General features: G+C 70.4%; 100 protein-coding genes, 5 tRNA genes, 2 pseudogenes and 1 riboswitch (2 of these 108 only partly in view). Of the genes and pseudogenes, 31 read left to right on the forward strand and 76 right to left on the reverse strand.

Annotation, left to right across the window (positions count from 1 at the left end):
* Positions 1-892: the 5' portion of a thiamine-phosphate kinase gene (locus D1369_RS11760; protein WP_118082444.1), read on the reverse strand. Its footprint begins 77 nt before the window's first position; 892 of the gene's 969 nt are visible here — the first part of the coding sequence; its start codon is at positions 890-892; its stop codon lies beyond the left edge, outside the window.
* A gap of 206 nt (positions 893-1098) precedes the next feature.
* On the opposite strand from D1369_RS11760, the gene D1369_RS11765 reads away from it, so the two are divergent.
* The gene (locus D1369_RS11765; protein ID WP_007384930.1) at positions 1099-1332 is read left to right on the forward strand and encodes an Lrp/AsnC ligand binding domain-containing protein; all 234 of its coding nucleotides are present in this window, start codon (positions 1099-1101) and stop codon (positions 1330-1332) included.
* 20 nt (positions 1333-1352) lie between these two features.
* The gene (locus D1369_RS11770; RefSeq protein ID WP_007384929.1) at positions 1353-1835 is read left to right on the forward strand and encodes a DUF3515 domain-containing protein; all 483 of its coding nucleotides are present in this window, start codon (positions 1353-1355) and stop codon (positions 1833-1835) included.
* A gap of 12 nt (positions 1836-1847) precedes the next feature.
* Here D1369_RS11770 and D1369_RS11775 read toward each other — a convergent pair whose 3' ends face one another.
* From D1369_RS11775 to D1369_RS11785, 3 genes are all read right to left on the reverse strand, one after another.
* On the reverse strand, positions 1848-3005 hold the full coding sequence (locus tag D1369_RS11775; RefSeq protein ID WP_007384928.1) for a D-alanine--D-alanine ligase family protein: 1158 nt from the start codon (positions 3003-3005) through the stop codon (positions 1848-1850).
* Between the two features lie 82 nt (positions 3006-3087).
* Positions 3088-4098 (reverse strand): NAD(P)H-dependent glycerol-3-phosphate dehydrogenase, encoded by a 1011-nt coding sequence (locus D1369_RS11780; protein WP_007384927.1) that lies wholly within the window; start codon positions 4096-4098, stop codon positions 3088-3090.
* A complete protein-coding gene (locus D1369_RS11785; RefSeq protein WP_007384926.1) occupies positions 4095-4859 on the reverse strand; it encodes a lysophospholipid acyltransferase family protein in 765 nt (254 codons plus the stop codon). The genes D1369_RS11780 and D1369_RS11785 overlap by 4 nt, the downstream gene beginning before the upstream one ends.
* A gap of 155 nt (positions 4860-5014) precedes the next feature.
* Between D1369_RS11785 and cofC the strand changes: the two genes are divergently transcribed.
* Entirely contained in the window at positions 5015-5653 is a 639-nt protein-coding gene (gene cofC, locus D1369_RS11790) for a 2-phospho-L-lactate guanylyltransferase (RefSeq protein WP_037901530.1), read from the forward strand.
* Between the two features lie 9 nt (positions 5654-5662).
* A complete protein-coding gene (locus D1369_RS11795; RefSeq protein ID WP_007384924.1) occupies positions 5663-5854 on the forward strand; it encodes a hypothetical protein in 192 nt (63 codons plus the stop codon).
* Between the two features lie 71 nt (positions 5855-5925).
* Here the strand turns inward: D1369_RS11795 and D1369_RS11800 are convergent, their stop codons facing one another.
* The 4 genes from D1369_RS11800 to leuC form a co-directional block, all read right to left on the reverse strand.
* Positions 5926-6573, reverse strand: a complete 648-nt coding sequence (locus D1369_RS11800; RefSeq protein WP_007384923.1) for an HU family DNA-binding protein — start codon at positions 6571-6573, stop codon at positions 5926-5928.
* A 137-nt stretch (positions 6574-6710) separates the two neighbouring features.
* The gene (locus D1369_RS11805; protein WP_007384922.1) at positions 6711-6941 is read right to left on the reverse strand and encodes a hypothetical protein; all 231 of its coding nucleotides are present in this window, start codon (positions 6939-6941) and stop codon (positions 6711-6713) included.
* A gap of 277 nt (positions 6942-7218) precedes the next feature.
* Positions 7219-7812: a 3-isopropylmalate dehydratase small subunit gene (gene leuD / locus D1369_RS11810; RefSeq protein WP_007384921.1), complete on the reverse strand. Its 594-nt coding sequence runs from the start codon at positions 7810-7812 to the stop codon at positions 7219-7221.
* A gap of 5 nt (positions 7813-7817) precedes the next feature.
* Positions 7818-9242, reverse strand: a complete 1425-nt coding sequence (leuC, locus tag D1369_RS11815; protein WP_007384920.1) for a 3-isopropylmalate dehydratase large subunit — start codon at positions 9240-9242, stop codon at positions 7818-7820.
* Between the two features lie 191 nt (positions 9243-9433).
* Here leuC and ndgR point away from each other — a divergent pair, with 191 nt between their 5' ends.
* A complete protein-coding gene (gene ndgR, locus D1369_RS11820; protein ID WP_007384919.1) occupies positions 9434-10150 on the forward strand; it encodes an IclR family transcriptional regulator NdgR in 717 nt (238 codons plus the stop codon).
* Between the two features lie 328 nt (positions 10151-10478).
* On the opposite strand, the gene D1369_RS11825 is transcribed toward ndgR, so the two are convergent.
* The 9 genes from D1369_RS11825 to D1369_RS11865 all read right to left on the reverse strand — a co-directional run bounded on the left by D1369_RS11825 (position 10479) and on the right by D1369_RS11865 (position 14673).
* Positions 10479-10551: transfer RNA gene (locus tag D1369_RS11825), tRNA-Glu, on the reverse strand.
* A gap of 28 nt (positions 10552-10579) precedes the next feature.
* A tRNA-Gln gene (locus tag D1369_RS11830) sits at positions 10580-10651 on the reverse strand.
* Between the two features lie 20 nt (positions 10652-10671).
* Positions 10672-10744: transfer RNA gene (locus tag D1369_RS11835), tRNA-Glu, on the reverse strand.
* A 62-nt stretch (positions 10745-10806) separates the two neighbouring features.
* Positions 10807-10879, reverse strand: a tRNA-Glu gene (locus tag D1369_RS11840).
* A gap of 40 nt (positions 10880-10919) precedes the next feature.
* Positions 10920-10991 (reverse strand) — tRNA-Gln (locus D1369_RS11845).
* Positions 10992-11082: 91 nt separating this feature from the next.
* Entirely contained in the window at positions 11083-11817 is a 735-nt protein-coding gene (locus D1369_RS11850; RefSeq protein WP_037901528.1) for an HAD family hydrolase, read from the reverse strand.
* Positions 11818-12100: 283 nt separating this feature from the next.
* Positions 12101-13585, reverse strand: a complete 1485-nt coding sequence (gene gltX, locus D1369_RS11855; protein ID WP_007384917.1) for a glutamate--tRNA ligase — start codon at positions 13583-13585, stop codon at positions 12101-12103.
* Positions 13569-14354, reverse strand: a complete 786-nt coding sequence (locus tag D1369_RS11860) for a fumarylacetoacetate hydrolase family protein (RefSeq protein WP_007384916.1) — start codon at positions 14352-14354, stop codon at positions 13569-13571. Before D1369_RS11860 ends, gltX begins: the two co-directional genes overlap by 17 nt.
* 136 nt (positions 14355-14490) lie before the next feature.
* A complete protein-coding gene (locus D1369_RS11865; RefSeq protein ID WP_007384915.1) occupies positions 14491-14673 on the reverse strand; it encodes a hypothetical protein in 183 nt (60 codons plus the stop codon).
* Between the two features lie 567 nt (positions 14674-15240).
* Here D1369_RS11865 and D1369_RS11870 point away from each other — a divergent pair.
* From D1369_RS11870 to D1369_RS11905, 8 genes are all read left to right on the forward strand, one after another.
* A complete protein-coding gene (locus D1369_RS11870) occupies positions 15241-19074 on the forward strand; it encodes a nitrate- and nitrite sensing domain-containing protein (RefSeq protein ID WP_118082445.1) in 3834 nt (1277 codons plus the stop codon).
* A gap of 9 nt (positions 19075-19083) precedes the next feature.
* Entirely contained in the window at positions 19084-19497 is a 414-nt protein-coding gene (locus D1369_RS11875) for a roadblock/LC7 domain-containing protein (protein ID WP_003993189.1), read from the forward strand.
* Positions 19498-19608: 111 nt separating this feature from the next.
* Positions 19609-20007 (forward strand): DUF742 domain-containing protein, encoded by a 399-nt coding sequence (locus D1369_RS11880; RefSeq protein ID WP_003973454.1) that lies wholly within the window; start codon positions 19609-19611, stop codon positions 20005-20007.
* Positions 19988-20563 (forward strand): ATP/GTP-binding protein, encoded by a 576-nt coding sequence (locus D1369_RS11885; RefSeq protein WP_007384912.1) that lies wholly within the window; start codon positions 19988-19990, stop codon positions 20561-20563. The genes D1369_RS11880 and D1369_RS11885 overlap by 20 nt, the downstream gene beginning before the upstream one ends.
* Before the next feature lie 401 nt (positions 20564-20964).
* Positions 20965-24255, forward strand: coding sequence for a nitrate- and nitrite sensing domain-containing protein (locus tag D1369_RS11890; RefSeq protein ID WP_007384911.1), 3291 nt, complete (start codon positions 20965-20967; stop codon positions 24253-24255).
* A gap of 10 nt (positions 24256-24265) precedes the next feature.
* Positions 24266-24679 carry a roadblock/LC7 domain-containing protein gene (locus tag D1369_RS11895; RefSeq protein ID WP_007384910.1) on the forward strand — a complete coding sequence of 138 codons (414 nt, stop codon included), beginning with the start codon at positions 24266-24268 and terminating at the stop codon, positions 24677-24679.
* 100 nt (positions 24680-24779) lie between these two features.
* The gene (locus tag D1369_RS11900) at positions 24780-25361 is read left to right on the forward strand and encodes a DUF742 domain-containing protein (RefSeq protein ID WP_007384909.1); all 582 of its coding nucleotides are present in this window, start codon (positions 24780-24782) and stop codon (positions 25359-25361) included.
* Positions 25342-25923, forward strand: coding sequence for an ATP/GTP-binding protein (locus D1369_RS11905; RefSeq protein ID WP_009314218.1), 582 nt, complete (start codon positions 25342-25344; stop codon positions 25921-25923). Before D1369_RS11900 ends, D1369_RS11905 begins: the two co-directional genes overlap by 20 nt.
* Before the next feature lie 156 nt (positions 25924-26079).
* Here the strand turns inward: D1369_RS11905 and D1369_RS11910 are convergent, their stop codons facing one another.
* The 3 genes from D1369_RS11910 to D1369_RS11920 all read right to left on the reverse strand — a co-directional run bounded on the left by D1369_RS11910 (position 26080) and on the right by D1369_RS11920 (position 30409).
* The gene (locus tag D1369_RS11910) at positions 26080-26271 is read right to left on the reverse strand and encodes an acyl-CoA carboxylase subunit epsilon (protein WP_007384908.1); all 192 of its coding nucleotides are present in this window, start codon (positions 26269-26271) and stop codon (positions 26080-26082) included.
* A 57-nt stretch (positions 26272-26328) separates the two neighbouring features.
* Positions 26329-27924 (reverse strand): acyl-CoA carboxylase subunit beta, encoded by a 1596-nt coding sequence (locus D1369_RS11915; protein ID WP_007384907.1) that lies wholly within the window; start codon positions 27922-27924, stop codon positions 26329-26331.
* Between the two features lie 151 nt (positions 27925-28075).
* On the reverse strand, positions 28076-30409 hold the full coding sequence (locus tag D1369_RS11920; protein ID WP_118082446.1) for a polysaccharide lyase 8 family protein: 2334 nt from the start codon (positions 30407-30409) through the stop codon (positions 28076-28078).
* 134 nt (positions 30410-30543) lie between these two features.
* On the opposite strand from D1369_RS11920, the gene D1369_RS11925 reads away from it, so the two are divergent.
* The gene (locus D1369_RS11925) at positions 30544-31098 is read left to right on the forward strand and encodes a YceI family protein (RefSeq protein WP_007384905.1); all 555 of its coding nucleotides are present in this window, start codon (positions 30544-30546) and stop codon (positions 31096-31098) included.
* Between the two features lie 170 nt (positions 31099-31268).
* On the opposite strand, the gene D1369_RS11930 is transcribed toward D1369_RS11925, so the two are convergent.
* From D1369_RS11930 to D1369_RS11940, 3 genes are all read right to left on the reverse strand, one after another.
* A complete protein-coding gene (locus tag D1369_RS11930) occupies positions 31269-32666 on the reverse strand; it encodes a hypothetical protein (RefSeq protein ID WP_037901523.1) in 1398 nt (465 codons plus the stop codon).
* Positions 32667-32716: 50 nt separating this feature from the next.
* Positions 32717-35737, reverse strand: coding sequence for a glycoside hydrolase family 3 N-terminal domain-containing protein (locus tag D1369_RS11935; RefSeq protein ID WP_118082447.1), 3021 nt, complete (start codon positions 35735-35737; stop codon positions 32717-32719).
* Positions 35738-35814: 77 nt separating this feature from the next.
* Complete coding sequence (locus D1369_RS11940; RefSeq protein WP_106433535.1) at positions 35815-36201, reverse strand: ATP-binding protein; 387 nt, start codon at positions 36199-36201, stop codon at positions 35815-35817.
* Here D1369_RS11940 and D1369_RS11945 point away from each other — a divergent pair.
* The 3 genes from D1369_RS11945 (at position 36137) to D1369_RS11955 (ending at position 36998) form a co-directional block, all read left to right on the forward strand.
* A complete protein-coding gene (locus tag D1369_RS11945) occupies positions 36137-36427 on the forward strand; it encodes a Scr1 family TA system antitoxin-like transcriptional regulator (RefSeq protein WP_007384901.1) in 291 nt (96 codons plus the stop codon). The genes D1369_RS11940 and D1369_RS11945 overlap by 65 nt on opposite strands.
* Complete coding sequence (locus tag D1369_RS11950) at positions 36424-36618, forward strand: DUF397 domain-containing protein (RefSeq protein ID WP_007384900.1); 195 nt, start codon at positions 36424-36426, stop codon at positions 36616-36618. The genes D1369_RS11945 and D1369_RS11950 overlap by 4 nt, the downstream gene beginning before the upstream one ends.
* A gap of 155 nt (positions 36619-36773) precedes the next feature.
* On the forward strand, positions 36774-36998 hold the full coding sequence (locus D1369_RS11955; protein WP_086023225.1) for a hypothetical protein: 225 nt from the start codon (positions 36774-36776) through the stop codon (positions 36996-36998).
* Between the two features lies 1 nt (position 36999).
* Here D1369_RS11955 and cimA read toward each other — a convergent pair whose 3' ends face one another.
* The 10 genes from cimA to D1369_RS12015 form a co-directional block, all read right to left on the reverse strand.
* On the reverse strand, positions 37000-38604 hold the full coding sequence (gene cimA, locus D1369_RS11960; RefSeq protein WP_007384898.1) for a citramalate synthase: 1605 nt from the start codon (positions 38602-38604) through the stop codon (positions 37000-37002).
* 310 nt (positions 38605-38914) lie between these two features.
* Positions 38915-40129, reverse strand: coding sequence for a PD40 domain-containing protein (locus tag D1369_RS11970; RefSeq protein ID WP_037901519.1), 1215 nt, complete (start codon positions 40127-40129; stop codon positions 38915-38917).
* Positions 40130-40155: 26 nt separating this feature from the next.
* The gene (locus D1369_RS11975) at positions 40156-42207 is read right to left on the reverse strand and encodes a PD40 domain-containing protein (protein WP_007384896.1); all 2052 of its coding nucleotides are present in this window, start codon (positions 42205-42207) and stop codon (positions 40156-40158) included.
* Between the two features lie 103 nt (positions 42208-42310).
* Positions 42311-42913: a TetR/AcrR family transcriptional regulator gene (locus tag D1369_RS11980; RefSeq protein ID WP_007384895.1), complete on the reverse strand. Its 603-nt coding sequence runs from the start codon at positions 42911-42913 to the stop codon at positions 42311-42313.
* Entirely contained in the window at positions 42910-43407 is a 498-nt protein-coding gene (locus D1369_RS11985) for a hypothetical protein (protein ID WP_007384894.1), read from the reverse strand. Before D1369_RS11985 ends, D1369_RS11980 begins: the two co-directional genes overlap by 4 nt.
* Before the next feature lie 9 nt (positions 43408-43416).
* The gene (locus tag D1369_RS11990) at positions 43417-44442 is read right to left on the reverse strand and encodes an agmatine deiminase family protein (RefSeq protein WP_007384893.1); all 1026 of its coding nucleotides are present in this window, start codon (positions 44440-44442) and stop codon (positions 43417-43419) included.
* Positions 44443-44463: 21 nt separating this feature from the next.
* The gene (locus D1369_RS11995) at positions 44464-46176 is read right to left on the reverse strand and encodes an urease subunit alpha (RefSeq protein ID WP_007384892.1); all 1713 of its coding nucleotides are present in this window, start codon (positions 46174-46176) and stop codon (positions 44464-44466) included.
* A 187-nt stretch (positions 46177-46363) separates the two neighbouring features.
* Positions 46364-47059 carry an urease subunit gamma gene (gene ureA, locus D1369_RS12005; protein ID WP_037901517.1) on the reverse strand — a complete coding sequence of 232 codons (696 nt, stop codon included), beginning with the start codon at positions 47057-47059 and terminating at the stop codon, positions 46364-46366.
* Positions 47060-47210: 151 nt separating this feature from the next.
* A complete protein-coding gene (locus D1369_RS12010; protein ID WP_007384889.1) occupies positions 47211-48299 on the reverse strand; it encodes a branched-chain amino acid aminotransferase in 1089 nt (362 codons plus the stop codon).
* A 254-nt stretch (positions 48300-48553) separates the two neighbouring features.
* Positions 48554-49597: a 3-isopropylmalate dehydrogenase gene (locus D1369_RS12015; protein WP_007384888.1), complete on the reverse strand. Its 1044-nt coding sequence runs from the start codon at positions 49595-49597 to the stop codon at positions 48554-48556.
* A 142-nt stretch (positions 49598-49739) separates the two neighbouring features.
* On the opposite strand from D1369_RS12015, the gene D1369_RS12020 reads away from it, so the two are divergent.
* Positions 49740-51296, forward strand: coding sequence for a metallophosphoesterase family protein (locus D1369_RS12020; RefSeq protein WP_007384887.1), 1557 nt, complete (start codon positions 49740-49742; stop codon positions 51294-51296).
* Between the two features lie 52 nt (positions 51297-51348).
* Here the strand turns inward: D1369_RS12020 and D1369_RS44515 are convergent, their stop codons facing one another.
* From D1369_RS44515 to D1369_RS12035, 3 genes are all read right to left on the reverse strand, one after another.
* Positions 51349-51480 (reverse strand): hypothetical protein, encoded by a 132-nt coding sequence (locus D1369_RS44515; RefSeq protein ID WP_020121043.1) that lies wholly within the window; start codon positions 51478-51480, stop codon positions 51349-51351.
* A 320-nt stretch (positions 51481-51800) separates the two neighbouring features.
* A complete protein-coding gene (gene pruA, locus D1369_RS12030) occupies positions 51801-53432 on the reverse strand; it encodes an L-glutamate gamma-semialdehyde dehydrogenase (protein WP_007384886.1) in 1632 nt (543 codons plus the stop codon).
* A 39-nt stretch (positions 53433-53471) separates the two neighbouring features.
* Positions 53472-54398, reverse strand: a complete 927-nt coding sequence (locus D1369_RS12035) for a proline dehydrogenase family protein (RefSeq protein WP_007384885.1) — start codon at positions 54396-54398, stop codon at positions 53472-53474.
* Between the two features lie 145 nt (positions 54399-54543).
* Between D1369_RS12035 and D1369_RS12040 the strand changes: the two genes are divergently transcribed.
* Positions 54544-55956, forward strand: coding sequence for a helix-turn-helix domain-containing protein (locus D1369_RS12040; protein ID WP_007384884.1), 1413 nt, complete (start codon positions 54544-54546; stop codon positions 55954-55956).
* Between the two features lie 57 nt (positions 55957-56013).
* A pseudogene (locus D1369_RS12045) lies at positions 56014-56169 on the forward strand (ATP-binding cassette domain-containing protein); the annotation flags it as partial.
* Positions 56170-56187: 18 nt separating this feature from the next.
* Here D1369_RS12045 and D1369_RS12050 read toward each other — a convergent pair.
* The gene (locus D1369_RS12050; protein ID WP_007384883.1) at positions 56188-56769 is read right to left on the reverse strand and encodes a TetR/AcrR family transcriptional regulator; all 582 of its coding nucleotides are present in this window, start codon (positions 56767-56769) and stop codon (positions 56188-56190) included.
* A gap of 76 nt (positions 56770-56845) precedes the next feature.
* Between D1369_RS12050 and D1369_RS12055 the strand changes: the two genes are divergently transcribed.
* Positions 56846-58378 carry an MFS transporter gene (locus tag D1369_RS12055; protein WP_007384882.1) on the forward strand — a complete coding sequence of 511 codons (1533 nt, stop codon included), beginning with the start codon at positions 56846-56848 and terminating at the stop codon, positions 58376-58378.
* Positions 58379-58438: 60 nt separating this feature from the next.
* Here D1369_RS12055 and serA read toward each other — a convergent pair whose 3' ends face one another.
* From serA to D1369_RS12085, 6 genes are all read right to left on the reverse strand, one after another.
* Positions 58439-60028 carry a phosphoglycerate dehydrogenase gene (gene serA, locus D1369_RS12060; protein ID WP_007384881.1) on the reverse strand — a complete coding sequence of 530 codons (1590 nt, stop codon included), beginning with the start codon at positions 60026-60028 and terminating at the stop codon, positions 58439-58441.
* Positions 60029-60262: 234 nt separating this feature from the next.
* Positions 60263-61261, reverse strand: a complete 999-nt coding sequence (gene ilvC, locus D1369_RS12065) for a ketol-acid reductoisomerase (protein WP_007384880.1) — start codon at positions 61259-61261, stop codon at positions 60263-60265.
* Positions 61262-61372: 111 nt separating this feature from the next.
* A complete protein-coding gene (gene ilvN / locus D1369_RS12070; protein WP_007384879.1) occupies positions 61373-61900 on the reverse strand; it encodes an acetolactate synthase small subunit in 528 nt (175 codons plus the stop codon).
* Positions 61901-61921: 21 nt separating this feature from the next.
* The gene (locus D1369_RS12075) at positions 61922-63766 is read right to left on the reverse strand and encodes an acetolactate synthase large subunit (RefSeq protein ID WP_007384878.1); all 1845 of its coding nucleotides are present in this window, start codon (positions 63764-63766) and stop codon (positions 61922-61924) included.
* A 207-nt stretch (positions 63767-63973) separates the two neighbouring features.
* Positions 63974-66979: an EAL domain-containing protein gene (locus D1369_RS12080; RefSeq protein WP_037901513.1), complete on the reverse strand. Its 3006-nt coding sequence runs from the start codon at positions 66977-66979 to the stop codon at positions 63974-63976.
* Positions 66980-67419: 440 nt separating this feature from the next.
* Positions 67420-68382, reverse strand: coding sequence for a 2-hydroxyacid dehydrogenase (locus tag D1369_RS12085; RefSeq protein WP_202477094.1), 963 nt, complete (start codon positions 68380-68382; stop codon positions 67420-67422).
* Between the two features lie 75 nt (positions 68383-68457).
* Between D1369_RS12085 and D1369_RS12090 the strand changes: the two genes are divergently transcribed.
* A complete protein-coding gene (locus D1369_RS12090; RefSeq protein ID WP_037901511.1) occupies positions 68458-69456 on the forward strand; it encodes an aldo/keto reductase in 999 nt (332 codons plus the stop codon).
* A gap of 362 nt (positions 69457-69818) precedes the next feature.
* Positions 69819-71033 (forward strand): PQQ-dependent sugar dehydrogenase, encoded by a 1215-nt coding sequence (locus D1369_RS12095; RefSeq protein WP_082319462.1) that lies wholly within the window; start codon positions 69819-69821, stop codon positions 71031-71033.
* Here D1369_RS12095 and D1369_RS12100 read toward each other — a convergent pair.
* The 7 genes from D1369_RS12100 to D1369_RS12130 all read right to left on the reverse strand — a co-directional run bounded on the left by D1369_RS12100 (position 71026) and on the right by D1369_RS12130 (position 78795).
* The gene (locus tag D1369_RS12100) at positions 71026-71238 is read right to left on the reverse strand and encodes a DUF6191 domain-containing protein (protein WP_007384873.1); all 213 of its coding nucleotides are present in this window, start codon (positions 71236-71238) and stop codon (positions 71026-71028) included. The genes D1369_RS12095 and D1369_RS12100 overlap by 8 nt on opposite strands.
* A 35-nt stretch (positions 71239-71273) precedes the next feature.
* The gene (locus D1369_RS12105) at positions 71274-74336 is read right to left on the reverse strand and encodes an AAA family ATPase (protein WP_118082448.1); all 3063 of its coding nucleotides are present in this window, start codon (positions 74334-74336) and stop codon (positions 71274-71276) included.
* Positions 74337-74476: 140 nt separating this feature from the next.
* On the reverse strand, positions 74477-74695 hold the full coding sequence (locus tag D1369_RS12110) for a hypothetical protein (RefSeq protein WP_007384870.1): 219 nt from the start codon (positions 74693-74695) through the stop codon (positions 74477-74479).
* A 196-nt stretch (positions 74696-74891) separates the two neighbouring features.
* A complete protein-coding gene (locus tag D1369_RS12115; protein WP_037901505.1) occupies positions 74892-75467 on the reverse strand; it encodes a hypothetical protein in 576 nt (191 codons plus the stop codon).
* A gap of 35 nt (positions 75468-75502) precedes the next feature.
* Positions 75503-76078, reverse strand: coding sequence for a GNAT family protein (locus D1369_RS12120; protein WP_007384868.1), 576 nt, complete (start codon positions 76076-76078; stop codon positions 75503-75505).
* Positions 76056-78284 (reverse strand): MMPL family transporter, encoded by a 2229-nt coding sequence (locus tag D1369_RS12125; RefSeq protein WP_118082449.1) that lies wholly within the window; start codon positions 78282-78284, stop codon positions 76056-76058. Before D1369_RS12125 ends, D1369_RS12120 begins: the two co-directional genes overlap by 23 nt.
* Before the next feature lie 205 nt (positions 78285-78489).
* Positions 78490-78795: a hypothetical protein gene (locus D1369_RS12130; protein WP_007384865.1), complete on the reverse strand. Its 306-nt coding sequence runs from the start codon at positions 78793-78795 to the stop codon at positions 78490-78492.
* Between the two features lie 140 nt (positions 78796-78935).
* Between D1369_RS12130 and D1369_RS12135 the strand changes: the two genes are divergently transcribed.
* Entirely contained in the window at positions 78936-79751 is an 816-nt protein-coding gene (locus D1369_RS12135; RefSeq protein WP_007384864.1) for a methyltransferase domain-containing protein, read from the forward strand.
* A 51-nt stretch (positions 79752-79802) separates the two neighbouring features.
* Here the strand turns inward: D1369_RS12135 and gatB are convergent, their stop codons facing one another.
* The 9 genes from gatB to D1369_RS12180 form a co-directional block, all read right to left on the reverse strand.
* Positions 79803-81317, reverse strand: a complete 1515-nt coding sequence (gatB, locus tag D1369_RS12140) for an Asp-tRNA(Asn)/Glu-tRNA(Gln) amidotransferase subunit GatB (RefSeq protein WP_118082450.1) — start codon at positions 81315-81317, stop codon at positions 79803-79805.
* 15 nt (positions 81318-81332) lie between these two features.
* On the reverse strand, positions 81333-81572 hold the full coding sequence (locus D1369_RS12145) for a hypothetical protein (protein ID WP_007384862.1): 240 nt from the start codon (positions 81570-81572) through the stop codon (positions 81333-81335).
* Positions 81569-83071, reverse strand: coding sequence for an Asp-tRNA(Asn)/Glu-tRNA(Gln) amidotransferase subunit GatA (gene gatA / locus D1369_RS12150; protein ID WP_007384861.1), 1503 nt, complete (start codon positions 83069-83071; stop codon positions 81569-81571). Before gatA ends, D1369_RS12145 begins: the two co-directional genes overlap by 4 nt.
* A gap of 5 nt (positions 83072-83076) precedes the next feature.
* Positions 83077-83373, reverse strand: coding sequence for an Asp-tRNA(Asn)/Glu-tRNA(Gln) amidotransferase subunit GatC (gatC, locus tag D1369_RS12155; protein WP_007384860.1), 297 nt, complete (start codon positions 83371-83373; stop codon positions 83077-83079).
* A gap of 137 nt (positions 83374-83510) precedes the next feature.
* Positions 83511-85760, reverse strand: coding sequence for a bifunctional diguanylate cyclase/phosphodiesterase (locus D1369_RS12160; RefSeq protein WP_037901498.1), 2250 nt, complete (start codon positions 85758-85760; stop codon positions 83511-83513).
* Between the two features lie 272 nt (positions 85761-86032).
* Positions 86033-88225, reverse strand: coding sequence for an NAD-dependent DNA ligase LigA (gene ligA, locus D1369_RS12165; protein WP_007384858.1), 2193 nt, complete (start codon positions 88223-88225; stop codon positions 86033-86035).
* 15 nt (positions 88226-88240) lie between these two features.
* Positions 88241-89242 carry a methionine synthase gene (locus D1369_RS12170; RefSeq protein WP_007384857.1) on the reverse strand — a complete coding sequence of 334 codons (1002 nt, stop codon included), beginning with the start codon at positions 89240-89242 and terminating at the stop codon, positions 88241-88243.
* Between the two features lie 50 nt (positions 89243-89292).
* The gene (locus D1369_RS12175) at positions 89293-89982 is read right to left on the reverse strand and encodes an SDR family oxidoreductase (protein ID WP_007384856.1); all 690 of its coding nucleotides are present in this window, start codon (positions 89980-89982) and stop codon (positions 89293-89295) included.
* A gap of 23 nt (positions 89983-90005) precedes the next feature.
* The gene (locus D1369_RS12180) at positions 90006-90545 is read right to left on the reverse strand and encodes a TIGR00730 family Rossman fold protein (protein WP_007384855.1); all 540 of its coding nucleotides are present in this window, start codon (positions 90543-90545) and stop codon (positions 90006-90008) included.
* A gap of 50 nt (positions 90546-90595) precedes the next feature.
* On the opposite strand from D1369_RS12180, the gene D1369_RS12185 reads away from it, so the two are divergent.
* The gene (locus D1369_RS12185; RefSeq protein WP_007384854.1) at positions 90596-90919 is read left to right on the forward strand and encodes a DUF427 domain-containing protein; all 324 of its coding nucleotides are present in this window, start codon (positions 90596-90598) and stop codon (positions 90917-90919) included.
* A 37-nt stretch (positions 90920-90956) separates the two neighbouring features.
* Entirely contained in the window at positions 90957-91739 is a 783-nt protein-coding gene (locus D1369_RS12190; RefSeq protein WP_007384853.1) for an alpha/beta hydrolase, read from the forward strand.
* 184 nt (positions 91740-91923) lie between these two features.
* Here the strand turns inward: D1369_RS12190 and mnmA are convergent, their stop codons facing one another.
* Complete coding sequence (mnmA, locus tag D1369_RS12195; protein ID WP_007384852.1) at positions 91924-93048, reverse strand: tRNA 2-thiouridine(34) synthase MnmA; 1125 nt, start codon at positions 93046-93048, stop codon at positions 91924-91926.
* Positions 93049-93108: 60 nt separating this feature from the next.
* On the opposite strand from mnmA, the gene D1369_RS12200 reads away from it, so the two are divergent.
* The gene (locus D1369_RS12200; protein ID WP_037901497.1) at positions 93109-93774 is read left to right on the forward strand and encodes an N-acetylmuramoyl-L-alanine amidase; all 666 of its coding nucleotides are present in this window, start codon (positions 93109-93111) and stop codon (positions 93772-93774) included.
* Between the two features lie 181 nt (positions 93775-93955).
* Positions 93956-95479, forward strand: a complete 1524-nt coding sequence (locus tag D1369_RS12205) for a multicopper oxidase domain-containing protein (protein ID WP_050789755.1) — start codon at positions 93956-93958, stop codon at positions 95477-95479.
* Positions 95480-95684: 205 nt separating this feature from the next.
* On the opposite strand, the gene D1369_RS12210 is transcribed toward D1369_RS12205, so the two are convergent.
* From D1369_RS12210 to D1369_RS42870, 3 genes are all read right to left on the reverse strand, one after another.
* Positions 95685-96854, reverse strand: a complete 1170-nt coding sequence (locus D1369_RS12210) for a cysteine desulfurase family protein (RefSeq protein WP_007384849.1) — start codon at positions 96852-96854, stop codon at positions 95685-95687.
* Positions 96855-96920: 66 nt separating this feature from the next.
* Entirely contained in the window at positions 96921-97187 is a 267-nt protein-coding gene (locus D1369_RS12215) for a hypothetical protein (protein WP_007384848.1), read from the reverse strand.
* Positions 97188-97222: 35 nt separating this feature from the next.
* Positions 97223-97387 carry a hypothetical protein gene (locus D1369_RS42870; RefSeq protein WP_007384847.1) on the reverse strand — a complete coding sequence of 55 codons (165 nt, stop codon included), beginning with the start codon at positions 97385-97387 and terminating at the stop codon, positions 97223-97225.
* A gap of 132 nt (positions 97388-97519) precedes the next feature.
* Between D1369_RS42870 and D1369_RS12220 the strand changes: the two genes are divergently transcribed.
* Positions 97520-98146, forward strand: a complete 627-nt coding sequence (locus D1369_RS12220) for a TetR family transcriptional regulator (protein ID WP_007384846.1) — start codon at positions 97520-97522, stop codon at positions 98144-98146.
* Between the two features lie 71 nt (positions 98147-98217).
* On the opposite strand, the gene D1369_RS42875 is transcribed toward D1369_RS12220, so the two are convergent.
* The 3 genes and pseudogenes from D1369_RS42875 to D1369_RS12235 form a co-directional block, all read right to left on the reverse strand.
* Positions 98218-98619 carry a hypothetical protein gene (locus D1369_RS42875; protein ID WP_162951011.1) on the reverse strand — a complete coding sequence of 134 codons (402 nt, stop codon included), beginning with the start codon at positions 98617-98619 and terminating at the stop codon, positions 98218-98220.
* Between the two features lie 114 nt (positions 98620-98733).
* Positions 98734-99036, reverse strand: a pseudogene (locus D1369_RS12230) (WYL domain-containing protein); the annotation flags it as partial.
* 53 nt (positions 99037-99089) lie between these two features.
* On the reverse strand, positions 99090-99944 hold the full coding sequence (locus D1369_RS12235; RefSeq protein WP_037901496.1) for a thioesterase family protein: 855 nt from the start codon (positions 99942-99944) through the stop codon (positions 99090-99092).
* Between the two features lie 144 nt (positions 99945-100088).
* On the opposite strand from D1369_RS12235, the gene D1369_RS12240 reads away from it, so the two are divergent.
* Positions 100089-101309 carry an alpha/beta hydrolase-fold protein gene (locus D1369_RS12240; protein WP_037901494.1) on the forward strand — a complete coding sequence of 407 codons (1221 nt, stop codon included), beginning with the start codon at positions 100089-100091 and terminating at the stop codon, positions 101307-101309.
* On the opposite strand, the gene D1369_RS12245 is transcribed toward D1369_RS12240, so the two are convergent.
* The 10 genes from D1369_RS12245 to D1369_RS12295 all read right to left on the reverse strand — a co-directional run bounded on the left by D1369_RS12245 (position 101218) and on the right by D1369_RS12295 (position 112530).
* On the reverse strand, positions 101218-101874 hold the full coding sequence (locus D1369_RS12245) for a trimeric intracellular cation channel family protein (RefSeq protein WP_007384841.1): 657 nt from the start codon (positions 101872-101874) through the stop codon (positions 101218-101220). The two genes, D1369_RS12240 and D1369_RS12245, sit on opposite strands and share 92 nt — an antisense overlap.
* A 23-nt stretch (positions 101875-101897) precedes the next feature.
* Positions 101898-103289, reverse strand: coding sequence for a M1 family metallopeptidase (locus D1369_RS12250; protein ID WP_037901490.1), 1392 nt, complete (start codon positions 103287-103289; stop codon positions 101898-101900).
* Between the two features lie 97 nt (positions 103290-103386).
* Complete coding sequence (locus D1369_RS12255) at positions 103387-104712, reverse strand: dipeptide ABC transporter ATP-binding protein (protein WP_240436069.1); 1326 nt, start codon at positions 104710-104712, stop codon at positions 103387-103389.
* A gap of 26 nt (positions 104713-104738) precedes the next feature.
* Positions 104739-105830, reverse strand: coding sequence for an ABC transporter ATP-binding protein (locus tag D1369_RS12260; protein WP_007384838.1), 1092 nt, complete (start codon positions 105828-105830; stop codon positions 104739-104741).
* The gene (locus D1369_RS12265) at positions 105827-106834 is read right to left on the reverse strand and encodes an ABC transporter permease (RefSeq protein ID WP_007384837.1); all 1008 of its coding nucleotides are present in this window, start codon (positions 106832-106834) and stop codon (positions 105827-105829) included. Before D1369_RS12265 ends, D1369_RS12260 begins: the two co-directional genes overlap by 4 nt.
* Positions 106835-106903: 69 nt before the next feature.
* Positions 106904-108652 carry an ABC transporter substrate-binding protein gene (locus D1369_RS12270; protein WP_007384836.1) on the reverse strand — a complete coding sequence of 583 codons (1749 nt, stop codon included), beginning with the start codon at positions 108650-108652 and terminating at the stop codon, positions 106904-106906.
* 59 nt (positions 108653-108711) lie between these two features.
* Positions 108712-109710 carry an ABC transporter permease gene (locus D1369_RS12275; protein WP_007384835.1) on the reverse strand — a complete coding sequence of 333 codons (999 nt, stop codon included), beginning with the start codon at positions 109708-109710 and terminating at the stop codon, positions 108712-108714.
* A 335-nt stretch (positions 109711-110045) separates the two neighbouring features.
* Complete coding sequence (locus D1369_RS12280) at positions 110046-110840, reverse strand: enhanced serine sensitivity protein SseB C-terminal domain-containing protein (RefSeq protein WP_007384834.1); 795 nt, start codon at positions 110838-110840, stop codon at positions 110046-110048.
* A gap of 162 nt (positions 110841-111002) precedes the next feature.
* A complete protein-coding gene (locus D1369_RS12290; RefSeq protein WP_007384833.1) occupies positions 111003-111794 on the reverse strand; it encodes an enhanced serine sensitivity protein SseB in 792 nt (263 codons plus the stop codon).
* A gap of 67 nt (positions 111795-111861) precedes the next feature.
* A complete protein-coding gene (locus D1369_RS12295; protein ID WP_007384832.1) occupies positions 111862-112530 on the reverse strand; it encodes an AAA family ATPase in 669 nt (222 codons plus the stop codon).
* A gap of 182 nt (positions 112531-112712) precedes the next feature.
* Positions 112713-112810: riboswitch (glycine riboswitch) on the forward strand.
* A gap of 155 nt (positions 112811-112965) precedes the next feature.
* On the opposite strand from D1369_RS12295, the gene gcvT reads away from it, so the two are divergent.
* Positions 112966-113874: the 5' portion of a glycine cleavage system aminomethyltransferase GcvT gene (gcvT, locus tag D1369_RS12300; RefSeq protein ID WP_007384831.1), read on the forward strand. Its footprint extends 210 nt past the window's final position; only the first 909 of its 1119 coding nucleotides appear in the window; the start codon lies at positions 112966-112968; its stop codon lies off the right edge, out of view.

Genomic DNA, 113874 nt, shown 5'->3' on the forward strand with positions numbered 1-113874 from the left:
GCAGCGCCGAGGGGTTGAGGACCTCGCCGATCACCTTCCAGCGGGCCGGGAGCTTCACGTCCGGCGGGAAGGTCGCCACGATCGCGTGGTCCTCGCCCCCGGTCAGCACCCACTGGATGGGGTCGACACCGACGGCCTGCCCGATGTCGTTCATCTGGGTCGGGATGTCGATCGCACCGGAGCGGATGTCGATCCGGACCTTGCTGGCCTCGGCGATGTGCCCGAGGTCGGCGATCAGTCCGTCGCTCACGTCGCACATGGCGGTCGCGCCGAGCGCGGCGGCGGCCGGGCCCGCGTGGTACGGCGGCTCGGGGCGCCGGTGCGCCTCCACGAACGCGCGGGGCGAGCGGAAGCCGCGGGCGAGCACCGCGTACCCGGCCGCGGACCAGCCCAGCCAGCCGGTCACCGCCACGAGGTCGCCGGGCTGGGCGCCGGCCCGGGTCACCGGCTCCTGGCCCCGCAGATCACCGAGGGCGGTGATGGAGACCATGATCGTGTCCCCGCGTACGACGTCCCCGCCGACCACCGACGCGCCCGCGACCTGGCACTCGTCGCGCAGGCCGTCCATGAGCTCCGAGGGCCAGGTCACGGGGAGTTCGGCCGGCACCACCAGACCGAGCAGCAGGGCGGTCGGCACAGCGCCCATGGCGGCGATGTCGGCGAGGTTCTGCGCGGCCGCCTTGCGCCCGACGTCGTAGGCCGTGGACCAGTCGCGGCGGAAGTGCCGGCCCTCCAGAAGGATGTCGGTGCTCGCCACCACCCTGCGGTCCGGCGCGGCGACCACCGCGGCGTCGTCGCCGGGGCCCACCCGGACCGCCGGCGTGGTGGTGAGACGGGAGGTGAGCTCCCTGATGAGCCCGAACTCGCCGAGCTCACCAACAGTGCCCTTCATTGCCCTTACGCCCCTTCTGTGCCGTGCCGTGCCCGGTCGCGCGTCATCAGTGTCCTCGATACGGTCGAGGGGACCGTGAACTTCTGTCGTATCCGCACCCCGGCACGGGTGTCCGCGTCCCCGCGGGTCTCCCCGTGACGAGCGGCGACGCGATACCGTGGCGTTCCTTTTCCCCACATGATCCTCGTGGCCGCCCTGGAGGTTCCGTGGTACAGGCGTACATCCTGATCCAGACGGAGGTCGGCAAGGCGTCGACCGTCGCCGAGACGATCAGCAAGCTCCCTGGAGTCATCCAGGCCGAGGACGTGACAGGACCGTATGACGTGATCGTCCGCGCACAGGCCGACACCGTGGACGACCTCGGCCGGTTGGTGGTCGCCAAGGTCCAGCAGGTGGACGGCATCACCCGTACCCTGACCTGCCCGGTCGTCCATCTGTAGCCCCCGTCTACCCTTGGCCGGTGAACTTCTTCCGTCACCGGCCTCTCGGTCTGTCCACGCTCGCCCTGCTGATCACGGTCGCGGGCTGCTCCTCCGCAGACGACAGCGCGTCGGCGGCGGTTCCCTCGCCGGGGGCGGGCGTCACGAAGCTGTGCCGAGAACTGGACCGGGTCCTGCCGTCCAAGGTCGACGACCAGGACCGTCGGGATCCCGAGCCCGCCTCCGCACTGACCGCGGGCTGGGGTGACCCGGCGATCATACTGCGGTGCGGTGTCGCGCGGCCCTCGAAGATGGACGATCCGGAGGCCGACGGGGTCGAGGTCGACGGGGTCGGGTGGCTGCTGGAGAAGCAGGACGACGGGTTGTTCCGGTTCACCACGACTCTGCGCAAGGCGTATGTCGAGGTGACGATCCCCAAGGACCGCACCGCGGACGGCATGGCACCGCTGGTGGACCTGGCGTCCGGCGTGAAGAAGGCGATCCCCGAAGGGATCGCCGACTAGTCGCCGAAACGGCTATCGAAGCCCGGTCGACCTGCGCAGCGCCGCCTCGATGAGCCGGTCCACCAGCTCCGGGTAGGCGATCCCGCTCTTCTCCCACATCTGCGGGTACATCGAGATCGGCGTGAAGCCCGGGAGCGTGTTGATCTCGTTGATCACGAACTCGCCGTCCTCGGTGAGGAAGAAGTCCGCGCGGACCAGGCCCTCGCAGGAGGCCGCGTCGAAGGCGTCGACGGCGAGCTTCTGGACCTCGGCCGTCTCCTCGGGCGTGAGCGGCGCCGGCACGATCCCCGGGGTCGAGTCGATGTACTTCGCCTCGAAGTCGTAGTACGCGTGCTCCTGCGGCGGGGGGATCTCGGCCGGGACCGACGCGCGCGGGCCGTCCTCGAACTCCAGGACACCGCACTCGATCTCACGGCCCCGCAGCGCCGCCTCCACGAGGATCTTCGGGTCGTGGCTCTGCGCCTCCGCGATCGCCTCGTCCAGGCCGGACAGGTCGTCGACCTTGGTGATGCCGATCGACGAACCCGCGCGCGCGGGCTTCACGAAGAGCGGCCAGCCGTGCTCACCCGCGAAGTCGACGATCTTCTTGCGGGCGGCGGACTCGTTCTGCTCCCACTCGCGCGGCCGGATCACCACGTACGGGCCGACCTTGAGCCCGAAGGACGTGAACACCCGCTTCATGTACTCCTTGTCCTGGCCGACGGCCGAGGCGAGCACACCCGAGCCGACGTACGGGACACCGGAGAGCTCCAGCAGGCCCTGGAGGGTGCCGTCCTCGCCGTAGGGGCCGTGCAGCACGGGGAAGACGACGTCGACCTCACCGAGCGCCTTGGGCACCGATCCGGGCTCGCTGTAGACGACTTCACGGTTCGCGGGGTCCACGGGGAGCACCACGCCGCCCTCGCTCGACTCGGCGAGCTCCTCGACGCTCGGCGTACGGCGCTCGGTGATCGCCATGCGTTCCGGTTCGTCGGCGGTGAGCGCCCAGCGGCCGTCCTTGGTGATGCCGATCGGCAGGACGTCGTACTTGGTCCGGTCGATGGCCCGCAGTACCGCGCCGGCGGTGACCACGGAGATCCCGTGTTCGGAGCTGCGCCCGCCGAACACGACGGCCACGCGCGGCTTGCGAGGCGGCTGCTCAGGGTTCTGGGGGAGGTTCTCGGTGCTCATATCGCGTTGAGAGTACCCGTTGGTAGTGCCCTGAGACAGCGTCCACCCCTGCGGCGAACGAGGCAAAGAACGACGTCGTGGCTCAGCGTCGCTCGGGCTTCGCGCTGCGCGACATCAGCTCCTTGACGGCGACCACGGGGGACTTGCCCTCGTGCACGATGCCGACGACCGTCTCGGTGATCGGCATGTCGACGCCGTGCCTGCGGGCGAGATCCAGCACGGACTCACAGGACTTGACGCCCTCCGCGGTCTGCCGGGTGACCGCGATGGTCTCCTGGAGGGTCATGCCCTTGCCGAGGTTGGTGCCGAACGTGTGGTTGCGCGACAGCGGCGAGGAGCAGGTCGCCACCAGGTCGCCGAGACCGGCGAGTCCGGAGAAGGTCAGCGGGTCGGCGCCCATGGCGAGTCCGAGCCGGGTCGTCTCCGCGAGACCGCGCGTGATCAGCGAGCCCTTGGCGTTGTCGCCGAGTCCCATGCCGTCCGCGATGCCGACGGCGAGGCCGATGACGTTCTTCACGGCACCGCCCAGTTCACAGCCCACCACGTCGGTGTTGGTGTAGGGGCGGAAGTACGGCGTGTGGCAGACGGCCTGCAGGCGCCGGGCCACCGCCTCGTCGGTGCAGGCGACCACGGCGGCGGCCGGCATGCGGGCGGCGATCTCGCGCGCGAGGTTGGGCCCGGTGACCACGGCGATACGGTCGGCGCCGACCTTCGCGACGTCCTCGATCACCTCGCTCATCCGCATGGCGGAGCCGAGCTCGACGCCCTTCATGAGGGAGACGAGGACGGTGTCGGGCGCGAGCAGCGGGGTCCACTCGGCGAGGTTGGCGCGCAGGGTCTGCGAGGGGATCGACAGGATCGTGAAGTCGGCGCCGGCGGCGGCCTCGGCGGGATCCGTGGTTGCCCTGACGCCTTGCGGGAGCTCCACGCCGGGGAGGTAGTCGGGGTTGGTCCGGCTGGAGTTGATGGCCTCGGCGACCTCCGGACGACGTGCCCAGAGGGTGACCTCGCAGCCTGCGTCGGCGAGCACGACTCCGAAGGCCGTACCCCATGAACCGGCGCTGAGAACCGCCGCCTTGACGGGCTTGCTCACTTGGTCTTCTCCCCCTCGTGGCCGTTCTGGGCGCGGGTCCGGCGCCGCTGCTCGATCCGCTCGCGGCGCGGGTCGTACGCCGTCTCGGGCGCCTTCTCGCCGCGGAGCACCTCCAGCTGGGCGGTGACGGCGGCCATGATGACCTCGGTGGCCTCCTTCAGGAGGTCCGGGGTCATCTCCTTGTCGTAGAACGGCGACAGGTCCACGGGCGGCCCCGCGAGGACGTGCGAGGTCTTGCGCGGAAGGACGTGCAGCTTCCTGGCGTACGGCGGCAGCAGTTCGTTGGCGCCCCACTGGGCGACGGGGACCACCGGGCACTTGGTCTGCAGGGCCACACGCGCGGCGCCGGTCTTGCCGACCATGGGCCACTGGGCGGGATCCCGGGTGATGGTGCCCTCGGGATAGAACGCGACGCATTCGCCGCGCTCCACGGCCTCAATGGCGGCCCTGAACGCGCTGAGCGCGTCGGTGGTCTCGCGGTAGACGGGAATCTGCCCCGTGCCGCGCATCATGACGCCGACGAATCCCTTGTTGAAAAGACCGCTCTTCGCGAGGAATCTCGGAACGCGGCCGGCGTTGTACTGGAAGTGCGCGTACGCGAAGGGATCGATGTGCGAATTGTGGTTGACCGCGGTGATAAATCCGCCGTCAGCCGGAATGTGCTCCATTCCACGCCAGTCCCGCTTGAGCAGAACCACGAGCGGCGGTTTGGCGATCACCGCTGCCAGGCGGTACCAGAAGCCGATTCTGCGGCGGGGCACGCGGACACCTTCCTCTTGGGCCTGGGGGGCCGCACAAGTGTCGCCCCAGGCCGTCTGTCTGTCGAGAACACCGTACGCCCCGCCACCGACACCGCCAGATGGGGCGCGTGACGACTGAGTGACAATGGCCGGGAGAAGAGAAGGACGGAACGCTGGTGCAGTGGACGTTGGTCATCCCGCTCAAACCCCTGGCGCGGGCCAAGAGCAGGCTCTCGGACACCGCCGGCGACGGGGTGCGCCCGGGTCTTGCCCTCGCCTTCGCCCAGGACACCGTGGCGGCCGCGCTGGCCTGCCCGGCAGTCGGTGATGTGGCGGTCGTCACGGACGATCCCCTGGCCGGCCGGGAGCTTGCGGCCCTGGGCGCCCACATCGTCGCCGACGAGCCCCGAGGCGGCCTCAACGCGGCTCTGGCGCACGCGGCGGCCGTCGTACGGTCCGCGCGTCCCGACAGCGCTCTCGCCGCGCTGAACGCCGATCTTCCGGCACTACGGCCGCTGGAATTGGCCCGGGTCCTCGACGCCGCCGCGGAATTCCCGCGCGCATTTCTCGCGGACGCCGCGGCAATCGGCACCACTCTGCTGGCGGCCAGGAAGGACGCGGAATTGAGTCCCGCCTTCGGCCCGGATTCACGCGCGCGTCATCGCGCCTCGGGAGCGACGGAACTCCCCATCACCGCGGTGGATTCCGTACGCCAGGACGTGGACACCGGCGAGGACCTGCGGGCCGCGCTCGCGCTCGGGGTGGGTCCCCGGACGGCCGCCGCCGCGGCGCGGTTGCTGATCCCCGGGCAGTAGGCTGCGGCCATGCAGGCGACCGCGTACACGTACGACCCCGAAAGCCGCAGCGGGCAGGTGCTCCTCGACGACGGCACCCCCGTGCCCTTCGACGCGGCGGCGTTCGACGCGGGCGGTCTGCGGCTGCTGCGTCCCGGACAGCGCGTGCGCGTCGAGATGGCCGGGGACAAGGTCACCCTGGTGACGCTCCAGACGTTCTGAACCCCCTTGCACACGCCGCGGGCCGGACTCCGATGCGGAGTCCGGCCCGGCGCGTGAGTACCCCTGTGCCCTTACCTCTTGCGGGCCGTGGTCTTCTTGGCGGTGGTGGTACGAGCCGCCGACTTCTTGGCGGGCGCCTTCTTGGCGGTGGCCTTCTTCGCCGGAGCCTTCTTGGCCGCCGTCTTCTTGGCGGTGCTCTTGTTCGCGGCGGTGGTCTTGGCGGCGGTCCCGGTGGCCTTCTTGGCGGGGGCCTTCTTCGCCGTCGTCTTCTTGGCGGTGGCCGTGGTCTTCTTGGCCGTCGTCGTCCTCGCGGTGCTCTTCTTGGCCGCGGCGGTCTTGGCGGTGGCCTTCTTGGCGGCCGCCTTCTTGACCGTGGCCGAAGCCCCGCCGGTCAGGCTGCCCTTGGGCGCCTTCTTGACCGCGACGTCGTTCTTCGGGAGCTTCTTCGTGCCGCTCACCAGGTCCTTGAAGCCCTGGCCCGCGCGGAAGCGCGGAACGGAGGTCTTCTTGACCCGAACCCGCTCGCCCGTCTGGGGGTTGCGGGCGTAACGGGCCGGCCGGTCGACCTTCTCGAACGAACCGAAGCCGGTGACCGAGACCCGGTCGCCCGCGACCGTCGCGCGGACGATGGCGTCCAGGACCGCGTCGACCGCGTCGGCGGCCTGCTGGCGGCCGCCCACCTTGTCGGCAATCGCTTCTACGAGCTGCGCCTTGTTCACGTCTTCCCCTTCGGAGACATTGCCAGAACGAAAGTGTTCAAGCTTTTTCGCACGTTAGGCAGATATATACCGCAAATCAAACACGAAACGGGCTTATCACCCTTGTGCCGCAACGAACTCGACTGCTCTGGACTTGTTCAGCGTTCCTCTTCCGGGATTCGACCCGCGTCGAGGTCGGCCATGAACCCCTCCAGACGCCTTGTCGCTTCGACGACGTCGTGCTTGGCCGCGGCCGTAATGACCAGCAGCTTCCGGGTCAGCGCCATCCGTACGCCCTCCGGGACTTGCAGTGCGCGCACTCTTGCGTGCGCTTCCTTGAGTTGGTCCGCGACTGCCGCATAGAGCTCGAGTTGGCCGTCGTGTTCCATGCACAGATTGTGCCATCTGGGGCGAGTTGTCGCCTGCTAGGGGTGCAACTGCCGCCTCAAACGGCCTTCCGGGCACATCCGGGAGTCACGCCTACAACAGACGCGTACCCCGACAACACCCGCCGTAACGTGGGAAGTTGAGCGGGCGTGTCGCGCGGCGCGAGGCCGTCCGGACGCAGACACGGCCGTACCCCCGATCGGGCTGATCGGGGGTACGGCAGGGGTGTTGAGCTGGCCGAAACTCGACCTGTTCAGTTGCTCCGAAGGAGGGGCGCGGTCACGCCTGCAGCGTCCTCGGCTTGTACGAGGGCCGCTTGGCCTCGTACGCGGCGATGTCGGCCTCGTTCTGGAGGGTGATGGAGATGTCGTCCAGGCCGTTGAGCAGCCGCCAACGGGCGTTCTCGTCGAGCTCGAAGGCGGCGGTGATGCCCTCGGCGCGCACCTCGCGGGCCTCCAGGTCGACCGTGATCTCGGCCGTGGGGTCCTTCTCCGTGAGCTCCTGCAGCGCGTCCACGATCTTCTGGTCGAGAACCACCGTGAGCAGGCCGTTCTTGAGCGAGTTGCCGCGGAAGATGTCGGCGAAACGGGAGGAGATCACGGCCTTGAAGCCGTAGTTCTGCAGCGCCCACACCGCGTGCTCACGGGAGGATCCGGTGCCGAAGTCGGGGCCGGCGACCAGGACCGTGGCGCCCTTGCGCTCGGGCTGGTTGAGGATGAACTTCTCGTCCTTGCGCCAGGCCTCGAACAGTCCGTCCTCGAAACCGTCCCGGGTCACCTTCTTGAGCCAGTGAGCAGGGATGATCTGGTCGGTGTCGACGTTCGAGCGGCGCAGCGGGACGGCCCGGCCGGTGTGCGTGGTGAATGCTTCCATGACTCTCAGACTCCAGCGGCGACAGGGGCGTCGGACAGGTCGGCGGGCGAAGCCAGGTGGCCGAGCACGGCGGTCGCGGCCGCGACCTGCGGCGACACCAGGTGGGTACGACCGCCCTTGCCCTGCCGGCCCTCGAAGTTGCGGTTGGAGGTGGACGCGGAGCGCTCACCGGGGGCCAGCTGGTCCGGGTTCATGCCCAGACACATCGAGCAGCCCGCGTGCCGCCATTCGGCGCCGGCCTCCTTGAAGACGACGTCCAGGCCCTCGGAGACGGCCTGCAGGCCCACGCGCGCGGAGCCAGGGACGACCAGCATGCGTACGCCGTCGGCGACTTTGCGGCCCTTGACGAGCTCGGCGGCGGCGCGCAGGTCCTCGATGCGGCCGTTGGTGCACGAACCTACGAAGACGGTGTCCACCTTGATGGAGGTGAGCGGCTGGCCGGCCTCCAACCCCATGTATTCCAGGGCCTTTTCGGCGGCGAGGCGCTCCGAAGCGTCTTCGTACGAAGCGGGATCGGGGACGTTCGCCGAAAGCGGCGCGCCCTGGCCCGGGTTGGTGCCCCAGGTGACGAACGGCGACAGTTCGGCGGCCTCGATGACGACCTCGGCGTCGAACTCGGCGTCCTCGTCCGTCTTCAGGGTCTTCCAGTACGCGACGGCCGCGTCCCAGTCCTCGCCCTTGGGCGCGTGCGGGCGGCCCTCGAGGTAGTCGAAGGTGGTCTGGTCGGGGGCGATCATGCCCGCGCGGGCACCGGCCTCGATCGACATGTTGCAGATGGTCATGCGGGCTTCCATCGACAGCTTCTCGATGGCGGAGCCGCGGTACTCCAGGACGTAGCCCTGGCCGCCGCCGGTACCGATCCTGGCGATGATCGCCAGGATCAGGTCCTTGGCGGTGACGCCGTCGGGCAGTTCGCCGTTGACCGTGATGGCCATGGTCTTCGGGCGGACCAGCGGCAGCGTCTGGGTGGCCAGCACGTGCTCGACCTGGGAGGTGCCGATGCCGAAGGCGAGACCGCCGAAGGCGCCGTGCGTGGAGGTGTGGGAGTCGCCGCAGACGACCGTCATACCGGGCTGGGTCAGGCCCAGCTGCGGTCCGACGACGTGCACGACACCCTGCTCGACGTCGCCCAGCGGGTGCAGGCGCACTCCGAAGTCGGCGCAGTTCTTGCGCAGCGTCTCCAGCTGGATCCGGGAGACCGGGTCGGCGATGGGCTTGTCGATGTCGAGGGTCGGGGTGTTGTGGTCCTCGGTGGCGATGGTCAGGTCGAGCCGGCGCACCTGGCGACCGCTCTTGCGCAGACCGTCGAAGGCCTGCGGGCTGGTCACCTCGTGCAGCAGGTGCAGATCGATGAAGAGGAGGTCGGGCTCGCCCTCGGCGCGCCGGACGACATGGTCGTCCCAGACCTTCTCCGCGAGTGTCCTACCCATCGCTTTCCCTCCGGTCGGCCAGAGCTGCGCCGACCCAACTAGAAGCTCTTGTGGAGGCGACGCCCACGGCCCCTGTTCCCGGGCACCCGCCGCCAGGCCCGTTGGTCTGCGGGCCGCTGTGCCTACAAGGGTTGCGCGTCTCACGAAAAAAGGAACTTGCGTTTCACAGAGTGAGACGTGAGTATCGTTTCATGGACAACAGTAGCGGCGTCGGCGTTCTGGACAAGGCAGCCCTTGTTCTGAGCGCTCTGGAGTCCGGACCCGCCACCCTCGCAGGACTGGTCGCGGCCACCGGACTGGCACGACCCACGGCCCACCGGCTGGCCGTGGCTCTGGAACACCACCGCATGGTGGCACGCGACATGCAGGGCCGTTTCATTCTGGGCCCGCGCCTTGCCGAGCTGGCCGCGGCCGCCGGCGAGGACCGCCTCCTCGCGACGGCCGGCCCGGTGCTCACACACCTGCGGGACATCACCGGCGAGAGCGCGCAGCTCTACCGCCGCCAGGGCGACATGCGTATCTGCGTCGCCGCGGCGGAGCGCCTGTCGGGCCTCAGGGACACGGTCCCGGTCGGCTCGACGCTCACCATGAAGGCGGGCTCCTCGGCGCAGATCCTGATGGCCTGGGAGGAGCCGGAGCGCCTGCACCGCGGCCTCCAGGGCGCCCGCTTCACGGCTACGGCCCTCTCGGGCGTACGGCGTCGCGGCTGGGCCCAGTCCATCGGCGAGCGCGAGCCGGGCGTCGCGTCCGTCTCCGCACCCGTACGCGGCCCCTCCAACCGCGTGGTGGCCGCCGTCTCGGTCTCCGGCCCCATCGAGCGCCTGACCCGCCACCCGGGCCGCATGCACGCCCAGGCGGTCATCGACGCGGCGGCCCGCCTCTCCGAGGCACTGCGCCGTACAGGTTGAGGGCGCAGGGACCGTCGTAACCCGTCCGGAAAGGGACCGGCCTCAACGCCGCGGCAGGTCCTGGACCGACGGGCAGATGCCCCACGCAGGGGCGCGGGGAACCGCGCGCCCAGCCCTCGCCGTCCGCCGGCCGTCCGACCCGCCCTCCCGGACTCGTGGGCGATCCGCTCCTTCGCCGACCGGCCCCGCCGCTCCAGTCGCGGCGGCTGGAGTCCCGAAGTCCTCGTGCCCTACGCGCGGTTGACGCATCAGGGTGGCCGGGCATGGGTCGGAGGCAACCCCGCACACGGCGAAGGCCCCCCACCGAAGTGGAGGGCCTTCCTCTACGTACCCCCGACCGGATTCGAACCGGCGCTACCGCCTTGAGAGGGCGGCGTGCTAGGCCGCTACACAACGGGGGCGTGGAGCCTGCGTTTCCGCAGGTCCGAGCTGGTCTACCTGGACTCGAACCAAGAATGACGGTACCAGAAACCGTAGTGTTGCCAATTACACCATAGACCAATGCGATATAAAGAAACGCGTACCCCCGACCGGATTCGAACCGGCGCTACCGCCTTGAGAGGGCGGCGTGCTAGGCCGCTACACAACGGGGGCCCTAGCGATCCTGCATGAGAGTCAGAGGGTGCGACCCTGACTGACCCTCCGGGAAGGATCTGTACCCCCGACCGGATTCGAACCGGCGCTACTGCCTTGAGAGGGCAGCGTGCTAGGCCGCTACACAACGGGGGCTTCGCGGAGTTGGTCTCCGCCTGCAGATGAGCTCTGCGAGCTGGCCTACCTGGACTCGAACCAAGACTAACTGAACCAGAATCAGTCGTGCTGCCAATTACACCATAGGCCACTGGAACGCAAGCCCCGGAGGGGATCTTGTTCTAGTTCGCTCCTCCGGTTCCCGGCCTTTCGGCCCGCTCCCCGGCGGCGCAGGAAGAACATTACCCGAAGGTGGACGGGGCTCCAAAACGGGTATCCGCGCCGAGGATCGCGGGGAGTTCGGCCAGCGAGGCGATGCGGCGCGGTCCTGCGGGCGTGGGGACCTGGGCGTGCACACCGCCCTCCCGGTCGATCCAGACCGACAGCAGTCCGGCCTCGGCGGCGCCCCGGCCGTCGATCTCCGGATGGTCGCCGACGTACGCCACCTGGTGCGGGGCCAGCTCCAGGGCGTCGCAGGCCGCGAGGAAGGCGCCGGCCTCGGGCTTGGAGACGCCCAGCTCGGCGGCGCACAGGATGACCTCGAAGCGGTCGTGGACGCCGAGGACGCGCAGTTTGCGGTCCTGGACGTGGATGCTCGAGTTGGACAGCACCGCGTGCCGGTGACTGGCGGCGAGGGCGTCCAGCGCGGGCAGGACGTCCGGGAAGAGGGCCCAGGCGGTCTCGTAGTGCGCGATGTACCGCTGGAACCAGGCGTCGGCCTCCGCGTCGGTCAGCTCCTGGCCGAGGAACACCCGCACCCGGTCCCGCCGCTGCCCCTGGAAGTCGACCTCCCCCGCCGAGAACCGCGCCCACTGGGCGCCGGTGACCGCCCGCCACCGCGCGATGGCCTGCTCGACACTCTCGTACGCCTCCAGCAGCCCCTCGGCGGCCAGATGCAGGCCCATTCCGATGCGGTCGGCCCTCGTGTAATCGAAGAGGGTGTCGTCGACGTCCCAGACCACGGCACTGATGCTCATGATCCGACAGTACGCCGGACCGGCTGGGGGTTCGGGGGTTATCCCCCGATGAACACAGCATCGAAGAGGGTGTCGTCGACGTCCCAGACCACGGCCCGAATGCTCATGATCCGACGGTAACGCGGCAAGCGGGGCCCGTCCGGCGATTGCGGTGCCTCAGGAGGGGGCTCGACGGACCTATGACGCGCTGTGCGCCTATTTGATCGACGAGAGGGACGCGGTCTGAGATTCAGCGGAGGGGCGGCACCCGGACCCCGGGTGCCGCCCCTCACGCGCGTGTGCGCTACGCGGCGAGCTTCTCCAGCGCCGCGTCGATCCTCGCCAGCGTCGTCTCCTTGCCCAGGATCTCCAGGGACTCGAAGAGGGGCAGGCCGACCGTGCGGCCGGTGACGGCGATGCGGACCGGGGCCTGGGCCTTGCCGAGCTTGAGGCCGTGGGTCTCGCCGGCGGCCAGGACGGCCTCCTTGAGGGACTCCGGCAAGGTCCAGTCCGCCGACTCCAGCTTCTCGCGGGCCGTGCGCAGCAGGGCGTCCGAGCCCTCCTTCATCGCCTTCGTCCAGGAGGGCTCGTCGAAGACCGGCTCCGCAAGGAACAGGAAGTCGACGTTGTCGGTGATCTCCGAGAGGACCTTGAGGCGGGTCTGGGCGTGCGGGGCGATCGCCTGCCACTTCGTCTCGTCGAAGTCCTCCGGGGCCCACGGGGCGAAGGGCGCCTTCAGCCAGGGCGCACAGCGCTCCGTGAAGTCCTTCACGTCGAGCAGGCGGATGTGGTCGGCGTTGATCGCCTCGCACTTCTTCAGGTCGAAGCGGGCCGGGTTGGGGTTCACGTCGGCGATGTCGAAGGCCGCGACCAGCTCGTCGGTGGTGAAGATGTCCTTGTCCGCGGAGAGCGACCAGCCCAGCAGGGACAGGTAGTTGAGCAGGCCCTCGGGCAGGAAGCCGCGCTCCCGGTAGAGGTTGAGCGAGGCCTGCGGGTCACGCTTGGAGAGCTTCTTGTTGCCCTCGCCCATCACGTACGGCAGGTGGCCGAAGGCGGGCACGGTCTTCGCTACGCCCAGCTCGATCAGCGCCTTGTACAGAGCGATCTGGCGCGGGGTGGAGGACAGCAGGTCCTCGCCGCGCAGGACGTGGGTGATCTCCATCAGGGCGTCGTCGACCGGGTTCACCAGCGTGTAGAGGGGCGCCCCGTTGGCTCGTACGATCCCGTAGTCCGGCACGTTCTCCGGGGTGAAGGTCAGCTCGCCGCGGACCAGGTCCGTGAAGGTGATCGTCTCGTCGGGCATGCGGAAGCGGACGATGGGCGTACGGCCCTGGGCCGTGTACTCCGCCACCTGCGCCTCGGTGAGGTCGCGGCAGTGGCCGTCGTAGCCCGAGGGCTTGCCTGCCGCGCGGGCCGCCTCGCGGCGGGTGTCCAGCTCCTCCTGGGAGCAGTAGCAGTGGTACGCGTGACCGGCGTCCAGGAGCTTCGCGGCGACGTCCTTGTAGAGGTCCATGCGCTGCGACTGGCGGTACGGCGCGTGCGGGCCGCCGACCTCGGGGCCCTCGTCCCAGTCGAAGCCCAGCCAGCGCATCGAGTCGAGCAGCTGGTTGTAGGACTCCTCGGAGTCGCGGGCCGCGTCGGTGTCCTCGATGCGGAAGACGAGCGTGCCCTGGTGGTGCCGGGCGAAGGCCCAGTTGAACAGGGCGGTGCGGACCAGGCCCACATGGGGGTTACCGGTGGGCGAGGGGCAGAAACGTACGCGGACGGGTGCGCTAGCCACGCTTGACAACCTTGTTGGTGAGAGTGCCGATGCCTTCGATGGTGACGGCGACCTCGTCGCCGACGGTGAGCGGCCCGACGCCTGCCGGGGTGCCCGTGAGGATCACGTCGCCGGGAAGCAGCGTCATGGCCTCGGAGATGTTGACGATCAGATCCTCGATCGGGTGGATCATCTCGCTGGTACGGCCGAGCTGGCGTTGTTCGCCGTTGACGGTGAGCTGGACCGTCAGGTCGGAGGCCGTCTCCAGGTCCAGGCCGGTCTCCACCCAGGGGCCCAGCGGGCAGGAGGTGTCGAAGCCCTTGGCCCGCGCCCACTGCTTCTCGCGCTTCTGGACGTCCCGGGCGGTGATGTCGTTGGCGCAGGTGTAACCGAAGATCACGTCCTTGACGCGCTCGCGCGGGACCTCGCGGCACATACGGCCGATGACGACGGCCAGTTCGGCCTCGTGGTGGACGTCCGCGGAGAAGGACGGGTACTGGATGTCGTCGCCGGGGCCGATCACCGAGGTGGAGGGCTTGAAGAAGGCGAACGGGACGTCCGGGACCTCGTTGCCCAGTTCCTTGGCGTGGTCGGCGTAGTTGCGGCCGTACGCGACGACCTTGTTGGGGAGCACCGGCGGCAGCAGCCTGACCTTGCTCAGCGGGACCTTCGTACCGGAGAGCTCGAAGTCCGCGAAGGGGATGCCCTTGATGATGTCGAGGACGAGCTCGTCCGGCCTGTCGCCCTCGACCGCGCCGAAGGCGACGTTCCCGTCGATGGAGAATCTGGCGATGCGCACGGGATCTGGGCGCCCCTCTACTCGGCCGGCTGGAGTCTGACGCTCCAGGCTAACGCGGGAAGGGGTGCCCCGAGGCGTTGGACCGCGCGGCGCCCGGGCCACCTGCCGCAAGGGCGGTGATCCGGGCGCGCTACGGTTACTTCGCGGCGGAGACCGGGATCTCCATCAGGACCGTCCGCCGGGGGTTGGCGGTCTGGGCGGGGAGGTCGAGCGGGTGCTCCGGCTGCTCCGGGATCTGCAGGGCGTCGGCGTCCTCGAGGTGCGCCAGCGTCGTGCGCCGCGGGTTGGCAATGTTGCGGAACATCATCGTCGTCTTCACGGTTGTACTCGACCTCGACAAGTGGTGGGTTGGACAGATGCGGCCTTCTTGTAAAGCGTCAGGCTAAACATGTCGTTCCCCGCCGAACTCGCGAAGACCCTGTGATGGGCATGTGAGTTTGCTCACTGACCTAGGGGCAAACCGGACAATTCCAAGCCTCAACCCACCCCAACGAAACGGACATTGACCCCCTGAAGCCATCATTCCGCTCCTGATCATGGCGACTGGGACACCTACCCCCGCGGGGTGACTCGCGGACCTATGTCCGATATCGACAAAAACACTTTCCACACCCGGTGACACGGTCCTCACGAGGTGTCACGTAGGTCACGGTCTGACCCACGCACCTTGTTGGAGATCCTGCACTGTGCTGGAATTCCACGGACCGCCGCGGGATCGAGCCGGTGCACAGGGGGCGCTCAGAAGCGCCGAGCGGCGGTGAGAAGGGGGAGCCAGCGCCGGTCACTCACGATCACCCGGGGTGCGTATTCAGGGCGCTCCCCACAACGCCGACACCGTGCTCCGCCGTTCTGCGGAGGAGCGCCTGGTCCAGAGGTTGCGACGCTAGTGCAGGGACGTTTCAAGAGGGATGGCAGCGCTTCGGCCGAGCCGGAGCGGCACGGCGGGACTGGCCCCAATGTCGGCAGTTCCTCCCCCCAGCACGCCCAGAACCCGGGCCCGGGACCGTCGGCAGACGGTGGTTCCGGCACCGGGCGCCTCGGCACGTCGGCGTCCTCGGGCCCGGCGGCCACACCGACGGTGAAGCCCCCGAAGGGCCCGAGCGGCCCCGGGTCGCGCATAGCCCTGCGCAACTGGCGCATCTCCACGCGCCTGGTGTCGCTGCTCGCGCTCCCCGTCGTGGCGGCCACCTCGCTGGGCGCGCTGCGCATCAACGACTCCATGGACGACATCCAGCAGCTCGACAACATGAAGCTGCTGACGGAGATGACCAAGCAGGCCACCGAGCTGGCCGCCGCCCTCCAGGAGGAGCGCGACCAGTCGGCCGGACCGCTGGCGCACAACTCCACGGCGAGCAACATCACGGTCAAGGGCTACCGGGACAAGACGGACCGGGCCGCGACCAACTTCATCAACGCCGCCGAGGACATCGACACCTCCAGCAAGGACGGCAACCTCCAGGGCGTCCGCGACAGCCTCGTCGGCCTGGTCCGCGACCTGGACACGCTCAGCAAGGTCCGCAGCGACGCCTACGAGACCAAGGGCAACGCCACCCAGACGGTGGAGTCGTACCACCGCCTGATCACCCACCTGCTGGACCTCTCCCAGGACATGGCCGAGGCCACCAGCAACCCGGACATGATCCAGCGCACGCGCGCCCTGGCGGCCTTCTCCTCCGCCAAGGAGTACGCCTCCGTCCAGCGCGCGGTCCTCGCCGCGGCCCTCCCGGCCAACAACACCACCCTCGGCGACCTCAGCGAGAACGACCGGCTGTACGCCCAGGGCGCCCTGGAAAGCGAGGAGTCCGACCTCAACAGCTTCCGGAGCATCTACGGCGACGACGGCGCCGAGGAACTCCTCAAGCCCATCGAGGACGGCAGCTCCACGATCGAGGCCTCCGACCAGTACGCAGGGCGCGCCTTCGGCCGGCCGGAGGGCCTTGCCGACCTGGACCGGCGCTCCTACAAGGACTGGGTCGACGACAGCTCGACCAAGATCCAGCAGATGGGCAACATCGAGCACACGCTGCTCGAGGACATGGAGCAGAAGGCCCGCGAGCTGCGCAGCGCCACCGAGCGCGACGCGATCATCGCCGGTGCGCTGATCCTGATCGTGCTCGGTGTCTCCCTGGTCGGCGCCTTCGTCGTCGCCCGGTCCATGATCCGCTCGCTGCGCCGCCTCCAGGAGACCGCCACCAAGGTCGCCCAGGACCGGCTGCCCGAGCTGGTCAAGCAGCTGTCCGAGTCCGACCCCCAGGACGTCGACACGTCCGTGGAGTCGGTCGGTGTGCACTCCCGGGACGAGATCGGCCGCGTGGCCGCGGCCTTCGACGACGTGCACCGCGAGGCGGTCCGCCTCGCCGCCGAGCAGGCCCTGCTGCGGGGCAACGTCAACGCGATGTTCACCAACCTCTCGCGCCGCTCCCAGGGCCTCATCCAGCGTCAGCTCTCGCTCATCTCCGAACTGGAGTCCCGCGAGGCCGACCCGGACCAGCTCTCCTCGCTCTTCAAGCTCGACCACCTCGCGACGCGCATGCGCCGTAACGGTGAGAACCTCCTCGTCCTCGCCGGTGAGGAGCCCGGCCGCCGCTGGACCCGTCCGGTCCCGCTGGTCGACGTGCTCCGCGCCGCCGCGTCCGAGGTGGAGCAGTACGAGCGCATCGAGCTGGCCGCCGTGCCGACCACCGAAGTGGCCGGCCGCGTGGTCAACGACCTCGTGCACCTGCTCGCCGAGCTGCTGGAGAACGCGACCTCGTTCTCCTCCCCGCAGACCAAGGTCAAGGTCACCGGTCACGCGCTGCCCGACGGCCGCGTCCTGATCGAGATCCACGACACCGGCATCGGCCTCTCCCCCGAGGACCTCGCCGCGATCAACGAGCGGCTCGCCTCGCCGCCCACCGTGGACGTCTCCGTCTCCCGCCGCATGGGTCTGTTCGTGGTCGGCCGGCTGTCCCAGCGCCACGGCATCCGCATCCAGCTGCGTCCGTCCGACTCCGGTGGCACGACCGCGCTGGTCATGCTGCCCGTCGATGTCGCCCAGGGCGGCAAGAAGCCCCAGGCCAAGCCCGGTCAGGGAGCCCCCGGTGCACCCGCCGCGGCGCAGGCCGCCGCCGGTGTGGCCGCGGCCCGTCGGGGCGGCGGCAACGGACAGGGCGGCGGTGCCCTCGGCGGTGCGCCCGGTGGCCCCGGCGGTGGCGCTCTCGGCGCCGGTGCCCCCTCGGGCGGACGGCTCAACGCCGGTCAGGGACCGCGGGCCGCGCTGCCCGGCAGTGGCCAGGGCGGTCGCCCCGGTGCGCCGGGCGGACCGCGTGGACCGCAGGGTCCGGGTACGCCTCCGCAGGGCCGGCCCGCTCCGGCCGGCGCCGGCGCCGGGTTCGGCGGCCAGGCGCCGGGTGCCGCGCAGGGCCTCCAGGCGGCGGGCACGAGCGGTCCGGGCCAGGACGCCTTCAATGGTCAGGACGCTTTCGGCGGCGGCCAGGACGCCTTCGGCTCCCGGGGTCCCGTACCCCCGCAGGCGCAGGCCCCGAAGCCGGGCCAGGCTCCCGAGCCGGGCGGTCGGCGCCGCCGGCCGCAGCTGCCGGGCCGCGGTGGTCCGCGGGCCGAGCTGCCGGGCGGCAACCAGCAGCCCCGCACGCCGAGCTGGAGCGACGAGAACGCCCAGCCGCCGGTGCCGCGCGCCTCGCTCGACGTCCCGCGCGGCCACGACGAGCAGGACCCCGCGGCCACGTCGCGCATGCCGCGGATCGAGGACCACCGGGGCCCGGCGAGCACCTCCGAGTTCCCCCGCCCCGACTTCGACGCCCCGCAGAACACCGGCCAGTTCCCCCGGCCGGGCGCCAACGGCCCGCAGGGCGACCTCCCCCGTCCGGGTGCGGTCAGCCCGCAGAACACCGGCCAGTTCCCGCGGCCGGGCGCCAACGGCCCCCAGGACACGGGTGACTTCGTCCGCCCGGACGTCTTCGGTACTCCGTCCGGGCAGAACGGCGGCTCGCAGACCGGGCAGTTCGCGACGCCGCAGGCCTACGGCCCCGGCTCGACGGGCCAGTTCGCGATGCCTGGCTACGACGGCAACTCCACCGGGCAGCACTCCCTGCCGGGCCGTCAGGACCCCGCGAACACGGGCCAGTTCGAGCGTCCCCAGACCAACGGCGCCGACTTCGGTGCCCCGCGGCCGCCCATGCCGCCGCGACCCCAGCAGCGGCCGGTCCGCCAGGAGCCCGAGGCGCTGCCGCCCGCGGGTCCCGGTGACGGCCGTACGCCGCTGTACGACACGTTGGAGACCAACTGGTTCCACGGCAGCCAGCAGCAGGGACAGGGGCAGCCGGCCAACGGCACCGACTCCTCCCCGGCCGAGGCCCCGCGGCAGCAGCAGGCTCCGGCGGCCCCACAGAGTTCTGCCGGCGCTCCGCAACGGCCCGCGGCCTCCGCGGCCTGGCGCAGTTCGCCCAACGACGACCTCGTCCGGCAGGCGGAGCGTGTCCGCCAGCCGGCCGCGGGCGGTGTCACCACCTCCGGTCTGCCGCGCCGGGTGCCCAGGGCGAACCTCGTCCCGGGTACCGCTCAGCAGCAACAGCACCAAAGCGGTCCGGCTGTCTCGCGTGCGCCTGACGACGTGCGCGGTCGGCTGACCAATCTCCGTCGGGGTATCGCGCAAGGTCGTCAGGTCGGCGGCAACGGCCAGACGGGCAGCTTCCCGAACCCCACTCACCAGCAGGAGCGTTAGTTGAGCCCGATGAGCCAGGCGGCACAGAACCTGAACTGGTTGATCACCAACTTCGTGGACAACACCCCAGGGGTGTCCCACACCGTCGTCGTGTCCGCCGACGGCCTTCTGCTGGCGATGTCCGAGGGCTTCCCGCGCGACCGTGCCGACCAGCTGGCGGCCGTCGCTTCGGGGCTGACCTCGCTCACGGCGGGCGCCTCTCGGATCTTCGAGGGCGGCAGCGTGGCCCAGACCGTCGTGGAGATGGAGCGGGGATTCCTCTTCCTCATGTCCGTCTCGGACGGTTCCTCGCTCGCGGTCCTCGCGCACCCGGAATGCGACATCGGCCTCGTCGGCTATGAGATGGCGCTGCTCGTCGACCGCGCGGGCGCAGTGCTCACGCCGGATCTGCGAGCCGAGCTGCAAGGCAGTCTGCTCCACTGACCCGAACCGGATCCACCCGTCTCACCACATCACCGTCCGGCCGCCACAATCCCCCCACCGGCCTCACCAGACGGCTAGCCAGACCGACTTGCTGTCCCGCCCGGAGGATTCATGACCCCGCCCACCGCCTCTCATGATCCGTACGCGGAGCCGTACGAGGATGAGGGCGACCAGCCGCTGGTACGGCCGTACGCGATGACCGGCGGCCGGACCCGGCCGCGCTACCAGCTCGCCATCGAGGCCCTGATCAGCACCACGGCCGACCCGGCGGCACTGATGGGGCTCCTCCCCGAGCACCAGCGCATCTGCCACCTGTGCCGTGAGGTGAAGTCGGTCGCCGAGGTCTCGGCGCTGCTCGCCATGCCGCTCGGGGTGGCCAGGATCCTCGTCGCGGACCTCGCCGAGGCCGGCCTGGTGGCCATCCACCAGCCGGGCGGCGACGAGAACAACGGCGGCGCTCCCGATGTGACGCTGCTCGAAAGGGTGCTCAGTGGACTTCGCAAGCTCTGACGCGGGGCGGGCCACCACCTCCGCGAAGATCGTGGTGGCGGGTGGCTTCGGCGTGGGCAAGACCACGTTCGTCGGCGCGGTCTCCGAGATCAACCCGCTGCGCACGGAGGCCGTCATGACGTCCGCGAGCGCGGGCATCGACGACCTCACCCACACCGGGGACAAGACGACCACCACGGTCGCCATGGACTTCGGCCGCATCACGCTCGACCAGGACCTGATCCTGTACCTCTTCGGTACGCCCGGACAGGACCGCTTCTGGTTCATGTGGGACGACCTGGTCCGCGGCGCCATCGGCGCGGTGGTCCTGGTCGACACCCGGCGTCTTGCCGACTGCTTCCCCGCGGTCGACTACTTCGAGAACAGCGGTCTGCCCTTCGTCGTGGCCCTCAACGGCTTCGACGGGCACCAGCCGTACGCCCCCGAGGAGGTGCGCGAGGCCCTGCAGATCGGGCCGGACGCGCCGATCATCACGACGGACGCCCGGCACCGGTCGGACGCCAAGAGTGCCCTGATCACCCTGGTCGAGCATGCCCTCATGGCGCGTCTGCGGTAACGCCCCCAGGGTGTGTCGAGCCGCTGCAAATCAACAGCGTCATACGGCAGTTGTCGTAGATGTCCCGGAGCCGACTGTGGTCTTAGACACGGTCGGCCCCGGTGTTCATAACGTTTCGGCAGAGGAATCGGGTGGTACGGCCACGCGTGGTTGCCAACCGGTCTCGCTGCGCTCACAACAGCCCCGTCATTTGACGGGGCTCGCTCTTTATGACCGTTTTATCTGGGGCTTACATCACTCGGAATCCCCGCGTACCAATGTTTGGTGGTGCGCAGGCCGTCGTGCTGGAATGCCTGAACTGCCCAATAGTCAAAGACGTACTCATTAGTCGATGACGTACTGGGCTCTGAGAGACTGCGGCACAACGTAGGTGCCGACCCCTCCGAGAGGTTGTTGGTCGAGTGAGGCGAAGCAAGAACGGTCCCGAGCCGTCGGCCCGGGGCAACTTCACCCCGCCGCCGCGCGGAGCGGCGCCCGCCCCTGTGTCCGGTCCTGAACCGACGGCCGCGCCGCCGGACGGCGGCGGCCGGTTCTCCCCGCGCAACTGGCGGGTGCCCACCCGGCTGAACGCGATCCTGCTCATACCCGTGATCGTCGGCCTCGTCATGGGCGGCTTCCAGGTCAAGAGCTCGATCGACACCTGGCGTGAGGCCGAGGACGCGGAGAACACCGCCCGTCTGGTGCGCGCCTCCCTCAGCTACGCCGACGCCCTGTACCAGGAGCGCGACAGCACCGCCGCCCCGCTGCTGAGCGGCGAGGGCCAGGACAACGCCACGGTCGTCGCCGCCCGCAAGAAGACCGACGAGGCCGCGGACGCCTTCGACGAGGCCGCCCAGAACATGCCGGACAAGGCGGGCCTCAAGCGCCGCCTGCAGTTGTTCCGGGACGGTGAGGGCGGGCTCCAGACCCTGCGTGCGGGCGCCTACACCTCCTCCAAGTTCACCGGTGTGAAGACCGAGGAGGGCTACACCCAGGTCGCGCACCCGCTGACGGAGTTCGCCAACGAGCTCGGCCTCGGCACCGGCAACATCACCAGCTACGGCCGTACGGTCTACGCCATCGAGCTCACCAAGGCGGCCCTGTCGCTGCAGCGCTCCATCGGCATGCACCTGCTGATCAAGCCCGGCCCGGGGCTGAGCAGCTTCGCCAGCCAGAAGGTCGCCCTCTCCTCGTACGCGTACCTCGAGGGCATCGCCGTCGAGGAGTACATCGGCGGTGGCACCGCGGCCGACGCGGCGAAGCTCGACACCGCGAAGAAGCAGATCCAGACGGAGGGCGCGGCGCTGGCCAAGGAGGCCGCCGCCAAGAACCCGAACTACGTCCCGCCGCCGTCCAACCCCGTGGACATGGTCTCCGGCATCGCCCAGCTGCCGTCGATGGACCAGAGCGCCCGTCAGGCCCTCGCCAAGGACGGCATCACCGCCGAGAACTGGTGGGCGGTCAACACCCTCAAGTACAACGCCTACCGCCAGATCGAGACCGACCTGGCCGACACCGCGGTGAACGAGGCCGCGAGCATCGCCGACGAGGCCAAGCGCGACGCGTTCATCGTGGGTGCCGCCGTCGTGGTCGCCCTGCTCCTCGCGTTCATCCTGGCCGGCGCGGTCGCCCGGCAGATGTCCCGCGCGATGCGCCAGCTGCGCAACGCCGCCTTCGGCATCGCCGAGCAGCGTCTGCCGATGCTGGTCGACCAGCTCTCGCGCACCGACCCCGGCCGGGTCGACACCCGGGTCGCCCCGATCCCGATCACCACCAAGGACGAGATCGGCGAGGTCGCCCGCGCCTTCGACCAGGTCCACCGCGAGGCCGTACGACTCGCCTCCGAGCAGGCCCTGCTGCGGGGCAACATCAACGCGATCTTCACCAACCTGTCCCGGCGCAACCAGTCGCTGATCGAGGGCCAGCTGACCCTGATCACCGACCTGGAGAACAACGAGGCCGACCCGGACCAGCTGGAGAACCTCTTCCGTCTGGACCACCTCGCGACCCGTATGCGCCGCAACGGCGAGAACCTCCTGGTCCTCGCCGGCGAGGAGCCGGGCCGCCGCTGGGACCAGCCGGTCCCGCTGGTCGACGTGCTGCGCGCCGCCTCCTCCGAGGTGGAGCAGTACGAGCGCATCGAGCTGTCCGGTGTCCCGGAGGCCGAGATCCACGGCCGCGCGGTCACCGACCTCGTGCACCTGCTGGCCGAGCTCCTGGAGAACGCCACCACGTTCTCCTCGCCGCAGACCAAGGTCCGCGTCACCGCGACCCGGCTGCCCGACGGCCGCATCATGATCGAGATCCACGACAAGGGCATCGGCCTGACCGCCGAGGACTTCGCGGACATCAACCACAAGCTGGCCAACCCGCCGACCGTGGACGCCGCGATCTCTCAGCGCATGGGCCTGTTCGTGGTCGGCCGGCTGTCCGACCGGCACGGCATCCGCGTCCAGCTGCGCCCCTCGGGCGAGCAGGCCGGCACGACCTCGCTGGTCATGCTGCCCGACGCGATCACCCACGGCGGTGGCGGCGAGCAGCAGCCGGCCGGCGACGAGTTCACCGTCTCGCAGATCATGCCGGAGCAGCAGCAGTACCAGGGCGAGGACTTCAACAACGGTCTGCCCATGCGTACGGCCGCGGAACTCGGCTTCGACGACAGCCGCTACTCCGAGGTCCCGGACGACATACGCGAGCTGGACCCGGTCGGCCGCTCCCTGATGCGCGAGGAGCGCCGCGCGGCCCTGGAGTCCCAGAACCAGGACCAGCCGGCCGCCCTGCAGGGTCCGGACCCGTCGTACGGCGACGCGTTCGACGCCTCCCACAGCGCCCAGCAGACCGGCTACGACAACAACCGGGGCGGCTATCCCGAGCAGCAGCCGGCCTCGTACGACCAGCAGACGTCGTACGAGGAGGCGCAGCAGGCGCCGTACGAGGAGCAGCGGCAGACGGCGTACGAGGAGCCGAACCGTCAGGCGTACGAGGAGCCGTACTACGCCCAGAACGGCGGCCTGCCGCAGAACGACACCTTCTCCCCCGGCGGCGGCTACCCGGAGCCCTCCTATGCGGAGCCGGCCCAGGAGGAGCCCGCGGCGGTGCACGCCGCTGCGCCGGAGACCTTCTCGGGCTTCGAGGAGCGCCGCTACCAGGACGACTGGCCGCAGCAGGACGGGTACCGCAACGGCTACCCGGACCAGTACGCTCCGGAAACGGAATCTGCGCAGGCCGCTGACGTGAGTGAGGGTGACCGCGTAGGCTTCGACCGTCCGGGGCCGGCCCCCGCCTCCGTGGGTCACGCGCTGACCGACGCCGGGCTCCCTCGCCGTGGCTCCACCGGGAGCGGCGCGAACGGCTCGAACGGCACGCGGAACGCGAACCAGGAGCCGCCGGCCTCAGCGCCGGAGAGCAACGGCGGCGGCGACATCTGGCGCTCGGCCAACGATGCGCGGTGGCAGCAGGCCTCCCAGCTCCGGAAGCCCAAGGCGGGCGGGGTCACCTCCTCCGGTCTGCCACGGCGGGTACCCAAGGCCAACCTGATCGAGGGAGCCGCCGAAGCCACCAACCAGGGAGGCCCACAGGTCTCCCGTGCCCCCGAGGACGTCCGGGGCAGGCTGAGCAACCTGCGCCGCGGTGTCCAGCGGGGCCGCAACGCCGGCAGTGAAACGAACGGTCAGGGCTTCGGTTCTGACAGCACCTACAACCAGGAGCGTTAGTGTGAGCCCGATGAGCCAGGCGGCGCAGAACCTGAACTGGTTGATCACCAACTTCGTGGACAACACCCCGGGGGTGTCCCACACGGTGGTGGTCTCCGCCGACGGACTCCTTCTGGCGATGTCCGAAGGCTTTCCGCGCGACCGTGCCGACCAGCTTGCGGCCGTCGCCTCCGGTCTGACCTCGCTGACCGCGGGTGCCTCGCGCATCTTCGAGGGCGGCGCGGTGAACCAGACCGTTGTGGAGATGGAGCGGGGATTCCTCTTCATCATGTCCGTATCGGACGGTTCGTCCCTCGCGGTTCTTGCACATCCGGAGGCGGACATCGGTCTCATCGGGTACGAGATGGCTCTTCTGGTGGACCGTGCCGGTTCGGTCCTGACACCCGATCTGCGTGCAGAGCTCCAGGGCAGCCTGCTCAACTGACAGACAGACGGTGCGTTTTGGCGTCCCGGGGCCGTAAGGTTTCGGGACGCGGCTCCACACAGCGTGATGGGTGCCCGGCACAGTCGGAGGAGGAGAGAAAGTGGCAACACCCCCAGGTGGTTCATCTGGCAATTGGTCGTACGGTCCTGGCCAGGGCCAGAACGACGGTTCTCAGAACCCGAACCGCTACAACTTCCCCTCCGCTCCGAGCCATCGGCAGCAGCAGCCGTACGCGCCCCAGGGCCCCGGCCCGTCGCCGTACGACCAGCCGCCGGCCCCGCGCATCCAGCCCGTGCAGCCGCAGCGACGCTCTCCTGAGCCTTCCCCCGCGGGAGGCGCCAGCAACCCCCTGGTGCGCCCGTACGCCATGACCGGCGGCCGTACCAGGCCGCGGTACCAGCTCGCCATCGAGGCGCTGGTGCACACCACCGCGCAGCCGCACCAGATGCAGGGCCAGTTGCCCGAGCATCAGCGGATCTGCAACCTCTGCCGGGAAATCAAGTCGGTGGCGGAAATCTCCGCGCTCCTGACGATTCCTCTCGGCGTGGCCAGGATCCTCGTCGCCGACTTGGCGGAGGCGGGCCTGGTCGCCATCCATCAGCCCGGCGGCGACGAGAACGCCGGCGGCCAGCCAGACGTGACACTGCTCGAAAGGGTGCTCAGTGGACTTCGCAAGCTCTAGCGGAGGGCCTTCCCGCTCCACCACGTCCGCGAAGATCGTGGTGGCTGGCGGCTTCGGCGTGGGCAAGACCACGTTCGTCGGCGCCGTCTCGGAGATCAACCCGCTGCGCACCGAGGCCGTGATGACGTCAGCTTCGGCGGGCATCGACGACCTCACCCACACCGGGGACAAGACGACCACCACGGTCGCCATGGACTTCGGCCGCATCACCCTGGACCAGGACCTGATCCTGTACCTCTTCGGTACGCCCGGGCAGGACCGCTTCTGGTTCATGTGGGACGACCTGGTCCGCGGCGCCATCGGCGCGATCGTCCTCGTGGACACGAGGCGCCTTGCCGACTGCTTCCCGGCTGTCGACTACTTCGAGAACTCCGGGCTTCCTTTTGTGATCGCCCTCAACGGGTTCGACGGCCAGCAGCCGTACAACCCGGACGAGGTCCGGGAAGCCCTGCAGATCGGGCCGGACACTCCGATCATCACGACGGACGCCCGGCACCGGGCTGATGCGAAGTCTGCGCTCATCACGTTGGTCGAGCACGCGTTGATGGCTCGCTTGCGGTAGGTTCCTGCGGCCACTGGGCTGCCACAGACGGTTGTACGCCGTCTGTGGCAGCCCAGTGGCTTGTCGCGCAGTTCCCCGCGCCCCTGAAAGCGAAAAGCAAGAAAGCCTGAGGGCCCCCTCTCTTTCGAGAGGGGGCCCTCAGGCGTCGTACAAGGCTCAGTGCCAGCTGTGCGGGGCGCGGAAGCCGCCCTCGCGCTCCAGGCGGCGCCAGCCGGCCTTGGGGCGGCCTCGGTGGGCCGGGGTCTCGGAGGGCCGGGCTGCGGCGCGAGCCAGCAGGATCGCCGTGATGGCGGCGACTTCCTCGGGCTCGGCGTGGCCCTTCTCGACGCGGATGTCAGGGGTGCTCATAGGTCACAGTCTCCGTGAGAGAGGTTTCCGCGAGGGTGCCGCGGAGGGTCCGCGGGGTTACTGCGGAGGGTTGCCGTGCTTACGGGAGGGCAGGTCGGCGTGCTTCGACTGGAGCATCGCCAGGGACCGGATCAGGACCTCGCGGGTTTCCGCCGGGTCGATCACGTCGTCCACGAGGCCACGCTCCGCCGCGTAGTACGGGTGCATGAGCTCGGACTTGTACTCCTTGACCATGCGGGCCCGCATGGCCTCGGGGTCCTCGGCCTCGGCGATCTGGCGTCGGAAGATGACGCCTGCGGCACCTTCGGCACCCATCACCGCGATCTCGTTCGTCGGCCACGCGTAGGTGAGGTCGGCGCCGATGGACTGGCTGTCCATGACGATGTAGGCCCCGCCGTACGCCTTGCGCAGGATCAGGGAGATCCGCGGCACGGTGGCGTTGCAGTACGCGTACAGCAGCTTGGCGCCGTGGCGGATGATTCCGCCGTGCTCCTGGTCGACACCCGGAAGGAACCCGGGGACGTCCAGGAGAGTGACGATCGGGATGTTAAAAGCGTCACACATCTGGACAAAGCGCGCAGCTTTCTCCGATGCCTCGATGTCCAGGACACCGGCGAGCGTGGAGGGCTGGTTGGCCACGATGCCGACGACCTGGCCGTCGAGGCGGGCCAGCGCGCAGATGATGTTGCGGGCCCAGCGCTCGTGGATCTCCAGGTAGTCGCCGTCGTCGACGATCTCCTCGATGACCTTGGTCATGTCGTACGGCCGGTTGCCGTCCGCGGGGACCAGGTCGAGCAGCACGTCGCCGCGCCGGTCGGCCGCGTCGCCGGACTCCACCCGCGGCGGGTTCTCCCGGTTGTTCTGCGGGAGCATCGACAGCAGGTAGCGCACCTCGGCGAGGCACGTCTCCTCGTCGTCGTAGGCGAAGTGGCAGACACCGGACGTCTCGGCGTGCACGTCGGCGCCGCCGAGGCCGTTCTGGGTGATCTCCTCGCCCGTCACCGCCTTCACGACGTCCGGTCCGGTGATGAACATCTGGGAGGTCTCGCGGACCATGAAGACGAAGTCGGTGAGGGCGGGGCTGTAGGCCGCACCGCCCGCGCACGGGCCGAGCATCACCGAGATCTGCGGGATGACGCCCGACGCCTTGGTGTTGCGCTGGAAGATGCCGCCGTAGCCCGCGAGGGCGCTGACACCTTCCTGGATACGGGCGCCCGCGCCGTCGTTCAGCGACACCAGCGGCGCCCCGGCCGCGATGGCCATGTCCATGATCTTGTGGATCTTCGTGGCGTGGGCCTCGCCCAGCGCGCCGCCGAAGATGCGGAAGTCGTGGGCGTAGACGAAGACCGTACGGCCCTCCACCGTGCCCCAGCCGGTGATCACACCGTCGGTGTACGGCTTCTTGGCCTCCAGGCCGAACCCTGTCGCCCGGTGCCGGCGCAGCTGCTCGACCTCCTGGAAGGACCCCGGGTCGAGGAGCAGCTCGATGCGCTCCCGTGCGGTCAGCTTGCCCTTGGCGTGCTGCGCCTCGGTCGCCTTCTCGCTGGGGCCGGCCAGGGCCGTCGCACGGATCTCGTGCAGCTCGGCCACCCGCCCGCGCGCGTCCGTCGGCTCACCCGTCGACTCACTCGGCGCCTCATCCAAAACGGTCATGTAGCGACCATACGAACACCCGCGAGAAAAGCGAGCCGTCGACTCCTCACAGTCTCCGGCCCGTTTTCCTGGTGCGACCGAACAGAACCCTGGAAGCATGCAGGCGTTCTGACTGCTCAGGGGGCCTGCCCCTTGTAGGGGTCGTACAAAGTCAGAGTGTGAGAGCCACCTCACATCGGTGGGTGGCGCATGCCGTCCCCGGAGTGACGCGCAGGTGCAGCAGGCGGCCGGTGGCAAGCACCTCGACCGTGTCGTCGGCCCGCACGACCGACCGCACGGGCCGATTCCAGACGATCTCCAGCGGTTCGCCCGAACGGGGTGGCTCGGCCACGCAGAGGGTAGCGGTACGGCCGCTGCGGCGGACCAGCACGCTCGCCGCCGCCGACGCGGTGAGCGGGCCCGCGGTGCCGGCCCGCCAGAAGTTCGCGGCGGTCAGGCCCAGGCGGTCGACGCGGACCGCCTGCCACGCGCTGTCGTTGGCGAGGACCGACAGCCAGTGACGGTCGGCGGCGCGGGCCGCGACGGTGCGGCGGGACGCCCCGGGCATCAGGACGTAGGCGTAGGAGGCGTCCACCGGGTCGGTGCCGTGGTCGAGCCAGAGGGTCTGCCAGCGCCGGGTGCGCCGTTCGGTCGTGCTGGAGGTGTTGATGTCGGACCAGGCGCCGGTGCGGTCCTCGCGGAGGGCGCGCACGCCGTCGGGGACGAGCCAGCCGCCGTGCCCCTCCAGATGGGCCCAGCCCCGCCCCCGTACGAAGGACTGCGTGCCGCCCTCCCCCAGGTTGCGGTTGTCGACGACCGTCTCGACCGGGACGCCGTCGGCGCAGGTGATGCCCGCGCCGAGGCAGATCACCGAGTCGTCGACGCAGAACCACGACTTGCGGGCCTCCAGCGTCGACCCCAGTCCCTTCAGGTGCTGGCCGATCGCCGCGTACTCGCCGTCGGTCGTGCCGCCGACCCAGCGGACGTCCGGCTTGGGCTCGCCCCACTCGCCGCCGGCCCGGTCGGGGAGACGCTTGGTGGAGACGGTCGTGCCGGGAAGGCGGTACCAGTCGACGGTGGGCCAGTACCAGTCGGTGTACTGCTCGCCGTGGCCCTTAGCCCACCAGGAGAGCATTCCGGCTCCGGTGTGCCAGCCGCGCGGGTTCTCGCCGTTGCCGCATTCGTAGGCGGCGATCCGGTCGCTGGCCATGGCGATGTTCGCGACGAATCCGGGGCGGCGGTGGACGGCCCGGTCCATGGCGGCGAAGAGGGTGTGCCCGACGGGTTCGGGGGCGGCCGGGACCGGCGAGGCGGCCACCGTGTGCAGCCGGGCGAGGTCGGCGACACCGAACTGGGGCGCTGTCAGGACGGGGCTGACGGTGTCCCGTTCGATCCAGCCCTTCACCAGGCCGTGCCAGCGCGTGCGCTCCTGCTCGCTCGCCCCGCCCGCGAGCAGCGCGATGGCGGCGATGATCCCCTGGCCGTGGAAGTGGTCGCCGCGCAGGACGTGGCGGTCGTCGCCCTTGAGGTGACCGCGGCTGATGGCACGGCCGTTGACGCTGTCCATCACCAGCCCGTCGTGGATCAGCGGGGCGTAGGCGCGCTCGACGCTGTCGAGGACGGTCTGCCGGTTCGGGTCGGTCACCTCCCACTCGGAGCCGGCGAGAAGGGCGAAGAGGCGGCCTAGACCGTCGAGCATGACCTGGCCGTAGGTGCCGGAGTAGGCGACCCAGGTGTGCTGGACGAAGGACCCGTCGGCGTAGAGGCCGTCTCCCTTCGTGACGTACGGGAAGACCGGCGAGAGGGCGTCGCGGGCGAGGGCGATCCGGTCGGGGGCCCTGCCGAGGATGCCGCGCAGGGCGACGGAGCGGCACAGGTCGACGCGGTTGGCGCCGGTGGAGGTGCCGGAGTAGTCGGTGAGCATCGCGTCGGGGATGAAGTGGTCGACGGCGGCGCAGGCCGCGGCCCTTTGGGCGTCCGTGAGGTGGTCGTGGAGGGCGGCCGTGACGTCCATGAGGAGGCGGGGGCTGCCGATCTGCCATTCCCACCAGTTGCCGTAGCGAGTGGTGGAGGGGTTGTAGACGGTCGCGGAGAGGTGGTCGAGGCCGCGGAGGACGTCCGCGAGGAGGCTCTCGTCGCCGGTCGAGCCCGTGCCCTGCTGGACGTGGGCCTGGGTCATGGTCCACAGGCGGCTGTAGCTCCGGGTGATGCCGGCCGGGGGGTCATAGGGCAAGCCTGGCCAGAGGGAGGTGGAGGTCGGGGCCATGGCGGCGCGGAAGCCCCGGGCGAGTTCGCCGGTCTCGGCGAGACGGGAGGCGTACGGCTCCGCCGCCGGGTCGTAGCCGGTGCCGAGGGCGATGTCGATCCAGCGTCGGCGGAGGGTGTCGTAGGGGTCGGCCGAGAGGGAGCGGGCGCGGGCCGGCGGGGCGGCGGCGGCCAGGAGCGCCGCCGCGAGTAAGACGGCTCTTCGGGTGGGGCGTACGGAGGCTCTGCGCTGCGGGTTCATACCGGGGCATCTACCACCGCGGGGCGATCAGGCCAACACTCTGCGGATGATGTTGAAACCTGTACGGAATAGGTCTACGGTCGTTCGCGTTGACTGGTTCAACGTTCAACATCCTCACTTCAAGGAGCTCTGTCATGGCGAACACCGACCTGACCGCACTGACCGGCGACTACACGATCGACGCCGCCCACTCCACGATCGGCTTCACCGTCCGTCACGCCATGGTCACCAACGTCAAGGGCACGTTCGACGACTTCAGCGGCTCGCTGCACCTGGACGGCGGCGACCCGTCCGCGTCGACGGCCTCCATCGACGTCAAGATGGACAGCATCGACACCGGGTCCGAGGACCGCGACGGGCACCTCAAGAGCGCGGACTTCTTCAAGACCGACGAGTTCCCGACGATGACCTTCCGCTCCACCAAGGCGGAGGCGCTGGGCGACGAGGACTACCGCATCACCGGCGACCTGACGATCCTCGGCACCACCAAGCCGCTCACCATCGACCTCGAGTTCAACGGCGCCGCGAAGGACCCCTTCGGCAACGAGCGCGTGGGCTTCGAGGGCAAGGCCGAGATCAAGCGCTCCGAGTGGGGCCTGACCTGGAACGCGGCCCTGGAGACGGGCGGTGTCCTGGTCTCCGACAAGATCAAGCTGAACTTCGACATCTCCGCGATCAAGAACGCGTGACCCGGTCGCCGCGGATCAGCAGGTGCGCCGGTACGGGAGATCCGGGAGACACGTCTTCCGGACGGACCCGGAAAGACCCGAACCGGCGCGCTCGCAGAGCTGGGTGACCAGACGGTGCGGGTTCAGCTGAGCGAGCCGTCGGCGCCGAACACGAGGGTGCCGACCCCCGCTCAGAACCCCCCGCCCCCGAAGTCCCCTCCCCCACCCCCGAAATCGCCCCCGCCTCCGAAGTCCCCACCGCCGCCGAAGTCCCCGAAGTCTCCGGAGTCGAAGTCCGAGCCGGACAGGTCGCCGCCCTCGTAGCCGCCGCCGAAGTCGCCGTAACCGGAGCCGTAGTCGGCCGCGTAGGCGGGTGTGGCCATCATGCTGCCGAGGACCGTGCCGACCAGGAGCCCGGGCAGGAGGCCGCCGCCGAAGTAGCCGCCGGCCCAGGGGCCGTAGGCCGGGCCCGCGTCCCAGTAGGGGCGGCGGCCCTGGTCGGTGTCGACCTCGCGCATCACCGGGTCGCGGCCGTCGGCCAGGCGGGTGGCGTCCGCGGCGCAGACCGGGACCTCGCGCGCGGCACCGCCCGGCGGCGTCCAGGCGGCGTCGGTGACGGAGGGGCCGTGGCGGGGGTCGAAGAAGCAGGGGGCCCGGCGCTCGGGCAGCGGCCGGCCCTCGCGGCGCGCCGCGAGCTGGGCCAGCGAGAAGCGGCCGTCCTCCAGGGCCTGGGTGACCCCTCGCACGTCCTCGGGCCGGGTGGCCGCCCCCATGAGCGACTTCGCCTGCTCGTACGCGTCCAGCGACCGTTCGTAGTCCGCGCGCATCGCGTCGTCGGCGCCCGCTTCGGCGGGGTGGAAGTCCAGCCGGTCCAGTTCCTCGCCGAACGCCGTGATGTCCTCGTCCACCACCACCCGCAGCTTCTCCAGCGCGGCCCGCTGTTCCTGCGCGTGCCGGCGCCGGTTGCGGCGCACCAGCGTGTACGCGCCCGCGCCACCGGCCACGAGCACCGCGCCGACCGTGATCAATGCCGTGCTCGACACCCCGCCGCCGTCGTCCGCCGACCGCCAGGTCGACGGAGCCGAGCCGCCCATGTTGGTGACCGCGGCGGCGGTGAAGTCGCTCAGCTGGGCGCGGGCGTCCTCGCCCTGGACGGTCGTCACCAGGTTCCGTACGGCCGCCTTCGGCAGGACGGAGGAGTCGGCGCGGGCGTCGAAGGCGTCGCCGAGACGCACCGCGTAGACGCCGGTGATGCCGGTCGCCGTGCGCAGCTTGGTGAACAGGTCCTGCTTCGGGTAGTCGGCGGGCAGCACCGCGACGAACAGCGGCTTGTCCGCCTTCGTGATCCGGTCCGCCAGGGCGTCCGCGTCCTTGGCGGACAGCTGGGCCGCGGCGGCCGGATCGACGTAGACCGGACTCCTGCGGAGGGCCTGACCGATCGCCGAGACACTCGTGGCGGTCGTGGTGCCCGTCGTGGCCGATGCGGGCGGGGCGGTCGCCGCCAGGGCGGCCAGGGCCGCGAGCACCAGGGCGAACAGCAGCCCCGGAAGGCTTCGGGTCCGTACGACGGCCTGCGCGGTGGCCTTCATACCTCGACGCTACCCGAAGCCCCCCGAAAGCGACCTCTCCGGCCGCCCCCTCAGGCCGCCCGGTACGCCTGCGTCAGCTTCCGCACCGCCTCTCCGTAGCGTCCGGTCAGAAGGAGGTGCTCGGCGTCGGCGAAGGGCGCCGCGACGGCAGCCGTCATGCGCAGGCCCGCCTTCCGCTGGACGATCAGCCGGGCCTTCTCGACGAGCGCGCGGCCCCGGTCGTCGGCACCGGCCCGCTCGGCCGCCCCGGCCGCGGCCCCGAGCGCCGTGAGCGTGGCCGCCCCGCCCTCCGGGACCTTGGTGAGGGTGGTCAGGCCCCAGCCGTACGGGAACTGCGGATCGTACGTCGTGTCGCCCACGTTGATCGGCAGCTGGGCCTCGGACCTGGGCCAGGTGACGGGCAGTCGGCCGGTGAAGGCACGCCTGCCGTAGAGGACGTCCGCGACGCCGTCGCCCTCGGTGCCCGGCAGCCAGGAGGCGACCAGGGCGTCGATGTCGCCGAGCCGGTCGCCGATGAGCTGCGGTCGCCCGGAGACGATCAGCACCGCGCACCTCATGGCGGCGCACACCTTGTCGACGGCGGCTTTGTCGGCCGCCGACAGCTCCAGGTCGTGGCCGTTTCCGACGTCTCCGACACCCTCGGCGTACGGGGTCTCGCCGACGACGACCACACCGACGTCGTAGCCGCCGGTCGGGGCGGAGGCGTCCTTGGAGTACGTCAGCCGCGCGGAGTTCCTGTGCATCGCCTCCAGGATCGTCGTGCCGGGGGTGATGTCGCCGGAGGAGCCCTGCCAGGTGACGGTCCAGCCGCCGCTCTGGTTGCCGATGTCGTCGGCGTCGGACCCGGCGACGTACACCTTCTGCGACTTCTTGAGCGGCAGCAGCCCGCCGCTGTTCTTCAGCAGCACCTGCGACTCGGCGGCCGCCTCGCGGGCCACGGCCCGGTGCCCGGCGGAACCGATCCGCGAGGCGCCGCTCGTGTCGGCGTACGGCTTCTCGAAGAGCCCCAGCCTGAACTTCTGGGTGAGGATGCGGGACACAGCGTCGTCGATCCGCTGCTCGCTGACCCGACCTGCCCGCACCTCCTGGATCAGCGCGGTGTGGAAGTCCTGGTAGGCGTAGGGGGCCATGACCATGTCGACGCCGGCGTTGACGGAGGTCCGGACGTCGGAGGCGTAGTCGCCGGGGATCTGGTCGATGCCGTTCCAGTCGCTGACGACGAAGCCGTCGAAGCCGAGCCTGCCCTTCAGGACGCCGTTGATCATGTCGGCGCGGGCGTGCATCTTCACCGGGCCCTGGCCGTCCCCGACGATGTCGAGCGAGGAGTACGACGGCATGACCGTGCCGACGCCCCGGTCCACGGCCGTCCGGTAGGGGGCGAGGTGGATCGCCTCCAGCTGCTTGCGGGTGACCGTGGTGACGCCCTGGTCGATGGTGTAGGTGCCGGTGGTGGAGGAGCCGTAGGCGGTGCCGCCGTCGCCGACGAAGTGCTTGGCGGTGGCAAGGACCTTGTCGTCTTCCTTCAGGTCCCGTCCGTCGCGGGCGCCCTGGAGGCCCTGGATGACCGTCTCCATGGACTCGACGAGGGCCGGGTCCTCGCCGAAGGACTCGTAGGAACGGCCCCAGCGTTCGTCCCGGGTGACGCAGAGGCAGGGCGCGAAGTCCCAGGGAATGCCGGTGGCGCGGACCTCGGCGGCGGTCACTGCCCCGGTCCGCTGGGCGAGTCGGGGATCGCGGGTCGCCCCGATGCCGATGTTGTGCGGCATGACCGTGGCGCCGACCAGGTTGTTGTGGCCGTGGACGGCGTCGACGCCGTAGACGAGCGGGATCTGGAACCGGGTTGCCTGCGCCCGGAGTTGGAAGGAGTCGATCATCTTCGCCCAGGCCGCGGGGGTGTTGGGCGTGGGGGTGGAGCCGCCGCCGGAGAGCAACGAACCGAGGTCCTCGGCGGCGATGTCGGCGCCGGCCCCGACGGCTCCGCGCTCGGCCTGGGTCATCTGGCCGGTCTTCTCCGCGAGGCTCATCCGGGACAGGAGGTCCGCGACCCGCTTCTTCACGGGGAGCTTGCTGTTCAGATACGGCAGCCCGTGCGCGTCGATGACGACCTGCGGGGTCTCGGCGGGGGCCTTGGCGCCGGTGACGGTGAGCTTGAGGGGGACGGTCTCAGCGGCCTCGGAGGCCGCCTTGTCCTTGAGGGTGTGCACCCGGACGGTCCGTGTGGTGCCGGAGGCGGTGCCTGCGGGGAAGGTGAACTCGCCCTTGAGGGGGGTGTAGTCGGAGGCCGAGGCGGAGCCGCCGGCGGTCTCGTAGGCGACGGTCACGGGCTCGTCGATCGGGGCGGAGCCGGTGGTGGCGACGGTGACCTTCACGGTGGCCGTGCCGCCCTCCTTGACCGGGTACACGGCGGAATCGGTGAGCACCGAGGCGCGCAGCGACTGGTCGGCCCTGCCGTACAACTCGACGCCGTCCATGGCGAATCGGCCCGCCGCGCCGACGGGGAGCGTGAGGCCGTAGCCCCACATCGCCGTCAGCCCCAGGACGTGGTCGATGCCGCCGACGGGCTGGTAGTCGGTCCGGTACACGAAGTCCGTAAAGGGGATCTCGATCTGCTTCCAGCCGGTGAAGTCGTCGGTGAAGGACGTCGTCCACAGCTCGGACGCCTCACCGTTGGCGCCGCCGTCCTTGAGCTCGAAGGCGATTTTCTTGCCGTTGTCCTGGCCGTCCCACCAGAAGCGGATGCCCTTGTGGGCGGACCAGTCGTGGGCGGGTTCGGCGAAGGCGAAGTCGTGAGTGAAGCCGCCGTAGCCGCTGATGTCGTAGGTGCCGGAGAGGACCTGGTCTCCCTCCGGCGCGTCAACTCTGCTGCTGAGCCGGAGAGTTGGCGGGTCGTCAGTGTCGCTGCCCCAGGTGAAGAGGCCGCCCGCAGGCGGGTTGGCGAAGGGGACTTCACCCTCGAAGCGGTCCACGGGGACCGGGGGCAGATCGTCGGCGGCGCGCGCGGAGGCGAACGGCAGCAGGGCGGCCAGCAGGGTGGCGGAGGCGAGCAGGGCGGTTCTTCGTACGGAACGCATGGAGCTTCCCCCTTGGCTCTCGTAATCCACTTGTGACTTACCTCGCGCCGTGAGTTAACTGGTAGCCCATAAGACCGTCAAGACGGCAGGCAGGCGCGGAACTCACACCAGACGACTTTGCCCGGATCCCGTTCACGGATGCCCCAGTCGTCCGCCAGGGCCTCGACGAGGAGGAGGCCGCGGCCGCGTTCCACGTCCGGGGACGGGCACGCCGGGTGGATCTCGCCGGAGCCGCTGTCGTGGACCTCGACGCGGAGGACCCCGTCGGTGGCGAGGGTCAGTGCGAGTTGGAAGCAGCGGCCCGGCGGAACACCGTGCAGGAGGGCGTTGGTGGCGAGTTCGCTGACACAGAGCAACACGTCGTCGCTCCGCCGGGTCAGCCCCCAGTCGGCGAGGGTGATGCGGGAGCAGATCCGCCAGATCCTGGAGTACACGGAACCGGTCCACATGAGCTTCCAGATCATGCCGATGGAGCGGACGCCGCACACCTGCCTGGACGGGCCCATGGTGCTACTGGAAACGCCCGAGTACGAGCGGTTGGTCTACTTGGAGGTGCAGCGTGCGAGTTTCCTCGTAGAGGATCGAGACGAGGTCAGCGACTATCACCTCCAGTATGGAATGCTCCGGTCACAGGCCCTCTCGCCGGACGAGAGCGTGCGCCTCTTGAACGGACTTCTAGGAGAGTCATGAGCACCGCAGACAACCTGACGTGGTTCAAGTCCAGTTACAGCGGCAGCCAGGGCGGCGACTGCGTCGAGGTCGCCGCCCAGCCGTCCGCCGTCCACGTGCGCGACTCCAAGAACACCGGTCTGAACTTCACTGTCATGTCGGGCACTTGGGCCGCTTTCCTCGGGCTCGCTCGGCGGGGCGGTCACATCTAGGGGAGTGCATCGGCTCACGGAAGCGGGCCACCGCGAGGGGCACCTTGTCACCGCACAGCGCCCGCGCAGCCCTCGACACCGTTCGTTGGTGTGCTGGGGTGAGGGGGCCGTCCCTGACCAGCACGCCCACCGGTCCGGAGGAGTCCGGGCGGAACGTGTCCGGGTGGGAGACGTCGGGAAGTCGACGGCCCGTCGACGCCGAGTTCCCGCTGTTCTCGCCGCCCGCGGACTGGCACGTCCTCCCGGTGGGTGAGCAACGACTGCTGCCCGGACACACTTATCGACTCGCCTTCGGCAAGGACGAGTACAACTACAAGGCCGGTGCCGCCGCCCAGCCGCCCGCATCCACGATTCCAGCAACCCCGGCGGCACGGCCGTGATCTACTCCGCGGGCTCCACCCCGGCCCGCAGCAGACCGTACGTGTACGCGTCCTCCAGGGCCTGCCAGGACGCCGCGATCACGTTCTCCGCGACGCCCACCGTCGACCACTCGCCCGTGCCGTCCGACGTGGAGATCAGGACGCGGGTGGTGGACTGGGTGCCGTGGACGCCCTCCAGGATGCGGACCTTGTAGTCGACGAGGTCGAGCTTGGCGAGCTGGGGGTAGATCTTCTCCAGGGCCACGCGCAGGGCGCGGTCGAGGGCGTTGACCGGGCCGTTGCCCTCCGCCGTGGCGACGATGCGCTCGCCCTTGGCGAAGAGCTTGACCGTGGCCTCGTTGGCGTGGGTGCCGTCGGGGCGGTCCTCGACGATCGCGCGCCAGGACTCGACGGAGAAGTACTTCAGCGGCCTGCCCTCGACCTCGCCGCGCAGCAGCAGCTCGAAGGAGGCGTCGGCGGCCTCGTACGTGTAGCCCTTGAGCTCGCGCTCCTTGACCCGTTCGACGACCCGGCCGACCAGCTCGCGGTCGCCGCCGAGGTCGACGCCGAGTTCCTTGCCCTTGAGCTCGATCGAGGCGCGGCCCGCCATGTCGGAGACCAGCATCCGCATGGTGTTGCCGACCTGCTCGGGGTCGATGTGCTGGTAGAGGTCAGGGTCGACCTTGATCGCGGAGGCGTGCAGGCCGGCCTTGTGGGCGAAGGCCGAGACGCCCACGTAGGGCTGGTGGGTGGAGGGGGTGAGGTTGACGACCTCGGCGATGGCGTGGGAGATGCGGGTCATCTCGCGGAGCTTGCCGTCGGGGAGGACCTTCTTGCCGTACTTCAGCTCCAGGGCCGCGACGACCGGGAACAGGTTCGCGTTGCCGACGCGCTCGCCGTAGCCGTTCGCCGTGCACTGGACGTGGGTCGCGCCCGCGTCCACGGCGGCGAGGGTGTTGGCGACCGCGCAGCCGGTGTCGTCCTGGGTGTGGATGCCGAGGCGGGCGCCGGTGTCGGCGAGGACGGTGGACACCACGGCCTGGATCTGCGCCGGGAGCATGCCGCCGTTGGTGTCGCAGAGGATGACGACGGAGGCGCCGGCCTCGGAGGCGGTCCGTACGACGGCCTTCGCGTACTCCGGGTTCGCGCGGTACCCGTCGAAGAAGTGCTCGCAGTCGACGAAGACCCGGCGGTCCTGCGACACCAGGTACGACACCGTGTCGCGGACCATCTCCAGGTTCTCGTCCAGCGTGGTGCGCAGCGCGAGCTCGACATGGCGGTCGTGCGACTTGGCGACCAGGGTGATCACGTCGGCGCCGGAGTCCAGGAGGGCCTTGACCTGGGGGTCCTCCGAGGCCTTGGCGCCCGCTCGGCGGGTCGCGCCGAAGGCGACCAGCTGGGCGTGCTTGAAGTCGATCTCCTGACGGGCGCGGGCGAAGAACTCGGTGTCCCGCGGGTTCGCGCCGGGCCAGCCGCCCTCGATGAAGCCCACGCCGAAGTCGTCCAGGTGCCGTGCGATGGCCAGCTTGTCCGCGACGGTGAGGTTGATGCCCTCCCGCTGGGCGCCGTCGCGCAGGGTGGTGTCGAAGACGTGGAACTGATCGTCGAGCTCGCTGGTTGCGGTCATGGTCTCAAGGCTCCTGAGGATTTGGATCTCGGTCGTACCGGAATGACCGGCTCCACCGCCCCCACATACTCCCTCGCGCTCTCACATCCGGCTGCGGGTGGGCCAGAAATGCGAAAAACCCCTCGCGGGTGCGAGAGGTCTGCGCGCGGGTCGAGGACGACGGTGTCCGCCCGTACCTGGTCGTACGTGGCGGTCACTGCGGACCGGCGCGCCTGCTGCCAATAATCATGGCGAACGAGAGCACGGGGGCAGTCTGGCACAGACTGCCCCCGTGCTCACCCTCCGTCTCAGGATGCGAGCACTGTGCTGCTCATCGGACGTGTCGTACGAACGCGTCGGCGCCGTCGTTGGTGTCGCCGGCCGGGATCAGCGTCGGGTCGGACGACCGGAAGAGGATCCGGCGGGCGCCGTCGGCGATCCGGCCCGGCAGGACGTCGGCCGTCGCGGTGCCGCCGGTCGTGTCGGGGGTGACGAGGGTGGTGGTGCCCTTCTTCAGGTCCCGCAGGTAGACGGGGTACTCCTTGCCGTACCGGCTGCCGGGCTCGGTCACCTCCGACGTGAAGGTGAGGTAGCGGCCGTCGGCGCTGATCGCCGCGTTGCGGGTATGGACCTCGCCGGGGCCGCCCTGGGTGCCGTGGATGCGCTGGTTGGTGCCGGTCCGAAGGGTGTGCACGAACACGTTCCAGCTCGCGTCGGTGTCGCCGGGGACCAGGTGCGTGTCCCGGGACTCGAAGACGACCGTACGGCCGTCGCCGCTGATGGACGGGTTCAGCGACTCCTTCTCGGTCCCCGAGCCGTCGTAGGAGCGGTCGATCTGGGTGTGCTCGCCGGTCGTCCGGTCGTACATCCAGACGTCGCCCCAGTCGTCGCCGCGCGGGCCGTTGGCGTAGTTGTACTGGTAGACGATCCGGCGCCCGTCGTCGCTGACCGTCGGCTGGTAGGCGTTGCGCGGCTCCCAGGTCGGCCTGGGGTGGCTGATCCGCTCGGTGGTGCCCTTGATGCGGTCGCGCAGGAAGACCACGCTGGTGTGCTCGGCCGAGTCCTGGAGGGTGTAGACGGCGTAGCGGCCGTCGGGGCTGACGGAGATCTCGGCGGGCCGCCCGGTGAAGCCCTCGGGGACCTCGATACCGAACCCGACCCGCTGGCCCGTCGCGATGTCGTGGATCCACACCTCCGAGGACTCCGCGCCGTACTCGGCGTAGACGTACCGGCCGTCGTTCAGGACCGCCACCAGTCCGCCGAAGCCCGCGAAGCGGAGCTTGCCGGTGTGCGGGTCGCGCAGGTACATCCCGCCGTGCGGCACGTTCGGGTCCAGGTCCTCGGCGTCCGAGGCCAGGGCGATGTGGCGGCCGTCGCGGCTGATGACCGCGGTGCGTGTCTCGCCGTTGCCCGCCTTCCCCTCCGGGGTGACGCTGACCGGCTCGGTGTACGGGGCCCTGGGTGCGGCGCTCGCCGCGGGTCCCGTGAGTGCCGCGGTGGCGAGGGCCGCCAGGATCGCGGCCGCCAGGCGCTTCTTGCGGTGCATGGTTGTTCCCCCGTGGTTGGTCGTTGTCATTGCACTGTCCGCAGGAACACGTCCGACACCCCGTTGGTGTCCCCCTCCACCAGATCGGGTGACGCCGACTCGAACGCGACGACTGTGCCGTCGGCGTTGACCGAGGGGTGCCCGGCCGGCAGGTCGTTGCGGCCGCCCCAGCGGTCGACGCTGACCAACTGTCGCTTTCCTGTGGCGAGTTCGAGCAGGTGGACGGAGCGGCCCGTGGTGTACGCGACCCGGGTGCCGTCTCCCGAGAGCGAAGGCTGGGTGCCACCGACCCGGGTGGTCGTGCCGGTGTCGAGGTCGCGGACGTAGGAGTCGCGGCCGCGCTGGTAGGCGACCTTGCGGCCGTCCGCGGCGAGCGAGGGTGCCGCCGCCTGGGCCGCGACCCTCTCCAGGCTCCCGGTGTCCAGGTCACGGACGTACACGGAGCCGCCCTGCTCGAAGGCGATGTACCGGCCGCCGTAGTTGATGGACGGGTTGCCCGCCGCTCCGCCCGTGGACGCGCTGACCACGTCGGTGTCGCCGCCGTTGAACTTGAAGCGGTAGACGCGGGGTTGCGGGTCCGGGTCGGTGTCGCCGGCGGGCAGGGTCGCCGCGTAGGTGAGCCACTGGCAGGTGGGGTCCACCACGGGCTGTCCCATCCAGGTGAAGCGGACGCCCTGGTAGGAGCCCAGGCTGGTGAGCTTGCCGACCGAGCGGTTGCGGACGTGGATACCCGGGCCGCCGTCGGGGGCATAGGGGCCCACGTAGCCGACCATGCGTCCGCTGTAGCAGGGGGCGCCCTCGGACGAGGGCTTCTGGCCGACGGAGTTGACCTGCGAGACGCCGCCAGGGGCGTTCACGAACACATCGCCCTCCGACGTGAAGGTGACGACCTTGTTCTCCCCCATCACCGGGTCGTACGACGCCCCGGACAGCTGCCGGCCGTCACGTGTCGTGCTGACGCGCTCGGTGACGGACGGCATCGGCGCCGGGTTCCTGCGCAGTTCGCCGGAGAAGACGAAGACGTCGGACTCCGCGTTGGTGTCGCCCGGCACGAGGTGGGAGGCCGTCGAACTGAACACCACGGAGCGCCCCTTGGCGGCCAGCATGTCCGGTCCCGGCTGGGCGGGCCCGGGGAGGGCGGCTCCGCGCAGCCCCGTGCGCAGGTCGCGCACCCGCGTGCCGTCCTCGCCGGAGACGACCGCGTACCGGCCGTCCGCGGTGGCCGCGTGGGGATTCCCGTCGGCCACGCGCTTCGACTCTCCCGTGCGCAGGTCATGGACGTACAGGCCGCTCTCGGCGTCGAGCAGGACGCGGCGGCCGTCGGCGGTGATGCGGACCAGGTAGGCGACTCCGAGTCCCGTGTCCACCTGGGTCCGCTCGCCTGTCGTCCGGTCCTTGACGTAGACGTCGACGGGATCCTCGTCGCTGTCGGCGCGGACCGCGTAGGCGACCCGGTTCCCGTCGCCGCTCACCGAGGCCCCGGCCTTCTGGCCCTCCTCGGCCGGCGAGACCAGTTCGTCGGTGCCGGTGGCGGTGTCGCGGACGTACAGGAACCGGGTGTTCTCCGGGCCGTTGCGGTTGCCGACGGTGTACGCGACGTGCGTGCCGTCCGGGCTGATCGACTCCGCCCGGCCCAACTCTGCGGAGCCTGGTGGGTCCTGCGGCCACAGCTTCTCCGTACGGCCGGTGGCGCGGTCGTACAGGTAGGGGGCCAGGAAGCGGGTGCCCGCCGAGAAGGCGATACGGCTTCCGTCGGCGCTCGGCGCCGGTGAGCCGTAGGTGTAGCCACTACCGAGGCCGATCTTCGTGAGGCCGCCCCCGGACACGTCCTTCACCAGCAGGCACGGCGCGAATTGCGCGCAGCCGAAGCTCGGGGCGCGGGACACAAACGCGACGGTGCGGCCGTCGGCGCTGATCGCGGCGTCGCCCGACGGTCCGTCGGCCTGGCTGCCGTCGGCGGCGGTGCTGACACGGTCGACGTGCGGTCCGGCAGGTGCGGTGGATTCGGCAGAGGCATGGGTGCCGGTGAACGCGACAAGCAGGGCCGCGCCTAAGAGGCACACGGCGGCTCTGGACATGTTTCCCCCTGTGGTGTCCAAGGACGCTTGTGGTCCTTTCGAGGCAAACGCACCACCGGCCACAGGGTCAATCGGCTTTATTGCGTACAACCCGGACGGAAGGTCACGCGTCCGCGAGGAGGGCGTCGACGAGGAACTGCCGTACGTGGCCGAGAATCGTCCCCCGGTCGGTCCCGCGCAGCCCGATCGCCACGTGGATGGAGAACCCGTCGAGCAGGGCCCGCAGCCGGGTCGCGAAGCGGTCCGGGTCCACGGCCCGGAACTCCCCCCGCGAGACCCCCTCCGCGAGCAGGGCGACCAGGTCCCGGTGCCAGGCACCCTCGATGGCAGCCTGCCGGTCACGCGCGTCGGCGTCGGCGTTCTGCGAGCGGTTCCAGACCTCCAGCCAGAGGGTCCAGTGGGGGTCGCGGTGCCCGTCGGGGACGTACAGGTCGACGTACGCGTCGAGCCGTTCGCGGGCGGTCGCCGTGCGGGTGAGCAGCCGGGCGCGCTCGGCGCCGAGCCGTCCCTCGCTCCACTCCAGGGTCTGGAGCAGCAGTTCGTCCTTGGAGCGGAAGTAGTAGAGGAGGTGTCCGCTGCTCATGCCGACCTCGCGGCCGAGCGCCGCCATGGTGAGCTTCTCCAGACCGCGCTCGGCGATCATCTCCATGGCTGCGGCGAGGATCCGCTCACGCGGCGGGGCGGGGGTGCGGCGAGGGGTGCTCATACGGCGGTCACGTGCACGGCGCCGGGCAGGAAGTCCGTCTCGTACGGGCCGGAACAGTCGGCGTACAGGGTCGCCACCACCGCGCCGCACCCCCCGCACAGCTCGTTGGGGCCCTCGCGCCCGGGCGGACCGCAGCAGCCGAACTCCGTGACGGCGGGGTCGCCGGAGAGGTACGCGCGGGTGTCCTCGGGGTGGGTCACCAAAGTGCCGCGCGGCCCGGCGGACACCAGGAATCCCGGGCCGTCCGGGTTGCCCAGGCAGGTGTTGCCGGGGTTGGCGGCATCGCACCAGTCGGGATCGGGATGCGGCACATAGGGTGCCCCGCACGGCTCCGGGTCCACCGCGTACGCGCCGCGCGGGACGGTCGGCGGAGCGTGCCGGGAGCCGTCGGGACCCTTGCGGCCGTCGAACTCCGGGCGCGGCGGGAGCTCGGGCAGGAGTCGCAGCGGCTCGGTCAGCCGGATTCCGCAGGTGGCACAGGTCAGCACGTTCACCCGTCTGTTCTACCCGACCGTCGCCCGCGGCTGCTGCTGGGTGACGCAGTGGATGCCGCCCCCGCCCGCGAAGATCGTCCGCGCGTCGACCAGGGTCACCGTGCGCTCGGGGAACAGGCGCCGGAAGATGCCGGCGGCGAGCTCGTCGCGCGGGTCGTCGAAGCCGCAGAGCACGACGCCGCCGTTGCAGAGGTAGTGGTTGATGTAGGAGTAGTCCACCCAGTGCCCGTCGGCCTCCAGGACGGTCGGCGCGGGCACCTCGACGACCTCGAGGCGTCGGCCCCGGGCGTCGGTCGCGGACTTCAGCAGGCCTACGACCTCCTTGGTCACCTCGTGGTCCGGGTGCGCTGGGTCCGGCTGGACGTGCGCCACGACCACCCCCGGGCGGGCGAAGGCGGCGACGATGTCGACGTGGCCCTGGGTGCCGTACCTGCCGTAGTCGCCGGTCAGGCCGCGCGGGAGCCAGATGGCGCGGGTGGTGCCGAGCCTGTCGTGGATCTCCGCCTCGACCTGCTCGCGGGTCCAGCCGGGGTTGCGGCCTTCGCCGAGCTGGACGGTGTCGGTGAGCAGGACGGTGCCGTCGCCGTCGACGTGGAGCGCGCCGCCCTCGTTGACCAGCGGGCTGCTCAGCACCGGCACCCCGGCGAGGTCGGCGACCTGGCGGGCGATCTTCGCGTCGTGTTCCCAGCGGGCCCAGTCCTGGCCGCCCCAGCCGTTGAACACCCAGTCCACGGCGGCCAGTCGGCCTTCCTCGTCCTTGACGAACGTCGGGCCGATGTCGCGCATCCACGCGTCGTCGAGCTCGCGTTCCACGAGTGCGACGTCCGGGCCGAGCAGTTCGCGCGCGGACTCGGCGTGGCCGGGCCCGTGCACCATCGTCACCGGCTCGAAGCGGCGCACCGCGCGGGCCACGGACGCCCAGGCGGCCCGGGCCGCGGCCAGTTCCCCGTCGTCGGTGAAGGTCGGGTTGGGGCCGGGCCAGGCCATCCAGGTGCGTTCGTGCGGAGCCCACTCGGGGGGCATGCGGTAGGTCATGGCGTGTCCTGATCGGGAGGTCTAGAGGAAGTACAGACGGTTGAGGGAGACCGAGTCGGCGGGTGCCGAGGTGAGCGGCTCTCCGTCCAGCGTCACCAGGCCGGTGCGCTGGTCCACGTCCACCGCTCCGGTACGGGAGTTGCGGCGCAGGTCGGCCGGTCCGATACCGCGGGTGCCGTGCACGGCGACCCTTCTCCTGCGGGTCGGCAGCCGGTCGTCGCCCTGGTCGAGGGCGGCCCGGGCAACGAAGGCGACGGAGATCTCGGCGGGGGTGGCGCCGTGCGCCCCGAACTGCGGTCCCAGGACGAGGGGTTCGCAGGTGTCGGTGGCCGCGCCCGGGTCACCGACCACGCCGTAGGCCGGGAACCCGGACTTCAGGACGAGTTGCGGCTTGGCGCCGAAGTACTCCGGCCGCCACAGCACGAGGTCGGCCAGTTTGCCGACCTCGATCGAGCCGACTTCGTGCGAAAGGCCGTGTGCGATGGCCGGGTTGATGGTCAGTTTGGCGATGTAGCGCAGGACACGCTCGTTGTCGTGGCCGTCGCCCGAGGCACCGAACTCGGCCTTCATCTTCCCGGCCATCGCGAAGGTACGGCGGACCGTCTCCCCGGCCCGCCCCATGCCCTGCGCGTCGGAGGAGGTGATGCCGATCGCGCCCAGGTCGTGCAGCACGTCCTCGGCGCCCATGGTCCCGGCGCGGATGCGGTCGCGGGCCATGGCGGCGTCGCCGGGCAGGTCGGTCTTGAGGTCGTGGACGGAGACGATCATGCCGTAGTGCTCGGCGACGGCGTCCCGGCCGAAGGGCAGGGTGGGGTTGGTGGAGGAGCCGATGACGTTCGGAACCCCGGCCATCTTCAGCACGTTCGGTACGTGTCCGCCGCCGCAGCCCTCGATGTGGAAGGCGTGGATCGTGCGGCCGTCCAGCACCTTCAGGGTGTCCTCGACGGACAGGCACTCGTTCAGTCCGTCGCTGTGCAGGGCGACCTGGACGTCGTGCTCCTCGGCGACCCGCAGGGCGGTGTCCAGCGCGCGGGTGTGGGCGCCCATGTCCTCGTGCACCTTGAAGCCGCAGGCGCCGCCTTCTGCGAGGGCCTCGGTCAGGGGGTCCGGGGTGGACGACGAACCCCGGCCCAGGAAACCGATGTTGACCGGCCAGGCGTCGAAGGCGCCGAAGGCGTGCCCGAGCGCCCAGGGCGAGTTGACCCCGACGCCCCACACCGGCCCGAACTCCTGCCCGATGATCGTGGTCACCCCGGACGCCAGCGAGGCCTCCATGATGCGCGGGGACAGCAGATGGACGTGGGTGTCGACGGCCCCGGCGGTGGCGATGAGCCCCTCGCCGGAGACGATGGAGGTACCGGTGCCGACGACGACGTCCACCCCGTCGAGGGTGTCGGGGTTCCCGGCCCGCCCGATCGAGCAGATCCGCCCCTCGCGGATGCCGATCGAGACCTTCCGGATGCCCTGTACCGCGTCGATCACGACGACGTTGCTGACCACGACGTCACAGGTCTCCCGCACGGCGGCGGCCTTGAGGTGCAGCCCGTCACGGGCGGTCTTGCCGAAGCCCGCGAGGAACTCGTCGCCGTAGCGCTGGGAGTCCTCCTCGATCCGGATCACCAGTCCGGAGTCACCGAGGCGCACGCGGTCGCCGGCACGGGGGCCGTGGGTGGCGGCGTACTCGTGGGGGGTGAGGCGCCGGGCCTCGGCGGGGTGCCCTCCGGGACGGCTCATCGGACGGTCCCCTCGTCGGACGTTCCCGGCACACCGCTCCACTCCCCCGCACCCAGACATCCGCACGCCGCAGCCCGCCGCCGCAACGCCTCCTCACGCGCCCCGGCAGCATCCAACGGCCCGTCCACCGGACCGGCGAAACCGACGGCCACCGGGACCCCGCCGACACCCGACTCCGCCGGGCCGCTCATCGGACGCCCTCCGCGCCGGGCACGCCCAGATATCCGCACGCCGCAGCCCGCCGCAACGCCTCCTCACGCGCACCCGGCGCATCCAACGGCCCGTCCACCAGACCCGCGAAACCGACGGCCACCCGGGCCCCGCCGATCGGCACCAGGCCGACCTCGCCCGACTCCCCCGGCCCGAACCGCACCGACGAGCCGGCGGGAACCGCTAGTCGCATGCCGTAGGCCTCGGCCCGGGGGAAGTCCAGGCGCGGGTTGGCCTCGAAGAAGTGGAAGTGGGAGGTGACGGAGACGGGCACGGTGGCGGTGTTGGTGACCGTCAGCCGCAGGACCGCCTCCGGTTCGGCGTGTTCGGGGCCCGGCAGCAGCGCGCCGGGTGCCCGCTCGCCGAGCCCGCCGCCGATCGGGTCGCTGACGACCGCGAGCCGCGAGCCGTCCTCGAAGACCGCCTCGACATGCACCTCGGTGACGACGTCCGCGACACCGGGCAGGACGTCGTCGGGTCCGAGCACTGACCGGGCGCGCTGGACGGCCTCGGCCAACCGGACCCCGTCCCGGGCCGCCTCGCACACGGTGTCCGCGATGAGGGCGGTCGCCTCCGGGACGTTCAGCCGCAGTCCGCGCCCTCTGCGTGCCCGGGCCAGCTCGGCGGCCCCGAAGAGCAGCAGGCGGTCGCGTTCGGTGGGGGTCAGCCGCATCTCGTTCCCTTCTTTAGAGCAGCACTCTAAATGAGGGAGCTGAATCAGCAATAGCCCTGAGCCAGTAGACCGGATCACATCGAGCGGCACTCAAACAAAAGACGGGCCCGCCCGGAACATGTCCGAGCGGGCCCGTGGCGCGTTGGCGAGGTCAGCCCAGCTTGTGCATCCAGCCGTGCTTGTCCTCCCTGACCCCGCGCTGGAGGCCGAGCAGGGCCTCGCGCAGCTTCACGGTGACCTCGCCGGGCGTGCCGTCGCCGTGGGTCCAGGCGTCCGTCTTCGTCTTGACGTGACCGATCGGCGTGACGACCGCCGCGGTGCCGCAGGCGAAGACCTCGGTGAGGGCCCCGGAGGCCGCGTCGGCGCGCCACTGGTCGAGGGTGATCACACCCTCCTCGGCGGTGTAACCGAGGTCGCGGGCGACCTGGAGGAGGGAGTCGCGGGTGATGCCCTCGAGGATGGAGCCCGTGAGCGCCGGCGTGACGATCCGGTCGCCGTAGACGAAGGCGATGTTCATGCTGCCGGACTCCTCGACCTTGGTGCGGGTCACCGCGTCGAGGTAGACGACCTGGTCGCAGCCGTTGGCGGCGGCCTCGGCCTGCGGGAGGAGGGAGGCCGCGTAGTTGCCGCCGGTCTTGGCGTCGCCGGTGCCGCCGGGGACCGCGCGGACGTAGTCCTCGGAGACCCAGATGGTGACCGGCTTGACGCCCCCGGCGAAGTACGCGCCGGACGGGGAGGCGATCAGCATGAAGAGGTACTCGTTGGCCGGGTGGACGCCGAGCGCGGCCTCCGTGGCGAACATGAACGGGCGCAGGTAGAGCGACTCCTCGCCGCCGTGCGGCGGGACCCAGTCCGCGTCCTGGCCGATCAGCGCGTCGAGGGCCTCGATGAACAGCTCCTCGGGCAGCTCGGCCATCGCCATCCGGCGGGCGGAGTTGCGGAAGCGGCGCGCGTTGGCATCGGGACGGAACACGGCGACCGAGCCGTCGGCCTGCCGGTAGGCCTTGAGCCCCTCGAAGATCTCCTGGCCGTAGTGCAGGACGTGGGTGGAGGGGTCGAGGGAGATCGGGCCGTACGGGACGAGCTGCGCGTCGTGCCAGCCGCGCCCCTCGGTCCACTTGATCGTCACCATGTGGTCGGTGAAGTGGCGGCCGAACCCGGGGTTGGCCAGGATCGCCTCGCGCTCGGCGGCGGAGAGCGGGCTGGCGGAGGGCTTGAGCTCGATCGTGGGCGTCGTCATGAGTGGTTGTCCTTCACCGGTTGTGTAGTGACGGGCCGCGCTCACGCCCTTTACTGTCAGTGACCAGTGCTAGGACGTCCGAGCATTCCCTCATTCCGCGGCTCCGCGTTCGATTATCGCAAGCGGGGAGCCGGGGAAGAAACGGCGTGAAATGCGACCCAGGGGATGATGGTGACACCCGGCGGGGGACATGCGAAAGCCGCCGGGTGCGAGTGACCCGGCGGCTTCGAATGCTTTTCGAGTGATCCGCCCGGTCAGCCGGCTACTCGTACGGCCAGCGCGTCGCCGATCTCGGCGGTGCTGCGGGCGGGCTTGCCGGTGCGCTCGGCGAGGTCGGTGGAGACCGCCTCTTCGATGCGGGCGGCCTCGGCCTCGTAGCCGAGGTGACGCAGGAGCAGGGCGACGGACAGGACCGTGGCGGTGGGGTCGGCCTTGCCCTGGCCGGCGATGTCCGGGGCCGATCCGTGGACGGGCTCGAACATGGACGGGAACTCGCCGGAGGGGTTGATGTTCCCGCTCGCCGCGACACCGATGCCGCCGGAGACGGCCGCGGCGAGGTCGGTGATGATGTCGCCGAAGAGGTTGTCGGTGACGATCACGTCGAACCGGGCCGGGTCGGTGACCAGGTAGATCGTGGCCGCGTCGACGTGGATGTAGTCGGTGGTGACGTCCGGGAACTCCGCGGCCACCTTGTTGAAGATGTTCGTCCACAGGTGGCCCGCGAAGGTCAGCACGTTGTTCTTGTGGACCAGCGTGAGCTTCTTGCGGGGGCGGGCCTGCGCGCGGGCGAAGGCGTCACGGACCACACGCTCGACACCGAAGGCCGTGTTCACGGAGACCTCGGTGGCGACCTCGTGCTCGGTGCCCTTGCGGATGGTGCCGCCGTTGCCGGTGTACGGGCCCTCGGTGCCCTCGCGGACGACCACGAAGTCGATGGCCGGCTCGCCCTTGAGGGGCGTGTCGACACCCGGGAGCAGCTTCGACGGACGCAGGTTCACGTGGTGGTCGAAGGCGAAGCGGAGCTTGAGGAGGAAGCCGCGCTCCAGCACGCCGGAGGGGACCGACGGGTCGCCGATGGCGCCGAGCAGGATCGCGTCGTGCTTCTTCAGCGCGTCGAGGTCGGCGTCGGTGAGGGTCTCACCGGTGGCGTGGTAGCGCTGGGCGCCGAAGTCGAAGTCCTTGGTCTCCAGCTTCACATCCTGCGGAAGGACGGCGGAGAGGACCTTCAGACCTTCGGCCACGACCTCCCGGCCGATGCCGTCACCGGGAATCACTGCGAGATTGATGCTGCGAGACATGCGGGAACCCTACTCCTCGTCCCATGGGATGACACCGACTGTCCGCGATACGGACATCGGAGTGGCCCCGGGTGTCAGCCATTCGACTGGCGTTCACCCGTAGGTATGGCGGTTGTTGGAGTCCCCTGGGAACTTCACAGCCATGGACCTCCCTGACTTCGGCATTCCGCCCCGGCTCGCGCGCCGCCTCAGCATGGCCGAGCAGCACGAGTACCTGCGGACGAAGCTGACCCGGCGCCGCACGCTGGTGACCGCGGGGGCAGTGGCGGGCGGCCTGCTGACGGGCTGTTCCACCGAAGGGACGTCCGCCGCGACCTCCACCGCCTCCCCCGCGACGAGGGTGCACGGCTCCGCCGTCTCCCCCTTCGGCCGCCATCTCGCTTTCGGCGCCGATCCGAGGACCCAGATGCGGATCTCGTGGCAGGTCCCGCTCGCGGTCAGGAAGCCGTACGTGCGCGTCGGTCTGCGGCCCGACGACCTGGACCGCAGGATCGAGGCCGAGCTGCGCGACCTGCACACGCCGGGGCAGACCGGCGTACGCCTCGCCCTCGACCAGTACTACCTGCACGCGGCTCTGGACGGGCTGCGCCCCGGCACGACGTACTACTACGGAGTCGGCCACGACGGCTTCGACCCGGCGGACGCGAAGCACCGCTCGACCATCACCGGCTTCCGGACGGCCCCGGCGAGCCCGGAGAAGTTCGTCTTCACCGCCTTCGGCGACCAGGGAGTGGGCACCGCCGCGGCCGCGAACGACAACCTCCTGCTGCGCCAGAAGCCCGCCTTCCACCTGCACGCCGGTGACATCTGCTACGCCGACGGCAACGGCCAGGGGCTGAAGTCGGACGGCTACGACCCGGGTTTCTGGGACCTGTTCCTCAAGCAGAACGAGGAGGTCGCGCGGAGCGTGCCCTGGATGGTCACCACCGGCAACCACGACATGGAGGCCTGGTACTCCCCCGACGGCTACGGCGGCCAGCTCGCCCGCTGGTCCCTCCCGGACAGCGGCTTCGACCCGCGCTCGGCGCCGGGCGTGTACTCCTTCACCTACGGCAACGTCGGCGTCGTGGCCCTGGACACGAACGACGTGTCGTACGAGATCCCCGCCAACTTCGGCCACACGGACGGGAAGCAGACGAGGTGGCTGGAGAAGCGGCTCGGTGAGCTGCGGGCCGCCAAGGGGATCGACTTCGTGGTCGTCTTCTTCCACCACTGCGCGTACTCGACGTCCTCGCACGCCTCCGACGGCGGGGTGCGCGCCGCGTGGCTGCCGCTGTTCGAGAAGCACCAGGTGGACCTGGTGATCAACGGGCACAACCACGTGTACGAGCGCACGGACGCGATCCGCGGCGGCGAGGTCGGCCGGGCGGTGCCGGTCGGCGGCGCCACCGACCCTACGCGGGACGGGATCGTGTACGTCACGGCCGGCGGGGGCGGCCGTGACCTGTACGGCTTCCCCGCGGGGGTGAAGGAGAGCTACGAGGGGCGCGTGCACGACCACGAGTCCATCGAGACCTTCCGGTGGACGAAGTCGAAGCAGCCCGACCACGAGACCGTGGAGTGGTCACGGGTGCGCTACCGCGGGTTCTCGCTGCTCTCCGTGGAGGCGGAGAGCGGGGCCAGGCCGCGGCTGACGGTGTCGGCGCTCGCGCAGAGCGGGGAGCGCATCGACCGTTTCGAGGTGCGGCGCGGAGCCTGAGCGCGGCCCGCGCCACACCTCGTTCGGGTGCGGCTCCCGGCTGGGGGACCGGTCAGTGACCGGTCGAGCCGCCGTTGTCACGGCGGTCGAGGGCGCGCTGCAGGGCTGCGGCGGCGTTCTTGCGGTCGGACTCGCTCGTGCGGGAGGTGTGACGGACTCGACGGCGGGCGGTCGTCTCGGCCATGAGAAATCGACTCCTTCGAATTTCCGGGAAGGGGAAACGAGACGCCGGAAGGGGCGGGGAGCGACGGACCGCAGGGGTTGCCTGCACGGGGCCCGGCTCACGACCGCCATTCGCTTGATCGAGCGAGACGTTCGGCTCCTACAAAGCTAAGGGAGGAGGGCCGGTCTGTCTCCACAATTACTCGGACTTCCTACTATCTGAGACGGTGGAGTGGATCACACGGCGCTGACCTGCGGGAACTCGCGACGAGGACCGGAGAAGGACCAGAGACGAAAAGGGGCCGGGCGACAGCCCGGCCCCTCGATGTGTGCGACAGAACGTCAGCCCATGTGCGGGTACCCGTAGTCCGTCGGCGGGACCAGCGTCTCCTTGATGGCGCGGGTCAGGGTCCAGCGCTGGAGGTTCTGCGGGGCGCCGGCCTTGTCGTTGGTGCCGGAGGCGCGGCCGCCGCCGAAGGGCTGCTGGCCGACGACGGCGCCGGTCGACTTGTCGTTGATGTAGAAGTTGCCGGCCGCGTAGCGCAGCTTCTCCATCGTGTACGCGGCCGCCGCGCGGTCTCCCGCGATGACCGAGCCGGTGAGGGCGTAGTCGGACGCCGACTCCATCTGGGTCAGCATCTCCTCGTACGTGTCGTCCTCGTAGACGTACACCGCGAGGAAGGGGCCGAAGTACTCGGTCGTGAAGACCTCGTTCTCCGGGTCCGTGCACTCGACGACGGTCGGGCGGACGAAATAGCCGACCGAGTCGTCGTAGGAGCCGCCCGCGACGATCGTGCAGGTGGGGTCCGACTTCGCGCGGTCGATGGCGGCCTTGTTCTTGGCGAAGGCACGCTCGTCGATGACCGCGCCGATGAAGTTGGACAGGTCGGTGACGTCACCCATGGCGATGCCGTCGACCTCGGCGGCGAACTCCTCGCGGAAACCGCTGTTCCAGATCGACGCCGGGATGTAGGCCCGGGAGGTCGCCGAGCACTTCTGGCCCTGGTACTCGAAGGCACCACGGGTCAGGGCGGTCTTGAGGATGGCGCGGTCGGCCGAGGGGTGAGCGACCACGAAGTCCTTGCCGCCGGTCTCGCCGACCAGGCGCGGGTAGGTGCGGTACTTCTCGATGTTGGCGCCGACCGTCTTCCACAGGTGCTGGAAGGTCTTGGTGGACCCGGTGAAGTGGATGCCCGCGAGGTCCCGGTGCTCCAGGGCGACCTTGGAGACCTCGATGCCGTCGCCGGTGACCAGGTTGATGACGCCCTTGGGCAGGCCCGCCTCCTCCAGGAGCTGCATCAGCAGCACGGCGGCGTGGGTCTGCGTCGGGGACGGCTTCCACACGACCACGTTGCCCATGAGCGCGGGCGCGGTCGGCAGGTTGCCCGCGATCGCCGTGAAGTTGAACGGCGTGATCGCGTAGACGAAGCCTTCGAGCGGGCGGTGGTCGAGGCGGTTCCAGACACCGGGGGCGTTGGCCGGGGGCTGCTCGGCGAGCAGGTCACGGGCGTACTTGACGTTGAAGCGCCAGAAGTCGACCAGCTCGCAGGGCGTGTCGATCTCGGCCTGCTGGGCGGTCTTGGACTGGCCGAGCATGGTGGAGGCGGCCAGCGTCTCGCGCCAGGGTCCCGCGAGCAGTTCGGCGGCGCGCAGGATGATCGCGGCACGGTCGTCGAAGGACATCGCGCGCCAGGCCGGGGCGGCGGCGAGGGCCGCGTCGATGGCGTCCCGGGCGTCCTGCTGGGTGGCGTTGCGGAGGGTGCCGAGGACGGCCTTGTGGTTGTGCGGCTGCACGACCTGGAAGGGCTCGCCGCCGCCCAGCCGCTTCTCACCGCCGATGGTCATCGGCAGGTCGACCGGGTTCTCGGCCAGCTCCTTGAGCTTCACCTCCAGCCGGGCCCGCTCGGGCGAGCCGGGGGCATAGCCGAGCACCGGCTCGTTGACGGGGGTGGGGACCTGGGTCACAGCGTCCATGAGATCCGTAACTCCTTGAACTTGAGCGGGTGTTCGGGCTCAGCCCTTGCTGATCATGCTGCGGACGAAGAAGCGCAGGTTCGCCGGCTTCTCCGCGAGCCGCCTCATGAAGTAGCCGTACCAGTCGGTGCCGTAGGCGGTGTAGACGCGCATGCGGTGACCTTCGGCGGCGAGCCGCAGATGCTCGTCGCCCCTGATCCCGTAGAGCATCTGGAACTCGTACTCGTCGGGCTTGCGGCCCGCCTGCCGGGCGAGTTCCTGGGCGATGGAGATCAGCCGCGGGTCGTGGGAGCCGACCATCGGGTATCCCTCGCCCTCCATGAGGATGCGCAGGGCCCGGACGTACGCCTTGTCGATCTCGTGTTTCTGCTGGTAGGCGACTTCCGCGGGCTCCTTGTACGCACCCTTCACGAGCCGCACCCGGCTGCCCGCGGCGGCGAGCCGGCGGGCGTCGGCCTCGGTGCGGAAGAGGTAGGCCTGGATCACGCAGCCGGTCTGCGGGAAGTCCTTCCGCAGTTCCTCGTGGATGGCGAACATCGAGTCCAGGGTGGTGTGGTCCTCGGCGTCGAGTGTGACGGTCGTCCCGATGGCGGCGGCGGCCTCGACGACGGGCCGGACGTTGGCGAGCGCGAGCTCGTGACCGCCGTCCAGCGCCTGGCCGAACATCGACAGCTTCACGGACATCTCGGCCCTGGTACCCAGTTCGAGCGTCCCGAGCCGGTCGACGAGCGCGAGGTAGGCGTCCCGGGCGGCCTCCGCCTGCTCGGGCGTGGTGATGTCCTCGCCGACCACGTCCATGGTCAGCTCCAGGCCCCGCGAGGTGAGCTCCTGGACGATGGGGACGATCTCGTCGACCGTCTCGCCGGGGATGAAGCGGTCGACCACCTGCTTGGTGACCGGGGCCGCCGAGATCAGGCGTCGCATCCGGTCGCTGCGCGACGCGGCAAGAATCACGGGACCCAGCACGGGGCACCTCCACAAACCAGCAGATAGAACCACCGTGAAACCTAAGGATCCCTCCGATCGTCGGCCATCGACAGCTGTCACGCATCCGTGCCACAGATCTCAGACAGATGTATGAAGCGGGGTGTTTTTGCGCGAGAATGCCCGAGTGACAGGCGACTACAAGGGCGACTACCAGGAACTGGTCGACGAGATCTCGGAGCTCCTCGGCGCACCGGCGACCCTGGAGAACCGCGACTTCGAGCTGATCGCCTTCGGTGCGTACGACAGTGAGGGCGACCTCGACCCGTCGGCGCTGGACCCCGTCCGCACCCGCTCGATCCTGACCCGGCGTTCCACGGCAGCGGTCCGGACATGGTTCGAGGGCTTCGGCATCACGCGGGCTTCCGCTCCTGTGCGGATTCCGCCGACCCCGGAGGCGGGGGTGTACCGGGGACGGATCTGTCTTCCCGTACGCCACCGGGGGGTTGTCCTCGGCTACGTCTGGCTCCTGGACTCCGACCCCGGCCCGACCGACCGGCAGCTGGAGGCGGCCATGCGGGTGACGGCCCGGATCGGCGCGCTGCTCGCGGACGAGGCGCAGCACGGGGCCGACCTGAGCCGGGAGCTGCGGGCGGTGCTGACCGCCGAGCGCGGCTGGCAGGCCGACATGGCGGTGGCGGCCCTGCGCACGGCGCTGGGGTCCCGCGCCGACGGCCCGTACGCCGTGGTGTGCGTCGCCCCGTGGCCGTCCGCCGACCCGGAGGACGCCCCGTCGGCCCGTACGATCCCGCACGCGACGGCGTTGTGCACGGTGCCGTGGGGCACCTCGGCCCAGTCGCTGGCGCTCCTGGTGCGCCTGCGGGCTCCGGACACCCTGACCCCGGCGAACACGGCGGCGGGACGGCTGCTGGAGCGGGCCCGGGGTGTGGAGGGGGGCGGCGAGCCGAGGGTGGGCAGGTCGGGCGGGACCGGCGGCGGCCGGCGGGTCGAGAACACAGCCGGCGGACCCGACGACGGCAGGGCGAACAGGAGCGACGACAGCGGACCAGGCGACACACGGAGCAGCGGCGACCGACCGGAGAGCGGCAGCAGTCCCGAACCGGCCCAGGGCACCACACGCGGTACGGCGGCCTCAGTCACGGCACGGCACACGGCGGCCGCCCGGCCCACCGTCGCCGCCGGTGTCGCCGCCGCCCGCGTGGGCCTCGCCGAGCTGGCCCCCGCCTGGCAGGAGGCGTCGGCCGCGGCCCGGGCCGCCCTCGCGGAACCCCGGCTCGGCCCGGTCGCCGAGTGGTCCCGCATCGGCCCGTACCGCCTGCTGACCTCACTCCCCCCGGAGACGGCCCACGACCCTGCCGTACGCCCCCTCCTCTCCCCCGCCCACCGCGAACTGGCCCGCACCGCCGAGACCTACCTCGACTGCGCGGGCCAGGCCGCCCGCACCGCCGCGGAACTGGGCATCCACCGCCAGACCCTCTACTACCGCCTCTCCCGCGTCGAACAGCTCACCGGCCTGGACCTGGACGACGGGGAGGACCGGCTGTTGCTGCACATGGCGCTGAAGGGGACGCGGCTGTAAGGGCTGTCAGGCTCGGGTGGCCCTTCCGGCAGCCCCCGGCCGGCCGCACGAGCGCCACCGTCGTACGGCGACCGCCGCCCGCACGAGCTCTCCGGCGGCCAGTGCCAACACGTCGGTATCGCGCGGGCGTTGGCGTGCGAGACGCGCCTGCTGGTCCTGGACGAGCCGGCGTCGGCGCCGGCCCCCTCCGCGCGGGCCGGCACCCTCGATCTCCGATGCGGGACGGGCGGATCAGCCCTTCGTAGTCCCGGCGATCACCTGGCGCAGCCCCTCGGTGAGCTGTTCGCCGGTGGGCGCGGTCTTCGGGTCGAAGGTCCACTGGGCGATGAGGCCCGTCATGAGGGTCACGTAGAACATGCCGAGGGTGTCGGCGGTCTCGTCCGAGACGTCCTCCTCGCGCCCGCCCATGAGCATCGGAACGAGCCCCCGCCCGGCCTCCCGCTGGGCCCGTGCCAAGTGGTCGCGCACCTCGGGCAGTTGGTCGCCCATGACCACGATCTCCATGCTGAGGTGCCATATCGAGCCGGGTTCCCGCATGGTGGCGACGACGTTCGACCACACCTCCTGGAACCGTTCGAGGGAGCCCGGCTCAGCGGTCAGGGCGGTCCCGTCCCCCTCGAAGGCGTCGCTCATTCCCTCGACCAGCGACACGTACGCCTGCGCCAGGAGTGCGTCCTTCGAGCCGTAGTGGTAGCCGATCGAGGCGAGGTTGGTCCCCGACTCCTTGACGATGTCGCGCGCAGTCGTACGCGCGAACCCCTTCTCCAGCAGGCAGCGCTTGGCGCCTTCGAGCAGATCCTCGCGGTGTCCCATGCGCCCAGCCTATCTAGACAAGCGATTTATACAAGCGTCATAGACAAGCGTTTAAGACGCTCGTATAGTCACCGTCATGACGAACTCGACGAGCACCACCACTCCGTCCGGCCGCGCCGGGCGTCGCGAATGGACCGCACTCGGCGTGCTGATGCTCCCGCTGCTGCTGGTCTCGATGGACGTCTCGGTCCTCTACTTCGCGATCCCGTCCATCAGCGCCGACCTGGAGCCGACCGGCACCCAGCAGCTGTGGATCTTCGACATCTACGCGTTCGTGCTCGCCGGCCTGCTGATGACGATGGGCTCGCTCGGCGACCGCATCGGCCACCGCAGGCTCCTGCTGATCGGCGCCGCCGCCTTCGGCACCGCCTCACTGGCGGCGGCGTACGCGAACAGCGCCGAGATGCTCATCGCGGCCCGCGCGGTCCTCGGCATCGGCGGCGCGACCCTGATGCCGTCGACGATGGCCCTGCTCCGCACGATGTTCACCGACCCCGGCCAGCGCGCGAAGGCGATCGGTCTGTGGTCCGGCGTGATGACGGCCGGGATCGCGCTCGGTTCGGTGATGAGCGGTGTGCTGGTCGAGTACTTCTGGTGGGGATCGGTCTTCCTGGTCAACCTGCCCGCGATGGCACTGCTGCTGGTCCTCGGCCCGGCACTGCTCCCCGAGTCCCGAACCGCCACCCCCGGCCGCTTCGACTGGCTGAGCGTCCCGCTGTCGATGGCCGCCGTGCTCCCCGTGGTCTACGGCCTCAAGGAGATCCCCTCGGAGGGCTGGAACGTCCGCTACGTCGTCTCGATCACCGTCGGCCTGCTCTTCGCGGCCCTCTTCGTCCACCGCCAGCGCACCGCGGCCTCGCCGATGATCGACCCCGCCCTGTTCCGCGGCCGCGGCTTCGCGCCGTCCGTCGCCCTGAACCTCGTCTCGGCGTTCGGGATCATGGGGTCGGCCTACTTCACCACGCAGTACCTTCAGTCCGTGCTCGACAAGAGCGCGCTGGAGGCGGCCCTGTGGGCGCTGCTGCCGTCGGTGCCGATCGGGGCCGCGGCTCCGGTCGCGACGGCGCTGGTCCAGAAGGGCGTCAACCGCGCCTCTGTCGTCACCGCGGGCTTCGCGATCGCCGCGGCCGGCTTCGCGCTGCTGGCCTTCGCCGGTACGGACTCGATGTGGCTGGTGCTGGCCTCCAGCGGTGTCCTCGCAGTCGGCAGTGTCATCGTGATGTCCCAGATCATGGACCTCGCGATGGGCACCGCCCCGGTGGAGCGGGCGGGTGCCGCGTCCTCCCTGATGGAGACCGGCTCGGAGTTCGGCGGTGCGCTGGGCATGGCGGTCCTCGGCTCCATCGGTACGGCCCTCTACCGCCACGACATGCCGGCCTCGGCACCCGGCGTGGCCCGCGAGACGCTGGGCGGGGCGCTGGCCGTCGCCGATCGCGTACCGGGACTGGCGACCGTGGCCCGGGAGGCGTTCACCAACGGGATGCAGGGGGCGGCGATCGCGGGGGCAGTACTGCTCGCGGGGGCGGCGGTGCTGGCCGCGGTGACACTGCGCCGGGTCGAGCTGCACACGCCTCAGGAGGCGTCGGAGCCGGAGAAGGTGCCCGCGTAACGGAAAAGCGCCGGGCGGGCCGAGGAAACCCTCGGCCCGCCCGGCGTTGGTGGTGCAGCGTCAGACCAGGTTCACCGCGCGGGCCGACGTCGCCCCGATCTCCTCGGCGACCTCGGTCAGCACCCCGGCGGGAACCGTGTCGTCGACGGTCAGGACCGCCAGCGCCTCGCCACCGGCGATCGCACGCGAGACCTGCATACCGGCGATGTTGATCCCGGCCTCGCCGAAGATCCGGCCCACCGTGCCGACGACACCGGGACGGTCCTCGTACTTGAGGACGACCATGTGGTCGGCGAGGGCCAGGTCGACGTCGTACTCGCCGACCGCGACGATCTTCTGGAGGTGCTTGGGACCTGCCAGCGTGCCGGAGACCGACACCTCCTCGCCGCTGCCGAGCGTGCCGCGCACGGTGACGACATTGCGGTGGTCGGCCGACTCGGAGCTGGTCGTCAGCCGCACCTCGACACCGCGCTCCTGCGCGAACAGCGGGGCGTTGACGTACGACACCGTCTCGGCGACGACGTCCTCGAAGACACCCTTGAGGGCGCTGAGCTCCAGCACCTTCACGTCGTGCTGGGTGATCTCGCCGTAGACCTCGACGTCGAGGCGGACCGCGACCTCACCGGCGAGCGCGGTGAAGATGCGGCCGAGGCGCTCGGCGAGCGGCAGGCCCGGCTTGACGTCCTCGGCGATGACACCGCCCTGGACGTTCACCGCGTCCGGCACCAGCTCACCGGCGAGCGCGAGGCGCACCGAGCGGGCGACGGCGATACCGGCCTTCTCCTGGGCCTCGTCGGTGGAGGCGCCGAGGTGCGGGGTGGCGACGACCTGGTCGAACTCGAACAGCGGGGAGTCCGTGCAGGGCTCCTTCGCGTACACGTCGAGACCGGCACCGGCGACCCGGCCCTCCTTGAGGGCGGAGTACAGCGCCTCCTCGTCGACGATCCCGCCGCGCGCGGCGTTGACGATCCGCACGCTCGGCTTGACCTTGCGCAGCGCCTCGTCGCCGATGAGGCCGACGGTCTCGGGGGTCTTGGGGAGGTGGACGGTGATGAAGTCGGAGACCTCGAGCAGCTCGTCGAGGGACAGCACCTTGACGCCCATCTGGGCGGCGCGGGCGGGCTGGATGTAGGGGTCGTAGGCGACGACCTTCATGCCGAACCCGGACATGCGCTGGGCGACCAGCGCGCCGATCCGACCGAGACCCACGACACCGAGGGTCTTCTCGGCGAGCTCCACGCCCGTGTACTTGCTGCGCTTCCACTCGCCGTTCTTCAGCGCGGCGTTGGCCTGCGGAATGTGGCGGGCCGTGGCGACGAGGAGGCCGCAGGCCAGCTCGGCGGCGGTCACGATGTTCGAGGTGGGGGCGTTGACGACCATCACGCCGGCCTTGGTGGCGGCGGAGACGTCGACGTTGTCCAGGCCGACGCCGGCTCGTGCGACGACCTTCAGCTTGTGCGCGGCGGCGATGGCCTCGGCGTCCACCTTGGTGGCGGAGCGGATCAGGATCGCGTCGACGTCGGCGATGGCCGGGAGCAGTTCGGCTCGGTCCGCTCCGTTGCAGTGCCGGATCTCGAAGTCCGGGCCAAGCGCGTCCACAGTCGCGGGCGACAGCTCTTCAGCGATGAGTACGACGGGTTTCGAGCTCACGTGAGTCCTCACAAGTCCATTGCGTGCGGACGGCCGTCCCGACGGCCGCAGGCGGTGGAGGGTACTGGCCGCGTGGAAGACGCACGACGCTGTGGGCCTGACGCGTATGTTGTGCGCCAGTGTAGTGGCGCGGTGGAGGTCGTCTTACGCCTCCGCGGAAGGATCACCCGTCCGTGCTGCGACGGGTTGGACAACGGGGCCGGAGCGCACCCGCTCCGGCCCGTCACGCGAGGCTTACGCCTCCTCGTCGACCCAGCTCATCAGCTTGCGGAGCTGCTTGCCGGTGGTCTCCAGCAGGTGCTCGGAGTCCTGCTGCTTGTACTCGTTGTACTTCTTCAGACCGCCGTGGTACTCGGCCATCCACTCACGGGCGAAGGTGCCGTCCTGGATCTCGGCGAGGATCTTCTTCATCTCGGCCTTGGTGGCGTCGGTGATGATCCGCGGACCGGTGACGTAGTCGCCCCACTCGGCGGTCTCGGAGATCGACCAGCGCATCTTCTCCAGGCCGCCCTCGTACATGAGGTCGACGATGAGCTTCAGCTCGTGCAGGCACTCGAAGTACGCGATCTCCGGCTGGTAGCCGGCCTCGGTCAGCGTCTCGAAACCGGCCTTGACCAGCGCGGCCGTACCACCGCAGAGAACGGCCTGCTCACCGAACAGGTCGGTCTCGGTCTCCTCGGTGAAGGTCGTCTTGATGACGCCGGCACGGGTGCCGCCGATGCCCTTGGCGTACGACAGCGCGAGCGCGAAGGCGTTGCCCGACGCGTCCTGCTCGACGGCCGCGATACACGGAACGCCGCGGCCCTCCTCGTACTGCCGGCGGACCAGGTGGCCCGGGCCCTTGGGGGCGACCATGCAGACGTCGACGCCGGCCGGGGGCTTGATGAAGTCGAAGCGGATGTTCAGGCCGTGGCCGAAGAACAGCGCGTCGCCGTCGTTCAGGTTGTCCTTGATGGACTCCTCGTAGACCTGGGCCTGGATCGGGTCCGGGACCAGGATCATGATGACGTCGGCCTCGGCGGCGGCCTCGGACGGCGTCACCACGCGCAGGCCCTGCTCCTCGGCCTTGGCCTTGGACTTGGAGCCCTCGTGCAGACCGACACGCACGTCGACACCCGAGTCACGGAGCGACAGCGCGTGGGCGTGGCCCTGGCTGCCGTAACCGATGACCGCGACCTTGCGGCCCTGGATGATGGACAGGTCGGCGTCGGCGTCGTAGAACAGCTCGGCCACTTTGGGTTCTCTCCTTGGTGTGCAGGTGTTGCGCCCCACCGTATGACGGCGGACTGGGATGAAGTTTCGGGGTCTCGGCATACGGGCGGCCGGGGCCGCCCGTACACCGCCTTACGCGCTGCGGTCGAGTGCGCGCAGCGAACGGTCCGTGATCGAACGCGAGCCGCGGCCGATCGCGATCGTGCCGGACTGGACCAGTTCCTTGATGCCGAAGGGCTCCAGCATCTTCAGCATCGCGGACAGCTTGTCGCTGGAGCCGGTGGCCTCGATCGTGACGGCCTCCGGGGAGACGTCGACGGTCTTGGCGCGGAACAGCTGGACGATCTCGACGATCTGGGAGCGCGTCTCGTTGTCGGCGCGCACCTTCACCAGAACGAGTTCGCGCTGAACGGCGGAACCGGCTTCCAGTTCGACGATCTTCAGCACGTTGACCAGCTTGTTGAGCTGCTTGGTCACCTGTTCCAGCGGCAGTTCCTCGAGCACCGTGACCACGATGGTGATCCGGGAGATCTCGGGGTGCTCGGTGACACCGACCGCGAGCGAGTCGATGTTGAAACCGCGGCGGGAGAACAGGGCGGCGATCCGGGCCAGGATGCCCGGGGTGTTCTCCACCAGGACGGAGAGCGTGTGCTTGGACATGATCTGCTTCCTTTACGGCTCTCAGTCGTCTTCGTTGTCGCCGAAGTCGGGGCGGACGTCCCGGGCGGCCATGATCTCGTCGTTGGAGGTGCCGGCGGCGACCATCGGCCACACCATCGCGTCCTCGTGGACGATGAAGTCCACGACGACGGGGCGGTCGTTGATGGAGTTCGCCTCCGCGATGACCTTGTCCAGGTCCTCCGGGCGCTCACAGCGCAGACCCACGCAGCCCATCGCCTCGGACAGCTTCACGAAGTCCGGCACGCGCGTGCCCTTGGCGTCCGGGTTGATGTCCTCGGGGCCGCTGTGCAGCACGGTGTTGGAGTAGCGCTGGTTGTAGAAGAGGGTCTGCCACTGGCGGACCATCCCCAGAGCGCCGTTGTTGATGATGGCGACCTTGATCGGGATGTTGTTCAGGGCGCAGGTGGTCAGTTCCTGGTTGGTCATCTGGAAGCAGCCGTCGCCGTCGATCGCCCAGACGGTGTTGCCCGGCATGCCGGCCTTGGCGCCCATCGCGGCCGGGACCGCGTAGCCCATGGTTCCGGCGCCGCCGGAGTTCAGCCAGGTGGCGGGCTTCTCGTACTGGATGAAGTGCGCGGACCACATCTGGTGCTGGCCGACGCCCGCCGCGAAGATCGTGCCCTCGGGGGCGAGCTGTCCGACCCGCTCGATGACCTGCTGCGGGGAGAGCGAGCCGTCGTCGGGCAGGTCGTAGCCGAGCGGGTAGGTCTCGCGCCAGCGGTTCAGGTCCTTCCACCAGGCGCTGTAGTCGCCCTGGTGGCCCTCGCTGTGCTCCTTCTGGACGGCCTGGACCAGGTCGGCGATGACCTCGCGGGCGTCGCCGACGATCGGCACGTCGGCGGCACGGTTCTTGCCGATCTCGGCCGGGTCGATGTCGGCGTGGACGATCTTGGCGTGCGGGGCGAAGCTGTCCAGCTTGCCGGTGACGCGGTCGTCGAAGCGGGTACCGAGGGCGACGATCAGGTCGGCCTTCTGCAGCGCGGTGACGGCGGTGACCGCACCGTGCATGCCCGGCATTCCCACGTGCAGCGGGTGGCTGTCGGGGAATGCGCCGAGCCCCATCAGGGTGGTGGTGACGGGGGCTCCGGTGAGTTCGGCGAGGACCTTCAGCTCGGCGGTGGCGCCGGCCTTGATGACTCCGCCGCCGACGTAGAGGACGGGCCGCTTCGCCTGGGTGATCAGCTTGGCGCCCTCGCGGATCTGCTTGGCGTGCGGCTTGGTCACCGGGCGGTAGCCGGGCAGGTCCATGACCGGCGGCCAGGAGAACGTCGTCTTCGCCTGGAGGGCGTCCTTGGCGATGTCCACGAGAACCGGCCCGGGGCGCCCGGTGGAGGCGATGTGGAAGGCCTGCGCGATGACCCGCGGGATGTCCTCGGCCTTGGTGACGAGGAAGTTGTGCTTGGTGATCGGCATGGTGATGCCGACGATGTCCGCCTCCTGGAAGGCGTCCGTGCCGATCGCCTTGGAGGCCACCTGCCCGGTGATCGCCACGAGCGGCACCGAGTCCATGTGGGCGTCCGCGATCGGGGTGACCAGGTTGGTGGCACCGGGGCCCGAGGTCGCCATGCAGACGCCGACCTTGCCGGTGGCCTGCGCGTAACCGGTGGCCGCGTGACCGGCGCCCTGCTCATGACGGACCAGGACGTGGCGCACCCGGGTGGAGTCCATCAGCGGGTCGTACGCCGGAAGGATGGCACCGCCGGGGATCCCGAATACCGTCTCGGCGCCGACCTCCTCGAGAGAGCGGATGAGGGACTGCGCGCCCGTGACGTGCTCGGGGGCGGACTGCTGTCCTCCGGATCGGGGCCGCGGCTGCGGATGGGCCCCGGTGGCCTGCTCGGTCATCGTCATTCTCTTCTCGATGCTGAGGGTGTGAAGCTGAGGTGGGGAGGCTGGGCAACAAAAAACCCCTCGTGCCAGAAGGCAAGCGAGGGGAGCGCGCCGGGTGGGGATCGCTGAGCGGTCTGTGGCTCAGCGTCAGCCGACGCGCTTTCCAAGTACGAGAATTCGGGTGCGCATGAGACTGACCCTCCCCCCGGCACGCACTCACTGTCAAGTGGGTGGGACGGGAGTCTCATTATGTGAGCGGAGGGTCGTCCCACCACCGAGTACGGCAGACATGCTTCCGGTGTACACCCCCGCCCCGCCCCCGGCGAACGCGGGTTCCGCGGGGCCGTGCGGCACCGGATAGTGCCCCGAGGCCAGCGCCCTGCGCAGCCGGTACTCGTCCAGCGGGCCCGAGAACGCCATGCCCTGCCCATGGGTGCAGCCCATCGCGCGCAGGGCGACGACCTGCTCGGGAAGGTCCACCCCGTCGGCCACGGACTGCAGCCCGAGGTCTCCGGCGATCCTGAGCAGCCCACTGGTGATCTTGTGCAGCCTGGCGGACTCCACGACGCCCTCGACCAGGCTGCGGTCGAGCTTGAGCACGTCCACGGGGAGCTTGCGCAGCGCGGTGATCGCCGCATAGCCACTGCCGAAGCCGTCCAGGGCGATCCGGACGCCGACGCGCCGGATCGCGGTCAGCCGGCGCTCCAGCTCGTCCAGCGAGACCCGGGGGTCGGCGTCGGAGAGCTCGATGACCAGGGAGCCGGACGGCAGCCCGTGCCGGGTCAGCAGCGCCTCGACCGAGCCCAGGGGCAGGGAGCGGTCCAGCAGCCGCTGAGCGCTCAACCGGACCGCCACGGGCACGGTGAGCCCGGCCGCGGCCCGCTCGGCGGCCTTTTCCACGGCCTCCTCCAGGATCCAGCGGCCCAGCTCCTGCGTCTTGTCGCTGTCCTCGGCCACCCGCAGGAACTCGGCGGGCGTGAACAGCACCCCCTGGGAGGAGCGCCAGCGCGCCTGGGCGCAGACCGACGTGATCCGGCCGTCCTCCAGACAGACCACGGGCTGGTGCAGCAGGGCGAACTCGCCGTCGTGCAGCGCGGCACGCAGGCGCGTGGCCAGCTCCGCCTTGCGTACGACGTCCTGCTGCATCTGGGGCGCGTACAGCTCGACGCGGCCCTTGCCGCCCGCCTTGGCGCGGTACATCGCGAGGTCCGCGTTGCGCAGGATCTCGCCCGCTCCGAGGCCGGGCTCGGCGAAGGCGACACCGATGGAGGCCGCGACCCGGACATCGTTGCCGTCGATGAGGTACGGCTGCGAGAGCGTGACCCTGAGGCGGTCGGCGAGCTCCAGGATGTTGCCCTCGCGGGCGGTGCGGTCGCGGGTGCCGTCCCCGACGATCAGCGCGGCGAACTCGTCCCCGCCGAGCCGGGAGGCGGTGTCCCCGTACCGGACCGCGTCCTGGAGTCTGCGGGCGGCCTGGACGAGCAGCTCGTCCCCGGCCTGGTGCCCGATCGTGTCGTTGACGGCCTTGAAGCCGTCGAGGTCGATGAAGAGGACGGCCGTGCCGCGGTCGGAGGAACGGCGGCCGGACAGGGCCTGCTGGACGCGCCGGGTGAACAGGGCCCGGTTGGGCAGGTCGGTCAGCGGGTCGTGCTCGGCGTTGTGCTGGAGCTGCGCCTGCAGGCGCACTCTTTCGGTGACGTCCCGGCTGTTGAAGATGAGACCGCCGTGGTGACGGTTGACGGTGGACTCGACGTTGAGCCAGCCGCCGTCGCCGGACCGGAAGCGGCACTCGATGCGGGTGGTGGCTTCTTCGAGCGGGTTGGCGGCGAGGAAGCGGCGCACCTCGTGCACCACGCAGCCCAGGTCCTCCGGGTGGATGAGACCGGCCAGTTCCGTGCCCACGAGTTCCTCGGCGGGGCGTCCGTAGACTCCGGCCGCGGCCGGGGAGACGTACCGGAGGATGCCGTTGGGCGCGGCGATCATGATGACGTCGCTGGAGCCCTGCACCAGGGAGCGGAAGTGGTTCTCCTTCTGCGCGAGTTCCTGAGTGAGGGTGATGTTGTCGAGCAGCATGATGCCCTGGCGCATCACGAGGGCGAGCACGACGGTGCCACCGGTGAGCAGCACCACACGGTCCACGCTGCGGCCGTTGAGGACGTTGTAGAGGATGCCCAGCGTGCAGACGGCGGCGGCGAGATACGGGGTGAGGGCGGCCAGCGACCCGGTGATGGGCCGGGTGGCCGGATACCGGCCGTGGTCACCGCCCTGCACGCCCTGCGGTCCCTGCGCGGACGGGTGGTGCTGGATCCCGAACCGCTGTCTGGGCAGGTGCTCGCGCACCACGCGCGTGTGCCCGGCGGGCCGCTGCGGCTCGCCCTCCGGGCGCCGGGGTGCGGCCCAAGGGGCGTAGGCGAGGAGCAGGGAGCCGGCGAACCAGCCGGCGTCCAGCAACTGGCCGGAGCGGTAGCTGTTGTGCAGCAGCGGCGAGGTGAACAGGGCGTCGCACATCACGGTCAGGGCGAGCGCGCAGATCGCGGTGTTCACCGCGGTGCGGTTGACCGCCGAGCGCCGGAAGTGCAGGGCGAGGACCATGCTGACGAGGGCGATGTCCAGCAGCGGATACGCCAGGGACAGCGCGGTGCGCGCGACGCTCGGCCCCTCGGACTTCGCCGCCTGGGCGAGGGCGAGGCTCCACGAGAGCGTGAGCAGCGAGCCGCCGATCAGCCAGGCGTCCAGGCCGAGGCAGACCCAGCCCGCCTTCGTCACCGGCCGCTTGGCGAGGACCAGCAGCCCCACGATCGCGGGCGGCGCGAAGCAGAGGAAGAACAGGTCGGCGCAGCTGGGATCGGGCACGTCCCGGCCCAGGACGACCTCGTACCACCCCCAGATCAGGTTGCCGAGCGACGCCATCGTGGAGGAGAGCCCGAAGAGCAGCCAGGCAGGTCGAAAGCAGACCCGACGGTTGCGGGCGTGGACGAAGCACGACACGGCGGCGGTGGCCGCCGCGGCGCTCAGCCCGAAGTCGCCCATGATCAGGGCTACTTCGCGCGAACCCCAGTCGAGCGCGGAACCGAGGGCATACCCCCCGCACACCAGGGCGAGGAGGAGTTGGTGGACCAGGCTCGACCCGCCACGGGCGGCCGGCGGCCGGGAGGGCAGTGCCCCCCTTGCGGGCCGGGCCCGCAGCGCTCCGTCGAGGGTGGTCGTGGGAGAGGGGGGCGAGCTCACCGGGCCCTCCCGGTCCGCGCCGCTCCGGGGTCCCGGGGGTCCGGGTGCGCCGGGTGCGCATGCCTCCTGCGGCTGTTGTGCCTGCGGTGATGAGAGCTGTGGTGACCGCCGTGACCGGCGTGGTGGCCGCGTCTGCGCGCGGCTGTGTGCCAGGGTCGGAGCCGGCGGCCCCGCCGCGTCGGATCGTTGGTCCATAGGCCGTGCATCGCCCGTCGCCCCCCTCACAGTCTGCAATGTCCATCCCCGGCGCCGAACGGTGCGCGGCGCAGCCCCTGTCGGGACGATACACCAGTCTCGTCACTCAGGGACATAGTTCCTCTACGCTCCGTGACGACCAGTGCCGATGCGCGTACGGAACGCGTCCGAAGGGTTGCGGAGCGTACCGGAAACGGATTACACGCCTGTTGCGCGCCCGCGCCCGACAGCGCGCTTCGTACGCGTCACGCGCCGCCTGACCCCGTCGTAAGGATCACGTTGCGCAGGGGCTCCTGGTTCACATAACGGTTCAGCTGGTCCACCAACAGGCGCTTGGCACGCGGCAGGAACGCGGAGGTGGGTCCTCCGACATGGGGACTGACGAGTACGCCCGGCGCCTGCCACAACGGGTGTCCCGGGGGCAGCGGCTCGGGGTCGGTGACGTCCAGTGCGGCGGTGAGGCGGCCGGACTCCAGCTCGGCGAGCAGCGCCTTGGTGTCGACGACGGCGCCGCGGGCGACGTTCACGAGGAGCGCGCCGTCCTTCATACGGGCAAGGAACTGGGCGTCGACCAGGTGACGCGTGGTCTCGTCGAGGGGCGTGGACAGGATGACCACGTCCGCCTCGGGCAGCAGGGCGGGCAGTTCGGCGAGCGGATGCACGGGGCCGCGCTCCGTGGTGCGCGCGGAGCGCGCGACGCGCGCCACCCGCGCGACCTCGAACGGCACGAGCCGGTCCTCGATGGCGGAGCCGATCGAGCCGTAGCCGACGATGAGGACGTTCTTGTCAGCGAGCGCGGGCCGGAACGCGCCCTGCCAGGACTCCTGTTGCTGGGCGCGGACGAACTCGGGGATGCCGCGCAGCGAGGCGAGGGTCAGGGTGAGGGCCAGCTCCGCGGTGCTGGTCTCGTGCACACCGCGCGCGTTGCACAGCGGCACGCCCGGCACGATGTCGGACAGCCGGGCCAGGACGTCGTCGACACCGGCCGTGAGCGTCTGCACGAGCCGGAGGTTGGTCATGTACGGCAGCGGCCGGACCTTCACCGCCTGCCGCTTCATGTAGGGCACGACGTAGACGGCGCAGTTCGCCGGGTCCCCCGGGAAGTCCTGTTCACCGTCCTCACCCCCGTCCCAGAAAAGGTAGTGGGGCCCTTCGGGGAGCCCTGCGATCTCGTCCGGCGGGATGGGGAGCCACACGTCAGCAGTCATGCCAGGAGGCTATGTCAGGCGTCCCGCGGCCCAGAGGTTAGGTTGGGGGCCGGAAAAGGGGAGGGTCACGAGCAGGTGGAGCGCAGGACGATCGGCGCGGCGGCGCTCGCGGTGGGAGCCGTCGGACTCGGATGCATGCCGATGAGCTGGGCCTACAGCGGGTCGCGGCAGCGGGGTGACGAATCGGTCAGGGCCGTGCACCGGGCGCTCGATCTGGGCTCGACGCTGCTGGACACGGCCGACATGTACGGCCCGTTCACCAACGAGCTGCTGCTGGGGCGGGTGTTGAAGGAACGGCGCGGGGACGCGTTCGTGTCCACCAAGGTCGGCCTGCTGGTGGGCGAGCAGCACATCGTGGCCAACGGCCGCCCCGGCTATGTGAGAAGAGCGTGCGACGCGTCACTGCGGCGGCTCCAGACCGATGTGATCGACCTCTACCAGCTGCACCGCGAGGACCCCGAGGTCCCGGTCGAGGAGACCTGGGGCGCGATGGCGGAGCTCGTACAGGCAGGAAAAGTACGGTCGTTGGGGCTGTGCGCGATGGGGGCACGGGGTGGCCGCCGCTCCGGAACCCGGCTGTACGACGCGACGATCCGGCAGTTGCGACGGGTCCAGCAGGTCTTCCCGGTGAGCGCGGTGGAGGCGGAGCTGTCGGTGTGGTCGCCGGAGGCCCTGGAGACGCTGGTGCCGTGGTGCGCGGCGCGCGGGATCGGCTTCCTCGCGGCGATGCCCCTCGGCAACGGCTTCCTGACCGGCACCCTGACCCCGGGCGAGGGCTTCGAACCGGACGACGTCCGCGCCCGCCACCCCCGCTTCACCGCCGAGATGATGGCCGCGAACCAGCCGATCGTCTCCGGCCTGCGCCGCATCGCGTCCCGCCACGGAGAGTCCGTCACCCCGGCCCAGGTGGCACTCGCGTGGGTACTGGCACAGGGCGGCCACGTGGTCCCCGTGCCGGGCACCAAGCAGGAGCGCTGGGCAACGGAGAACGCGGCGGCGGCCGCGCTGCGCCTGACGGCCCAGGACCTCGCGGAGGTGGCGACACTGCCGCGGGCACAGGGGTCGTGGGACTAGCGGTCCGCCCGCTGACTGCGCCGGGGCGGTGAGTCGGTGGCTGTGCCGGGACCCCCCGTAGTGCTCGGGCCGGATCAGTGAGCCTGCGGACCGAGCAGGGGCCGCGGGATGGCCGCGGGACCGGCGAAGCCACCCACAGAACTCGCGGCGCCGACCGGCGAACCCACCCACAGCGCCCCGGCCGCAGCCCGGCAAACCTGACGCCACGCACGGGCCACGAGATCAGCAGCCCTCCCACCGCACACCCGCCACGCCCCCCGCGTGCCCCGCGGCCCCGTCGGCTCACACCTCACAAGCCTGGTGAGAAACCGGTGCGCGCATCGGGGCCGGGAGATCGGGAACCTGGGAGGGGCGAGCGGTGTATGACAGGTAGAACTCGCCGCTTCGAAGGGACCATGATCGTGCATCGTCGAGCTGTGACGGCCGTCCTGGCCGCGACCACGCTCCTGCTGACGGCCGGCTGCTCCTCCGGCGGAGGAGGAGGGGGCGGCGTCTTGCCGGACGGCGCGAACAGCGCCTCATCGAGCGGTACGGGCTCGGGATCCTCCCCCACCCACCAGGCCGCGGAGGCGACCCCGCCGGCGAAGGGCTCGGTGAAGGTGGTGCGCACGGTCGCCGAGGGCCTCAAAACCCCCTGGGGCCTCGCCCCGCTCCCGGACGGGGACCTGCTCGTCTCTTCCCGGGACGAGGGCACGATCACCCGGGTCGACGGACAGTCGGGCAAGAAGACGGAGCTGGGCCGGGTCTCCGGGGTCTCCGCGGCCGGCGAGGGCGGTCTCCTCGGCATCGCCCTGTCCCCGGACTACGCCTCGGACCACATGGTCTACGCCTACTTCACCTCCGACTCCGACAACCGCGTCGTCAGGATGGTCTACGACGAGCAGAAGGCGTCCGGCGAGCAGCTGGGCGCCCCCGACACCGTCTTCAAGGGCATCCCGAAGGGCTTCATCCACAACGGCGGTCGGATCGCGTTCGGCCCGGACGGCATGCTGTACGCGGGCACCGGTGAGAGCGGCAACACCGGTCTGGCCCAGGACCGCAAGTCCCTGGGCGGCAAGATCCTGCGTCTGACCCCGGAGGGCGACCCGGCCCCGGGCAACCCGTTCCCCGACTCCCCTGTGTATTCCTACGGCCACCGCAATGTGCAGGGCCTCGCCTGGGACTCCAAACAGCGCCTGTTCGCCTCGGAGTTCGGCCAGGACACCTGGGACGAGCTGAACGCGATCAAGCCGGGCGACAACTACGGCTGGCCCACGGCGGAGGGCAAGTCGGACGACAAGCAGTTCCACAACCCGATAGCGCAGTGGCACACGGACGACGCCTCCCCCAGCGGTGTCGCCTACGCCGAGGGCTCGGTCTGGATGGCCGGTCTGAAGGGCCAGCGCCTGTGGCGGATCCCTTTGAAGGGCACGGCGGCCTCGGCCGACCCGCAGTCGTTCCTGAAGGGTGAGTACGGCCGGCTGCGCACGGTGGTCTCCGCCGGCGGGGACAAACTGTGGCTCGTCACCAGCAACACCGACGGTCGCGGCAGCCCGAAGGCGGGGGACGACAAGATCCTGGAGATACAGGTCAGCTAGCCGGACGCTCGCCCAAGTCTTCGTTCGAGCCCTCGTCCTCGTCCGGCTTGGGCCTGCGGACGACGACCTTCCCGGACGTGAGATCTATCGGTCCGCGTCCGGGGTCACCGTCGCCGACGTCCTCGCGGGTCAGCTCCAGCCGCTTCTGCTCGTCATGGGTGTGCTTGCGGCCGGGCGCGAACAGTTCCTCGAACATGTTGAACATGCGGCCTCCCCAGCCGGTCTCCTACACGGTACGCCTCACTGTGTGACCGGCGCGTGGAGAGCCTCTGCCGGGAACAGTCCCAGCCGGTGCGCCACCGCCGCCGCTTCCCCCCGTCCGGAGACGCCGAGCTTGGCGAGGATGTTGGACACGTGGACGCTGGCCGTCTTCGGGGAGATGAAGAGTTCCTCGGCGATCTGGCGGTTGGTGCGGCCGAGGGTGACCAGGCGCAGGACGTCGCGTTCGCGGCCGGTGAGGCCGAGAGAGCGGAGCGGGTCGGACCGGTCGAGCACCGGGACCACCGCGGTCAGGGCGAGGCGGGCGCGTTGGGCGAGCAGCGTGACCGCGTCGGCGAGGGGCCGGGCGCCGAGATGCTCGGCGGCGGCATGGGCCAGGCGCAAAAGTTCGGTGGCCCGGTCGCGCTCGGGCTGTTCGGCGCCGCCGGGTACGGACAGGAGGGCCTCGGCGAGCCGGTGGCGGACGCGGGCGAGGTCAAAGGGGCGCCCCAGGGGCTCGACGGCGGTGATGGCCTCGCACCAGTGGTCCGGGGTGTCGGCGCTCTCGGCGCGCAGCAGTTCGGCGCGCAGCCAGCGTTCGTGGGCCAGCCAGACGGGCGCGTTGGTGGCGAGGGGCCTGGCGGCTTCCCGGATGCGGTCGAGGATCTTCGTGCGGTCCTGTTCGGCGACGGGCAGGCCGAGGCTGTCTGCCTCCATGGTGGCGGCGGTGAGCAGCAGGGGCCAGGCGTAGCGCTGGGTGCCGGGCGGGAAGCCGGAGTCCAGGACGCGTTCGAGTTCGGCGCGGGCGTCCAGGAGACGGCCTTCGCCGGCGGCGATACCGATGGTGATGTCGGCGAGGGGGAGTTCATGCTGGGGGGCCTGGTCGTGGGAGCCGAAGTAGCGGCGTGCAGAGGCCAGTTGACGTGCGGCTTCGGTCAGTTCGCCGCGGGCGAGCGAGAGCGCCGCCCGGTTCACGGCGTGGAAGCCGCGGGGCTTGGCGCTCTGGCCGACACGCTCGGCCTGGGAGGCGGCTTCCGCGGCCCGGTCCCAGTGGCCCAGGGAGTAGAGGGACTCGGCGAGGTTCCCCCACATCCAAGCCTCCTTGTCGGAGAGACCGTGCCGTCGTGCGTGGGTCAGCCCTTCCTGGAGGACCTCCACGGCTTCCCGGGAGCGGCCGATGCTCTCGAGGGAGGAGGGCAGGTTGACGTAGGCGCGGCTGGCGACACTGGGGATGCCGTCGTCGAGGGTCCTGCGCAGCACGTCGAACATCTCGTCGAGGCCGGTCTCGACGCTGCCGGACTCCACCACCAGGCCGGCGAGGGTGAGGCGCGCGTTCATCTCGATCTCGCGGGCGCCGACCATGCGGGCGTAATCCACCGCGCGTTCGGCGGCCGAGAAGGCCTCCGGGCCGGGGACGTGCACATGGGACCAGTTGGCGACGGTGGACAGGACCTCGGCGTGCACCTCGGACGGCGGCAGGCCGCGGACCAGGTCCTCGGCGGTGGCCAGTTCGGCCCAGCCGTCGCCGCGGGCCAGCCCCTGGACGAGGTGGGAGCGCTGGACCCAGAACCAGGCCGCGCGCAGGGGGTCCCCGTCGTCCTCCAGGAGGTGCAGCGCCCGCTTGGTGATCTTCAGGGCGCGTTCGCGTTCGCCGCCCAGGCGCCCGGCGACGGCGGCCTCGGCCATCAGGTCGAGGTAGCGCAGCGGGGTGGTGGCCGGGACGCAGCCACAGGGCGGGTAGACCTCGGTGTAGTCGACGGGGCGCAGGGCGGCCCGGACGTCCTCGGGGGCGGTGTCCCACAGCTCCATCGCGCGTTCCAGGAGCCGGAGTTGTTCGGAGTAGGCGTGCCGGCGACGGGCGGTGACGGAGGCGTCCAGGACGGCGGGCAGCGCCTTCGCGGCGTCGTGGGCGCGGTACCAGTAGCTAGCCAGGCGCATGACCCGTTCGTCGGCGGGGACGAGTGTGGGGTCGGCCTCCAGGGCTTCGGCGTAACGGCGGTTGAGGCGGGAGCGTTCACCCGGCAGCAGGTCGTCGGCGACGGCCTCGCGGACCAGGGAGTGCCGGAAGCGGTAGCCGTCGCCGTCGGGCGCCGGGATGAGGATGTTGGCGTTCACGGCGACCCGCAGCGCCTCGATGAGGTCGTCCTCGGCGAGCCGGGTGACGGCGGCGAGCAGCCGGTACTCCACGGTGGATCCGCCCTCGGCGGCGACCCGGGCGACCCGCTGGGTGCTCTCGGGCAGCCCCTCGACGCGGACCAGGAGCAGGTCCCGGAGCGAGTCGGTGAGGCCGGTGCCGCAGCCCTCGGTGGCGCAGACGGCGAGTTCCTCGACGAAGAAGGCGTTGCCGTCGGAGCGTTCGAAGATGTCGTCGACCTGGGCGGGGTTGGGTTCGGTGGCGAGGATTCCGGCTATCTGACGGCTGACCTCGTCCCGGTTGAAGCGGCCGAGTTCGATGCGGCGGACCGTGCGCAGCCGGTCGAGTTCGGCGAGCAGGGGGCGCAGCGGGTGGCGGCGGTGGATGTCGTCGGAGCGGTAGGTGGCGAGGACGACCAGGCGGCCGGTGCGCAGGGTGCGGAAGAGGTAGGCCAGGAGGTGGCGGGTGGAGGCGTCGGCCCAGTGGAGGTCCTCCAGGGCGACGACGACGGTGCGCTCGGCGGCGACGCGTTCCAGGAGGCGGGCGGTGAGTTCGAAGAGGCGGGCCAGGCTCTCCTCGTCGTGGCGGCCGGTGCCCCGGGCGGGGATCGCCTCCCCGACCTCGGGCAGCAACCTGGCCAGTTCCTCCTCCTGACCCGCGGCCGCGGCGGCCAGTTCGTCGGGCAGGGCCCGGCGCAGGGCGCGCAGGGCGGTGGAGAAGGGTGCGAAGGGCAGTCCGTCGGCGCCGATCTCCACGCAACCGCCGAGGGCGACGACCGCACCCTGCCGGCAGGCGGCGGTGGCGAACTCCTCGACGAGCCGGGTCTTGCCGACGCCGGCTTCCCCGCCGAGCAGCAACGCCTGGGGCTCTCCCGCGGCGGCGCGGGCGAGCGCCTCGTTCAGGCTGTTCAGCTCTTCGGCGCGGCCGACGAACACGGGACTGACGGACCTGGTCTCCACGGGCCTGAGCATGACACGCGGGTCCGACAGGACGGCACTCGTTTTCGGGGCGGGCCCGGGTTCCCAACCGGCCCCGGTCGCGGGGAGGACGGCCGCGGTGGTGACCGCGGGGACGGGCAGAGCCGTACGGCCGTCCTCCCTTCCCCCGGCGCTCACGCCGTGCGCAGGAACCGGTGCCGCCGGGGGCGGCCGGTATGCGAATCTCCCCCAGTGCCGAAAGCCTGGGAGGTGCCCCCATCCGCGGTGCGTTCGGCGGCTTCGCGGCGGGCGGCGCGGCGGCCGCGCAGGGTCTCGCGGACGAGCCGCTCGTGCTCGGCCTGGCGGATGAGTTCGGCGGAGCGGTACTGGGAGAGTTCGTACTCGGCATACATGGCGTGGTCCTTTTCGGAGTCGGTTTCGGGCTTCGCTTTCTGCGATGCCTCTACCTTCGTCTCCGAGGGGGGTGCGCCACATCGGGAGAGTTCCGCATCTTCGGGGGAGCCAGGGGCCTTAGACGCGCGGGAGGGGCCTCAGGAGCTCCGTAAGGTACCTACGGATGCCCTAAGGCCCCTCGTGACCTGCGGTTGTTCAGCTCGTGGAGGGCAGGTCCAGCAGGATGCCGGTGTACTTGAGGACGGCCAGGAGCAGGCCGACGACCCCGAGCGCGACGCCGCCCCAGGCGACGGACTTGATCCACACGGCCTGCGGCTTGCCGGGAGCACCGAAGGCGGGCCGGGCCAGCACGCCGACACCGACGACCAGGGCGAGCAGCGCGAAGAGGCCGCCCCACAGCGCGGTGGTCTGCCAGGCGTCGCCGTAGACCTCCTTGACCTGCTTGGCGACGCTCGCGGTGGACGAGGTCTGGAGCTGGCCGACGAGGGTCTCGCGGGCGGCGGCCACGGTGCCGATCCAGCTGCCGGTGAGCGAGACCAGACCGAGCGCGGCGGAGACGACGGCGCCCGCGCCCTGGCCGACGCCGGTGGGGCCCTCCTCCCCGGCGACCTCGGGCAGCTCGCCCTCGTCGTCGGCGGTGACCTCGTCGTCGGCCGTGGTGTCCTCGGCCTCCGTCACCTCGTCGGTCTTGGCGACGCTCACCTTCTGCTCGTCGGTCGTGGCCTCGGCGCCCGTCTCGGCACCGGTTTCGTCAGCTGTCTTCGTTCCCATGTCGGGCACCGTACGGATCCTGTCTGAGAGGTTTCTTAATGATCGTTCCGGGCTGCACGCGCACGTGCCTCACGCCACTCGGGGGCGAGAATCGACCACACCTCGAGGTCGTGCCGTACGCCACGATAGGGGTGCGCCTGACGGCGGACTCCGTCGCGGGTCATGCCCAGGCGGCGGGCGACGTTGATGCTGGCCGTGTTTCCGGACGCGGCGACCCATTCGATCCGGTGGATTCCGCGTTCCTCGACCACCCAGTCGATCAGCACCCGCATGGCCCGGGTGATCAGTCCGCGGCCGGTCGCGGCGGGCTCCAGCCAGCAGCCGACCTCGCAGTTGCCCTGCTCGGCGTCGAGGTTCAGGGTCAGGACTCCGCCGACGAGCTTTCCGTCCAGCCAGATGCCGTGGTAGCCGCCGGTGTCGTCGGCGCGCATCCGGGCGTAGCGCTGGAGCGTCTCGCGCGCGGAGGCCACGTCGACGGCCTGGGAGCCGAAGGGGATGAACTGCCCGATGAACTCGCGGCCCCGCTCCAGGTTGGCCAGGAACTCCTCCGCGTGCCACGGCTCGAGGGGCCGCAGTTCGGCCCGGTCGTCACCCAGCGATATCGCGTACATCCCCGTCCCGCTCCTTCTCCAGCTCCTCCACGACCTCGTCCAGCCTTTCATGCGCGGCACGGCATTCGGGCGGTTCGATGCTGATGCGCGGCATCCGGCGGTCCAGCCAGCCCGGCAGCCACCAGTTGGCGCCGCCGAGCAGGTGCATGAGGGCGGGCACCAGCAAGGTGCGCAGGACGAAGGCGTCGAGGGCCACGGCGGCGGCGAGCGCGATGCCGAACATGGCGATCACGCGGTCGCCGCTGAGGACGAAGGCGAGGAAGACGGAGATCATGATGACCGCCGCGGAGTTGATCACCCGGCTGGTCTCGGCGAGGCCGACGCGGACGGCCCGCCGGTTGTCGCCGGTCTCCAGCCACTCCTCGTACATCCGGCTGACCAGGAACACCTGGTAGTCCATGGAGAGCCCGAAAAGCACCGAGACCATGATCACGGGAAGGAAGGGTTCGATGGGCCCGGCGCGGCCCAGCCCCAGCAGTTCGCTCCCCCAGCCCCACTGGAAGATCGCCACGACCACTCCGAAGGCGGCGGCGACGGCGGCGACGTTCATCGCCGCGGCCTTCAGCGGGATGCCGACGGAGCGGAAGGCGAGCAGGAGCAGCAGACAGCCCAGGCCGATGACGACGCCGACGAACAGGGGCAGTTTGCCGACGATGACGTCCGCGAAGTCGTCGTAGGAGGCGGTCATCCCGCCGACGTGGATGTCGAGCGTGGTGCCGGTCTCGGCGCGCGGCAGCACGTCGGTGCGCAGCCGGTCCACGAGGTCGCTGGTCTGCTGGGACTGAGGGGCCGAATCGGGGACGATCGTGAAATAGGCGAGGTCGCCGCCGGTGTCGTAGGTCACCGGAGTGGTGGAGGCGATGCCCTCGGTGGTGCGCAGGGTCGCGTCGAGGTTGTCGAGGAGGAGCTTGTCCTCGGCACCGTCGACCGGGGTCACCAGCGTCAGCGGACCGTTGACACCGGGGCCGAAGCCCCGCGCGAGCAGGTCGTAGGCCTGCCGGGTGGTCGAGGACCGCGGGTCGTTGCCCTGGTCGGAGCTGCCGAGGCGCAGGCCCAGGGTGGGCAGGGCGAGGACGGTGATGACCAGCAGGGCGATCGCGCCGAGCAGCTTGGGGTGCCGTTCGACGAACGCGGACCAGCGGTGGGCGAACCCGGTCGGCAGTTCGGGCTGGGGCCCGTGCTCGGTGAGCCGGCGCCGCTCGCGCCGGCTCAGGGCACGCATGCCGATGAGGGAGAGCAGGGCGGGCAGCAGGGTCACCGACGCGGCGACGGTGAGGACGACGGTCAGGGAGGCGGCGATCGCGACGCCGTTGAGGAAGCCGAGCCGGAGGATCAGCATCCCCAGCAGGGCGATGCACACCGTGGCACCCGCGAAGACGACGGCGCGCCCGGTGGTGGTGACGGCGTTCTCGATGGACTCGGTGACGCTCAGCCCGCGTTTCAGGCCGCGCCGGTGTCTGGTGACGATGAAGAGCGCGTAGTCGATGCCGACGCCGAGCCCGATCAGCATGCCGAGCATGGGCGCGAAGTCGGCGACGGTCATGGCGTGTCCGAGCAGCACGATCCCGGCGTACGCGGTGCCGACGCTCACCAGCGCGGTGGCGATGGGCAGCAGGGAGGCGGCGAGCGAGCCGAACGCCAGGAACAGCACGAGGGCGGCGACGAACACGCCGACGATCTCGGCGACATGCCCGCCCGAGGACTCGGTGAGGGCGACGGCGCTGCCGCCCAGCTCCACCTGGAGCCCGTCGGCCTCGGCGTCCTTGGCGGTGTCCACCACGGCCTTCGGCTCGGAGGCGTCGATGTCCTCGGCCGAGTCGTCGAAGGTGACGGTGGCGTACGCGGTGTGCCCGTCGGCGCTGACCCGGCCGGCGCCCGGGTCGTCGTACGGGCCGACCACGGCGGCCACGCCGGGCAGGTCCGCGATCCTGCCCAGGGTCGCGGTCATCGTCTGCTCGACGTCGGCGTCCCGGACCGAGCCCGAGGTGACGTGCCAGACGACGGTGTCGCTGTCGCCGTCAAGTTGCGAGAAGCCGTCCTGGAGCAGCTGGGTGGCACGGCCCGACTCGGTGCCCGGGACCTCGTAGTCGTTCGAGTAGGCGGACCCGGCGACGGCGGCGCCCGCGCTCACTCCGCCGAGGGCGAGGAGCCACAGGAGAACGACGACCAGGCGTCGTCGGACACACCAGCGTGCGAGGGCTGCCACGAATGTGCTCCCAGGGATGGTGAATTGTGGATCTTTGACCGGGAACAGTCGTTCATGTGGTGAACAGCCCGCAAAGAACGCATGAGCAATGTGTGCACCACTCTTGCAGGCAAAAGTGATCGTTTACCGCGATCGTGCGCTTGTTCACAGGAGTGGGAGGCAGATCACAGGACAGTAACGGTCACTCTGTCACGTCCGCCGGACCTCAGTCGAACTGGTCGCCCCATGCCATCACCATCACACCGACGATCAGCAGCCACAGCGCTCTGCGGGTGCGTCCCCGGGAGCCAAGGACCGCCGCGAGCGCGCACACGACGGCGCCGAAGGCGTAGGCCGTCGGCACGAGCGCGGGGTCGGAGCCGGCCGCCCGGAGCGCCGCCGCGGCCAGACCGGCGAGCGCCAGCAGGGCGCCGGTGCCGGAGGCCGTCCAGCGGGCCCGCCGCGCGTCCAGCCCCTGGCCGTCGTACTCCTCCTGTATGTCGGATGGCTCGGAATTCGCAGGACCGTTCATGGCGGGCGAGCGTAGCGTGTTCCGCTGAGACTGCCGGGCCTTCTCAGGCCCCCGACCGAAGCAGGTGCATTGTTTGAGCGTCCGACCGAGCTCCGCCGTACCCCTTTCCGTCTCTCAGGACTCAAGGAGCCCGTTCACCGATGCCAGACGACATCACCCCGAGGACCTCGCAGACCTCGAATGAGGACCTCACCCGGCGGCTGACCCAGGCCCGTTACCCCCGCAGCAACAGCTACGACGCCCGCTGGGTCGTCGAGAACCAGATGGGCCCGAACGCGCTGTGGCTGCTGGAGTGGCTCGCGCCCGCCCTGGGCCTGGACACCCTGCGCCCCTGCGCCCGCGTGCTCGACCTGGGCTGCGGCCGGGCGATGACCTCGGTCTTCCTGGCCAGGGAGTACGACGTCCAGGTCACCGCGGCCGACCTGTGGGTCAAGCCCGACGAGAACGCGAAGCGCATCGCCGAGGCCGGTTTCGCCGACCGGGTGCTGCCCGTGCACGCCGAGGCGCACGACCTGCCGTTCGCCGAGGCGAGCTTCGACGCGATCGTGAGCATCGACGCGTACCAGTACTTCGGCACGAACGACCTCTATCTGCCCACGCTGACCCGGCTGTTGAAGCCGGGCGGGAAGATCGGGATCGTCGTGCCCGCGGTACGGGAGGAGCTCACGGGGGACGAGCCCCCCGAGCACCTCAAGCCCTTCTGGGACCCCGGTTTCTGGGCGTTCCACTCCGCCGACTGGTGGCGGCGCCAGTGGACGCGCAGCGGGGCCATCGAGGTCGAGACCGCCGAGTGGCAGCCCGACGGCTGGAAGGACTGGCTGCTGTGGAGCGAGGTCTGCGCCGCGGAGAGCCCCTACCCGTGGATGGCCGACATGGCCCGCGACTCGGTGGATCTGATGCACGCCGACGAGGGCCGGACGCTCGGATTCGTACGGCTCGTAGGACGCCGTAAGTAGCCGTACGGCCCCGGAGGACCTGTCCTCCGGGGCCGTACCGCGTGGTTTCGCTCAGCCTTCGCTGACGCCCAGCTTCTCCAGGATCAGTTCCTTGACGCGGGCCGCGTCGGCCTGACCGCGGGTCGCCTTCATGACGGCGCCGACCAGGGCGCCGGCCGCGGCGACCTTGCCGGAGCGGATCTTGTCGGCGATGCCCGGGTTGCCGGCGATGGCCTCGTCGACGGCCGTGCCCAGCGCCGAGTCGTCCGACACGACCTTCAGGCCGCGCTTGTCGACGACCTCGTCCGGGGTGCCTTCGCCCGCGAGGACGCCTTCGATGACCTGGCGGGCCAGCTTGTCGTTGAGGTCACCCTTCGAGACCAGCTCGGTGACCCGGGCGACCTGCGCCGGGGTGATGGCCAGCTCGTCGAGCGCCTTGCCGGACTCGTTGGCGCTGCGGGCGAGTTCGCCCATCCACCACTTGCGGGCGGAGGCCGCGTCGGCACCCTCGTCGATCGTGGCGACGATCAGGTCCAGGGCGCCGGCGTTGAGGATCGCCTGCATGTCCAGGGCCGTGATGCCCCACTCGGCGACGAGCCGGTTGCGGCGCACCAGCGGCAGCTCGGGCAGCGCGGCCCGGATCTCCTCGACCCACTCACGCGAGGGGGCCACCGGAACGAGGTCCGGCTCGGGGAAGTACCGGTAGTCCTCGGCCTCCTCCTTCACGCGGCCCGAGGTCGTGGACCCCGTGTCCTCGTGGAAGTGCCGGGTCTCCTGGATGATCGTCCCGCCACTGCTCAGGACGGCCGCGTGCCGCTGGATCTCGAAACGGGCCGCGCGCTCCACGGACCGCAGCGAGTTGACGTTCTTCGTCTCGGAACGCGTGCCGAACTTCTCGGTGCCGTTCGGGCGCAGCGACAGGTTCACGTCGCAGCGCATCTGCCCCATCTCCATGCGGGCTTCCGAGACGCCGAGCGCCTTGATGACCTCGCGCAGCTCACGGACGTACGCCCGCGCGACCTCGGGGGCACGCTCGCCCGCGCCCTCGATCGGCTTGGTGACGATCTCGATGAGCGGGATGCCGGCGCGGTTGTAGTCCAGGAGCGAGTGCGAGGCGCCGTGGATACGGCCTGTCGCGCCGCCCACGTGGGTCGACTTGCCGGTGTCCTCCTCCATGTGGGCGCGTTCGATCTCCACACGGAAGGTCTCGCCGTCCTCCAGCTGGACGTCGAGGTAGCCGTTGAAGGCGATCGGCTCGTCGTACTGGGAGGTCTGGAAGTTCTTCGGCATGTCCGGATAGAAGTAGTTCTTCCGGGCGAAGCGGCACCACTCGGCGATCTCGCAGTTCAGCGCGAGACCGATCTTGATGGCCGACTCGATGCCGATCGCGTTGACGACCGGGAGCGCGCCGGGCAGGCCGAGGCAGGTGGGGCAGGTCTGCGTGTTGGCGTCCCGGCCGAGCTCGGTCGAACAGCCGCAGAACATCTTGGTCTTGGTGCCGAGTTCGACATGGACCTCAAGGCCCATGACGGGGTCGTACGACGCGAGAGCGTCCTCGTACGACACCAGGTCGGTCGTGGTGGTCACGGTGTAACTTCCCTCTCAGCCCAGCAGGACGTCGTCGTCGCCCAGCCGCTTCAGCTCGCGGTACAGGATGGCGAGGCCGGTGACGATGGCGACGGCGGACACGGTGGCGTCGATCAGGACCAGCGTGTCCTTCTCGGCGCGGGCCTTCTTGAGCCGCTTGGCGACGCCGATCGCGCCGAACGCGGTCCCGGCGATGGACAGGTACGTGCCGGACTTGGACTTCTTGAAGTCCTTCGCCTTGGTCAGCTTGCTCACAGCGACGGTGCCTCCTCCAGGAGCGGGTGCCCCCACCTTTCCACGAAGGCGGCCTCGACGGCGGCGCCGACCTTGTAGAGCCGGTCGTCCTTCAGGGCCGGGGCGATGATCTGCAGACCGACCGGGAGGTTGTCCTCCGGGGCGAGGCCGCACGGCAGCGACATGGCCGCGTTGCCCGCGAGGTTGGTCGGGATGGTGCACAGGTCGGCCAGGTACATCGCCATCGGGTCGTCGGCGCGCTCGCCGATCGGGAAGGCGGTGGTCGGGGTCGTCGGGGAGACGATCACGTCGACCTGCTCGAAGGCCTTCTCGAAGTCACGCGTGATGAGCGTGCGGACCTTCTGCGCGGACCCGTAGTAGGCGTCGTAGTAGCCGCTCGACAGGGCGTACGTGCCGAGCATGATCCGGCGCTTGACCTCGGGGCCGAAGCCCTCCGCGCGGGTCAGCGAGGTGACCTCCTCGGCGGAGTGCGTGCCGTCGTCGCCGGTCCGGCGGCCGTAGCGCAGGCCGTCGAAGCGGGCGAGGTTGGAGGAGCACTCGGACGGCGCGATCAGGTAGTACGCGGAGAGCGCCAGGTCGAAGGACGGACAGTCCAGCTCGACGATCTCGGCGCCCAGCTCCTTGAGGAGCGCGACCGACTCGTCGAAGCGCTGGATGACACCGGCCTGGTAGCCCTCGCCGCGGAACTGCTTGACGACACCGACGCGCATGCCCTCGACGCTGCCGTTGCGGGCGGCCTCGACGACCGCGGGGACCGGGGCGTCGATCGACGTGGAGTCCAGCGGGTCGTGCCCGGCGATCACCTCGTGCAGCAGCGCCGCGTCCAGGACCGTACGGGCGCAGGGGCCGCCCTGGTCGAGGGAGGAGGAGAAGGCGACCATGCCGTAGCGGGAGACCGCGCCGTACGTCGGCTTCACGCCGACCGTGCCGGTGACGGCGGCGGGCTGGCGGATGGAGCCGCCGGTGTCGGTGCCGATGGCCAGGGGGGCCATGTGCGCGGCCAGCGCGGCGGAGGAGCCACCGCCGGAGCCGCCCGGGATGCGGGTGAGGTCCCAGGGGTTGCCGGTCGGGCCGTAGGCGCTGTTCTCGGTGGAGGACCCCATGGCGAACTCGTCCATGTTGGTCTTGCCGAGGATGACCACGTCGGCGGCCTTGAGCCGCTTGGTGAGCGTCGCGTCGTACGGCGGGATCCAGCCCTCGAGGATCTTCGAACCGACGGTCGTCGGGATGCCCTCGGTGGTGAAGATGTCCTTCAGTGCGAGCGGGACACCGGCGAGCGGGCCGAGCTTCTCGCCCCTCTCGCGCTTCTCGTCGACGGCGCGGGCCTGCGCGAGCGCGCCCTCGCGGTCGACGTGCAGGAAGGCGTGCACCTTCTCGTCGACGGCCTCGATCCGGGCCAGGTGGGCCTCGGTGACCTGCACGGCCGTGAGCTCACCGGAAGCGATCTTCTCGGCGGTCTCGGCGGCGGTGAGCTTGATGATGGTGACGTTGTCCGTCATGGCGGTTAGTCCTCCCCCAGGATCTGCGGCACCTTGAAACGCTGCTGCTCCTGGGCCGGGGCGCCGGAGAGCGCCTGCTCGGGGGTGAGCGACGGACGGACCTCGTCCGCGCGCATGACGTTCGTCAGCGGGAGCGGGTGCGAGGTCGGCGGTACGTCTTGGTCGGCGACCTCACTGACGCGTGCGACCGCGCCGATGATGTCGTCCAGCTGTCCTGCGAAGTGCTCGAGCTCTTCGGGCTTCAGCTCCAGACGCGCCAGCCGTGCGAGGTGGGCGACCTCCTCGCGCGTGATGCCAGGCATGCAGCGATCCTCTGGGGTGGGTGAGTGTGTGGTTTGGGGCCAATCCTATGGGTCACGGCCGGATGGCCGTTAAACGGTTTCCCGTGGCCGAGCGCAACGGGCAGCCCCCATACCGCACCAAAGGATGCCTGGACAGGTCACTCCGCCGCAGGCAGCGCCGCCCTCGGCCGCTGCCAGCCCCGCGACCCGCGCGCCAGCAGCCACGCCGTGGTCTCCTCGGGCGGCATCGCCGCCGCCACCAGCCAGCCCTGTACGGCGTCGCAGCCCATGTCGCGCAGCCGCTCCCAGGTCTCGTCGTCCTCCACTCCCTCGGCCACGACCAGGAGGCCCAGGGAGTGGGCGAGGTCGACCGTGCAGCGGACGATCTCCGCGTCCTCGGTGTCGACGGCCAGCTTGGCCACGAAGGAGCGGTCGATCTTCAGTTCGCTGACGGGGAGGCGGCGGAGGTGGACCAGGGAGGAGTAGCCGGTGCCGAAGTCGTCCAGGGACATCTTCACGCCGTGCCCGGTCAGTGCGGCGAGGGTGTCCGCGGCCCGTGAGGGGTCCTCCAGGAGGACGTGTTCGGTGATCTCCAGCTGGAGGGCGCCCGCGGGGACGCCGTGCCGGGCGAGGCGCGCGGCCACCGAACCGGCGAAGCCCGGGGTGTGCACGTCACGCGGGGAGACGTTGACCGCCACCGGGACGTACAGACCCTGCGCCCGCCATTCGGCGACCTGGGCGAGAGCCGTGTCGAGGACGTACTCGGTGAGGTAGGGCATCAGCCCGGACGACTCGGCGATCGCGATGAACTCGTCCGGCGGCACCTTCCCGCGCTCCGGGTGCACCCAGCGCACCAGGGCCTCCAGACCGGCGACCTGTCCGTCGAAGCGCACCTTGGGCTGGTAGTGCAGCTGCACCTCGTGCGCGTCCAGGGCCCGGCGCAGATCGCCCAGGAGGCCGAGCCGGTCGGGGGTGTTGGAGTCCCGCTTCGACTCGTAGACCTCTACGCCCGTACGGTCCCGCTTGGCCTGGTACATCGCCACGTCCGCCCGTCGCAGCAGCCCCTCGGCGTCCACGGCGTGGTCGGGGAAGACGGCGACCCCGGCGCTGGCCTCCAGGACGAGGGTGAGCCCGTCGAGGTCGAGCGGGGAGCTGAGGGCCGCGACCAGGTTGCGGGCGACCCGGGTCGCGGAGGTCGTGGAGTCGGCTATCGGCAGTAAGACGGCGAACTCGTCGCCGCCGAGCCGAGCGGCCTCCGCCCCGCGCGGCAGCGCGAGCCGCAGCCGGTCGGCGATCTGGAGGAGCAGCCGGTCACCGGCGAGGTGGCCCAGGGTGTCGTTGACCGAGCGGAAACGGTCGAGGTCGATGAGCATGAGGGCGGCCCGGGCATCGATGCGCTCGGCGTCGTCCAGGGCGCTCCAGATGCGCTCCAGGAGCCACTGCCGGTTGGGCAGTCCGGTCAGCGGGTCGCGCAGTTGCTCCTCGGCGCGGGCCCGGGCCATCCACAGGGTGGAGTCCAGGGCGATGAGGGGGATCGAGAACAGCGGGAGCAGCACCGGCTTGGCGGTGGCGACCACGCAGACCAGCGGGGCGATGCCGAGCAGCGCGACCGCGACCAGGCCCTGTCTGACCAGGGCGGTGCGGGCCACGGTGGGCAGACCGGCGTGGCCGGAGGAGTGCAGGTACCAGCCCAGGGCCCGGGTGACCGCGAGATAGGCCACGGCGACCAGGACCACCTCGGGACCGGTGTAGAAGGTCCAGGTGTCGGGGTTCCAGGGGGTCTCGACGGACGGCGACTGGCCGAACGCGGCGAGGACCAGGGCGCCGGCGGCTATGCCGAGGATGTCCACCGCGCCGTGCAGGATGCCCTGCCGCCAGCGGTGGCGCCTGGCTATGCCGACCAGCAGCACGACGGTGAGGCTGACCAGGCCGGCGGACACCCAGCCGTACAGCAGCAGGACGGCGAGGGTCAGGGCGGCGCCCGAGCCGGTGCCGCCCCACCAGCGGGCCCGGCCGAGGGCGACCAGATGGCCGACGATGACACCGGTCAGTACGGCCAGCGACCATCCGACGGTGCCGGACGGGAAGAGTGCGTGGCCGCCGGTGAACGCCCGGTAGAAGCCCGCGCCCAGCACGAATCCGGCCGCCGAGACGACCGTCGTGGGCAGTGCGGGCCAGGACAGGTGCCGCTCGGTCTCGGGGTCCGGCACGCCGGGGGCGCGCTCGGCGGTGAGCTGTGCGGCGCCGGGGCCGCCGGCCGCGCTGTACTGTCCGGCCGCGTACGGTCCGGCGGCGCGACCCTCCGCGCCCGGATGCTCCGAAGGCCGCCCGGCCCACCGGCTCGCCCGCAGGGCGCCGGTGAGCCGGCGCAGCCGTGAGTCCGGGGCGGCGCTCTCGGTCGGTTCCATTCCCGTCCCTCTCACAGCCGGCGGTGCCCACGCCACGCGGCTCGTTCGCCCGACAAAACCCTCGACGGCGCCGCGTTGGAAAACCCTTCCCCCGGCTCATGAGGAGCAAGGGGATGCCCCGACCGCAGCTGGGCACGGCAGGCGCACATCTCAACAGTAGGCCGCAGAAGGCTTCCACGGGCAGCGGTCGTCGACGGTTGCCCGAATGCGCCCCGGCCACCCGTATGCCTCTGGTATGCGCCGATCGGGTGGCCTTCAACCGCGGCTCCTCGCTACTCCTCCGTGGGAAGCGCCACATCGGCGGCCGCTTCGGGACCTTGTTCCAGCAGGACGTCGAAGCCGTCCTCGTTCAGAACAGGCACCTTGAGTTGCATCGCCTTGTCATATTTGGACCCAGGATTGTCACCCACGACGACGAAAGACGTCTTCTTCGAAACCGAACCGGTCACTTTCGCCCCCTTGGACTGCAGCGCCTCTTTGGCCCCGTCTCGGGTGAAGCGCTCCAGGGTGCCGGTGACGACGACGGTGAGCCCTTCGAGGGGTCGCGGGCCCTCGTCCTCCCCCGAGCCCTCCTCCTCCATGCGCACGCCCGCGGCCTTCCACTTGCGCAGGATCTCCTGGTGCCAGTCCTCCGCGAACCACTCCTTGAGGGACTTCGCGATGATGGAGCCGACACCGTCGGTGTTCGCCAGCTCCTCCTCGCTCGCCTGCTCGATGCGGTCGATCGAGCGGAAGTTGCGCGCCAGCGCCTCGGCGGCGACCGGGCCCACATGGCGGATGGACAGACCGGTCAGGACGCGGGCGAGCGGGCGGTCCTTGGCGGCGGCGATGTTCTCCAGCATGGCGACGGCGTTCTTCTTGGGCTCGCCCTGCTGGTTGGCGAAGACCGTGGCGACCTTCTCCTCGCCGGTCTTCGGGTCACGCTTGGGCAGACCGCTGTCCTGGTCGAGGACGTACGCCTTGATGGGCAGCAGTTGCTCGATGGTGAGGTCGAACAGGTCGCCCTCGTCGGTCAGCGGCGGGTCCGAGGGCTCCAGCGGCTGGGTGAGCGCGGCGGCGGCGACATATCCGAAGTGCTCGATGTCCAGCGACTTGCGGCCCGCGAGATAGAACAGGCGTTCGCGCAACTGGGCGGGGCAGGTGCGGGCGTTGGGGCACCGCAGATCGACGTCGCCCTCCTTCATGGGCCTGAGCGCGGTGCCGCACTCGGGGCACTCGGCAGGCATCACGAACTCGCGCTCGCTGCCGTCGCGCAGGTCGACGACCGGGCCGAGGATCTCCGGGATGACGTCCCCGGCCTTGCGCAGCACCACGGTGTCGCCGATGAGGACGCCCTTCAGCTTGACGACGTCCTGGTTGTGCAGGGTGGCGAACTCGACCTCCGAGCCGGCCACCGTCACCGGCTCGACCTGGGCGTACGGCGTGACCCGGCCCGTACGGCCCACGCCCACGCGGATGTTGATGAGCTTGGTGTTGACCTCCTCGGGCGCGTACTTGTACGCGATCGCCCAGCGCGGGGCTCGGGAGGTCGAGCCGAGACGCCCCTGGAGGGGGATCTCGTCGAGCTTGACGACGGCCCCGTCGATCTCGTGCTCCACGGAGTGGCGGTTCTCGCCGAAGTAGGCGATGAACTCCCTTACGCCGTCGAGGCCGTCGACCACCTTGTTGTGCTTGGCGGTGGGCAGGCCCCAGGACTTGAGGAGGTCGTAGCCCTGGGAGAGGCGGGTCATGCCGTCGAAGCCCTCCAGGGCGCCGATGCCGTGCACGACCATGTGGAGGGGGCGGGTGGCGGTGACGCGCGGGTCCTTCTGGCGCAGTGAACCGGCCGCCGCGTTGCGCGGGTTGGCGAAGGGCTTGTCGCCGGCCTCGACCAGCCGGGCGTTGAGCTCCTCGAACTTCTCCATCGGGAAGTAGACCTCGCCGCGGATCTCCACGAGGTCGGGGACCTTGTCGCCGGTGAGACGGTCCGGGATCTCGGCGATCGTACGGACGTTGGGCGTGATGTCCTCGCCGGTGCGGCCGTCGCCGCGGGTGGCCGCGCGGGTGAGACGGCCGTGCTCGTAGGTGAGGTTGACGGCGAGGCCGTCGACCTTGAGCTCGCACAGCAGGTGGTAGTCGGTGGTGCCGACGTCCTTGGCCACCCGCTCCGCCCAGGCCGCCAGCTCCTCGTCGCTGAACGCGTTGTCCAGGGAGAGCATCCGGGAACGGTGCTGGACGGACGTGAACTCGGTCTCGTACGCCCCCGCGACCTTCTGGGTCGGCGAGTCGGGGGTGCGCAGCTCGGGGTACTCGTCCTCCAGCGCCTCCAGGGAGCGCAGGAGCTTGTCGAAGTCGGCGTCGCTGACGACCGGCGCGTCGTTCACGTAGTACCGGAAGCGGTGCTCCTCGATCTGCTCAGCGAGCTGCGCGTGCTTCTCCCGTGCCTCCGAGGGCACCGTCGTCTCCGCTTGCTTGTCGCCGGCCACCGTGTTGTCCTCCCGTTACTCTGGGTTGTCCGCGAGGGATCTCGCCGCCTGGGCGCAGTGGGCGAGAGCCTTGCGCGCGTACTCGGGGGAGGCCCCCGCGAGTCCGCACGACGGAGTGACCGTGACCGCCTCCGCGAGAAGTCCCGGATGCAGCCCCAGCCTGCGCCACAGCGTCCTGACACCCATGACGCTACCGGCAGGGTCTGACAATGCGGTGTCCGTGCCCGGCACGACACCGGCGAAGAGCCTCGTGCCCCCTTCCACCGCCTCGCCGATCGCATCGTCGTCACGCTCGGTGAGGAGCGAGAAGTCGAAGGAGACCGCCGCCGCACCCGCCCTCCGCAGCAGGGCGAAGGGGACGTCCGGTGCGCACGAGTGGACCACGACGGGCCCGTCCGCGTGAACCCCGACGACCTCGCGCAAACCGGCCTCGACGAGCTGCCGGTCCACCGCCCGGTGGGTCCGGTATCCGCTGGCGGACCTCACGTGCCCCCGCAGCACGGCGATGAGGGAGGGCTCGTCGAGCTGGAGCACGATCTGCGCGCCGGGGACCCGGTTGCGGACCTCCTCCAGGTGCAGCCGCAGCCCCTCCGCGAGCGAGGCGGCGAGGTCCCGGCAGGCGCCGGGGTCGGAGAGGGCGACCTCACCGTTCCTCAGCTCCAGCGCGGCGGCGAGCGTCCAGGGCCCGACGGCCTGCACCTTCACCTGTCCCTCGTACCCCTGGGTGAACTCCTCCAGCGCGTCGAGGTCCTCCCCCAGCCAGGACCGCGCCCGCTTGGTGTCCCGGCCCGGCCGGTCCCCGATCCGCCATCCGCTGGGCTCCACGCGCGCGTACAGCTCGACGAGCATTCCCGCGGTACGGCCGATCATGTCGGCGCCGGGGCCGCGGGCGGGCAGCTCGGCCAGGAACGGGAAGTCCTCGAAGGAGCCGGTGGCGGTCCTGGCGGCCTCACGGGCGTCACCGCCGGGGAGGGAGCCGATGCCGGTGGCGGGGGCGAAGCGAATGTCTGCGGTCACGTGTGAAGCCTACGTAGGTGACCGGGTGGTTCTCGCCCCCGTGGGCGCCGTCAGCGACCGGGCCTGACCGTCAGGTCGTTGATCTCCGCGTCCCTCGGGAGGTCGATCGCCGTCAGGATCGCCGTCGCGACCGACTCGGGGTCGATCCACCGCGAGGGGTCGTACTCCTTGCCCTCCTGCTGGTGGACCTTGGCCTGCATGGGGCTGGCGGTGCGGCCGGGGTAGACCGAGGTGACCCGGACGCCGTTCGCGTGCTCCTCGTGGCGCAGGGAGTCCGCCAGGGCCTTGAGGCCGTGCTTGGAGGCGGCGTACGCGGACCAGTCGGCGTGCGCGTTCAGACCCGCGCCCGAGTTCACGAACACCACCTGGCCCCGGGCCGCCCGCAGTTGCGGCAGGAAGTGGCGGGTCAGCTCGGCCGGCGCGATCAGGTTGACGTTCAGCTGGTGACGCCAGGACTTCGGGGTCAGGTCGCCGACGGGGCCGAGGTCGACCACGCCGGCGATGTGCAGCAGGGAGTCCACCTGGTCCGGCAGCGTCTGGTGCGAGAAGGCCCAGCTCAGCTTGTCGGGGTCGGCCAGGTCCCCGACCAGGGTCCGCGCCCCGGGGAACTCCGCGGCCAGCTCCTTCGCACGGCCCGCGTCACGCGCGTGCAGCACGAGCTCGTCCCCGCGCGCGTGCAGACGACGGGCGACCGCCGCGCCGATGCCGGAGCCCGCTCCGGTGATCACATGTGTAGCCATGCCGCCATGCTCGCATCACGGCGTCAGCGGGTACCGAGCGACTCCTCCAGGTACGCCAGCGCCCCCACCGGCTCCTCCGCGAAGAACACCAGGTCGGTGAGCGGGCGGGGCAGGAAGCCCTCGTCCTCCATGCGCCGGAACTGCTCCTTCAGCCCGTCGTAGAAGCCCGCCGTGTTCAGCAGGACGACCGGCTTCTCGGTGTGCCCGTGCTTCTTCAGCTCCAGGATCTCGGTGGCCTCGTCGAGCGTGCCCGTGCCGCCCACCATGATCACCACGGCGTCGGCCTTCTCCAGGAGCAGCTTCTTGCGTTCGGCGAGGTCCTTCGCGATCACCATCTCGTCGACACCCGGGCGGACCTTGGCGGACAGGAACTCCACGGAGACCCCCACGAGCCGGCCGCCCGCCTCCTGCACACCGTCCGCGACCACCTTCATCAGGCCCACGTCCGAACCGCCCCACACCAGCGTGTGGCCGCCCTTGCCCAGCAGCTTCGCGAACTCCCGCGCGGGGCGCGTGTAGCGGTCGTCGAGGTCGGCGGCGGAGAGGAAGACGCAGATTCGCATGAGGTCACCGTACGCGGGAAGAACCAGCGGCCCGCGAGTGCTCTTCCGGTATGGCCGAAGGACACACGATCACCATCGAGCAAGTCGACCGGCACGTGCGCGTGGTGCACGGCGAGCAGATCCTCGCGGAGAGCGAACGAGCCCTGGTGCTGCGCGAGACGGGTTGTCCCCCGCGCTACTACCTCCCCGCCGAGGACGTACGACTCGACCTGCTGACCCCCTCCGACACTCACACCTACTGCCCGTTCAAGGGCACCGCGTCCTACTGGTCGCTCCCGGACGCGCCCGACCTGGTGTGGTCCTATCCCGAGCCGAAGCCCGCCGTCGCCGAGATCAAGGACCACCTCTGTTTCTACGAGGTCGACGTGTCCTGACCGATGACTTCGCCGCCGTACGGCAGTCTCCACAGGCATGGACAAGAAGACCCTCTCGCGCGACGGCACTCCGATCGCGTACGCACGTACCGGGCAGGGCCCGGCGGTCATCCTGGTCAGCGGCGCGATGTCCACGGGCGGCACGGTCGCGCCCCTGGCCGTGCCGCTGTCCGAGCGGTTCGACGTGCTCGTGTACGACCGCCGGGGCCGCGGTGCGAGCGGCGACACGGCTCCCTACGCGGTGGCCCGTGAGGTCGACGACCTCGCCGCGCTCATCGAGACGGCGGGCGGCGAGGCGAGCCTGTGCGGTGTCTCGTCCGGCGGTGCGCTGGTCCTGGAGGCCGCGGCGAGCGGGCTGCCGGTCCGGCGGGTCGCCGTGTACGAGACGCCTTTCGCCGACTTTCTCGACGGCGGCGCCGAGGGCAACGCCGAGTACACCCGACGCCTCGACGCGGCACTCGCCGAGGGGCGGCGCGGGGACGCGGTGGAACTGTTCCTGCGGCTCACCGGCATGGGCGAGGAGATGATCCAGGGCGCCCGCCAGTCCCCCATGTGGCCCGGCATGGAGGCGGTCGCCCCGACGCTCGCCTACGACAACGCGGTCATGGCCGGCGGTCTGGTCCCCCGGGACCGGCTGGCCTCGATCACGGTCCCGGTGCTGGCCGTCGCGGGCGGCGCGAGCCCGGAGTGGATGCGCGAGGGCACCAGGGCGGTCGCGGAGGCGGCCCCGAAGGGCTCGTACCGCGTCCTGGAGGGCCAGACCCACATGGTCGACCCGACCGCCCTGGCGCCGGTCCTGACGGAGTTCTTCACGGACTGACACGGACAGGCACGGCTGGCACGGACTGGCTCGGACTGGCACGGACTGACGTTCCGGCGACGCGTGCGCGGCAGGGCGGTGCGGGGGCTTGGGCGGCGCGCGGGCGCAGGGCGGCGTTCGGCGCGCGCCTCCCAGGCACGTCAGCGCGCCCTGCGGTCTGACGCCCCTGCCCTCCGGCGGGGCGTCAGGCCACGCCCGCCCTCACGCGCACCGTCGTCGCGATCGTCGCCGAGCCCACCACGCGGGTGTCGTCGTACAGGACGATCGCCTGGCCTGGGGCCACCCCGCGGACCGGCTCGGTGAAGGACACCCGCAGCTCCCCGTCCACCAGCTCCGCGGTGACCTCGGTCTCGCCGCCGTGGGCGCGGAGCTGGGCGGTGTAGGTGCCGGGACCGGTCGGGGCCGCGCCGCACCAGCGGGGCTTGATCGCGCTGAGGGCGGTCACGTCCAGGGCGGCGGCCGGGCCGACCGTCACCGTGTTGTTCACCGGAGAGATGTCGAGGACATAGCGCGGCTTGCCGTCGGCGGCCGGGGTGCCGATGCGCAGCCCCTTGCGCTGGCCGATCGTGAAGCCGTACGCGCCCTCGTGGGTGCCGACCTTCGCACCCGACTCGTCGACGATGTCGCCCTCCGCCCGGCCGAGGCGCGAGGCGAGGAAGCCCTGGGTGTCGCCGTCGGCGATGAAGCAGATGTCGTGCGAGTCGGGCTTCTTGGCGACCGCGAGGCCCCGGCGCTCGGCCTCGGCGCGGATCTCGTCCTTGGTGGTGACCGTGTCGCCGAGCGGGAACAGGGCGTGCGCCAGCTGCCTCTCGTCCAGGACGCCGAGGACGTACGACTGGTCCTTCGCCATGTCGGAGGCGCGGTGCAGCTCGCGGGAGCCGTCCGCGAGCGTGACCACCTTCGCGTAGTGGCCCGTGCACACCGCGTCGAAGCCCAGCGCGAGCGCCTTGTCGAGGAGCGCGGCGAACTTGATCTTCTCGTTGCAGCGCAGGCAGGGGTTGGGGGTGCGGCCGGCCTCGTACTCGGCGACGAAGTCCTCGACGACGTCCTCGCGGAAGCGGTCGGCGAGGTCCCAGACGTAGAACGGGATGCCGATGACGTCGGCGGCACGGCGGGCGTCGCGCGAGTCCTCGATGGTGCAACAGCCACGCGCGCCCGTGCGGAACGATTGCGGGTTCGCGGAGAGCGCGAGGTGGACGCCGGTCACGTCGTGGCCGGCTTCGGCGGCACGGGCGGCGGCGACGGCGGAGTCCACTCCTCCGGACATGGCGGCGAGAACGCGAAGAGGGCGCTGCGTGGTGTCAGTCATAACCCTTCAAGAGTACGGGGACGCGGGAACCGGGGCGGCCGGGTATCCGTTGACGACCACATGGGGGCGACAGAGGGTTCCGGGGACGCCGACCGGCGCATCGGCCGGCGGGCCCTGCTCATCGGCGGCGCGGCGGCCGCCGTGGGCACGGCGGTGCTGGCCCGCGACGAGCTGGCGCGGTTGTGGTGGCGGGCGCCGGGAGTGGAGAAGCCGCGGGTCGAGGGCGCGGTCGACTTCGGCGGCGCGCAGTGGGTGGCGGCCTCCGACGCGAACTGGCGGCGCGCGGACCGGCCCGACGACTACGGCATAGACATGGTGATCATCCATGTCACCCAGGGCAGTTTCGCGAGCGCGGTGAAGGTGTTCCAGGACCCGGGCCACGGGGCGGCAGCGCACTACGTCGTCCGCAAGGACGGGCACATCACGCAGATGATCCGCGAGCTGGACGTGGCGTACCACGCGGGCAACCGCGCCTACAACGAACGCAGTGTGGGCATCGAGCACGAGGGTTTCGTCGACCGGCCCGAGGACTTCACGGACGCGATGTACGCGGCCTCGGCGCGGCTCACGGCCCGGATATGCGCGCGGTACGCCATCCCCGTCGACCGCGAGCACATCATCGGCCACGTGGAGGTGCCGGGGACGGACCACACCGACCCGGGCGAACACTGGGACTGGGACCGGTACATGAGGCTGGTGCGGAGGGCCCGGAGCGCCTCCGCCTAGGTATGAACTTCCGGCAAGGATCACGTGTCCGATATGCCCCGCGTCCCGATCATGACCTGCGGATCGTCAACCTGGCTTTTCCTCAAGGGAGTTGACCCGAGCTCCGCTTTCACAGCTTCCCGGGCTCGCACCCAGTTTCGCCCCAGTCCTCGCACAGCCCTTGGGTCGAGGCTCCCCCGCCATGACACACACCACAGACGGCCTGGGGGCCAAGCCCGAGCACTCCAAGGAGAACAGAGGCCACAAGAAGGGTCTGCACCGGCGGAAGTTCCTCGGCGGGATGGCGGGGGTGGGCCTCGGGGCCGTGGGGGCGGCAGGCGCCGCCTTCTCCCTGCTGACCGAGGGCACCCGCAGTAAGGCGGCCGCCGCGACGGACGGCACCCTCACCATCCCGGAGCTGCTGGAGGGCACCGCGTCCGACGGCACGACCACCTTCACGCTCGCGGCACAGACCGGCACCGCCGAGGTGCTCAGCGGCGTCACCAGCAGCACCGCGGGCTACAACCAGTCGTTCCTCGGCCCCACCCTGAAGTGGACCAAGGGCGACACCGTCCTGCTGGACATCACCAACAACCTCTCCGAGGACACCACCGTCCACTTCCACGGCGCCCACGTCCCGGCCAAGATGGACGGCGGACCGCAGAACGCCTTCTCCGCCGGGACGACCTGGTCCCCCACCTTCACGGTCCTGGACGAGGCCAAAACCCTCTGGTACCACCCGCACGCCCTGGGTACCACGGCCAAGCAGGCCACCCACGGCCTGGCCGGGATGATCATCGTGGAGGACGACTCCGACGCCTCCGCCGCGCTGCCCAGCGACTACGGCGTGGACGACATCCCGCTCATCTTCCAGTGCCTGGCCGTGGACAGTGCCGGTGACATCAAGTACGACCAGAGCGGCTATCTCAGCTCCGGCCTCAGCTTCCCGGTGCTGGTCAACGGCGAGAACGTCGACGACACCACCCTCGCCTTCGCCGCGACCAAGACCCGCAACCGCTTCCGGGCGCTCAACGCCTCCCCCTCCGACATCATCACCCTCCAGCGCAGCGACGGGGGCACGCTGACTCAGATCGCCACCGACCAGGGCTATCTGGCGGAGGCGGCCGAGGTGACCACCATCCGGCTGGTGGCCGGGGCGCGCGCCGAGTTCGTCATGGACGTCACCGCGGACGTCACGCTCCAGGTGGTCATCACGACCGGCTGGATCCGCGGCGGCTCCGGCACCTACGACTTCCTCACCGTCACGGCGGGCGGCACCGACACCCCGGACGACCTGCCGAGCACCCTCAACACCATCGAGCGGTACGACACCTCCGACTTCACGGCACGCACCATCACGCTCAGCAACACGGGCGCGACGATGAAGATCAACGGTACGGCCGGGCTCACCATGTCCGGCATGACGATGATCAGCACCACGCTGGGCGCGAAGGAGATCTGGACGATCACCAACGCCAGTCAGCTGGAGCACTCGTTCCATCTGCACGACGTGCCCTACCAGCTCGTCTCAATCAACGGCGAGGAGCCCACAGGGGTCGAACTCGGCTGGTACGACACGTACGAGGTCGTCGGCGGCGGCAAGATCGTGATCGCGATGGAGTTCACGGACTTCGCCGACGACACCTACATGTACATGCTCCACTGCCATCTGCTGCAGCACGAGGACGAGGGAATGATGGCCTCCCTCATGGTGACGGAGAGCTGACATCGGACAACGGCTGCCGTCGGCAGTGCCAGGGCCGACGGCAGCCCCTGCCCCAGCGCGCCGCGCCGCAGCCGCAGCCGCAGCCGCAGCCGCGGGAAGGATGCGGCGAAGGCGAGCGCGGAGGCGATGAGGACCGAGCAGAGGCAGCGGATCAGGGTGCGGCCCGCGATGGGTTCGCAGCACGGTGCCTTCGGGGGCGTAGGCGTTACGTCAGCCCCGCCGCGCGGGCCCGTTCCACCGCCGGGCCGATGGCCTTGGCGACCGCCTCGACGTCCGCCTCGGTGGAGGTGTGGCCGAGGGAGAAGCGCAGGGTGCCGCGGGCCAGGTCGGGGTCGGTGCCGGTGGCCAGCAGGACGTGGCTGGGCTGGGCGACGCCCGCGGTGCAGGCGGAGCCGGTGGAGCACTCGATGCCCTGCGCGTCCAGGAGCAGCAGCAGGGAGTCGCCCTCGCAGCCGGGGAAGGTGAAGTGGGCGTTGGCCGGGAGCCGTCCTCCCGGTGCCGGGTCGCCGCCGAGGATCGCGTCCGGGACCGCCGTACGGACCGCCTCCACCAGGGAGTCGCGCAGGGTGCCGATCTCGGCCTGGAACCACTCGCGCTGTTCGGCGGCGAGGCGGCCGGCCACCGCGAAGGAGGCGATGGCGGGGACGTCGAGGGTGCCGGAGCGGACGTGGCGCTCCTGGCCGCCGCCGTGCAGGACGGGGACCGGGGTCCACTCCCGGCCGAGGACGAGCGCGCCGATGCCGTACGGGCCGCCGATCTTGTGGCCCGACACCGTCATCGCGGCGAGGCCGGAGGCGGCGAAGTCGACGGGGACCTGGCCGAAGGCCTGGACCGCGTCGGCGTGCAGCGGGACGCCGAACTCGGCGGCGACCTCTGCGAGTTCGCGGACCGGCAGGATCGTGCCGATCTCGTTGTTGGCCCACATGACCGTGGCCAGGGCGACGTCGTCGGGGTGGTGGGCGATGGCCTCGCGCAGGGCTTCGGGGTGGACCCGGCCGTGCTTGTCGACGGGGAGGTACTCGACGGTGGCGCCCTCGTGTTCGCCGAGCCAGTGGACGGCGTCGAGGACGGCGTGGTGTTCGACGGGGCTGGCGAGGACCCGCGTCCTTGCGGGGTCCGCGTCCCGCCGGGACCAGTACAGGCCCTTCACGGCGAGGTTGTCGGCCTCCGTGCCGCCGGAGGTGAGGACGATCTCGCTGGGGCGGGCACCGAGCGCCTCCGCGAGGGTCTCGCGGGATTCCTCGACCGTGCGGCGGGCCCTGCGGCCGGAGGCGTGGAGGGAAGAGGCGTTGCCGGTGACGCCGAGGTGGGCGCTGAGCGCCTCGACCGCCTCGGGAAGCATCGGCGTGGTCGCGGCGTGGTCGAGGTATGCCATGGTGACGCCGATTCTACGGGTCGCGGGTGCGCACCCTCAGGCCAGGACCGGCCGCCGCCGCAGGTCTCAGAAGCTCCAGGACGGCGTGCTGTCCAGCTGCATGAAGGCCACCAGGACCAGGAGGTCGGCCACTCCGAGGCCGAGACCCAGGTAGGCGCGGCCGCGGCGGGCGGTGCCGCGCCACAGGGCCACCGCGGCCAGGACGATGGCGATCGGGCCGAGGAAGACGTTGAGGACGAGGAGGCCGACGAGACCGAGGATGAAGGACGCCACGGCCATGCCGTCGGCGTCACGGGCACCGGTCTGCTGGGTGGCCTGCGCGGTGAGCTGCATGGTGATCAGTGCTCCTGGGGACGACGGGGCGGGGGTCAGTGGGCCGAGGTACGGCGGCGGGCGTGGCGCTCGCGGAGCGCGAAGATGCCCAGCCAGGCGGCGATCACGACGGCGGCGACGGCGGTGAAGGTGAGCGGCGCGTGGGCGACGGTGCCCAGGACGACGCCGAGGAGCATGAGTGCGGCGACGAGGAACAGCATGGGACGGATCCCCCTCCGATTCGGCGGTCGTTACGTTTGGGTGAACAGTTGTAGTTACACTTGTTCACTGACTTCAGAGTCTAGCGCGTGTACGGCTTTCCAATTACAGAGAACAGTTGTTAACTGGATGACATGAGTCACACCCTCGGCCTCCGGCAGGCACAGAAGCAGAAGACCCGGCAGGCGCTCCTGGACGCGGCCCTGGGGCTGCTGGAGGAGCAGAGCCTGAGCAGCCTGGGTCTGCGCGAGGTCACGCGTGCCGTCGGCGTCGCGCCGACCGCCTTCTACCGGCACTTCCGCTCCATCGCGGATCTTGGTGTGGCCCTCGTCGAGGAGGCGTTGGGCAGCCTGCACCCGATGATCCGGACGACGGTGTCCACGGCCGACGACCACGGCCAACGCATCAAGCGCGCCATCGAGTTGATCGCCGGCCATGTAGACGCGTACCCCGCTCACGTCCGATTCATCGCCCGTGAACGACATGGCGGAGTCCAGCCGGTCCGGGAGGCCATCCGGGACCAACTGGCCCGGTTCGGGCAGGAGGTGAAGGACGAGCTGGCCAAGGACCCGGTGTCCGGCGGCTGGAGCGAGGACGACCTGCTGATGCTGGCCAACCTCTACGTCGACCAGATGCTGATCACGGCCTCGCTGTTCCTGGAGGCCCTGGAGGCGCCCCCGGAGGAACGGGACCGCGTGTGCCAGGTGGCGGAGCGTCAGATGCGACTGATCAGCATCGGCCGCCAACACTGGCTGGATTAGTCACCACACACAGAGGCGGCACCCCCGTTCACCGGGAGTGCCGCCCCTGCCGTACGGCGTCCTACGCCATGTCAGCTCTTCGTCGCCGCCGCGCTCGGCGCACCGGTGGGCGCACCGCTGGGCGCGCCGCTCGGGGCCGCGCCGCCCGCGCCGCCGCCGGGACCGCCGCAGCCGCCCATGCCGCCGCCCTGGCCACCCTGGCCACCCTGGCCGCCGCCGGGCCCACCGCTCGGGATGCCGGAGGGGGTGCCGCTGGGCGCGCCCGAAGGCCGGGCGGTCGCGTTGCCGGTGGGGGCGCCCGAGGGGGCGCCGCTGGGCATGCCGGACGCGTTGCCGGTGGGGGCCTGACAGTTCTGCCCGCCCGAGGTGCCGCTGTTCGAGGTCGACGACGAGTCGCCCGAGCCGCAGGCCACCAGGGCGAGGGGCGAGAGCGCCAGCAGGGCCACGGCGGGGAGGAGACGCACACGCTTCATGAGAGACAGCTCCGGGGAAGATGAGGAAGTCCTGAGGTCGGGAACTGTCGCAACGGCCCCTGAGCCTTCGTTGGGCCCGGCCTGTCCCCCGCCTGTGCGGGAGGCAAAGCGCGGCTAAAGCAGCCCCTCTGAGCTGGGGTTCTGCGAGGACCGCCCACTCACCCGCTGGTACAAGTTCGTGACGGAAGCGGCCGCGCGGGCCACCTCGTCGCGCACCTCGGGCGGCGAGAGGACCTCCACGCGGTCGGAGAACTGCAGGAGTTGACGGGCCTCGCCGACCAACCCGAGCGAGAGCCGGGCCGTCACCCACACGTTCTCGCCGTCGTCCTCGGGGAGTTCGTACAGATACGGGGCCATCAGCCGTGCGAACAGGTCGAGTCGGTCGCGGCGGACCCGCACGGTGACGTCGATGCCCCCGATGCCCCCGCCCATCCCCACGCCCCCTGGGCGGGTCCAGCCAGGCCCGCGCATCAACCGAGCCGCACCCGCGCCAACTGTCGTGACTGGGCGACCAGTCGGTTCTCGCTGTCCCAGACCTCGGCGTCCTCCTCCAGGAAGCCGCCGGCGAGGTTGCGGGTGGTGATGGAGACGCGGAGAGGGCCCGGGGCGGGGCGGCTCCTCACATGTGCCGTCAGCTCGACCGTCGGCACCCAGCCCTTGAGGCCCATCTCGAAGGCCGTGGGCGGGAGCGCGTCCACCGCGAGCAGCAGCGAGAAGGGATCGGCGTCCCGGCCGTCCGCGAGCCCGAACCAGGACCGCATCTCGCCCCTGCCGGAGGGCGCGCCGAGGGCCCAGCCCAGGGTCGACGGGTCCAGCTTGAGCATCAGCCGGTCGGTGAGGGCGGAGCTGCCGTCGACGGGGGCGGGCCCGTCCTGGGGGCCGAAGCACTGGTCCATCGGCGGCAGGACGGGCGGCTCGGCCGTCGTACGGACGTCGTCGGGAAGGGAGTCGAGGTCGCCGTAGGAGGCGAGGACGCGGATGCGCTCGACCTCCTTGCCCTCGTCGTCGTACTGGAAGAGCGAGGCCTGGCCGGTGGAGAGGGTGCGGCCGGTGCGGACCACGTCCGTGCGGATCACCGCCGGTCCGGGCTGGGACGCGGTCAGGTAGTGCGCGGAGATCGTGAACGGGTCGGCGTGCGGCAGGGCGTCCGCGAGCGCGCGGCCCAGGACGGCCAGGAGGTAGCCACCGTTGACGGCGCTGAAGATCGTCCAGCCCTCGGAGAGGTCGATGTCGTAGACGCCGGGGGCACGGCGGGTGACCGCGGTGTCGCGGTCGAACTCGCTGTCGCCGATCGTCGCGCGCGTGGCGGAGGCTGCTTCTGGCATGCCTGAACGGTACAACAACAAACTACTAAGCGGTAGCTTTCCTCGGAGGGTCCGCCGGTCGCCCCAGGTGAGACCCGCACTATTTCTCGGTAAGTGTCTGTACCCGTCCGTCACCCCGCACCCGGCAACGCCCTCTACAGGGACATGAGCCTCACCGGGACCACGTTCCTCTACACGCTGATCGTGCTGTCCGTCGTCGCCGTCGTGCTGCCGCTGGCCCTGTGGTCGCGGCTGCGGGGGCCCCGGATCGCACGCGCCGCCGCCCGCGTACTGATGGTGCTGTTCGCCCAGGGCACGGCCGTCGCCCTCGTCTTCGTGCTGGTCAACAACCAGAACAGCCTGTACGACAACTGGGCCGACCTGCTCGGCACCGGCAACCACGTCCAGCAGGCCGCGAACCTGGGCGCCGACGGCACCGGCGGCATCTCGCTGAAACGGCTGCCCAAGGTGAAGCAGCACTTCACCTACGCCTCCGGACCCGGCATGAAGGGCGTGCGGGTGACCCAGCTCAAGGGCCGGGTCTCAGGGGTGAACGCCGAGGTCTACGTCTGGCTGCCGCCGCAGTACGGCGAGCCCGCCTACCGGCACCGCACGTTCCCCGTGGTGGAGCTGCTGTCGGGCTATCCGGGCTCGGCGAAGGCCTGGTTCGGGTCGCTGCACGCGGTCGCCCAGCTACGGCCGCTGATGCGGGACGGCAGGGTGGCGCCGTTCATCCTGGTCGCCCCGCGCATGAACCTGCTGGCCGGGGTCGACACCGGGTGCGCCAACATCACGGGCACGGTCAACGCCGACACCTGGCTCAGCGTCGACGTGCCGAGGATGGTCACGGACAACTTCCGTGCCCAGTCCGGCCCGGCGGGCTGGGCGGTGGCCGGGTACTCGGCCGGCGGTCACTGCGCGACCAAGCTCGCCGTCGCCCATCCGGACCGCTACCGGGCCGCGGTCAGCATGTCCGGCTACAACGACCCGATCGGCGAACGCAACTCGCTGGCCGCCGAGACCCCCGCCCTGCGCCGCGCCAACAACCCCTACCTGCTGCTGCGCGAGGCCCGCACCCCGCCCGCGATCGCGCTCTACCAGTCCGGTCAGCCGGGCGACGGCTACGAGGCCGCCATGGGTCTCGAACAGGTCGCGAAGGCGCCGACGACCGTGCACGTCGTCTACATCCCGAAGAGCGCCGGAGGCCACAACATGGCGCTGTGGAAGCCGCAGGTGGTCCCGGCGTTCCGGTGGCTGACCGAGGAGATGGGGCTGCTGCACGGCCGGGCGGGCGCTACTCCTCACGCACGGTCGACCGGCGGTTCCAGGCCCGCGGAGCTCGCCAGTGGAACCGCATCGCGAGCAGGCGCAGTACGAAGGCGGTGAGAGCCGCGAGCCCGCTGGTGAACGAACTGAGGACGTCGTAGCGGATGCACAGGACGACCATGGTGGCACCGACGATCGCCGGGACCGCGTACAGGTCCCGGTCCCAGCGCAGAAGTGAGGGCACCTCGTTGGCGAGTACGTCCCTGAGCACACCGCCACCGACGGCGGTGGCGAGGCCGAGGGTGGCGGACTGGGTGAGGCCGAGCCCGTACTCGTACGCCTTGGTCGTCCCGGCGACGCAGAACAGGCCGAGGCCGGCCGCGTCGAAGACGTTCACGCCGGCCTGGATGCGCTCCACGTGCGGGTGCAGGAAGAAGACCAGGAGGGCGGCGAGGAGCGGGGTGATGAAGTAGCCGAGGTCCGTGAAGGCGGCGGGCGGTACCGCGCCGATGATCAGGTCCCGGAACAGCCCTCCGCCCAGCGCGGTGACCTCGGCGAGGACGGCGATGCCGAAGACGTCGAAGTTCTTGCGGACGGCCAGCAGCGCGCCGGAGATGGCGAACACGAAGATGCCGACGAGGTCGAGCGTGTGCTGGACGGAGGGAGTGAACAGTTGCTGGAGCACACCGCATTCTTGCGCAGTGGCTTTTACCGGGCGGGCTTGCCCGTCGTGAAGAGCCAGGTGTGGAACAGGTCGTCGAGCTGCTGTCCGCTGACCTTCTCGGCGAGGCGGATGAAGTCGGCGCTGTTCGCGTTGCCGTAGCGGTGCAGCTTCGTCCAGGCCGGCAGCAGCTTGAAGAACGCCTTGTCGCCGATCCGCTCGCGCAGCACCTGGAGGGTCATCGCGCCGCGCTGGTAGACGGCGGAGGCGAACATGGTGTCGCGCTGCGGGTCGCCGACGGTGATCTGCCAGAAGGCGCTGTCGGCGGGGCGGGAGTCGTAGCCGGCGACGAAGGAGTCGTGGGCGGAGCGGGTGCCCTTGCGCTCGGCCCACAGCCACTGGGCGTAGGTGGCGAAGCCCTCGTTGAGCCAGATGTCCTTCCAGTGCGCGACCGAGACGCTGTCCCCGAACCACTGGTGGGCCAGCTCGTGCACGATCGTCGTCTCGTTGCGCACGGCCGAGTAGGCCGGCTTGCTCTGCACCTCCAGCGAGAACCCGGCCTGCGGCATGTCGTCGACGATCGCGCCGGTCTCCTCGAAGGGATAGGGCCCGAAGACCTGCGACCAGTAGTCGGTGGCGTCGGCGGTGACGGCGTACACGTCGACGCCGTTGCTGTTCTCCAGCACCGGGTCGATGGCCGTGTAGATGGGGATGCCGCCGGGTGTCCTCCCGGTGCGGACGTCGAACTTCCCGATGGTGGCGGTCGCCAGGTAGGTCGCCATCGGCTTCTTCTCGCGCCAGTGGGTGTACGTCGAGCCGCCCTTGTCGTACGTCGACACGAGCCGGCCGTTGGAGACCGCGGTCAGGCCCTTCGGGGTCTTGATGCGGATGTCATAGGTGGCCTTGTCCGCGGGGTGGTCGCTGGACGGGAACCAGGTGGAGGCGGCGTTGGGTTCACAGGCGACGAAGACGCCGTCGGGGGTCTTCATCCAGCCGTAGTCGGAGCCGAAGACGATGGGACCGTTGAGGGGTTCGGGGATCCCGCCGTAGGTGACGGCGACCGTGAACTCGTGGCCCTTGCGCAGGGATTGGCGCGGGGTGATGCGTATCTCGTCGCCGTCCCGGGTGAACTGGGCGCGTCTGCCGTTCACTTCGACGCGGGTGACCACGAGTCTCTGGAGATCCAGGTCGAAGGAGGAGAGGTTCTGGGTGGCGCGGGCGGTGAGTGTCGTACGGCCGTCCAGACGGTCGGTGTCCGGGTTGTACGCCACGTCGAGGGCGTAGTGCCGGGCGTCGAAGCCGCCGTTGCCGAGGTTCGGGAAGTAGGCGTCGCCGATGCCGGGGGCGCCGGGTTTCGGGCCCGGGGCCGCCGCGATGACAAAGAAGGAAGCCGCCGCGGTCGCGACGGCTCCTAAGCGTGCCGAACGGGAGAGTGCCATGGTGTCGTCCCTCTCTACGTGTACCGATAAGTCGGACACGGACGACTCTTCACTCTCCCGTTCGGGCATGTGCATGACTTTGCCAACTCGTCATGCGTTACTTGTCAGTTGGGTCCTGACGCTCGGTTTCCGGTTCCGTGGTCGCCTCGCCGGTCTTCAACGGTGCCGCGGGGGCGGTTTTCGCGCCCGGGCCCGTCTTCGCACCCGTGGCCTCGACGTCCGCCGCGACCTCCGCCTCCGGCTTCTCCGCCGTGTCCGCCGTCTTCCCGGCAGCCTCGGCACCGGTCTCCTCGGCGGAGCCCGCCGCCACCGCCGCGACCGCGGCCGACGTCTTGGCCGACTCGGCTCGGACCTCCTCGGCGACCAGCTCGGCCGCCTCCTTGGCGACCGACAGGAGCACGGTGTCCTGCGGGGCCTGGTCCGCGAAGTTCTCGGGGTGGTGGCAGGCCACGCGCTGGCCGGGACGCAGCTCGACCAGCTGCGGCTCGGTGGTCTTGCAGATCTCCGTCGCCTTCCAGCACCGCGTGTGGAAGCGGCAGCCGGAGGGCGGGGAGATCGGGGACGGGACGTCGCCGCGCAGCAGAATGCGCTCGGACTTGGCGCCCCGGCGCTTGGGGTCCGGCACCGGGACCGCCGACATCAGGGCCTTGGTGTACGGGTGCATCGGCGCCTCGTACAGCGAGGTGCGGTCGGCGAGTTCGACGATCTTGCCGAGGTACATCACCGCGATACGGTCCGAGACGTGCCGTACGACGGACAGGTCGTGCGCGATGATCACGTACGTGAGGCCGAGCTCCTCCTGGAGGTCGTCCATCAGGTTCACGACCTGCGCCTGGATCGACACGTCGAGGGCCGAGACCGGCTCGTCCGCCACCACCAGCTTCGGCTTCAGGGCCAGGGCCCGCGCGATGCCGATGCGCTGACGCTGGCCGCCGGAGAACTCGTGCGGGTAGCGGTTGTAGTGCTCGGGGCTCAGACCCACCAGCTCCAGCAGACGCTGGACCTCCCGCTTCACCCCGCCCTCGGGCTCGACGCCCTGGAGCCGGAAGGGCGCCGAGACGATGCCGCCGATGGTGTGGCGGGGGTTCAGGGAGCCGTACGGGTCCTGGAAGATCATCTGGATGTCCCGCCGCAGCGGACGCATCCCGGCCGCGTTCAGCCGCGTGATGTCCTGGCCCTCGAAGTGGATCGAACCGCCGGTCGGCTCCTGGAGACGGGTGATGACCCGGCCCATGGTCGACTTGCCGCAGCCCGACTCGCCGACCACGCCGAGGGTCTCGCCCTTGCGCACCTCGAAGTCGATGCCGTCGACCGCCTTGACCGCGCCGACCTGGCGCTGGAGGACGCCCTTGCGGATCGGGAAGTGCTTCTGGAGGCCCTCGACCCTGAGCAGTATGTCGCGCTCGTCGGGGGCGGTCGTCACGTCCGCATCCGTCTTCTTCGTCTCACTCACAGCTTCGGCGCAATCTCTTCGGTCCAGATCCGCGTGCGGTCCTCCGGCGAGAGGTGGCACGCGGAGAAGTGTCCGCCGCCGACCTGCTGGAGCTCCGGGCGCACGGTACGGGTGACATCGCCCTTGGGGATGTCCGCGTACGGGCAGCGGGGGTGGAAGGCGCAGCCCGAGGGGACGTTGATGAGGCTCGGCGGCTGGCCCTTGACGGGGATGAGCCGCTCGGAGGTCTCCCGGTCGATGCGCGGCATCGAGCCCAGCAGACCCCAGGTGTACGGGTGCTGCGGGCGCTCGAAGACGTCGTCGACGCTGCCGCGCTCCACGCACCGGCCGCCGTACATCACGAGGACGTCGTCGGCGATCTCGGCGACCACACCCAGGTCGTGGGTGATGAGGACGACCGCGGAGCCGAACTCCTTCTGCAGGTCCCGGATCAGGTCGAGGATCTGCGCCTGGACGGTGACGTCCAGGGCGGTCGTCGGCTCGTCCGCGATCAGCAGCTCGGGGTTGTTGACGAGCGCCATGGCGATCATCGCGCGCTGGCGCATACCGCCGGAGAACTCGTGCGGATAACCGTCCACGCGCTTGGCCGGCTCGGGGATGCCGACCCGGTCGAGCATCTCTATCGCCCGCTTGCGCGCGACCTTCTTGCTGACGTCGTGGTGGACCCGGTACGCCTCCACGATCTGGTTACCGATCGTGTAGTACGGGTGCATCGCGGACAGCGGGTCCTGGAAGATCATCGCCATCTCGCGGCCGCGCAGCCGACGCACCTCGTCCGGGTCGGCGGAGACCAGCTCCTTGCCGTCCAGCCAGATCTCGCCGGACATCTGCACGTGCTTGCCCTGCGCCCCGAGCCGGTGCAGGCCCATGATCGCCAGCGAGGTGACGGACTTGCCGGAGCCCGACTCGCCCACGATGCAGAGGGTCTTGCCCTTCTCCACCTGGAAGCTGAGCCCGTCCACGGACTTGACCAGTCCGTCGTCGGTCGGGAAGTGCACCTTGAGATCGCGGACCGCGAGGAAGGCGTCGGGGGCGTTCCCCGGAGCCGGCTCGCCCAGGGCGGCACCGGTCTTGGAGAGTTCGGTCACGAGAGCCTCACCCGCGGGTCGGCGGCGGCGTACAAGAGGTCCACCAGGAGATTTGCGATCACGACGAAGACGGCGGCGAGCAGGGTGACGCCGAGGATCGGGGGCAGGTCGTTGTCGGTGATGCCCTGCACCGCGTACTGGCCGATGCCGGGCAGCGAGAACACGGTCTCGGTGATCACGGCGCCGCCGAGCAGCAGGCCCAGGTCCATGCCGAACACGGTGATGATCGGGGTCAGCGCGGCGCGCAGCCCGTGCCGGGCGACGACGTTGCGCTCTCGCAGGCCCTTGGCGCGGGCCGTGCGGATGAAGTCCTCGTTCATCGTCTCCATCATGCCCGAGCGGGTCAGCCGCGCGTAGATGGCGGAGTACAGCAGGGCGAGCGAGCACCAGGCCGGGAAGAGCGTGTTGGCCCACTGGGCCGGATTCTCGGTGAACGGCACATAGGTCCGCCCGAAGATCGGCCACTGGTAGGTGAAGAGCAGCAGCGCCAGGTTGCCCGTGAAGAACATGGGCAGCGAGACACCGGCGAGCGCGACGCCCATGAAGGTGCGGTCGAAGAAGCTGCGGGGCTTGAGGGCCGAGATCACACCGATCACGACACCGGACACCAGCCACATCACGGCAGCGCCGGCGGCCAGCGAGACGGTCACCGGAATGCGGGAGGTGAGCTGCGGCCAGACCGCCTGGTGGTTCTTGAAGGAGTAGCCGAAGCACGGCGCGTCACAGTGCGCCGTCGTGGGGCCCAGGTTGTAGGTGGCGCCGGACACGATCCCCTTGATGAAGTGCCAGTACTGGGCGTAGAGGGGTTCGTCCAGACCGAGGTTCTGCTTGACCGCGGCGATGTCTGCCTTCGTCGGACTCTTTCCGATGTACTGCTGCGCGAGCTGGTCGGCGGTCTGGCCGGCCATCCGCGGCAGCAGGAAGAAGATCGCGAAGGTGACCGCGGTGACGACCAGCAGCAGGATCACTGCCGCGAACGTCCGACGGAGGATGTACGAGATCACGGGGACCGGCGCTGGTGCCCGCGGGCCGCGAGGCCCACGGGCACCAATGCCTTCACCTGCCTTCCGGGGCTACTTCTTGGTCGTGCCGATGTTGAGGTAGTCGTACTGACCGCTGAAGGCCGCCGTGGACACCAGGTTGGTGTAGCCGGACGGGCGGTACAGCAGGACCTTGAAGTAGGTCAGCGGGACGAGCGCCGCCAGGTCCATGGCGCGCTTGTCGATCTGCCCGTACAGGCCGTTGCGGGTGGTGTCGTCCTCGGTGGCGATGGCCTTCTCCAGCATCTCGTTGACCTGCTTGTCGTTCAGGTACGAGAGGTTGGTGTTGCCGGACGTGCCGATCGCGTCACCGTGCAGGATCTGCTGCAGGAAGCCGTAGCCGGAGTTCCAGTCGGCACCCCACTGCATCATGTGCAGGCCGATGTTCTGCTTCTTGTCGAACGTCGGCACACCCGCGTAGTCGGTGAAGTACTTGCCCGACGGGTACTGCTTCAGGCTGGCGTTGATGCCGACCTTCTTCAGCGAGGCGATGATCGCGGTGGCCGCGTCGATCTCCTGCGGGCGGTCGCTGCGCGCCGAGATGTTGGTGTTGATCGTCGTCTTGCCGCAGGCCTTCAGCTGCTCCTTGGCCTTGGCGACGTCACCCTTGTTGCCGTCGGTCGCGTAGACGTCGGCCTTCTGGTAGCCGGTGATGTCCGGCGGCAGGACGGTCGTGGCGATGTCACCGCGGATCGGGCCGCCCTCGGCGGTCTGCACGGAGACCTTGTCGATGGCGTACTCGACGGCCTTGCGGCACTCGACCTTGTCGAACGGCGCGACCTGGTTGTTGATCGCCAGGTAGACCAGACGGCCACCGTAGGTGTTGTCCGTGTTGGCCTTCAGGTCGGCGCTGTTGACGACCTTCGCCTGGGTCGCGGCCTGGACACCGGTACCGCCGAGGTCGATCGCGTCACCGGCCTGGACGTCCTGGTCGATGGTCTCCGGGTTGACCTTCAGCTTGACGACGATCTTGTCCGGGTACTGCTTGCGCAGCGGGTCGGTCTTCGGGTCCCAGTTCTCGTTCTTGACGAGGACGGCCTGCTTGCCCTCGTCGTAGCTCTGGAACTTGTACGAGCCCGAGGACACGATGCTCTTGACGTAGTCGATGCCGGTGTCCTTGGCCTTCGGCACCGGAGCCGTCTGCGGCGTCGCGACCAGGTAGTCGAACTCCTGGAAGGGACGGTTGAGCTTGAAGACGATCGTGGTGTCGTCCGGCGTCTCGATGGACTTCAGGCCCTCGGCGCTCTTGTCCTTGTACGGGCCCTTGTACGCCTTGCCGCCCTCCATGAACTGCTGGAAGTAGTTCGGGCCGAGGGAGAGCACGTCACGCGCGAAGTTGGAGCGCTCGACGGCGTACTTGACGTCCTTCGAGGTGATCGGCGTGCCGTCCTGGAACTTCAGGCCGGAGCGGATCTTGTACGTCCAGGTCTTGCCGCCGTCGCTCGGCTCGCCCGCCTTCTCGGCGAGGTCCGGAACCAGCGTGTTGCCCTCCTCGCCCGCGCCGGGCTTGAAGGTCATCAGCGGGCGGGCGAACAGCCGGCTGAGGTTGTACATGTAGGCGTAGTACGTGTTGCCGGGGTCGAAGGAGTCCGGCACGTCCGACAACTCGTACGTGACCGTCCCACCCTTCTGGGAGGAGGCGTTGACGACACCCTTGGTCGCTGCGTTGGCCCCAGCCGACTTGTTCCCGTCTCCACCGTTGTCATCGGCCTTGCTGCAAGCCGAGAGCAACAGGCTCGCACTGCCGATGGCCGCCACTGCGGCCAGCGCTGACCTTCGCATGATGGTCTGCTTCCCCTTCAATTGTCGGAAATCTTGTGGACTCTCGCCGCGGTCGCGGGTCAGCGGCTGCGCGGGTCGAGAGCGTCGCGGAGACCGTCGCCGAGCAGGTTGAATGCCAGGACGGTCACGAAGATGGCCAGACCAGGCACGATCATGAACTGCGGGTCGACCTGGTAGTAGGTGACCGCCTGGTTGATCATGCCGCCCCAGGACGCCTGCGGGGGCTGGATGCCGACGCCGAGGAAGCTCAGCGACGCCTCGAAGAGGATGTTGGTCGGGATGAGCAGCGTCGAGTAGACGATGATCGGGCCGACGAGGTTCGGCAGCAGCTCCCGGAACAGGATGTACGGCCCCCTGGCCCCCATCCCGCGCGAGGCGTCGACGAACTCCCGCTCGCGCAGGGCCAGGGTCTGGCCGCGCACGATGCGGCCCAGGTAGGGCCAGTTGAAGAAGCCGATGACGAAGATCAGCACGCTGATGTGCAGCGGCAGACCCTCCAGGCCGAAGGCGCCGCCCTGGAGCGTGGCCGAGATGGCGATGGCGAACAGCAGGAGGGGGAACGCCAGGAAGGTGTCCATCAGCCGGCTGATGATCGTGTCGACCCGGCCGCCGTAGTAGCCGGCGACCACGCCGAGCACGGCGCCGATCGTGTTGGACAGGATCGTGGCGCCGAAGGCGACGACCAGCGAGACCCAGGAGCCCTCGAGGATGCGGGTCGCGATGTCGCGGCCGAACTTCGGCTCCACACCGAGCGGGTGCGACCAGCTCATGCCGCCGAAGTCGCCCTTGGGCAGCGAGGTGTTCGGGTCGATCAGATCCTGGTGCAGGGCGTTCGGGTCCAGCCCGAACATGGCCTGAATGGGCCGGGAGAGCACCGCGAGCAGGATCAGCAGGATGACGATCACGCCACCAACGACCGCCACCTTGTCCTTCTTGAACCGGGACCAGGCGATCTGCCCCAGGGAACGGCCCTCGATCTGCCCCTTTGCGGCGCCGACGAGGACAGCCTCCGGCTGCGCCTCGGCCTGCGCCCCGGTGGTCTCGATCGGTGCGGTCACAGTGACCCGACCCCTCTCGCCGGTGGTGACCGGCCTACACCTGCCGTGGATTACGGCTTTGTCGACTTGCTCAGCTCGCAGGGACTACTGATCCTGCGTCTGCCTGGGGAGTCTTCAGCTTCGCTGTGATCACCCGCCAGGCCTGGCGCCGAAAGTATGCGTAACCGTGATGCAGTACGAGGGATTCCGTTATCCGAACAACGGGTAACGACCCTCGGACGTATGTCAGTTGGGACAGAACGGCACAATAGGGCACGTTCGGTATGATCCGCCGCTATCTACGCGCGAAGAAATATGGCTGTTACGTAAAGGACGCGAACGGGTTGCCATCGCTCTCAGTAACCACCACGGGCGGGCGGGTAGCCGTACCCGGCCGCCGGTGCCTGGGCGGGGGATCCGTGGGCCTCGCGGTCGTAGAACGGACGGGCGCCGGCGCGCATCCACAGGGCCACCGGGTCGTACTCGTCGGACATCGCCACGGTCGACACCGGCAGCCCCTCCGGCACCGCGCCGATGGACTGCTGCATCATCGCGCGCACCGAGTCCACGGCCGAGGGACTGGTGTCGTACACGTCCAGGCCGATGGCGAGGTACGGCGCCCCGAGCGCCGGCTGCACCCAGGCGCGGCGCAGCGAGCGGACCGCCGGGGTGCGGTGCGCGTTCTGCACGAGCAGGGCGTAGAACTGGGGGATCTCGATGCCGGGTTCGGTGAGCCTGAGCGGTCCCGCGGGCTGGCGCTCCAGGCCGGTCGCGATGCGGCGCAGGTCGAGCCAGGGGATGCCGACGCCGCCGCCGGGGGCGTGCGGGTTGAGCCAGAGGCCGTAGTGGTCGGGATAGAGCGTGCGGGCCACGTCGAGGCCGTCGACCACCTCGTACGAACGGTTCCAGCCGCTGGCGCTCAGCTCCTGCGCCGAGGTCACACAGGGGGCGTAGCCGTAGCCGTCGACCTCCATGTTTCCGTACTGGGCGTCCGGGGAGCCGGACTGGCCGTGCCACAGGAGCATCCAGATCTGGCCGTTGTTCGGGGTCGCGAGAGCGCGCAGCAGCGCCTCGTAGGCGTCGTAGCGCCCGGGGGTCACCTGGCGCAGCATGTGCTCGACCGTGCCGGTCGCGGTGCCGCTGGCGCTCACGTCGTATCGCCCTTCTTGAAGTTGCCCCGAGTATGAAACCAGCTTAAGCGCCTACCGGGTCGGGACTCGTCGACCGTCGGCGGGTGCGGGTTGTTCGTGGCTGGTCGCGCCCCGCGGCGGAGCCGCAGATCGGCACAGCCCCGCGCCCCTGAGGGGGTGCGACTAGCCCTGTGTGTAGAAGGGCCGTACCTGGCCCCGCATCCAGTGGCCCACCGGGTCGTCCGCCACGTCCAGCAGGACCAGGTTGACCGGCCAGCGCACCGGGGTCTGCCCGAGGGCCCGGCCGAGGGCGTCCATCGGCAGGGTGCGCAGGTCGCCCTCCCACTGGGAGAGTTCCACGCCCACGAACATGACCGGGTCGGCCGTCTCGATGGCGGCCAGGCAGCGGCGGGCCGTCAGGACCACGCCCGTGGCCGCGAACTCGGCGGACGCGGCTGCCAGGAAGTCGACCGGGTCGTCCTGCCAGTCCGGCTCGTAGAGCTTGACCCGGCCGCCGGTGTTGGGCCCGTCCAGCGGGGTCCGGCCCACCCGGCAGAGGTCGGCGACGGCGGCGGGCGGCAGCGGGACTCCGACCACGCCGTCCGGGTTCACCGCGATGCCCACGTGCGGGGGCAGGCCGCGGGCGAACTCGACCGCCGGGGCGATGGTGTACGACAGATGGCTGCCGACGACCTGGCGGAACTGCTCCTCGGAGCTGAAGACCGGGACGAACGCCTGGCCCCCGATCTCCAGGGTGGGCAGGTCGAGGGGGCCGCTGTGCGGGCCGCCGCCGTTCGGCAGCGGGATCCAGACGAAGCTGCGGCCGAGCACCTCGATGATCCGGCCGCCCGCGGAGGGCATGCCGAGGGAGGCCGAGAGCACCTCCTCCAGCTCGTTGCCGGGCCAGCCGCCGTGCGGATGGGGGTGTGCCGAGTGCGCCGGGAAGTCCGCGGGAAGATCCGCTGGGAAGTCCATCTGTCTGACCGCCTGCTGTGAACCGCTGATGTGGCTGAAAGGCTAGCGGGTGCGGGCGGTTCGCGACTCAGCCCGTGAACCCGATCCGCCGCAGGACGTCCGCCGCCTCCCGGTCGATCAGCACCGCCGAGCCGCAGCCCTGGGGCAGATCGCCGCGCTCCACGGAGCGGATCAGCCGCGCGGCGGCCCCCCGGTGCCGCAGGAAGGCATACCGCGAGACCTCCCGGCCGCGCTCGCGCTGGCCCTCCAGCGCGGTGTCCGCCGTGACGTCGAGCAGCAGCAGGTGCAGGGTGCCGCCCCGGCGCCGGGCCTCGCGGGCCAGCCAGCCCCGCACCCAGGCCTGCGTCCCGCAGTCGTGCACCACGACTCCCTCGCCGGAGCGCAGGGCGCGGCGCAGTCCGGCGTAGTGCGCGAGCCGGACCAGCGGGCGGTAGAGGGCGTACGGCAGTAGGCGGGAGAGCCGGGCGTCCCAGCGGTCACGGGTGTCCTGGGAGTCGACTCCGATCCCCGTGACCGCGCGCTTCATCAGCGTGGACTTGCCGCTGCCGGGCAGGCCGGTGATGACGACGAGGTCGCCGGGGCCGAAGAGCAGGGCGTGCGGGCTGCGGCCGGCGCGGTCGCGCAGGTCACGGACGACCGGGCGGGCGCCGCGGGCCTCGACGGCCGGGGCCGCGGGCTGCTCCGGCAGCGCGAGGGCCGAGGTCGTCGCGTACGCCGTGGTCCTGTTCACCGTCATCGTCCTCCTCCGGGGTCGGGGTTCCCCTCCCCACCGAGCGTAAAGAGAAGGTAATGGACGATCTCTCGCGTTTCTGTACGCGTACCGCCACAAGCCGGTTACAGAAGGGAGGGGCCGAGGCAGCCCTGCCGTCGGCGTCCGAGGCGTGCAATGATGTCGGCGCCAACTGCATACCGGCCGCTTGAATCCGCGCGGGAGAGTCCCGGGGTACGTGTACCCGGGCGCCGAAGGAGCAAGTCCCTCCCTTGAATCTCTCAGGCCCCGTTACCGCGCGGGCGAGGCACATCTGAAAAGCGGGCCGCCCCCTCGAAGGCGGCCCCACCCACGGTGCAAGCCATGTTCTTCATGGCGAACCTCTCAGGTTCCGATGACAGATGGGGAGGAATACCTCGCCCGTCACACCCATGTCCTGGGATCCTTGGAGACGACCGTCCGATGAGCAGTTCTGAACCCCGTCTCACCGCACTCGACGCCCTGCACCGCTCGCTCGGTGCGACCATGACCGACTTCGCCGGCTGGGACATGCCCCTGCGGTACGGCTCCGAGCGCGACGAACACAACGCGGTACGCACGCAAGCCGGGCTCTTCGACCTCTCCCACATGGGCGAGATCACCGTGACCGGACCGCAGGCCGCACAGCTGCTGAACTTCGCCCTCGTCGGCAACATCGCCTCCGTCGGCGTCGGCCGGGCCCGCTACACCATGATCTGCCAGGCCGACGGCGGCATCCTGGACGACCTGATCGTCTACCGGCTCGGCGAGACCGAGTACATGGTGGTCGCCAACGCCTCCAACGCCCAGGTCGTGCTCGACGCACTGACCGAGCGCGCGGCCGGCTTCGACGCCGAGGTGCGTGACGACCGGGACGCCTACGCGCTGATCGCCGTACAGGGGCCTCAGTCCCCCGGGATCCTCGCGTCCCTGACCGACGCGGACCTCGACGGCCTCAAGTACTACGCCGGTCTGCCGGGCACGGTCGCCGGGGTGCCGGCGCTGATCGCGCGCACCGGGTACACCGGTGAGGACGGCTTCGAGCTGTTCGTGAAGCCGGAGCACGCGGTCGAACTGTGGCAGGCGCTGACCAAGGCCGGCGAGGGCGTCGGGCTCGTCCCGTGCGGACTGTCCTGCCGGGACACGCTGCGCCTGGAAGCGGGCATGCCGCTGTACGGGCACGAGCTCTCGCGGGAGCTGACGCCCTTCGACGCCGGGCTCGGCCGGGTCGTGAAGTTCGAGAAGGACGGGGACTTCGTCGGGCGGGAGGCGCTCCAGCGGGCCGCCGAGCGCGCCGCCGCCGCGCCGCCGCGCGTCCTCGTCGGCCTGGTCGCCGAGGGGCGTCGCGTCCCG

The sequence above is a fragment of the Streptomyces sp. CC0208 genome (genome assembly GCF_003443735.1).
Taxonomy (GTDB): Bacteria; Actinomycetota; Actinomycetes; order Streptomycetales; family Streptomycetaceae; genus Streptomyces; species Streptomyces sviceus.

Excerpts from the sequence above, each read along its gene's own strand:
- D1369_RS12015 (WP_007384888.1), bottom strand. The coding sequence starts at position 49,597 with ATGTCTCGCAGCATCAATCTCGCAGTGATTCCCGGTGACGGCATCGGC.
- D1369_RS12135 (WP_007384864.1), top strand. The coding sequence starts at position 78,936 with ATGCCAGACGACATCACCCCGAGGACCTCGCAGACCTCGAATGAGGAC.
- D1369_RS11915 (WP_007384907.1), bottom strand. The coding sequence starts at position 27,924 with ATGACCGTTTTGGATGAGGCGCCGAGTGAGTCGACGGGTGAGCCGACG.
- D1369_RS12240 (WP_037901494.1), top strand. The coding sequence starts at position 100,089 with ATGAGCCTCACCGGGACCACGTTCCTCTACACGCTGATCGTGCTGTCC.
- D1369_RS11930 (WP_037901523.1), bottom strand. The coding sequence starts at position 32,666 with ATGAAGGCCACCGCGCAGGCCGTCGTACGGACCCGAAGCCTTCCGGGG.
- ndgR (WP_007384919.1), top strand. The coding sequence starts at position 9,434 with ATGGACAACAGTAGCGGCGTCGGCGTTCTGGACAAGGCAGCCCTTGTT.
- D1369_RS12205 (WP_050789755.1), top strand. The coding sequence starts at position 93,956 with ATGACACACACCACAGACGGCCTGGGGGCCAAGCCCGAGCACTCCAAG.
- D1369_RS11775 (WP_007384928.1), bottom strand. The coding sequence starts at position 3,005 with ATGAGCACCGAGAACCTCCCCCAGAACCCTGAGCAGCCGCCTCGCAAG.
- D1369_RS12115 (WP_037901505.1), bottom strand. The coding sequence starts at position 75,467 with ATGGGAACGAAGACAGCTGACGAAACCGGTGCCGAGACGGGCGCCGAG.
- D1369_RS11895 (WP_007384910.1), top strand. The coding sequence starts at position 24,266 with ATGAGCCAGGCGGCGCAGAACCTGAACTGGTTGATCACCAACTTCGTG.
- D1369_RS12010 (WP_007384889.1), bottom strand. The coding sequence starts at position 48,299 with ATGACGACGCCCACGATCGAGCTCAAGCCCTCCGCCAGCCCGCTCTCC.
- D1369_RS11875 (WP_003993189.1), top strand. The coding sequence starts at position 19,084 with ATGAGCCAGGCGGCACAGAACCTGAACTGGTTGATCACCAACTTCGTG.
- D1369_RS12210 (WP_007384849.1), bottom strand. The coding sequence starts at position 96,854 with ATGGCATACCTCGACCACGCCGCGACCACGCCGATGCTTCCCGAGGCG.
- mnmA (WP_007384852.1), bottom strand. The coding sequence starts at position 93,048 with ATGACTGACACCACGCAGCGCCCTCTTCGCGTTCTCGCCGCCATGTCC.
- D1369_RS12130 (WP_007384865.1), bottom strand. The coding sequence starts at position 78,795 with ATGAACGGTCCTGCGAATTCCGAGCCATCCGACATACAGGAGGAGTAC.
- D1369_RS11995 (WP_007384892.1), bottom strand. The coding sequence starts at position 46,176 with ATGAGCCGTCCCGGAGGGCACCCCGCCGAGGCCCGGCGCCTCACCCCC.
- D1369_RS11850 (WP_037901528.1), bottom strand. The coding sequence starts at position 11,817 with ATGAGCATCAGTGCCGTGGTCTGGGACGTCGACGACACCCTCTTCGAT.
- D1369_RS11970 (WP_037901519.1), bottom strand. The coding sequence starts at position 40,129 with ATGCACCGCAAGAAGCGCCTGGCGGCCGCGATCCTGGCGGCCCTCGCC.
- D1369_RS12095 (WP_082319462.1), top strand. The coding sequence starts at position 69,819 with ATGACAGGTAGAACTCGCCGCTTCGAAGGGACCATGATCGTGCATCGT.
- gatA (WP_007384861.1), bottom strand. The coding sequence starts at position 83,071 with ATGACGGACAACGTCACCATCATCAAGCTCACCGCCGCCGAGACCGCC.
- D1369_RS11980 (WP_007384895.1), bottom strand. The coding sequence starts at position 42,913 with ATGAGCACCCCTCGCCGCACCCCCGCCCCGCCGCGTGAGCGGATCCTC.
- D1369_RS12175 (WP_007384856.1), bottom strand. The coding sequence starts at position 89,982 with ATGGCTACACATGTGATCACCGGAGCGGGCTCCGGCATCGGCGCGGCG.
- D1369_RS11795 (WP_007384924.1), top strand. The coding sequence starts at position 5,663 with ATGCAGGCGACCGCGTACACGTACGACCCCGAAAGCCGCAGCGGGCAG.
- D1369_RS11935 (WP_118082447.1), bottom strand. The coding sequence starts at position 35,737 with ATGCGTTCCGTACGAAGAACCGCCCTGCTCGCCTCCGCCACCCTGCTG.
- D1369_RS12050 (WP_007384883.1), bottom strand. The coding sequence starts at position 56,769 with ATGGGACACCGCGAGGATCTGCTCGAAGGCGCCAAGCGCTGCCTGCTG.
- D1369_RS42875 (WP_162951011.1), bottom strand. The coding sequence starts at position 98,619 with ATGAAGCGTGTGCGTCTCCTCCCCGCCGTGGCCCTGCTGGCGCTCTCG.
- D1369_RS12235 (WP_037901496.1), bottom strand. The coding sequence starts at position 99,944 with ATGCCAGAAGCAGCCTCCGCCACGCGCGCGACGATCGGCGACAGCGAG.
- D1369_RS12100 (WP_007384873.1), bottom strand. The coding sequence starts at position 71,238 with ATGTTCAACATGTTCGAGGAACTGTTCGCGCCCGGCCGCAAGCACACC.
- ilvN (WP_007384879.1), bottom strand. The coding sequence starts at position 61,900 with ATGTCCAAGCACACGCTCTCCGTCCTGGTGGAGAACACCCCGGGCATC.
- D1369_RS12160 (WP_037901498.1), bottom strand. The coding sequence starts at position 85,760 with ATGGAACCGACCGAGAGCGCCGCCCCGGACTCACGGCTGCGCCGGCTC.
- D1369_RS12185 (WP_007384854.1), top strand. The coding sequence starts at position 90,596 with ATGGCCGAAGGACACACGATCACCATCGAGCAAGTCGACCGGCACGTG.
- D1369_RS11925 (WP_007384905.1), top strand. The coding sequence starts at position 30,544 with ATGGCGAACACCGACCTGACCGCACTGACCGGCGACTACACGATCGAC.
- D1369_RS11805 (WP_007384922.1), bottom strand. The coding sequence starts at position 6,941 with ATGGAACACGACGGCCAACTCGAGCTCTATGCGGCAGTCGCGGACCAA.
- D1369_RS12120 (WP_007384868.1), bottom strand. The coding sequence starts at position 76,078 with ATGTACGCGATATCGCTGGGTGACGACCGGGCCGAACTGCGGCCCCTC.
- D1369_RS12200 (WP_037901497.1), top strand. The coding sequence starts at position 93,109 with ATGGGGGCGACAGAGGGTTCCGGGGACGCCGACCGGCGCATCGGCCGG.
- leuC (WP_007384920.1), bottom strand. The coding sequence starts at position 9,242 with ATGGGTAGGACACTCGCGGAGAAGGTCTGGGACGACCATGTCGTCCGG.
- D1369_RS12215 (WP_007384848.1), bottom strand. The coding sequence starts at position 97,187 with ATGCAGCTCACCGCGCAGGCCACCCAGCAGACCGGTGCCCGTGACGCC.
- D1369_RS12295 (WP_007384832.1), bottom strand. The coding sequence starts at position 112,530 with ATGACGGTGAACAGGACCACGGCGTACGCGACGACCTCGGCCCTCGCG.
- pruA (WP_007384886.1), bottom strand. The coding sequence starts at position 53,432 with ATGGACGCTGTGACCCAGGTCCCCACCCCCGTCAACGAGCCGGTGCTC.
- D1369_RS12105 (WP_118082448.1), bottom strand. The coding sequence starts at position 74,336 with ATGCTCAGGCCCGTGGAGACCAGGTCCGTCAGTCCCGTGTTCGTCGGC.
- D1369_RS12290 (WP_007384833.1), bottom strand. The coding sequence starts at position 111,794 with ATGGACTTCCCAGCGGATCTTCCCGCGGACTTCCCGGCGCACTCGGCA.
- D1369_RS12020 (WP_007384887.1), top strand. The coding sequence starts at position 49,740 with ATGGACCTCCCTGACTTCGGCATTCCGCCCCGGCTCGCGCGCCGCCTC.
- D1369_RS11945 (WP_007384901.1), top strand. The coding sequence starts at position 36,137 with ATGCGGGAGCAGATCCGCCAGATCCTGGAGTACACGGAACCGGTCCAC.
- D1369_RS11940 (WP_106433535.1), bottom strand. The coding sequence starts at position 36,201 with ATGATCTGGAAGCTCATGTGGACCGGTTCCGTGTACTCCAGGATCTGG.
- D1369_RS11950 (WP_007384900.1), top strand. The coding sequence starts at position 36,424 with ATGAGCACCGCAGACAACCTGACGTGGTTCAAGTCCAGTTACAGCGGC.
- ureA (WP_037901517.1), bottom strand. The coding sequence starts at position 47,059 with ATGCGGCTGACCCCCACCGAACGCGACCGCCTGCTGCTCTTCGGGGCC.
- D1369_RS12250 (WP_037901490.1), bottom strand. The coding sequence starts at position 103,289 with ATGGCACTCTCCCGTTCGGCACGCTTAGGAGCCGTCGCGACCGCGGCG.
- D1369_RS12180 (WP_007384855.1), bottom strand. The coding sequence starts at position 90,545 with ATGCGAATCTGCGTCTTCCTCTCCGCCGCCGACCTCGACGACCGCTAC.
- D1369_RS12110 (WP_007384870.1), bottom strand. The coding sequence starts at position 74,695 with ATGTATGCCGAGTACGAACTCTCCCAGTACCGCTCCGCCGAACTCATC.
- D1369_RS11910 (WP_007384908.1), bottom strand. The coding sequence starts at position 26,271 with ATGAGCACCCCTGACATCCGCGTCGAGAAGGGCCACGCCGAGCCCGAG.
- D1369_RS11920 (WP_118082446.1), bottom strand. The coding sequence starts at position 30,409 with ATGAACCCGCAGCGCAGAGCCTCCGTACGCCCCACCCGAAGAGCCGTC.
- D1369_RS11880 (WP_003973454.1), top strand. The coding sequence starts at position 19,609 with ATGACCCCGCCCACCGCCTCTCATGATCCGTACGCGGAGCCGTACGAG.
- D1369_RS12190 (WP_007384853.1), top strand. The coding sequence starts at position 90,957 with ATGGACAAGAAGACCCTCTCGCGCGACGGCACTCCGATCGCGTACGCA.
- D1369_RS12055 (WP_007384882.1), top strand. The coding sequence starts at position 56,846 with ATGACGAACTCGACGAGCACCACCACTCCGTCCGGCCGCGCCGGGCGT.
- gatC (WP_007384860.1), bottom strand. The coding sequence starts at position 83,373 with ATGCCTGGCATCACGCGCGAGGAGGTCGCCCACCTCGCACGGCTGGCG.
- D1369_RS11975 (WP_007384896.1), bottom strand. The coding sequence starts at position 42,207 with ATGTCCAGAGCCGCCGTGTGCCTCTTAGGCGCGGCCCTGCTTGTCGCG.
- cimA (WP_007384898.1), bottom strand. The coding sequence starts at position 38,604 with ATGACCGCAACCAGCGAGCTCGACGATCAGTTCCACGTCTTCGACACC.
- D1369_RS11990 (WP_007384893.1), bottom strand. The coding sequence starts at position 44,442 with ATGACCTACCGCATGCCCCCCGAGTGGGCTCCGCACGAACGCACCTGG.
- D1369_RS12220 (WP_007384846.1), top strand. The coding sequence starts at position 97,520 with ATGAGTCACACCCTCGGCCTCCGGCAGGCACAGAAGCAGAAGACCCGG.
- D1369_RS42870 (WP_007384847.1), bottom strand. The coding sequence starts at position 97,387 with ATGCTGTTCCTCGTCGCCGCACTCATGCTCCTCGGCGTCGTCCTGGGC.
- D1369_RS44515 (WP_020121043.1), bottom strand. The coding sequence starts at position 51,480 with ATGGCCGAGACGACCGCCCGCCGTCGAGTCCGTCACACCTCCCGCACG.
- D1369_RS12075 (WP_007384878.1), bottom strand. The coding sequence starts at position 63,766 with ATGACCGAGCAGGCCACCGGGGCCCATCCGCAGCCGCGGCCCCGATCC.
- leuD (WP_007384921.1), bottom strand. The coding sequence starts at position 7,812 with ATGGAAGCATTCACCACGCACACCGGCCGGGCCGTCCCGCTGCGCCGC.
- D1369_RS12085 (WP_202477094.1), bottom strand. The coding sequence starts at position 68,382 with ATGACTGCTGACGTGTGGCTCCCCATCCCGCCGGACGAGATCGCAGGG.
- D1369_RS12270 (WP_007384836.1), bottom strand. The coding sequence starts at position 108,652 with ATGCGAAGGTCAGCGCTGGCCGCAGTGGCGGCCATCGGCAGTGCGAGC.